Origin of the sequence: Vibrio sp. 947 (genome assembly GCF_033339115.1) — a bacterium.
GTDB lineage: Bacteria > Pseudomonadota > Gammaproteobacteria > Enterobacterales > Vibrionaceae > Vibrio > Vibrio alginolyticus.
This window is the reverse complement of sequence record NZ_JAWOTX010000001.1, coordinates 57672-169627: the sequence shown is the minus strand read 5'-3', so window position 1 is coordinate 169627 and position 111956 is coordinate 57672. Positions and strand designations below refer to the sequence as shown.

The following is a 111956-nucleotide window of genomic DNA, read 5'->3' as shown; positions in this document are numbered from 1 at the left end:
CTGTTTTAGCTTTTCTTCTACAACCGATAGGTTTTTCTTCGCGGCTTCAAAGTTAGGCTTTTCCTCTAGCAGTTTTTTATACAAATCAGCCGCATCTTCTAATTGACCATTTTGAGCGAGCGAGTTGGCGAGGTTATAGCGGCCGTTAAGGGAGGCATCATGAGAAAATGCTTCGATAGCGGCTTCGTAGTCACCTTTTTGATAACTGGCGGCTCCTTTCCAGCTTGGGTTTGTAAATAGGTTTTGCGCCTGTTCATACTCACCTTGCTTGTAGAGTTCCGCTCCTTGTTGGTCGGCATTTAAGAACGGATTAGCTTCTGCATGCGGTGTCCACGTTACTGGGACTACAGTCGCAACTACCATCCAAATCAGGCCGCGTCGAAACAGTAAAGCCGCAGGAAGAAGTAACAACGGCAGTAACCAAAAGCCACTGTTGAGACGAGAATCAGTTTTAACTTCTTCGCTTTGGGTCGCAGAAAGCTGGCTACCAATGTTATTGGTAAAGGCCGCGATGTTTTCAACGTCACGGTTGGTGTGTTGAATAGGAACAAATAGGCCACCAGTCTTATTCGCTAGCGTTTGTAGATTTTTCAGATTTGTTTTCGCTACGACGGTTGTGCCTTGTGCCGTTTTTAGCAGAGAGCCGTCGGGCAGCGCGATAGGTGCACCGTTAGGAGTCCCGACGGCAAGAACAGAAATGCGAAACTTTGTACCTTGGACTAAATCTAACGCGCGAGACAGCTCTGACGTATCAAGATCATCCGCTAACACGATGATATCGCCTTGTTGCGTGCCGGCTTGAGAAAACTGGTTGATCGCAAGTTCAATCGCGGCAGGCAGGTTTGCTCCTTGAAAAGGCATCAGCTCTGGTGACAAATTTTCGATAATGCCCGCAAGCGTACTGGAATCAGTTGTCAGTGGACTTAAGTTATAGGCATCGCCAGCGTAAGCAATAAGTCCAGTGGCTCCCTCTTTCCATTTTGGCAGCAAATCGAGCGCCTTATAACGTGTTTGTGCTAGCCGATTGGGTTTGATGTCTGTAGCAAACATAGAGCGAGACATATCAAGTACCAAGATACGGTTTTGGTTTAACTCAAAGCTTGGTCGAGCATTGGACTGCCAGCTTGGCCCCGCTAATGAAATGCAAGTTATTGCCCAAGCTAAACCCCATAGAGTGAAGTAATGCTTAGACTGCGTGTTTTGTCCGAGCATCCGCGATAGGTGAGGGGCAATCAGTGTGGACTTTTGGGCTCTAAATTTGTGATTAAGCAAGAGTGCTATAGGGATCACGATGAGCCCCAAAAGCCAATAAGGATTGAGGAAAATAAACTCAGCCATGTTTTCTCCTTAATAGGAATAACAATACCGATAATACAAATGCAGCGCTTAATGGATATGGAAACCATTCAGACTGTGGGCGCCAAGTTTGTGTGTCGCTAGATACGGGTTCTAGCTGGTTGATTGTGTCATAAATCTTTTCGAGCTCTTCCGTATCTCGCGCTCGAAAATATTGTCCACCTGTCACCTCTGCCACTTTAGTCAGTGTTTGTTCATCTAAGTCGGCTGCGGTGTTGACTTTGCGAGTCATGAAAAACTCTTTCACCATCATTTCACCAGCGCCCACGCCCACGGTGTAAATAGTGGCGTTGTATTTTTTCGCAATTTCCGCTGCTTCTAGCGGCTCGAGCACCCCTGCAGTATTGTTGCCGTCACTGAGCAAAATCATGACTCGTTGGGGAGCATCACTGTCTACAAAGGTTTTTGTGCCTAAACCAATACCATCACCAATGGCGGTTCGTTGACCAACCAAACCGATGACGGTTTGATTAATCTGTTGCATGACGCTTTTTCGGTCTGCAGTGAGTGGTGTTTGCAAATAAGCATGGTCGCCAAACAAAACAACTCCGAGACGGTCACCTTTTCTCTTTGCTACGAAATCAGACAGAACTTTTTTGACTGCTGTGAGGCGATCGATATATTCGCCGTTGAGTTCCATGTCTTCCTGCTGCATCGAACCGGACAGATCGACGACTAACATCAAGTCCCGATATTTGGGTTGGAATTCAACGGGATCACCAAACCAAACTGGACGTGCACAAGCGACGACAAGAAGGCCCCAGATCGCGATTGAAAGCGCTTTTTGCAGCGCTTGCTTAGGTTTGCTGCTATTCTCATTAGTCGGTAAGTACGCCAATTTGATCTCGGCTTGTTGAGATTCTTGTGGCAGGAACTTGTATACCAGCCAGGGGATGGGCAACAAAAACAGTGCCCACCACCAGACAAATTCGATGTTTAGCCATTGGGCAAGATCGGTTATGAGTGTTTGCTCAGTCACGGTTATTTGCCTTTTTCTTTGGTGGCAAAGCGTAGGTTATCCAAAAGACACAATCGTCTACCAAGCTTTGATGCTGCCCTTGGGAAGAATTCTGATACAACGCTTCTTGCCATTGATGTTGTTTGTCTACGAATCGACTTTCTTTGGTATGGCTATCGAGAAATTCATACCAAGCGATTCCGGTTAATGGTGCGATCTCTTCACGCGGAAAGTAACTCAATGCTGCCTGGCGCAATATTTCCAGAGCAGAAGAGGGGGTATGAGGCGCGGTAGGTTGAGTTAAAAGTGTTAATGCTGTCTTTTTTGCGCGTAAGTGTTTTTTACGCCATCTCACATAAAGACAAATGCCGAAAACGAAGAGCAAGGTGGCTGCAAGCACCACCCACCATCCCCAAGCGAGCGGAAACCAATCCGGTGCGTTTGGCAAAATCAAAGGTTCAAGGTCTAGGCTTTGGTTGTTTGTTGTCATTATTATTACTGCTTAATAAATACTGCTTGTCAGTTTGTTAGCTTAATTGTGAAATTAAGGGCCAGCCACTTGATAGCGTGTTAAATGGAATTGCTATTGAATGGCATTGCTGCTTAATGGTTTCTTGATGTTGGGTAAAATGGCTTTCGAGTTCTCTTCGTTGTCCTTTAGAGCCAAAGTTAAACCATTGACTATGCAGCCCATCCGAAGCTTTCACTTGACCTCTAAAGTCTGTTTCGCCTCTTTCTAACGGATCATAAAACTGAACAGCCCTTACGCTATTGTGTTGTTTGAGTCGACGTAGTTGTGCCAGTTCCGTTGGTATTACGTGGGCAAAATCACTGAGCATAATCAATTCGCTGCCTTTTGGGGTGAGCGTATGAAGTGTCTCCAATACTTGTGCATACGGCAGTGTACGAGTGTCGTTGCTTGCAGTACGAGTTACTTGCGCATTATGTATGTCGACTATGGCGTTAAGAATCCGCAGCCCTTGTCTTTGTAAAGAAGAGGGGCGAAATTCAAGACATTGATGTCCGTCATCAATCACTGCGCCGATGCGATCTTTTTTAGCTAGAGTTAGCCAAATTAGAACACTGGCAAAGTGGGCCAATTGAACGGATTTGAGTACATACTTAGATCCAAAATGTAGACTAGAACTTAGATCAAGATAAAGAATGACCGCTTGCTCTTTATCTTCTGCAAACAACTTCGTATGTGCTTTACCGGTCCTAGCGGTGACTCGCCAATCAATGCTGCGAATATCGTCGCCAGGTTGATATTGGCGCACCTCCATAAAATCCATACCTCGCCCTTTTTGGCGACTGGTATGGTTACCACTCATCTGCGACCAGAGACTCTGTGCTGGTGGTAACCAACGTACAGATTGAGTGCGATATTGGAGCAGCTCTTCAAGGGTTAATGTCACCCCATTCGCATGAGGTGGTAATGAATGTGTAGCGGACATATCACTCACTCGTTTATGCACTGCCAACAAGGTTTAGCAGTTTATCGATGACCTGGTTTGCCGTAATGCCTTCAGCTTGAGCGTGGTAACTCAACAATAAACGGTGGCGCAGTACCGGATAAGCCATGGTTTGAACATCTTCCGGAGAGACAAAATCACGACCAGCAAGCCAAGCGTGCGCACGTGCACAGCGATCAAGAGCGATGGTAGCACGCGGACTCACACCCATTGACAACCATTTGTCCAACTCAGTGTCATATTTGTTGGCTTGACGTGTCGCCATAACTAAACGGACGATGTACTGCTCTATCGTTTCTGCCATATGAATATCCAACACTTCTTTACGTGCGGTGAATATATCTTGTTGGCTTAACATTGGGCGTTCAACCTTTGCTTCGCCTTTTGCTTCTCCGCGGTTAATACGCAAGATAGATAGCTCATGCTCCGCATCTGGGTATTCCACTTCTAAATGCAATAAAAAGCGGTCTAGCTGCGCTTCAGGAAGGGGGTAGGTCCCTTCTTGCTCTATCGGGTTTTGAGTTGCCATAACCAAAAACAACTCTGGCAGCGGGTAGGTATGACGACCTGCTGTGACTTGTTTCTCTGCCATTGCTTCAAGCATTGCCGCTTGTACTTTGGCTGGTGCACGGTTTATCTCATCCGCAAGAATAAGCGAGTTGAAGATAGGACCTGATTGGAAAGTGAATTCTCCGGTTTCGGGACGGAAGATATCGGTGCCGGTTAAATCGGCTGGCAGCAAATCAGGGGTGAACTGAATGCGGTGGAAGTCGCCTTCAACACAGTCTGAGAGTGATTTTACTGCACGGGTTTTTGCTAACCCAGGAGGGCCTTCAACTAAAATATGCCCATCCGCAAGAAGCGCAACAAGCAGTTGCTTTACCAGATCTTGCTGTCCGATGATCTGCGACTCTAAGTATTGCTGAAGAGTTTCGAAGTTAGATTTATGCATGCTTTGGACTCTCGGTATCCATATGATTTTCGTGTTGAGTATTGGTCATTTTCCATGTGAAAAAAGTTCCAACGCTCTATTGCAATTTATCTTTTCAATATTGGGACGCTACAGAGAATTGCAAGTACGTGCTATCTCTGAAAGTGCTTATTTGACAGTGTGTTACATTTATTTTTCATAATATAATGAGAAATGCCTCTAGTTTTGTACATATGAGCCGATAAAGATTCCGTGGTGTGCGTGTCATGAGATATGCACCTGATTCCCCTTGTGGGGCCAATAACAAGTGATTCTTTTAAAAGGTCCGAATATGTTGAAACTTCATTCCTTGAGCATCAAACAGAAGGTTGTACTTGGCATTACGTTTGCTGTTCTAGCATCAACAATCATTGTTGGTGTTATGGCTCAGCGTCATGCGAGAGATGTATTGAGCCATCGTCTTATTGACATCGAGCTACCTGCGATGTTGCAGCAAATCAATACCGAAATTGACCGCGAAGTTGTCGAAATGCAACAAGCGGCAAAACAGCTGGCTACAAACGAATTTATTGTTGAAGCCCTATCTAATACAGACCGTGATCCGTCAGTAGAAGTTCAGTTGGTTCAGCAGCTCAATAACGTTAAATCACAGTATGGTCTTAATGATGCGTCGGTAGCGAATCGTCAAACGGCATATTACTGGAATCAAAACGGATTCTTACGTCAACTTAACCGAACGCAAGATGCTTGGTTCTTTGGATTTACGTCGTCTGGTCAAGAAACGTCCGTGAGTGTGTTCCAAGAGGCAAATGGCGAAGTGAAAATGTTTGCCAATTTCCAAGATCTTAATGGTACATCAATGTCAGGTCTCTCTAAATCTATGGGAGACATGGTTGCTTTGCTCAATGGGTTTAAAATTGAAGATACGGGTTACGTGTTCCTCACTAATGAACAAGGCCAGATTCAAATACACCGCCAACAAGGTAAGAACCAAACTTCTATCACTAAACTATTTGGTAGTGACGCAAGTGCGCTGTTGAACAAAAATAGCTTCAACCTAATTAATGTGGAGTTTGAAGGGCAGGATACTTTTGTTTCTAGTTTGTATGTTCCTTCAATGAACTGGTTTGTTATTGGCGTGGTTCCCGTTGATGAAGTATTCGCAGACCTGAATGCGACAGCTAAAAAAATGCTGTTTACGACCATCATTGTTGCCGTTGTATTCATCCTCATGGGCGTATGGTTGGCAAACAGCATTACGAAACCAATCCGACTGATTGCCGATCGTTTTACCGACCTTGGGCAAGGTGAAGGCGATTTGGCGCAGCGTATTGAAATTAAGGGTAATGATGAAATTGCTCAGCTTTCAAAAGGCTTTAATGGATTTATTGAGAAGATTCATGCCACGATGAAAGAGGTTGCCTTAACCAGTGGCTCATTAAGTCAAGCGGCAGAAAGTGTGTCAACGAAAGCAACATCCACACACGACAACAGCCAAGAGCAGCGTGATCAAACCATTCAAGTAGTTGCAGCTATCAACCAAATGGGTGCGACCATCAGTGAAATTGCATCGAACGCTGCTACCGCTGCTGATACGGCAAATCAGGCTTCAGATAACACTCAAACTGGTCGAGAAGTTGTGATGAAAGCAAAAGAGGTGATCAGCCGCCTAGCCGATGATGTTGAAACAACCAATATTGTTGTTACGCAGTTGGCATCGACAACCAAAGATATTGGCTCGATTCTGGGTGTAATTCGTGACATCTCTGAGCAAACGAATTTACTTGCGCTAAACGCTGCAATTGAGGCTGCTCGTGCTGGTGAGCAGGGACGTGGTTTTGCGGTTGTTGCTGATGAGGTAAGAAACCTAGCTTCACGCACGGCTGATTCTACAGAAGAGATTCAGCGCATGATCAATCAGCTTCAAAGTGACGCACAAGACGCGGTAAATGCTATGGAAGCGGGCAAAGCGGTCACCATAGAAGGGGTTACTTCTACCGATGAAGCAGTCGAGGTATTAATCAGTATTTCTGAACGAATCACCGACATCTCTGATCGTAATACACAAGTTGCAACGGCGACGGAAGAGCAATCCACGGTGGTGCATACCATTAATCAAAATATCGAAGAAATCAACGCGATAAATGAAATGACAACCGCGACAGCAGAAGAGTTGGCGGATGCAAGTCGCGATCTTCAAGCGCTCTCTTCTCGTTTAGACAAGATGGTTGGTAGCTTCAAGTTATAGAGTTGGATAGAATAGGCGAAGTTTAAAAGTTCAATCATTAATTTTAGGTAAGTACTATGAATGACTTCGAAAAAGAACTAGAGCAAATTTCTCAAGAAACCGCTCAGGAGCCAGAAGTAAAACTGCCGTCGCTAGAAGAGCAAAAAGCGATCGTCGCTGAGCTGAAAAAGCTGGAAGCGGAAGGTAAGCTGACGCCAGAAGTGTTAGAACAACACTTTGGTAAGTTTAACCAAAAAAACGCAGTTCCAATCCACTAAGTTAGGTGGTGTTTTGCCTCTAACGTGCGTGATTAAATCACCTGCTCAAACACAAAAAGGGAGTTTATACTCCCTTTTTTAATGTCTGAAAAATGCTAATACCTCTCATATACTTGCCACTTAAAAATTATTGACACTTCAATGAGTTATTAATTAGTACTAGTGATTTTCATACTTGACAATACTACCGCTCTATCTAAATCTATTGCGTATTTCAATAAAAACGACCAAGGGAATGCGATCAGGATGGAGCAGCAAAAAAAAAGAAACGTTATTTTAATCACGGAGGGAAGTCTACAGTCATCTCTGTTGAAAGATGTATTGGAGACCAAACTCGGTATTAGTGTTGCTCTAATCACGCCAGATAATCTGATTCACGGAGTGTTACATGAATCTCTTGCATCAGCCATTATTGTTGATTGCAGCGTGATCACGGATGAAATTTTTCGCCGTTATGCGGAGTTTAAAGCCGCCAAGCAGAAAGACACGCTTGAAATCTTAATTAATTGTGAGCAATCCATATCGACAGAAGATCTCTTTGCTTGGCGTACTTTGGCCGGTATTTTCTATACCTCTGATGATATAAAAACGTTGCAAGTTGGTATTGGTAAGGTGCTTCAAGGAGATATGTGGTTCAGCCGTAAGTTTTCTCAGCAGTACATTACTTACCTTCGTCGACATTGCAAACCTATAAATAAGAATGTTTCCGCTATTCTGACCAAACGAGAGCAACAAATAATTACCTTTCTTTCCATGGGGGCGTCCAATCAACAAATCGCCGAACAATTATTTGTCAGCGAGAATACGGTAAAAACGCATTTACATAATATTTTCAAGAAGATTGATGTGAAAAATAGAGTTCAAGCACTTATTTGGGCAAAGGAAAATATTTCAGACAACTCGTTAACGGTGTAATGCTATTGCAATATTAGGTTGCCTAATTTAGTAAACTCTTAATAATTTCTGTGACCTGAATGTGTTAAAAGTGTTTCTTTTATGAGAAACACTTTTTTTGATTCTCTTTTTAATAACTTTAGAATTTAAAAAAGTAGCAAATAACTTTACTCTGTGAACTAGCACTTACATATCAAACTAAGTGCTGACGATTAACTACTAATTTAAGAATGTTAAGTCACTGAAAGTATGAGAAACATTATGGAACAGTATATGGAAAAGCCTGAAATCCTAATGCTCACTCAACAAAGTTTACAGAGTGAAAACTTTAAGGAAATGCTTTCTAAAAATACAGAAACTAAAATAACGATCATTGATACTAAAAACCCTAGCTATCATGAACTCATTCCGGAACGCTACTTTTTGCTTGTTGATTTTTCAGTTGAGATTCCTTCCGAAACTTTAGTTTATTTAAAAGATAGTAATAAAGTGCTAGGAACCATAATGCTTAATCTAGGTTATGACTTAGACACAGAAGAACTCGCTTCTTGGCCTCATGTAAAAGGTATATTTGGTCCAGGAGATTCAATGGACAAGGTTTGTCAGGGATTAAAAGCAATAATAAAAGGGGATAACTGGCTGTCTCGAAGATTACTTGATCAGCTAGTAAATTATTATCGAGGTAGAGAAGCAAATAACATTATCGAACCTGCTATTGAGGTTGAGCTTACTCGGCGTGAAGTTCAGGTTTTAAAAATGTTGAAAGAAGGTGGTTCAAATATGGAAATCGCTGATTATTTATTTATCAGCGAGCATACTATTAAATCACATCTATACAATATTTTTAGAAAGTTAGAAGTAAAGAACCGTACGCAAGCTACAAGTTGGGCTAAGAGAAACCTGTAGTACTAGTATTAACTTGCTGTAATAAAAAGAAAATACTCTATAAAGTACTAAATTTTATATTTATTATTAAAATGTCAGTCTGAAATATCATCCCATATTCAAACTTATTCCTATTCAGTTGACTATTAGACTTCTCATGTCGTGACGAATCTAGTCAGACGTGGAACAGAAGGTCTATTCAATTAATAAGCTAAGAGGGAATAAAAATGAGCGCAAGTGACAATGACACGTATTTAGGCGATGCAGGTGTAAATAACCAATTTGCTGATTTCGATGGCGGCGATGATTTGTTTATCGGTTTTGGTGGTAATGACTCGTTTGTTGGCGGTGGCGGTAATGATTATGTGATCGGCGGCGACGGCGATGATCGCCTAACTGGTGGTGCTGGAGATGACATCCTTAGGGCTGGTACAGGAAACGACTACCTCGGCGGTGGTACCGGTAATGACTTGCTGTTGGGTTTGCTGGGCGACAATAAATTAAATGGTGGTGTCGGTGAAGATATTCTTGTTGCTGGTTCTGGTGACAACGTTTTAGTTGGCGGCAGCAATGGCGATAAGTTTGTGTTCACGGATAAGTTTGGTGGCCATGGCGAAGCCAAAGTTGTTGATTTCACCATTGGTGAAGACTCTTTGCACATCATTAGCGACTCTGTCACAGACTTTGGTGATTTAAGCTTTAGCTACGATGCAGTTGGGAATGCAGTGTTTACCGATGGGGCTGATCTAACAGTGAAACTTATTGGCGTGACTGAAACTGACATCAACACCTATGGTGCTGATCTGTTCGTAATCTAAACGACTGAAAATAACTCTGGATGGGAATTAGTTTGCGTGGCTCTGCCATGCTGAGGTGCACTAATCGGACACTCTAGAGCGATTTGAGGTTACCTTAAGCTAGGCGCTAGTATTTCTGGCGCCTACAATTTTCACGTTAAACGGAAGTAGTCGTGCAAAAAACGGTTTTCAAAGAAGTGAAACAAAAACTATGCACGCTTGCGGGCTTGCTGATCGTTTTTAGCCTTCTTATCAACTTATTGGTTCTCTCGATTCCGTTGTACATGCTTCAAGTGTACAACCGAGTGATATCCTCCTACTCAACCGATACTTTATTCTTGCTCACTGTCATCGTAATTGTCGCGCTGTTAACCATGTCCATCATCGACATTGCACGAGCACAAATGAGTAAATCTTTTGGTTATTGGATGGATACAAAACTCTCCGCTTTCATGCTCAAGCGCACGATTCAATATCAATCACATACCGGGAAGAGTTATACCTCGCAAACTCTGAGAGACATTCAGAACATCAAAAGCTTTTTGAGCAGTCAAGCACCTTACCCACTGTTGGATGCGCCCTGGACACCGCTGTTTATTTTATTTGTGTATTTATTGCACCCGATACTAGGTCACATCGCGTTACTTGGATCTATCGTATTGTTTAGCCTAGGTCTACTTAATGAGCTGATGACGCGTAAAACAATGCAAGAGAGCGAAGTCAGAGCGATTTCTCATATCAACAACGCTGAATTAGCCACGCAAAACTCCAATTCAATTCTCGCAATGGGGATGATGAATGCATTTTTAGAGAAGTGGCAGTCGCGCGTGAGTGAAGTGAATGTGCTTGAAGAGCGAGTTGCAGGTAAGTCCATCTACATGGCTAACTTTTCTAAGTTTGTGCGTGGATCACTACAGATATTTTTGCTGGGAGGTGGTGCATGGTTAGTAATCCAACATGAAATCACGGCAGGGGCGATGATCGCGAGCTCCATATTAATGAGTCGGGCATTATCGCCGATGGAGCAGGCGATAGGCACGTGGCGAAGCGCGATGTCTGCTAAAGGCGCCTATAAAAGGTTGAAAGAAATCGATGCGATCGTACGCCAAGATGAATCAGATATGCCACTGCCTAAACCAAAAGGACACTATGAGCTTACCGGACTGGCCTATCGCCATCCTGGAGCAACCGAACCAGTGCTCTCATCGATCAGCTTATCGATTCCTTCGGGTGTTGCTGTTGGGGTGATTGGCCCTTCTGGTACGGGTAAATCGACGTTTGCTCGGCTGTTATTAGGTACGGTTAAGCCATTAGCGGGTAAAGTGACTCTTGATGGAATGGAAGTCTCCGTATGGGCATCTGAAGATCGCGGCGTGCATTTTGGGTATCTCGCTCAAGAGGTGGAGTTATTTCCTGGCACAATTCGAGAGAACATCGCGCGCTTTAAAGAAGAAGACCCGGCTAAAGTCATCAAGGCGGCGCAACTAGCAGGATGTCATGAATTAATACTCAAGAAAAACAAAGGCTATGATTGCATTATTGGTGAAAATGGCCGTGGTTTATCTGGGGGGGAAAGGCAGAGAATCGCTCTTGCAAGAGCCGTTTATGGCGACCCATCTATTGTGATTTTCGATGAAGCGAATGCCAACCTCGATGGTGAGGGAGAGGCTGCGTATCAACGTTTGATTGCCCATTTAAAAGCACAGAGTACAACGATTATCGTCATTGCCCACAATCCGAGTACGTTACGACAAATGGATAGGCTGTTGTATTTGGCTGACGGCCGAGTCAAGTTATACGGCGCTAAAGATGAAGTATTAAAACGTTTGATGGGCGAAGAAAGAACAGATATCCCAAGGGTAAGAAATGAGCAATCAACTGCCAACCGTTAATCAGAGTTCTACCGAGATCGTATACCGTTTTAGCCCCAAAGCGAGACTAAGCTTTCGAAAACCAATTTTACTTGGTGTGGTGACCTTAAGTGTTTTTCTTGGAGGCCTTGGCTACTGGGCTGCAACAGCCAAATTAGAAAGTGCAGCGATTGCTTATGGTGATTTGTCTGTTCTCACTAAGAGACAAGAAATTCAGCATTTAGAAGGCGGTATTATTGAAAAGCTATATGTACAGGAAGGGGATTTAGTCGAAAAAGGTCAGTTATTAATTCAACTTTCTAAGCGTCAAGCTATGGCTAAGTTGGATTCGTTAAGTGGTCGTTTTATCCATACTCTAGCAAAGGAAAACCGTTTAAGTGCGGAGCTTGATGAGCTTCCAACGATTGTATGGTCTGATGATCTTGAAAGCATTCCCCGTGTCGATATCGTACAAGAAGCACAACTGGTTCAAAACAAGATCTTTGAAGCGAGAAAGCGATTCTTTGATAGTAAACTGAGTATCATTGAGCAGAGTATTTCTGGAGCAAACTTAGAGCTTGAAAACCTTCAGCAAACCAAAGTGATTGAGACGGAACGGCTCAACTTTATTGCTGAAGAAATAGACAGCAACCAAGCCTTGGTGCAAAAAGGTTTCTCGGGAAAATCTACTTTACTTCAACTCAAGCGCTTAGCAGCGGAGGTGAGAAGTACCTTAAGCCAGTTAGATAGGCAGTCGCTCACCGTTAGAAAAAGGTTAGATGAGAACCTAGCGCAAATTGAAGAGTTGAAGCTTGAAAGGCTGAATGAGATTGTCGAGGAACTACGAAATACCAAAACGGAAATTGTCGCAATTCGGGAAGAATATCGCTCCGCTCAAGATATTGTCGCAAGAACAACGATCAACGCACCTATTTCTGGTCGCGTAGTCAACATGCAAGTGTTTACCGAAAAAGGTGTGATTGGCTCGGGTGAAACGTTACTAGAACTGGTCCCGCAAGACGATAAGTTGTTAGTCGAGGCTCGTGTTAATCCTCAGGATATTGATTTAGTGAATCCAGGCCAGCAAGCGCATGTTCGTCTGACCGCTCTGAATGCACGGACGTTGGCACCTTTAGACGGTACTGTGCTGACGATTTCTGCCGATAAGCTCTCGCAAGAAAACCAAGAAGATTTCTATCTCGCTAGAATTGCAATTTCACCGGAAGATGTGACAAAACATCGTTTAACCTCAGGCATGAATGCCGAAGTGCTTATTTTATCTGAGCCACGAACGCCATTGAGCTACCTAATAAAGCCAATTACAGAAAGCATGAATCGCGCCTTCAGAGAGGAGTAATTTCAAAAAGACTTGAGTGAGCACGGACAACAGACAAAATAATTTGTTATCGTTAGCTGTTACTGGGCCGTATTTTTATTCGAGGGAGCCGTGGAATGGAGAAAGTGCAGTTAGTTGTCGATTTTCTTCTCACTCATAAATTGATTTTTACCGCACTGATCTTTGCGATTATGTGGTTAATTCGTCGTGCAATTTTATCGATGATTCGTGGTGATCACGCTTTTCTCTCAGAAGATCAGCGTAGTTGGATGTCCAGAACTAAAAATGGCACCTTTGCTGTTACATTACTGATTTTATTTATTTTATGGCAATCAGAAATTAACGAGTTTGCTCTGAGTGTAACGGCGATTGCCGTTGCCATTGTAGTGGCATCCAAAGAAATCATTTTGTGTTTTACGGGTTCGATTCAAAGAGCAAGTTCGCGTTCTTTTCGCGTTGGAGACTGGATTGAGGTCGGGAAGTTATGCGGTGAAGTGATTGAGCACAATATGATGGCGACGGTGATTCAAGAGATCGACCTGCATCATGGGCAATATCATTACACCGGCAAAACAGCGACATTGCCTAATAGTATGTTCTTTACCTATCCAGTAAAGAACCTCAACTTCATGAAGCGGTACGTTTACCACAACTTTTCTGTAGTGGTGAAAGACTTCGTCAATTTGTATCCACTGCTACCGATTTTAACTGATAAAATTGAAGAACATTGCAGTTACTTTGCTGATGTTGCACATCGTTACAATGCGATGATTGAAAAACATGCCGGTGTTGACCTTCCTGGTTCTGAGCCACATATGCATATTTCTAGTAACATTAATGGTGAACAAATTCTGCACGTGATGATTTTCTGCCCAACCGATAAAGCGAACCACTTAGAGCACTTAATTCGTAAGGACTTTATGGAACTTTATGAGCAACGTTTTCCTGTAGTGCGAGAAGAATAGAGCATCGTACTTCGCCTTTAATTTTAAACCCCGCTATCAAAATAGCGGGGTTTGTTTTTCTTAGCGTATTTTTAGGCTGTAACAATATTCCCAACTTAGCTGAATTTACTCTTCAGCATTAAAAATAGGAAGTAAGTGCTGCCTATAATAGCGACCAACGTGCCAGCTGCGACCTGACTTGGATAAATAGCGATTTGTCCTAGCCAATCTGCCCACAACATTAGGGTTGCGCCAATTAAGGCACCGACACACAGTTGCTCTTTCACTTTTCTTGCTCCTAACATCATCGCCATATGGGGAGCGACCAAGCCAACAAAAGATATTGGACCAACTGTAGCGGTAGAAAAGGCGCATAACAAAGCAACGATGGTGAGCATAAGCGTATTGGCTACGGTAGGGTTAAGCCCTCGTGCATTTGAGAATTGTCGCCCGATGGAAATTAGTGTTAGCCAACGAGAAATCGAGAATACAGCGGCAAGCAGAACTATTATGGCCAAACATAGCATCAGTGCGGTGTCGGCTGTGACTCGATAAATAGAACCAGTTAGCCACAATAAAATTTTGTAACTGTCACCTGAGCCTTGAGCTAGCGAAAATTGAACGAGGGCTTCTAATAGTGCCGTTAGTGCGATACCGGACAACACGAAGTTAGATGGATTAAAATGGCTTCGTTTTCCGATAATCAGCAATAACATCAATACGGACATACTTCCGAAAAAAGCGATACCCCAGCTAAATGCGGAGAGAAGCGACCCAGCGATGACTCCTGTCGTAATAATGGCAAACGTGGCTCCGGAAGACACACCGAGAATATCGGGACTTGCCAGAGGGTTATAAACAATGCGTTGCAAAATGATTCCGGCAACGGATAGCGCAATACCGACAGAAAGTGCGGTTAACATTCGCGGCCAACGCAATTGCCATTGGAACTCACCTGGCACAGACCATTGAATTCCGTTTATACCATGGGTAACGAATGAGTAAGCTAGAATCCCAACCAGACTGAATAGCGCAATGCTGCATACCGCGCGTTTAGAAAGCGCCGTTTTTCCTTGGCTCATTGAAAGGTTAAGTTGATCGGTTGCCGTCAGCTTTTTACGAGTAAACCAAATTAAAGCGGGAGCGCCAATAGCTGCAGCCGCTACGCCGCTAGGAATGGTTTCCTCTAACCATAAGCTCAGCGAGATAGCGGCAGAGTCTGTGATGATTAGTAGCATTGCGCCCAAAAGCATGCTGCTGATCAATTCGTCGCGCGGTGTTCTTGCCCCCATCGCTCTGGCAATATTGGGTGTCAGTAATCCGATGAAGCTGATAATGCCAACTGCGGTGATTGAGGCAGATACCAGCCAAATACCCATCACCATTAACGCACCAAACGCGGGTAATACCGCTAAGCCTCGGGCTGCTGCGCCTTCTTGTCCTAGTTTCATTAAGGTCAGAATACGTGGTGCGACGATCAAAATTACGATTGCGATAGCGCAGCGAGGCAATAACCACTCAAACCAATCCCAGCTGTATTGAGAAAGGTCTCCGGCTCCCCAAATAAAAATATTCTGTGCGAACTGGGCGTTTAAAATAATAATGGCTGTGGCGATAGAACCGAGCAAGATATTGATCACCATCCCCGAAACGACCAGCGGCAAACCTGTCATGTTACGCACACCGGCAATTGATACGATCAGGCCAAACGCCACTAAAGCCCCAACCATTGCGGCTAATGCAGAGTAATCGGCGACCCAATCGACGAACCAAATGTTTACCACGACTAATGCAAGCCAAGCACCAGAAGAGGTGCCAAGAGTCAACGGCGAGGTGAGGTTATTCTGCGTTAATTGCTGCATTAAGCTGCCGGTGAGACCAAGCATGGCACCAACAAGCAGGGTCATACTTAACCTAGGAAGCTGCGCTTGCGTAAAGAATACGTCACGAAACTCGGTCGCTACCTCTGGTTTTGTTAATAATTGCCATTGTTCGAAAAGTGATAAATTAGTATCAATTTGTAGGCTAAAGACGCTAAGTAACGTAATCAGCGCCAGATAACCAATATAATGTTTCGTTCTCATTGTTCTGGTGCCAACTCTATTAGACTGTCGGTAATCGCTTCAGCGGTGTATTGCAAAGACATGGCACCGCCATACGCCCACACTGCTCTGACTGAATTTACCCGCTGCTTTTTCACAAACGGCATCGCTTGCCAAAGTGGCGACTCTTTCAGTTTTCGTTCTTCTGGGAAAGGTTGTACGTAGAGAACGTAGCTGTTTTGAAGGCTCTGAAGCCGATTGATTCGATCTTGCTTTACTCCCCACGCACGTGGGTCCTCTTTAATTGGAGCCTGTAATCCCAGTTTTCTAACCACGTAGTCAGTGGTGGAGTTTTCGGTTGCAAGTAATACAGTATTCGGGGTTGAAAATCGCATCACAAGAACGCTGAGTGGAGCAGAGTAATAGTGGCGAATTCGCTGGCGCATCTGCGCAAATGAAGCATCTAATTCTGCCAGTTTCTGTTCAGCAAGTGCCTCTTTATTGAATAGCTTGCTGAGCGTACGAAAGTGACGAATGGCCGTTTCAGCTGCGGCCTCATTTTCAGAAAAATTAGGTAAATAGATTACCGGAGCAATTTGTTTGAGTAACGGAATCAAGTCTTGCTGTGGAGACGCAGCAAGGATGACATCTGGTTTCAAACTGGCTATTTTTTCTAAGTTGGGCTCTGCTCGGGTTCCAATATCTTCAATTGACTCTGGTGCAGTTGGATTGACGACCCATTGGCGGTAGCCTGGTAAATTTGGGGCTGCGATTGGTTCTACGTTTAGCGCCAAAACTTGTTCTAAGATGTCCCAGTTTAAGGCTACAACGCGTTGTGGCGCGTGCTCAAAACTATGCTCACCATATTCATCGGTAACGGTGATGACTGCATGTGCATTGGTCATAAAAAATGCGAGGAGAAAAGCAGATTGTGTAACCACAGTAAGTAAACGAGCTATTATGCGCATACAACAGCCACCTTTTGGCTCGCTAATGTGTTAGCCGGGCTTGGGTGTTCAATCAGCTTAATTGGTGACTCATATAGTTTAGAAAGGCGTGCCTCGTCTAACAACATGTCGGCGTTGCCTTCAAAGGCAATCTTACCTTTTTTGAGCGCAACAATGTGGGTGGCGTAGCGCAGTGCTAAGTTCAGATCGTGCAGGATCACGATAATGCCTACATTCTCGGTTCGATTCAGCTCTGCCAGCAGCGCCATTAGTTGAAACTGATGGTGAACATCGAGCGCCGAGGTTGGCTCATCGAGAATTAAAATTGGCGATTGTTGAGCCAGTAGCATAGACACCCAAGCACGTTGGCGCTCACCGCCCGATAAGTCATCCGCCAGAGCTTGAGCAAAAGGTGTAACTCCTGTTCGTTCCATAGCCTGCGTGATGATCTGTTTGTCTTCGGTTTTCCAACGACCAAGTGCCCCACGCCACGGAAAGCGACCTAAGCGCACTAGCTCTTCTACCGTTAAACCAGCCGAAGAGGGCAGCTTTTGTGGCAAATAGGCGATCTGTTTTGCCAACTCTTTGGTTTTGAGTGATGAAAGGGAAGTATCGTTTAGTGTTACCGTGCCTTTATCTGGTGGCATTTGACCAGAAAGCAGGTTCACCAGTGTCGACTTACCTGAACCGTTATGGCCTAAAACGACCGTTAGCTCATTTGTTGGGATGTTAAGTTGTTCGATGCCGAGGATCTGACGTCCACCTCGCACGATCTCAATATTAGACAGTTGAAACATGGATGGCTCTTAGGAGAAAACTCCCCTCAATAGAGGGGAGTAGAAGTACAATTACCAGCGGTAGTTTGCGTTTAGCATAACAGAGCGAGACTGGCCGTAGTAACACCAGTAATCGCAACCTGAAACAAACTCTTTATCTAGGATGTTGTTCACGTTTAGCTGTGCTTGCCACTGTGAAGTGATGTCGTAAGTGACTGACGCATCCCAAAGAGTGACTGAAGGAACCGTTAGGTTCGAGCTCTTAGGGTTATCTTTTGACTCACCTACGTAGCGCACACCAGTACCGATATTGAGGCCTGGAATCAGGCTGTAGGCGCTGTAGTCTACCCATGCAGACGCTTGATGCTCAGGAATAAGTGCGGCTTGTTTTTTACCTTGGCCAAAGCTCTCATCTGTTTTCGCTTTAGTGTAGGTGTAGCTTGCCATCAGTTTTAGATCGTCGGTTAGCTGCGCCGTGCTTTCTAGCTCAATACCTTGAGATGTCACTTCACCTGTTTGTGTCGCAATCCATGTTGATGGGTTAGTGACCAACGCGTTCTTTTGCGTGATGTCGAACCATGCAAGGTTGATAAAGCCATCCATAAAGCTTGGCTCATACTTTACACCCACTTCTACTTGCTCGCCTTCCAGCGGTTTGTAAAGTTCATTGGTTGCCGCATCAATAGTGCTGATCACTTCAAACGACTGAGAGTAGTTTGCGTAAGGTGACAGGCCATTGTTTGCAAGGTACATCACACCCGCACTTAGAGAGAGCTGACCATCATCACGAGATTCACTTTGATCAACGGTAGCGCCTTTGCCAGAGTTTTCTGTTTTCACCCAGTCGTAACGAGCACCTATGTTACCAATCCACTGTTCATGCAGTTTCAATTGGTATTGTGAATAGAGACTTGCTTGAGATTTCTCAATCTCACGTTTCACGTTGTTGGCAGGATCAAGAGGGGTGAAGTTGCCGTAAACTGGGTTCCACGGGTTGATAGTGCCAAATGCATAGTTGTCTTGCTCGTCGCCATCGGTTTTGTGGAATTGCAGATCCATACCGATAAGCACTGTGTGCTCTGCGTTGTCTGTCATCCAGTTGCCGACAGCATTGTTATCGAACGTGATGCTCTGGTTTTTTCCGTCACGGAATACGATGCCTTGCGTTAACTCTTCTTTCGCTGGATCGTTGTTTGAGAACGCGTAAGAGCTGCGCAAGTACAACTCATTCGAACCGTAATTGAGGTTTTGCGAGAGTGACCACATGTCATTGATGTCGTGCTCTAGTAAGTAACCTAGAGAAAACTGCGTGCGTTCGTATTTATCGTAGTTTGGCTGACCAAGGTTAGTCGAAGGATCGATTTTGCCAAAGTTAGAACCAATCAGAGTACCTGCTGCCGGGAAGAATGGGTTAGTTGGTACACCGTCATCATGAAGGTAAGTTGCCAAAACGGTCAGCATTGTACGGTCAGAAATGTCGAACTCGACACTTGGCGCTAGGTAGAAACGCTCGTTATTTGTGCCGTCCAGTTCACCATCTTGGCTTGTCATCAAGCCAACCAAACGATAGCGCACAGTGCCTGCGTCGTTTGCTTCGTTAGCAATGTCAAAACCTACGGATTGGTGTTGGTTGTTGCCAACTTCGACTTTTACTTCGCCTTGAGGCGTAAACGTTGGTTTTTTCTGAACAGCATTCACGATACCGCCTGGTGCCGATTCACCAAACAGAATAGCCGATGGACCTTTAACGACTTCTACACTTTCTAGGCCGTAAGGTTCGACCAACCATGTGTAGTAACCATCGCGGAATAGGCGGTTGCCGTTTAGGTAAGTCGCTGCATCAAATCCACGAACTTTGAACCAATCAGTGTCGTTGTCTGCGCCATAAGGCTGAGCGGTTACACCAGACGTGTAGCGTAATGCTTCATCTAGCTTTTTCGGTGCACGAACACGAAGTTCATCTTCAGAAATGATAGATACGCTGCGCGGCGTTTCTGCTGCAGGGGTTTCTACTTTAAGTGCTTGCGCGGTGACCGTTATGGTCTCCATGGCAATCACGTCATCTTGTACGACGTCTTCTTGAGCTTGTGCTGTGAATGCAACCACTGCTGTAGGTGCTAAAGCACAAACCAACGCGTTGCGGATAGCGATGGTCAGTGAGTTATTCTTTTGCATAAATCTATTCCCGATAATTATGATTAACGCTAAGCTTAATTGTAATTATTATCATTTGAGCTTTTGTTTCGGTATTTTACTGACTTTTGTATCAAAAGATAGTAAAACGTTCGCAAATTCATTCGCGGTACCTAAAGTCATTGTTATGTTCAATTGGTTTGAAAAGCTGACCCAACCCTTTCCCCAGATGGAAACCGAAAAGCCACCGAAGACGCTATTTGGCTTTTGTCGTTTTTACACTCGTGGCTTTGAAGCCCCTTTACTCGTTATGGCTGTGTTCAGTGCGCTTATTGCCATTACTGAGGTGACGCTGTTGCGTTATATGGGCGAGCTCGTCGATATTCTCTCTAATCAAGATCGCGCAACATTCTGGCAAGACCAGGGTGATCGCATGCTAATGATGCTGTTCTTAGTGGCGGTTGTGATGCCAGCTCTCGGTTTTGTCCACTCAATGGTGATGCACCAAACGTTATTGGGTAACTACCCGATGTCTATCCGTTGGTTGATTCACCGTTACTTGCTAAAACAAGCGGTTGGATTTTTCCAGCGTGACTTTGCAGGCCGAGTTGCGACCAAAGTGATGCAAAGTGCGTTAGCGGTACGAGAAACGGTCATGAAGCTGGTGGATGTACTGGTTTATATCAGCGTTTATTTTCTTTCGATGCTCTGGATGATGGGCGAAGCTGATGGTTTGCTAATGTTGCCTATTGTGATTTGGATAGGAATGTACGCGGTTATCCAGTTCTACTTTATCCCTAAAATGAAACAAGTAGCGACGGAGCAAGCGGATGCTCGTTCTGTAATGACTGGGCGCATTGTCGATTCTTACACCAACATATCTACCGTAAAGCTATTCGCGCACTCGCAACGAGAGTTGGAATACGCAGAAAGCAGCATGAAGCAATTTTTGGTGACGGTTTACCGCCAAATGCGCATGGTGACTTGTTTACTGTTTAGTGTGGATGCCATCAACTATTTGCTGCTGATGTCTATTAGTGCCATTTCGGTTTATCTATGGCTAGATCACGCTGTAACAATTGGTGCTATTGCGATTGCCATCAGTATTGCGTTGCGCGTACAAGGTATGTCGAAGTGGATCATGTGGGAAGTTAGCGCACTGTTTGAAAACATCGGTACAGTAGTAGACGGTATTAATACGATTTCAAACGATGTTGAAGTGAAAGACGTACCAAATGCTAAGCCTTTGCAAATCTCTCAAGGTGAGATCTGCTTTGATCACGTAGGTTTTAACTACAGTGATGAGAAGGCAGTATTTGAGAACTTGAATCTGACTATCAAACCGGGCGAAAAAGTCGGCATTGTCGGTCGCTCTGGGGCAGGTAAATCCACGTTGGTCAACTTGTTGCTGCGCTTTTACGACGTAAATAGCGGTAAGATTTGTATTGATGGACAGGACATTTCTCAAGTTGAACAAGAGTCGCTTCGCCAACACATCGGTATGATCACGCAAGACACCTCTTTGCTACATCGCTCAATTAAAGAGAACATTCTTTACGGTGATCCAGATGCTTCAATGGATGCCGTTATCGCAGCTGCTGAGAAAGCACATGCTCATGATTTCATTCAATCTCTACGAGACGAGCAAGGTAACGTTGGTTATGACGTTGAAGTGGGTGAACGCGGTGTGAAGCTGTCTGGTGGTCAGCGTCAACGTGTGGCGATTGCTCGCGTTCTGCTGAAAAACGCGCCAATTTTGATCATGGATGAAGCAACGTCTGCACTTGATTCAGAAGTAGAATCGGCAATTCAAGAAAACCTTGAAGTTCTGATGGAAGGAAAAACAGTGATTGCGATTGCTCACCGTTTATCAACGATTGCCGCGATGGATCGTTTGATTGTAATGGATGACGGCAAAATCATTGAGCAAGGCTCGCATTACGAGCTGCTGCAATTGGGTGGTGTTTACGCTCAGTTGTGGAAGCATCAAACCGGCGGTTTTTTGTCTGAGCAAGGTGATGCTCAACTGCAAGTCATCTAATATGACGCTACACGAAAGAGGAGCAAATGCTCCTCTTTTTTGTGTCTGTCGTTTATACCGAGTAAGTAGGCGTTAATGGGCAACGTTAACTTGTGATTATTCATTGAGTTAGGCCAACTTAATGATGATTATGTTTATAACTCACTGTCGTTATTGAATTTTTTACGCTTTTTTTACGCGAACTCCGAATGGGCTTTTGCTAAAGTTTTCTACATCGAATTTTGGTTGATGTATTTTATGTTTGTTCAATGGCGAGATAACACCTTTCTCTTTTCTACTACCGTGATTGTTGGCGCGGTTGTGGTCTCATGGCTGTTAGACCAACTGTTTGGCTCTACAGCCGCAGTCCTGCTGATTTTACAGTTAGCAGTCGTGGTAGTGGCGTTTCAATGCAACTCGCGATTCGCTTATGCGGCGGCGGTGATCGAAGCGTTGAGCTTCAACTTCTTTTTCACGACGCCTCGTTACTCTTTGCAGATGTTTCGTCCGGAAGACATTTTTAATTTAGTCGTGTTTATGGTGGTGGCATTTATCACCAGCACCTTTGCGGATCTTTATCGTCGCCAGCAGGGAGAATTAAAACAAACCAAGCTGCAAAACAGCATCCTGCTATCGGTGTCCCATGACCTACGCACGCCGTTGGCAACCATTATTGGAACACTGACCACACTCAACGAGTACATGCCCAAGCTCAATGACTTAGAGCGCAAAGAATTGCTCGACAGTGCGACTTCAGAAAGCCACCGCTTGCATCAATATATAGAGAACCTCTTACAGGCGACTAAGCTCCAACACGGCACATTAAAAATTACCAAAAAAGATGAGCCTATTGCGAATATTGTGCGGGATGCGGTTTCTCGTTTGCCGAATTACACCGAGAAAGTATCCATGAATATGGATGATGCCGTTGGCTATTTGTCAGTAAGTCGTTCGCTCATCGAACAAGCGATTTTTAATGTGCTGGATAATGCCATGCGATTTTCACCAGAGAATGAATCTGTCGAGGTTTCACTTTCTAAGCAGGGTTCGTCGTGCGTGATTGATGTTCGGGACATGGGGATTGGCATCAAAGCTGAAGATGCGGAAAAAATATTCAACCTTTTCTATTCCGGTGTGAACAACAAATCGGCCGATTCAGGCACCGGAATGGGACTCGCGGTTGCCAAAGGTATCATCACCGCACACCATGGATATATTCAATCTATGCCAGTATCAGAAGGGACGCTGATCCGCATTCGACTTCCACTCAATCAAGGAGCAGAGCAGGCGTGAGTTACAAAGTTTTAGTTGTGGACGATGAGCCTCGCATTCATACCTTTATTCGAATTTCGCTGTCTGCTGAAGGGTTTGATTACATTGGCGCGAGTACCATTGCAGAAGCCAAAGCGTGTTTCGAAGCGTATTCGCCGCACGTAATTCTGCTAGATTTAGGCTTGCCCGACGGCGATGGGGCGGAGTTTCTCACTACGCTTCGTCAGACGTATAAAACGCCAGTGCTAGTGCTGACAGCTCGCGATCAAGAAGAGGAAAAAATCCGCCTTTTAGAAGCGGGCGCGAATGATTACTTGAGCAAGCCTTTTGGCGTAAAAGAGCTCATCGCGCGCATCAAAGTGCTGGTTCGAGATTTGGTGGATGAGCAAACCGTCGCTGATGAGCTGGTGGCTGGCCGAGTCAAAATCATCAAAAGTACTCACCAATTTTGGTTGGATCAGAGGGAAATTCCACTCACCAAGAAAGAGTTTTCTTTCATTGAACAGTTGATTCTCAAGCCGGGAAAACTCATTGAGCAAACTCATTTGCTAGCGGTGATTTGGGGAAAAAGTCATGTCGAAGACACTCACTACTTACGCGTGTTAGTGAGTCAACTACGCAAAAAACTGAACGATAGTGCTGACGAACAGCGGCTATTAAAAACCGAGCCAGGGCTGGGTTATCGTTTAGTGCTTGAGACGTCCAAGCACTACTAAATTCCAAATTTAATCAACGTTAATGCCAAGGTTTAGTGTTGGTTATCGGCACTCGAACAGGATTCGTGTTGCCTATTTTCCGTGACGGAAAACCAGTCTAACCCTTAACGCATTAGCATTTTCTATACATAAAACACAGTTAGGTATTGATATGGCTCACTTTACAGTAATTGGTCTAGGGCGATTTGGCGTTGCCGCCAGCTTAGAACTTATTCATCTTGGACACACCGTAACGGGGGTGGATAGCGACCCTAAAATCGTCGAAAAATACGTCGAAGAGTTAACGCAAGCGGTCATATGTGACGCAACAGACGAAGGTGCACTCAGAGAGTTAGCGTTAGCGAACAGTGATGTGGTGTTGGTAGCGATTGGCGAAGACATGCAAGCCAGTTTGTTGTGTACGCTGGCGCTGAAAAATCTGGGTGTGAAATCTATTTGGGTCAAAGCTAGCACCAAAGCGCACCATACCATCGTGTCTAAGCTTGGTGTACAACGCATTATTCATCCGGAAGAGGAGATGGGCGTAAGAGTCGCGCAGGCACTCAACTATCCGATGGTGAATAACTATTTGGAAATGGGGCATGGTTTGTATGTGGTGGAAATCCACGTTAAATCCAATCTGCACGATACACCGCTTTCTAAGTTGATCAGCCGAGGTAGTTACAACATTCAGCCGATATTGGTGAAGCGCGAAGAAGCCGTCTACACCAATATCAATGATGAGTTTGTGCTTAATGAGTTCGACACGCTGTTGCTTTGCGGTAGTCGCGCTGAGCTGAAATACGTCGCTCCAAGGTTGGTGTAACATGGTTTTGTGGCATCCCTCTATTATCCCAATCGAGCGAAAACCCAAAGCGGGCAAAAAATTGTTGGGCGCACCGCCATTAATACTTAGCCTCAGCTTTGCGTGCTTGATCATGCTCGGCACGGTCTTACTCAAACTGCCGATTGCCACCACAGAGCCCATCACTTGGATTCAAAGCCTGTTTACTGCGACATCGGCCATTACGGTGACGGGATTAGTTGTGGTGGACACGGGCACGGCGTTTACGCCTTTTGGGCAAGTGGTTATTGCTTTCCTGATTCAATGTGGTGGCCTAGGTTTAATGACGTTTGCCATCGTGACCTTGCTGGCTCTGGGCGGAAAAATTGGCTTTTTGGAGCGAGCCGTCGCGAGAGAGGCGTTCAACCAAACTGACTCATCGACACTCATTGCCACTGCTAAATCTGTATTGATGTTCGCTCTGCTCGTTGAACTTATTGGTTTCACTATTTTGAGCGTTTATTGGAGTGAAGAGCTGGGTTGGAAAACCAGTTTGTTCCATGGTTTCTTCTACACCATCAGTGCGTTTAACAATGCAGGTTTTGCGTTGAGTGCCGATAGCTTAATGCCTTACGTGGACGACCCGGTCGTTAACTTCACCATTACCAGTTTGTTCATTATTGGTGGTTTAGGCTTCTCGGTTTGGATTGACTTAAAACGCAATCGCCGTTGGCACCGACTCACCGTTTACAGTCGAATGATGATCTTAGGCACGGTGATCATTAACGTGGTGGCACTTATCGCCATTTACCTGATTGAATATGAGAACCCCAACACGCTTGGCCCTTTGAGCGAAGCAGGGAAATGGTGGGCATCGTGGTTTCAAGCGGTGACGCCAAGAACGGCAGGGTTCAACACTTTAGCTATCGATCAGTTGGAAGATGCCACAACGGCGATCATTCTGGTGTTGATGTTTATCGGCGGTGGATCATTGAGTACGGCAAGTGGCATTAAAGTTGTGACATTTATAGTGTTAGTCTTGGCGACTTACAGCTATTTGCGTCGCGATGAAGCAACCTATGCCTTTCAACGCAAGATTCCCAAAGAGACCATCAGCAAGGCATTGGCGCTGACTCTGATCTCGGTGGGCGTGACTTGGTTTGCCATATTCACGCTGTTACTGACAGAGAAAGCGTCTATGTTAGATATTATGTTCGAAGCGGTCTCGGCACTGGGTACGGTTGGTTTGTCGCGAGGCTTAACGGGCAGTTTGTCCGAACCGGGTGAGTTAGTGATCATCTTCATGATGTTTATGGGACGATTAGGCCCCCTTACTTTGGCGTACTTCTTAGCCAGTCCAAGAAAGAAAAAAGCGCGTTACGCGAGCACTAAATTGGCAATAGGGTAAATGGGCTAACTCGAAGAAAGTGAGCAAAAGGCTAGGCAAAAGAGGAGTAACTGCTCCTCTTTTTGTGCTCGTTGTAGCCACGAAACTGTATACGGCAGTCTCTCTCACAACAATTTATGATTCATCTCTATTTTTTATCATTTATAAATTGTCGTTTTTGGGGTGTTGTCCAGAATGGCATTATCCACGTGCAACATAAGATTGCCGGGAATAAAAATAATTACAATACTGCCTTACTGGAAGATACATGAAAATCAAACCCCTCCCACCTTTAAATAGCCTCGTTGCGTTTGAAGCGTCGGCGCGGCACTTGAGTTTTACATTAGCCGCTGACGAACTAAACGTGACCCAAGGTGCTATCAGTCGCCAAATTAGACAATTAGAAGAATACTTAGGCAAGGCTATGTTCACGCGAGCCAATCGAAGCATTAATTTAACGCCTACAGGTCTTCAATATTATCAAGCTGTCAGCCAATCTTTGCTCGATATTGCTCAAATCACGGGTGAAGTGAAGAAGTGGCAGGGCGAACAAAAGATCACGGTTGCGACGACAAATGCAATGGCAGCCTTGTGGTTGTTGCCTAAGGTTGCTCAATTTCAAAATGAACATGATGACATCGATATAAGGATATTGGCCTCAGATAATGTGTTGGACTTACGCCGATTAGATTGCGATATCGCCTTGTTTTATTGTCGCACTCCACCTGCAGAAATGGACGTGACAACGCTATTTTCTGAAGAAGTATTCCCTGTGTGTAGTCCGCTTTATTTAGAGAAAATCGGCCAGCCTAATGAGCCAGAAGAAATCTTCAATAAAACGTTACTCTATCTGGAAGAGTCTCAAAGAGATTGGGTGAACTGGGAGCAGTGGTTTGCGAGTGTAGGATTGCCAAATATTTCGCCTCGTAATCGCATGAACATCAATAACTATCCAATGCTGTTACAAGCGGCAATTAATGGTCAGGGAATCGCGTTAGCCTGGGGGTCATTAGTGGACGACTATTTACAAAGCGGTGCTTTAGTTAGGCCAGTCGAACACGTGCTTTCAACACCTTCCAATTTCTCTATGCTTGAACCTAAAAATAGAGGTTTAATCCCAGCAAGCGTCAAGCGTTTTAGAGAGTGGCTTTTGCAACAGTTGCCAGATGAGGTGGGTGATCGAGGTTTAGCCTAAATCAATAAGCAGAGAAAATAACAGAGTTTGGTCATGTTAAAAAAGCGGGAGTACCAGTTCCCGCTTTGTTTTAATTGATTGATGAAACGACTCACTAACTTAGTACTGGTCCCTGATTGAGTGTGGAATCATCTTTTAGTGAGGATGTTGAAGCAATAGGCTCGGAAACCACTGTTTTGCTTTCAACAAGCGGTTCAACAGGACCATCAAGTTTCTCTTGCTCTGGGTGAACATGCTCTGGAAGCATTGCCCATGGCTTAGGTTCGCGTCGAATACTATGAAACAGCGTTAAGCTCATCACCGCGATAAAAATGGCGATAGGGAAACCGGCAATAATGGAGGCCGTTTGCATTGCTTTTAACCCTCCTGCGTATAGAAGTACTCCCGCAATGGCTGCGATCATGATCCCCCACAATACGCGTATAGAGGTGGGAGGCTCACTGTGCCCAGCGGCATCGAGGGTACATAGAACCAAGGTACCCGAGTCTGCGGAGGTAATGAAATAAGTACCGAGTAATAGACACGCAAGCACGCTAAGTAGTTTACCAAACATACCTGTATCTAGATTGTCGAATAGCGTAAACAAAGCGCGTGTCGTATCGGCTTTAGTCGCTTCAAGAATCGGGCCGCCAGAAAAATCCGCAGGTGGTGTTTGTTTGGCTTCTTGTGCCGCAGTGACTTGCTCTTGATGAGCAACACGAGCGTCTTGCTCTACCTTCAACGCTGCACCACCAAATACTGAAATCCATAAAAACGTGATCAGCGTGGGTACGATGAGAGCACCGCCGATAAGTTCACGTATTGTGCGTCCTTTAGAGATACGAGCCACAAACATGCCAACGAAAGGTGCCCAAGTCATCCACCAAGGCCAGTAATAAGCCGTCCACCAGTTTTGCCAGCCAGAGTCATTCTGTGCATCGCTCCATAAGCTCATACCGACAATGTTTTGTGCATAAAGCCCTGTGCTTTCAAGTAGCGTATTTAAGATATAGCGAGTTGGACCAATGTAAAGTACGACTAGCACGAGTGCGAGTGAAAGCAGCATGTTCCATTCTGATAAACGGCGAATACCTTTTCCTACACCAGATAGCACCGACGCAACCGCACAAGTACAAAGGGAAACGATAATAAAGAGTTGAATCCCCAAACTAATTTCTAGACCAAAGGCTTGATTCAAACCAGAGTTTATTTGGATAACTCCCATCCCCAAGGTTTGAGAGATACCGAAAGCAGTCACCGCGACTGTTAGGATATCAACCGTGTGCCCGATAGGCCCATAAATACGATCACCAATCAAAGGGTACAAGATAGAGCGTAGGGTAAAAGGCAGATCTTTACGGTAGGAAAAGTAAGCTAATGCGAGTGCAACAATGATAAAGACAGACCAAGGATGTAGACCCCAGTGAAAGAATGTCAGTTTCATTGATGTTGTTGCGGCTTCATTGGTCAGGCCTTGAGTAAATGGGTTGTCAGCGTAATGCCACATCGGTTCGGCGACCGACCAGAAAATCAAGCCTATCCCCATGCCTCCGGAAAAAAGCATGGATACCCAAGACAAATAACTAAACTCTGGTTTTTCGTCATCTTTACTCAAACGAATATGCCCATATCGACTAACCATAAGGTAAAGAAGAAAACCGACAACGAGTGAAACAAGTCCGATGTAAAACCACTTCATATTCTGTAGCAAAATGCCAGAAATCGTTTCGAAGTATTGGCCCGCTTGATTGGCGAGAATGGCGCAGAAAAGTACAAAACCGATAACGACGATCTTTGATGCGATTGTCACAGTCGGATTGAGTCCTTTCAATATCCCAGATGTTGCTCTCATAGGCATCCCTCACAGTGCGTTTGTTTTAACGTTATTGTTTGTTGCGTTATTGTTAATTTTTGAAAGAGAGTAGAGAGAGGGCTTTTGTGTTTCAACTGATTAATACTCATCGGTTAATGAGTATTAATCATGACAAGAAGATCATTGTTAATTAAAAGGTTATTTTTTTGTTCGAGATCAATGCATGAATGACAAAAACTCATCCAGGCCCGGCGAAAAAGTCGTTTGTTTGTTGCCGGGTTGTTAATCACAATTATCTCCACTAACACAACACGATGTTGTACGCACTGGATGCAACTCGACTCTCGGAGATAAGAATATGAGCAATGTCAACCAAACCATTATTCCTGTTGAACTTGTTGATAATGTACTGAACCCAATCAGTGAAGCAACAGGAATGCCGAATCAGGCCTACACCAGCGAAGAGTATTTTACTTTTGAGCGTGATCAGGTGTTTGGTAACACTTGGGTATGTATTGGTTTTGCATCAGACCTGCTTAAAAATGGTTATGTAATGCCACTTGATTTCATGAATCTTCCACTACTCATGATGAGAAATCGTCAAGGTGAAGTCCAAGTCTTCCACAACGTGTGTAGCCACCGAGGTATGAAGCTGGTTCATGAGGCAGGCGAAGTTCAAGGCATGATTCGCTGTCCTTACCATTCATGGACGTACGATCTTGACGGCAATCTAAAAGGCACACCACACATTGGTGGTATCGCAAAACACAAAGATGACCGATTTAAGTGTGAAAAACATGGCCTTAAGCCACTTCGTTCAGCCGTTTGGATGGACATGGTGTTCGTCAACTTATCGGGCAATGCAGAAAGCTTTGAAGAGCATATCGCGCCGCTAGAGCAACGTTGGCAGCAATTCTTAGGTGAAGAAGGATTAGGGCTTCTTCGCCGCGTGAACATGGGTGGCAACCTAGAGATAGAAGTGAAAAGTAACTGGAAGCTTGCCGTAGAAAACTACTGTGAAGCTTACCACTTACCTTGGGTGCATCCGAGTTTGAACAGTTATTCTCGCCTAGAGGATCACTACAACATCATGTTTGCAGAGCGTTTTGCTGGCCAAGGTAGTCTCGCATACAACCTCTCTGATACTGCAGGAACACACTTACCTAAATTTCCAAGCTGGCCAGAAGATAAACTGCGTCATGCAGAATACGTTGCACTCTTTCCAAACGTGTTGCTTGGTATTCAAGCCGATCATGCCTTTGCGATGATGATTGAACCAATCACTGCGAATAAGAGTGTTGAGCACCTACGTGTTTTCTATGTGGGTGATGAAGCAACGAAAGATGAGTTCGCTGCGTGCCGTACTGCTACCGTTGAGTCATGGCGAGTCGTATTCGGCGAAGATATTGGAGCGGTCGAGGGCATGCAGGAAGGTCGTTACTCACCTGGCTTTGGTGGTGGTGTGTTCTCACCAGAAATGGATGTTCCGACGCATTTCTTTCAAACCTGGTTGGCAAAGCAAGTGAAAGCGGCACTGGAGCAGTAATATGATGCATTACCTTAATTATATTGATGGTGAGTGGTGCGATTCAGAGCAAGCGCTGACCGTCATGAACCCTGGCACAGCCGAAGCGTATGCGACGGTTGCAGAAGCCACTATCACCGATGCCGACCGCGCAATGGCAGCGGCACGTCGAGTAGTCAATCAAGGCGTTCTTTCGGACGTTCGTCCAGCCGTCAGAACCGAGTGGATGTTAAAAGCCGCCGCGGCTATTCGTGAAATGGTTGATGAAGGTGGGTTAGTTGCCTGCCGTGAAAATGGGAAATCTTTGCAAGATGCCAAAGATGAGTTTTTAGAATCGGCACGTTACTTCGAATACTACGCTGGCATGGCCGACAAGCTGGAAGGCACGTCAATTCCGTTGGGTAAAGATTATGTCGATTTCACCCAATATGTGCCGTTTGGTGTGTCAGTGCAGATTGTGCCGTGGAATTTCCCAGTTTCTATTTGTGCACGCTCATTAGCACCTGCATTAGCTGCTGGTAACGCAGTGGTGATCAAATCGCCAGAGATTTCCCCACTCGCTATGACGTTGTTGATTAAAGCGATTGAAAAAGCGGGTTTCCCAAAAGGCGCGATTAACTTGCTATGTGGCAAAGGCTCCGTAGTTGGCAGCCACTTGGTGCAGCATCAAGACGTTGATCAAATTGTCTTTACAGGTTCTGTGCCGACCGGCCAACGCATACTGAAAGATTCAGCGCAACGCGCCACACCATCTGTGATGGAGCTGGGTGGTAAATCGGCCGCTATCGCACTGAAAGATGTGAGTCTCGAAACGCTTTTACAAAGCGTTCAAGTCGGTATTTTCTTTAACGCTGGTCAAGTTTGTTCGGCAATGTCTCGTTTGCTAATTCAAAAAGAGCGTTATGAAGAAGTAAAAGCGGCGGTAGTGAAAATGGCGCAAGACCTAACCATTGGTCAAGGTGAAAGCCAGCCGGATATAACACCGTTGGTATCGGCTGATCAACAAGCGCGCGTGCTTGAAATGATAGAACAAGCAAAAGCCGACGGCGCGAACATCCTAACGGGTGGATACGCCCCTGATTTGTCGGGTTACTTTGTCGCTCCAACAGTGATTGAAGCCTCACCAGATATGCGTATTGCTCAAGAAGAAGTGTTTGGTCCTGTACTGGTAATTACACCGTTTGAAACCGAGCAAGAGGCCGTTGAAATCGCGAATGGCACCGATTTTGGCCTGGTCGCTGGTGTCTTTGGTGAAAGCCTAAACCAAACATTGCGTGTGGCACAGCAACTGCGTGGTGGACAAGTGTTCATCAATGAATGGTTTGCTGGTGGCATCGAAACACCATTTGGTGGCGTGGGCTTGTCCGGGTTTGGGCGAGAAAAAGGACAAGAAGCGATTTATAGCTACGTCCAGACACGCAATATTGCCATTCGTTTGCAGCAAGACAGCAACGTATAGCTACCGTGTAACTGTATTTTCATCACCTCATACCGGCTTGGATTTCAGACCACAAGCTAGGGCGAGGTTGATGGAATCACAACAAATCTGACAGCGGTTTGTAAACACGGAAATTCTGAACAAGGTAGTTGGAGTATAAGTGATGAGAAAGTGGCTCTGTATTATTTGCGGCTTAATCTATGATGAAGCACAAGGTTGGCCATCCGATGGTATTGCACCAGGAACAGCATGGGAAGATGTACCGGATGACTGGTTATGTCCTGACTGTTTAGTGGGTAAGGCCGATTTTGAAATGATCGAAATCACCGACGATGCGCCACTAGAAGAGGTTGCAGCGGTGTCTTCGGCGTCGGTAGAAGCGTCTGTTCAGCCAAATACTGCTCAGCCTCTTCCATCTGAAGTTACTCAACCTGTATTCTCAAATGACCCTATCGTTATCATCGGTAGTGGCCACAGTGGTTACCAGTTGGCGGCGGCACTTAGAGCGCAATCTGAGACGGTTCCGATCACTGTCTTTACCGCTGATGATGGCGCTTTGTACAGCAAACCAGCATTGTCTAATGCACTGGTCATGAATAAAGACGGCGACGCGCTACAAAGTGAGAGCGCGTTGGAGTGGGAAAGCCGTCTCAATATCCGAGTTTACCCGCATACCCGTGTTGAACAGATCGATCGTGCCAATTCAACGTTACATACCTCCATCGGTAAATACGCCTACAGCCGCTTGGTACTGGCAACAGGTGCATCACCGATTGAAATCCCAATTGAGGGCGATCGCTCTTGGGTTATGAGTGTGAACGACTTAGTTGATTACCGCCGTTTCAGAGCGGAGCTGCAAGACAAAAAGCGCATCGCGATCCTAGGTGATGGCTTAATTGGCTGTGAGTTCGCAAATGATCTGATCGAAAGCGGTTATGAAGTAACAGTTATCGGGTTGGGTCAATGGCCAATGGAGCGTTTGATCCCGCAACAGTTGGGTGAATCATTACAAAGCGCACTTGCCGATCGAGGCGTGCAATGGGCTCTACAAGACAGTATCGCCAGAATCGAGCCAAGGTCCGAATCAAGCGCGGTTTTGCATCTAAACAGTGGCAAGCAGATTGAAGCAGACCTAGTGCTAAGCGCGGTTGGACTCAAGCCAAATGTTTCTCTGGCTGAGCAAGCAGGGCTCGAAGTGGGCCGCGGCATTAAAGTGAATCAATTCGGCCAGACGAGTGATGAGAATATTTACTCGCTAGGTGATTGTGTTGAAACTGATCACGGGTGGCAGCCCTATATTGCGCCGATTAATCAAATGATCCCTTCTGTAGCGAAAAGCTTGCTAGGCGATGTCGCCTCTATCTCGTTAACACCAACTCCAGTGATTGTAAAAACGCCGATTCTTCCACTCACGATTTTCCCGGTAGCCGCTGAAGAACAGGGACAATGGTACATCGAGAACCAAGCAGATGAATTGACCGCTGCGTTTTATTCACCAGAAGGAGCAATGCTCGGTTTTGCGTTGCTAGGAAGAAAAGTACAGTCATTACGCGGCCCTTGGCTAGATCAATTGTCATTGAAACTGTCAGCAGCGTAGCGGAGAAAAAAGATGATTCATTTACCCAATGATGACGTGACGTGTGGTTGGTATCATGCGTTGCCAAGTATTCCAGAAAAATCGGCGTTAAAAGGTAAACAAAGTGCTGACTATGCCGTGTTAGGTGCCGGTTTCGCAGGCCTAGCTATGGCAAGACGTTTAGCTGAACTTATGCCTAATGCACGAATTATACTGATTGATGCGCAACGTATCGGCCAAGGGGCTTCAGGAAGAAATTCGGGCTTTGTTATCGATTTGCCTCATAAGTTTTCACTTGAGCATCCCGACCCTGAGCACAAGCAAAAGTTATTATCACTCAACCGTTCTGCGATTGCTCAGCTAAACACTTTAGTGTCGAAGCACAGTATTTCTTGTCAGTGGTCAGCAAAGGGCAAATATCAAGGAGCCGTAGGGGCGCGCGGTGAAGCATATCTCGATCACTTTGAGCACCTAATGAAAGACCTTGGCGAACCATACTTCCATGTTAATGGCAGTGAGCTTGCGAAAGTCTTAGGGACAAATTACTACAGCCGCGCAATTTACACGCCAGGTGGTTATTTAATGCAACCTGCTGCTCTGGTGCGTGGGCTAGGGGAAAGCCTTCCAGAGAATGTCGAGGTGTTAGAAAACTCGCCAATCCGCAAGCTCAGTAAAGAAAACGGTTGCTGGGTATTACATGGAGATAGTGGCTCTGTTGAAACCCCTGAACTGCTGCTTGGGACCAGCATTTTTACTCGGGAGTTTGGTTATCTTAAAAACAGACTACTTCCAGTGATGACGTTTGCAAGCTGGACGCGTCCATTAACCGACGCAGAAATGCAACGATACGGAGGTGAGCTGAATTGGGGGTTAACTCCAGCTGATCATGCGGGAACGACGTTACGTATGACCGCCGATCGACGTATTTTGATCCGCAATACTTACAAACACGTGCCGAAATATGGCTCAAGCATGAACGATAAAGTCAGAGAACAAATTCGCGACGATCATCGTCAGGTCTTTCTGGCGCGTTATCCCGAGCTGGCCGACGTACCATTTACTCACACATGGGGTGGGGTGTATGCAATCTCTCGTAACTTTACTAACTTTTTCGGTCAATTAGATGAAGGTGTTTATGCCAGCGCTTGTGACAATGGTGTTGGTGCTGCGTGGGGAACCATTTCTGGAACACTGTTAGCTGACTATGTCGTTGGTGCGACATCTAAATCATTGGATGACATACAGCAAGTGACAGGAATGCCTTGTTTGAATCCGCCAGAGCCTTTTTTAGGTTTGGGAGTAAAAACGCGTATCCAATTAGCAAAATGGCAAAGCCGGAGTGAATTATGAAGCCAGTCAAACTTGTTGATAGTAAAAGTCTAGATTTCAATGTTCGTGGTGATACGCCGGGAATGGCGTATGTTGCCAGGGCGTTAAGCCCAGAAATTTCACCAAACATAGGCGTAGGCTTTGCTAAATGGGAAGGCGCTAAAGTGGCTTGGACAGTGCTTTATGATGAGGTTATTTTCGTGATTGAAGGCTGTTTCGAGCTGACCGCAAATGGTGAAACACATTTTGTGCACCCAGGTCAGATGCTGTGGATACCGGAAGGGACTGAATTGGTTTATGGTGGGCATGCTCTGTTCGGCTATGTGGTTCATCCAGGAAACTGGAAAGAGTTACATGGTATTGAATGACTTTTATCATTTAGTAGTGTTTCGGAAAGGCAAAACAAAAATCCGATTTTTACCCATGAGTTTTCGTAAAAGAACTTAATCTCAGTGGAGCAAGGGTTTCTTACTTGCTATGTTTCTTGGTCACGTTTCCAGACGTGTTAGACCTTTCTCAATTGCTATTTTATCTATCAAAAAGGGAAGCCTTGGCTTCCCTATAATGAGTCTTCTTTTGGCTTGGCTGAATCTTTTATTTTAGCTCAAATTTACCCTGCATGATTGCCCAGTGACCCGGGAACGAACAGAAGAATGAATAGTCACCGCCGGCTTTCATTTTCTCAGTACTGAACGTAATGCTGGTGCTTTCACCGCCACCAATTACTTTTGTGTGAGCGTAGACGCGATCATCATTTGGTTTTACGTAGTTATTTTCTGCTCCAGCTGCCATGCCATCAGTACCGACTGCTTGTAGGTTGGCTGTGTCAGAGATGACCACGTTGTGACCCATCGATTGCGCTGGCATCTTACCTGTGTGATTCAGCGTTAGTTTTACCTCTTTACAAGTGGCTGGTACGCTCAATGTTTTAGTAGAAAACTGCATCATATCGTTAGCATCTAATGACACTTCACACTCGGCACTGGCTTGGGCACCAAAGCTCATTCCTACTAATGCGAAGGTTGTTGCTAATAAACGTAAAGACATATAACACTCTCCATTTTGTATTTTAGGCTGACTTGGATTGATCTTATCCAATAGTTCTCATTATCAGCCAATTTTTACTCCAAAAACGTGCTTCAATCGGTATATTGACGTTTTGTTGCAAGCTTGTACTGGTCAGTTCCGCTATTTGATCACTCAAATGCCTTATTTCATGCGATTGCGTGAGTTAAATCAAAAGTCGTGATTAGCCAGAGTTAAGGTGAAATTAATCTCGCTAAACGGGTGGCAGAATCGTTTGGTTTTAAGGTATTGGAGAGGTTTCGAGAAAGAAGCTCAGCTAGATTGCTGAGCTTCTAGAGAACAGATGACAAGTAAACCTAGCGAGTTTGTTTTAACGTGTGCAGCACATCATGCAGTGAAGGTGCGACAGTATGGCCTAATTGCTTTATTTCGTCACAAGGCTCAACCAAATCAGGAATTTGATAAGTGATCATGTTCGCTGCTACCGCAGCACGCACGCCATTATTTGAATCTTCAAAGGCGAGACATTTGGTTGGATCTACGCTTAGACGACTTGCTGCAAGCAGGTAGATCTCTGGATCAGGTTTGCCGTGTGACACTTCACAGCCCGTCGTTAAGTTGTCGAAATACTTGCTTAGGCCCACTAATTCCAACTTCTTCTGTGCCACTTCTTTTGCTGTAGAAGTGGCGACTGCAATTGGCAACCCTTGGCTTTTCAACCACTCAAGCAGCTCAATCACCCCTTCTTTTACTGGTATCGCTTGGTGCTTAACCACAGCGTCGTAACGGTCGCGCCACTCTTGGTGTAAGCGGTCAAGATCATCCCCATAAGCTTTACGAAAAATCACTTCAATGCCCGCTGCATTGCGACCAATGATTGAAAGATAAACATCTTTATAGAAGGGTAGGTTCTGGGCTTCACATGCTTCTTGGAAAATATGCATACAGACGCGCTCAGTATCAAGGAGCAAACCATCCATATCAAAAATAGCAGCTTGGTAGTTCATTACATTAAGACTTTTTGGTTGGGATGGCGCATTTTGACACAAGCAGATCGGTTTTTCTTCTAAAAATTAGAACTTGATTTTGATCCTATGAGTTCACATTGCCTCTGAACACACTATACACAGAGTCTATAAACTAGGTGTGAAATATAATGTTTTTAAAATTAGAAAAATTTCAGTTAAATAGATAAAACTCTATCTTAATATAAGCTAGAGTTTTATTAATATTCTATTGTTATTTTAACTATTGGATAATTTATTAATAGTTGAAATTAATAATAAAATAATACCAAGTCACGATTGTTTACGACTGCATGAGTGTACCAGCTCTTGACTTCAGATATTTGTTGCTCTGATAAGCCTCCGAAGTCAACGTTATCTTGGTGAATATCTTGATTTTTTATCATAAAAACAACAGGGAAATCGTCAGGGAATGGGAATTTTATAGGATAATCGGTATTAGTGAATGGAATATCGCAGAAATCGTTTACATCGCAAGGATACCAAGAGTTATTGGATAAGTAATAACCAGTTATCTTACATATAGCTTCAAGCAAGTAAGCATAGGCGTAACCTAAGTGACTGTATTTTATCTCTTCAGACAACATTTGCATAAGAAGCTCTTCAGCTCGGATGCTTTCGCCACTACTTTCCAGCATTTCATTAATCACTTTAAAGGAGTCTTGACACCTTTCCATGATGGCTTTTTCTAGCTCTGGATTACGCTCATTCTTTAGTACGTTAAAAACCTTTTCAGTATCTAATGAATATACTGTCGCCCCATATCCCATATTTTATTCTCCTCACTTTTATACAGTTAAATTCATTTAAGTGTTTTTATCGAAGGGATTATATTTTGATGTTTTTTGAAGGTAAAGTGTATATATAGAGGTTGTATTTATTATGATGAACTTTGAAAGTTTAAATTCTTAAAATAAATACTATATATTTAATTTTATTAGATCTAGCTCATAAAAATACCTTAACTATTATTGTGTTTATTGTTAAGGGTTATTAAATCTGTGAGGTGGTTCAAGACAATAAAATTTAGAAGAAAATACCGTCAAACTTAGGTGGCTATTCTATCTGAGCACTCAGCTCACTACTTATGGTGGGCTGAGTGCGCGGTTGGGCATCAGGCACATTATTTGGCGATGAATATGCCATATTAGGTGATATTCGTTAGTGTCTATTTTATCCCTAGGCGTTTTGCTAACCGGTGTAAATTACCGTTATCTAATTCAAGCTGACGTGCCGTTGCTGCCCAGTTGCCTTGGTTTTCTTCCAGTGCTCGAACAATCATCGCTTTTTGGAAGGCGTCTGTGGCAGGCTTTAATCCACCTTCTGGTAGCTCAAGCCGAGAGTTTTGCTCCGTTTCTTCAACGTTCTTGATGTTCTGATTCGGCGTTCGAATATCAAAATCTTGCTCAACCAACTCAATGTCCATGGCGTGAGTACGTGCTTTTGCCAAAACACCGGCACGTTTAATTACATGCTCAAGCTCTCGCACGTTGCCTGGCCATGAATAGTCTTTGAGTGCTTGCACTAAAGTGGGGGACAAACGAATGCTGTTCAATCCCAATTTGCTTCTTAAGCGTTCGGCAAAAAAGCCTGCGAGTAATACCACATCGTCTTCACGTTCACGAAGAGGTGGAACATGAAGCGGGAAGACACTTAAACGATGATACAAGTCGGCTCGGAAGCGACCAGCAGTCACTTCTTCATGCAATATACGGTTTGTGGCGGCGACGATGCGTGTGTTGACTCGAATATGGCGGTCATCACCCACACGTTGAATGTCTCCATATTGTAGAGCTCGAAGTAACTTGGCTTGCAGCTCTAACGACAGTTCGCCGACTTCATCCAAAAATAGTGTGCCGCCATCGGCTTGTTCGAACTTACCTTTACGATTGCTGATTGCGCCCGTAAATGCGCCTTTGATATGTCCGAACAACTCGCTTTCCGCGACCGATTCGGGCAGCGCTGCACAGTTGAGGTAAACCAAGGTATTGTTCGAGCGGCTAGAACGATGGTGAATAGCGCTGGCAACCAACTCTTTACCTACGCCCGTTTCGCCCATGACCAGCACGGACAATTCCGTATCGGCGACTGCATCAATCTGCTCTTGAAGATTCTTCATTCCCTGAGAGTTGCCAATGATTTCGTTGCTCAAGGTGCGTTTCTCAGCGTAAGAGTCACGTGGCAGGCTCGCTTGTGTCTCTAGTTGTTCTAGTAGGAGTGCAGTGTGTAGGCCACCTGCTGCCAACGCGCTGACAAAACGTAACTCTTGGTTGCGTAGCCCATCAAATTGATTGGGGTCGAAGGCGTCAATCGTAATGGCACCAATCAGTTGATCGTCGATCAGCAGAGGTAAACCAATGCAGGAATGGACATGCAGTTTGTCATCGTGGTTTGGAATCAAGCCATCGTATGGATCAGGTAAGTCGCTGTCGGAGGGAAAGCGCACGATATCGCCTGCTCGGGCAATGGCTTCTAATCTTGGGTGCTGCTCAATGGAAAAACGGCGTCCAAGCACTTCTTTCGCCAATCCATTGATCGCTAAAGGTTTAAAGTGCTGGTCTTCATACAAAAGAAGGGCAGAAGAGTCACACTTCAATACATCTCGAATCGTGGTTAATAACGTATCGAAGCGAGCCTGTTGAGTGAGCGCCGAGTTAAGGTCTTGCGTGATGTGTAGCCATTGTGCGATTAAAGAAGTCATAGCCAATACCAGTTGTGTCAATATGACTATTGTAGTGTCTTAATGACAATTTTCAACTGTGTCTAAATGACACTTGTTAAAGTTGATTTTTAATTAAGGTTTTGAAATATATAGTAATTAAAAGTTGGCACGCCCAGTGCAATACAAGAAGAAATTATTTTTGTTTATCCCGTCATTCAAGGTAGTAATTATGACAATTCACGTAAAAAACAACATTCACTGGGTAGGTCAACGCGATTGGGAAGTTCAAGACTTCCACGGTACAGAATACAAAATGACAAAAGGTACCAGCTACAACAGTTATCTAATTCGTGAAGAGAAAACCGTATTGGTTGATACGGTCGATCATCGATTCAGTCAACAATTCATCCAAAATTTAGAAATGGAAATCGACCTTAAGTCTATCGACTTTATCGTAGTAAACCATGCTGAAGAAGATCACTCAGGCGCATTGTCGGCATTGATGGAGAAGATTCCGAACACGCCAATTTACTGTACAGAAGCGGCGATTGATTCGATTGTGGGTCATCATCACCATCCTGAGTGGAACTTCAAAACCGTAAAAACGGGCGATAGCATTGATATTGGTAACGGTAAGCAATTGGTCTTCGTGGAAGCGCCGATGCTGCATTGGCCGGACAGTATGATGACTTACCTAACGGGCGATGCAGTGTTATTCAGTAACGACGCATTTGGTCAGCACTACTGCGATGAACGCTTATTCAATGATGAAGTGGATCAAAATGAGTTGATGGAACAGTGTTTGCGTTACTACTCAAACATCTTAACGCCATTCAGCAGCTTGGTAACCGCTAAAATCAAAGAAGTGCTGAGCTTCAATTTGCCTGTCGACATGATCGCCACGTCACACGGTATTGTATGGCGCGATAATCCGGTTCAAATCATCGAGCAATACTTAGCATGGGCAGACAATTATCAAGAAGATCGCATTACGATTTTCTACGATTCAATGTCAAACAACACTCGAATGATGGCCGATGCCATTGCGCAAGGCATTCACGATGTCGACCCTGGCGTGGCGGTCAAAGTCTTTAATGTCTCTAAGCATGATAAGAATGAAATTCTCGCCAACGTATTCCGCTCAAAAGGCATCTTGGTTGGTTCTTCTACCATGAATAACGTCATGATGCCGAAGATCGCAGGCATGCTAGAAGAAATTACCGGTCTGCGCTTTAAGGCGAAGAAAGCCGCTGCGTTCGGTAGCTACGGTTGGAACGGTGGTGCGGTGGATCGTATCCATGCTCGATTGACTGACGCAGGCTTTGAAACCGCAGTGAGCTTGAAAACAAAATGGCGACCAGATGGTAAAGCGATGCGTGAATGTCGCGAACATGGTCAGAACATCGCGAAATTGTGGGCAAAGCATGACCTGACTAGTCCTGTTCTTGCTCCGGCGATTGCTGCGTCTGCACCACAAGTTCAATCACAACCCGCTGCACAAGTAGCAACACAAGCGGTAGTAGATGCTGCTCCTAGCAACCCTAGTGCCGAGGCGCATCCTGCAGATTGCCAATGCATGGTTTGCACCGTTTGTAATTGGGTATACGACCCAGCTAAAGGCGAGCCTAATCAAGGCGTTGAACCGGGTACGGCATGGTCTGAAGTGCCAGATTACTTCTTGTGCCCAGAATGTCACTTGGGTAAAGACGTCTTTGTCGAATACAACGGGTAAGGGGGCGAATATGCAAGCACCTATTGTGATTATTGGTAGCGGCTTTGCGGCTTACCAATTGGTGAAAACAGTGCGTCGAATGGACGCACATATTCCGCTGCAAGTGTTTACTGCTGATGATGGCGCGGAATACAACAAGCCTGATTTGAGTCATGTATTCAGCAACAAGCAAACCGCCCAAGACTTGGTAGTTAAAAGTGGTGAGGCGTTCGCACAGGAACACAACATCGAACTGCTCGCCCATACCATGATTGAGCATGTCGACGTGCAAGCTCAGCAAGTGGTCGCCAACGGCCAAACCTATCCTTACTCCAAACTGGTGTTTGCGACAGGCGCGAAAGCTTTTGTGCCGCCAATATCTGGCGATGCAGCACCTGAGGTGATAACGCTGAACTCGCTACAAGAATATCAATTAGCGGAAGAGCAAATCAGCCGTGCGGAACGAATTCTAGTAATGGGTGGTGGTTTGATCGGCGTCGAGATCGCCATGGATCTCGCAACCAGTGGTAAAGCGGTTACGGTGGTTGAGCCAAATTCCCGTTTGCTCGCTAACTTGATTCCTGAATTCATCGCATTGCCGCTCGAAAACCAACTTAAGCAGCAAGGTATTCAACTTGCCTTGGAGACTGGGGTAGTTGCGATCAATCACTCAGATGATTCGCTGGTGGCAAGCTTGAGCAAAGGTAAAGCAATCGAAGCCGATGTAGTGATTTCAGCGGCGGGTTTACGTGCTAACACTTGGTTAGCGAAGGCTTGTGGGGTGAGCGTGAACAAAGGCATCGAGGTGGATGCTCGATTACAGACATCAGTAGCTAATGTATTTGCATTAGGCGATTGTGCTGAGATCCAAGGTCGAATGATGCCGTACCTCCAACCGATCGTGCTAAGTGCCAATGCTTTGGGCAAACAGCTACTAGGGCAAGAAGCAGAGCTGAAACTACCGCCTATGATGGTAAAGGTGAAAACGCCGAGCTACCCAATTCAATTGGCAGGCGATTTTAGTTCGGTGACGAACTGGATCGTGCAGATTTCTCAAACAGGCATTGCCGCTAAGGCAGAAGATGAAAATAGCCGACTTATGGGCTTCGTCGTGACGGGAGAGCAAGTTACGCAAGCATTTCCATTACTTCGAGAGTTGTCTCAAGCCGCGCAGGCTTAACCGATTTAAACGAAAAGAATTGTAATTAGAGAGGGTATCATTATGTCGCATCTACGAATTCCCAAAGACTGGACTGTTCAACGTTCAACGCCTTTCTTCACTAAAGACAATGTGCCAGCAGCGCTGCTGACTCATCACAATACCGCTGAGGGAGTGTTTGGACAGCTGTGCGTCATGGAAGGGCAAGTGACCTACTACGGCTTTGCTGATGAACACGCAACAGAAGCAGAAGTAGTGGTGGTGATTAATGCAGGCCAGTTTGCTACCAGCCCACCGCAGTACTGGCACCGTATTGAGATGAGCGATGATGCTCAGTTCAACATCAATTTCTGGTCGAATAAAGACAAGAGTGGGCAAGCGATGTTCCACGCTAAGCAGTAGTGAACCTTTGTAAGTGCTTTGACTGTTAAGCTAATCGTCAAGTAAAGGGGTGTAGAAGGCGCAATAAACGGACTGCAATGCAGGATCATCGAGACCGAGGAAAGAGAAATCACGAGTAATGATTTCAATTCTTTAGTAGCATGTTACGAAACATTTCAGTCAGGTGAACTAAGGGAAGCGTGCAATGGAAAAACAACGAGTAGCATTTATTGGTCTGGGTGTGATGGGATACCCAATGGCTGGTTACCTAAGTAAAGCGGGCTTTGAAACCAAAGTATACAACCGCACAAAAGCGAAAGCCGACAAATGGGCTGAAGAATACCAAGGCGTAGCTTGTGAAACACCACGTGAAGCGGCAGAAGGCTGTGACATCGTTTTTACCTGTGTGGGTAATGATGATGACGTTCGTAGCGTTGTTTACGGTGAAGAGGGCATTCTGGTCGGCTTGAAAGCGGACGCAGTGCTAGTCGATCACACGACCACTTCTGCAGACCTAGCGGTTGAGCTGGCTGAAGCGTGTGCTAAGTATGGTAATCACTTCATTGATGCGCCAGTTTCTGGTGGTCAAGCAGGCGCAGAAAATGGTGTTCTAACCATCATGTGTGGTGGTGAACAAAGCATTTTTGACCGTGTGTCTCCGGCGATGGATGTGTACGCGAAGCAGATGACGCTACTGGGTGAAAACGGTCAGGGTCAACGCTGTAAGATGGTAAACCAAATCTGTATTGGAGGCGTTTTACAAGGTCTGAGTGAAGCTTTGTTGCTGGCACAAAAATCAGGCTTGGACATCGCTCAAGTTGTAGAAACGCTTAAGCATGGCGCTGCAGGTTCTTGGCAGATGGAAAACCGCGCAAATACGATGGCTGAAGACAAGTTCGATTTTGGCTTCGCTATTGATTGGATGCGCAAAGACTTAGGTTTCTGTCTGCAAGAAGCTGAGCGAGTGGGTCTAGAACTTCCACTGACTAAGAAAGTGGATGAGCAATACGCAGACCTTCAACGTGATGGTTTAGGTCGCATGGATACATCAGTACTGATCAAAGCGGTAGCTAAAAATCAGTAGTTGATGAATCAGTAATAGATAAACAGTTCTTTGGTATCAAAGAGCTTAAAGAAATCTAAGTTAATCATAATGAATCTCCTTGAGCATGGTTTGTGACTTGTGATTAAGGATTAGTGATTTGAAATCAGGAGGTGCTGTAGAGCACCTCCTTTTTTCGTCTTTAAATCACGCAGTGTAATGATTGCAGCGTTCGCTTACTTGTTTAAGCCTAGTGCAATTTCAAGACCTTTGCCGTACGCTTCGTCCGCTTGGTATGCGTGTTGAACGTGGCGCTGTTGGATGAACTCTGGCACACCGTCCATTGCGCGAGCTGTGTTATCGAACAGAGTTTGACGTTGCTCTTCGCTCATCAGACGGAATAGGTCACCCGCTTGGCTGAAGTAGTCTTCGTCTACACGATGATCGTAGTGATCAGCGTTGCCATTGATGCGTAGAGGTGGCTCAGAGTAATCTGGTTGCTCTGCCCATTCTTGTTTGTAGTTTGGCTCGTAACCCAGTGTTGAACCAAAGTTGCCATCAACGCGCATTGCGCCATCACGGTGGTAGCTGTGAACAGGGCAACGAGGTGCGTTCACTGGGATTTGATGATGGTTCACACCTAGACGGTAACGCTGAGCATCGCCGTAAGCGAACAGACGACCTTGTAGCATCTTATCTGGAGAGAAGCCGATACCAGGTACAACTGCTGCTGGGTTAAACGCTGATTGCTCAACTTCTGCGTAGAAGTTTTCTGGGTTACGGTTCAGTTCGAACTCACCAACTGGGATCAGTGGGTAGTCTTTTTGAGACCATACACGTGTTAGGTCGAATGGGTTGAAGTTGACTTCATCCGCTTCTAACTCAGGCATGATCTGTACGTACATCTTCCATTTAGGGAAGTCTTGACGCTCAATCGCTTCGTAAAGGTCACGGTGATGGCTTTCGCGGTCTTTACCTACGATGGCTTCTGCTTCTTGGTCAGTCAGGTTCTTGATGCCTTGTTGAGTTTTGAAGTGGAATTTCACCCAGTAACGTTCGTTTTCTGCGTTGATGAAGCTGAATGTGTGGCTACCAAAACCATGCATATGACGGTAAGAAGCTGGGATACCACGGTCACTCATTACGATAGTCACTTGGTGGAATGCTTCTGGTAGTGATGTCCAGAAATCCCAGTTGTTGGTAGAGCTACGCATGTTAGTGCGAGGGTCGCGTTTTACTGCGTGGTTTAGGTCTGGGAATTTTAGTGGGTCACGTAGGAAGAATACTGGTGTGTTGTTACCAACCAAGTCCCAGTTACCTTCTTCAGTGTAGAATTTAAGTGCGAAACCACGGATGTCGCGTTCTGCGTCTGCAGCACCGCGCTCACCAGCTACGGTAGTGAAGCGAGCGAATAGTTCTGTTTTTTTGCCGATGTCAGAGAAGATCTTAGCGCGAGTGTATTTTGTGATGTCGTGCGTTACTGTGAACGTACCGTAAGCACCAGAACCTTTTGCGTGCATACGACGCTCTGGGATCACTTCGCGGTCAAAGTGTGCCAATTTTTCAAGGAACCAAACGTCTTGTAATAGTTGAGGGCCACGAGGACCTGCAGTCATAACGTTTTGGTTATGTGCGACAGGGCAACCTGCTGCTGTAGTCAATTTCTTGTTTGTCATTTTTCTTCCCCCTCCAGGGTTCAATACCTTAGAAACTGTAGAGGAGGTTATTACGGAAAAGCTGGGGGAGAAAACTGATATTGCTTATCAATTCAATAGATGGTGACTATGGTCGAAACTATATTAGAATCAGAAATTTACTACATTAGCTTGATTGACATAACAATCGGCGTTCTCGAAAGCGATTGACTGGGGGGGAGCGCTATCCAGTTAGCGTGTCTGCGATGCTAGTAATATCGCCCCTTAAATGAAGTTTTACGTGTGATCAAAGGGGCGAAAGGGGGGAAGTAATTAAGAGTACTTCACTTCAAGTTGTTCAGCTTTTGCAAATGCTGGGTGTGTCGCGAGCTGTTTCCCATAACGTTCAATATTAGGGAAGTGATTAACTAAACCAAACTTTTGAACCAATTCGACAATGAAAGACATCATGATGTCAGCGCCAGTCAGACGCTCTTCTACTAGGTAAGTTTTGCCTTCTAAGGATTGCTCGAAGTAGCCTAGTACATTCATTGCTTCCTTGTCGGCATAGCCTGATAAAAACTGAGTTTCATTTGGCTCTTTGCTTACGAAGATTTTTAGCAACATAGGTAAAATTGCAGAGCTTTCTGCAAAGTGCATCCATTGCAAATATTCTGTGTGTGCTTTTGTACCACGCTCAGGAGCAAAGGCTCCGTCACTGTATTTCTCAATCAAATATTCGGTCATTGCACCTGACTCAATGATAATCTCGCCGTTATCTTCAAGAACAGGTGACTTTCCTAATGGGTGAACACTTTTTAGTTCTGGCGGTGCCATGAAGGTCACGGAATCACGGACATAGGGTACAATTTCGTAATTTACATCTAGCTCTTCAAGTAACCAAATGATGCGCTTTGAACGAGACTGATTGAGGTGGTGAAGTTTAATCATTTACATATCCCTTTTTATAATGGGTCGTTAATCTGTACTACAAGCTTGCCGAAATTCTTACCTTCCAACAGACCGATGAATGCTTCTGGCGCATTATCCAGTCCTTGTACTAGATGTTCGCGGTATTGGATCTTTCCTTCTGCCAACCATTGATTAATATCTTGCGCAAATTCACCGTAACGATGTCCGTAATCATCAAAAATGATGAAGCCTTGCACCTTGATTCGTTTGGTCAGGAGCTTACCCATTAGTAATGGAAGGTGGTCGGTACCTTCAGGCTGCTCTGTCGCGTTGTACTGAGAAATCAAACCACAAAGTGGGATACGCGCATTTGTATTCAGAAGTGGCATTACAGCCTCGAATACTTTGCCACCTACGTTTTCGAAGTAAACATCGATACCTTTGTCACAGGCATTTTTCAGTTGTTCTGCAAAGTCTTCAGCTTTGTGATCAATACACTCATCGAAACCAAGCACCTCTTTAGCGTAACGGCATTTTTCTTCTCCGCCTGCTATACCAACAACTCGGCAACCTTTGATTTTACCAATTTGACCAACTGTTGCGCCTACAGGCCCCGTAGCAGCTGCTACCACGATGGTTTCCCCTGGTTTTGGCTGACCAATGTCGAGTAAACCCATGTACGCGGTAAATCCTGGCATACCTGCAACGCCTAACGCGTAAGAAGGGTTTTGCGGTTCTTTACCAAGTTTAATGACCATCTCACCAGTTGAGATAGCGTAGTCTTGCCAGCCAACAGTGTAGGCAAGAACCCATTCACCCGCTTCGTAATCTGGGTGGTTTGATGTTTCTACCTGACAAACTGTACCACCGACCATTACGTCATCAATTGCAACAGGGTCAGCGTATGATTCGGCATCACTCATGCGACCACGCATGTATGGATCTAGAGATAAATAAACCGTTCTCAATAGCATTTCACCCTCTTTCGGAGTCGGTTTCGTTACCTCTTCTAAACGAAAGTTTTCTTGTGTCGGTGCACCATGGGGACGTGACGCGAGTACGATTCTGCGATTTGTTGCGTTAGTCATATCTATCTCACTTGTTGATTAGACCGGTCGTCTAGTATTTATTTCAAAATATCCCGCTTATTTAAAGCGGGAAGGTTTACTGTGTTAACACTGACGCTTTTTCTGACAGTGAAACGTGTGTAGGGTGTTCATTCTGCTTCCACGCCGCCTGTTATGGACAAGTGCGCGTATTCTGCAGTAAGTGTTGAGTATAGGTCAGACTTTGCGTCAATGCTGCCTGATCTTGATAAAGTTTGTTCAGCAAGCTAGCGCCATTCCAAAGGTAGTATATCTGCCTTGCTAATAACGCACTGTCACCATTGGGGATTGAGCCATCTTGAATGCCGATGTCTATGCAATCCGCTATCGCTTGAATGGTTTTGTCTGCTCCTTGGCGTAATGCCAAGCGCATTGACTCAGAGAGATCGGAGACTTCTGCACTTAACTTGACCAATAAACATTTGTTCGCATTACACACGTCGTCTTCTACTTTGACCATTTCTTCGAAATAGCTCATTAGGCGTTGGTAGCCACTCAGTTCAGTATTGGTAAAGCGTGCGTTTAAACGCTCAAAATACTTAGTAAAATAGTCTTGAATCATCGCTTCACCAAATTGTTCTTTGGATTTGAAGTAATGATAAAACGAGCCTTTTGGCACTGCGGCCTTTTTTAATAGCTCTGAAAGACCAACACTCGTGAACCCTCGGTTTACGATCAACTCGTATCCGACGTCGAGAATATGTTGGCGTGTGTCATTCGTCTTTGCGTTCATGAAGTGTACTATAGAATGAATTAGACCAGTCGTCTAGTATTTGTTGTGGGTTATTTAATCAGCTCATACTCAATAACAAAGAGCGTGTCGGTATTTGGGTAGATTTCTCGAATTAACTGCTTGAGTTTTGGTAGTTCGATGGCTTCTTGTTCTGCATGAAACTCATTAATATCTTCAAAGTGAAGTGGTTCTACAGAACGTATCTTGATATCGCAGACTTTACGATCCGTTTCTAAGGTAAAAACTTCGACTTCTGTATTGGGAACGTAATGGCTTTCTGATTCATCTCGAATCGTTATCGTCTTTTTGCCTGACGTGATCAACGGGGTTAAGAATTCAAAAAAAGTAATCTTGGTTGGATGAGATGGCATGATGTACTCGTTAGTCTGGTTGTTTGGCGTAATTATATACCCAAATACCCCAGAGATTCCTGTCTTACTAGAACGATCGAGCGCGGATGAAACGAATTAACTTGGCACTAAAGTAACCTGAGATAACGCCTATCCAGTTGGTGCTGAGATCATCAAAACTAAATGATCGATTTGGAATAAAAAGTTGGCTTATTTCTTCCATTGAAACGATAGCCAACAGCAGTAGCAAAAGACGAATCCCAAAAATGTCGGTTTTATTCGAGCTCACCAGAGAAGGGAACGTGAAAACCGATAAAAAGCCGATCAATAAACTGAAAGTAAAGTGAAGCGTACTCGATCCGCCTAAGTAGGTTTCCATTTGCAGGTAAGCAGTATGGTGTAGGTCAGAGCTTTTCCACAAAGAGAGTGAAGCGGTTAGCATCAGGACTAAAACAAAACTCGTGCGTGCCAGTATTAAAGCCATAATTAACCTATTGGAAAGAAGCCTAAGTAACGTTTTACAAAGTACAGTGCAGCTAAATTCTGGATAGCCATGCCAATTGCCATTGCCCACGCTGCACCAATCACCCCAAACATTTGGCAAAGCGTAACAAGTAGGCAGATAGACACCGTACCGGAGGAAATTGTAATGTATTTCATGGTTCTCTCATGACCGCTCATTAATAATAAAAACCCTACTGAACCAGTCGCAACATTGACTAACTGCCCCAGAGAAAGGACGACTAATAGTGGCGCCGCGGCGAGAAACTCCTCACCAAAAAACTGCATTACAAACTCGGGGAAGAGGGTGCAAATAATTACGGGTACAATCGCTAAACCAACATTGGCTCGGCACGCCAAGCGGCTCAGGTTCTGCAGTTTGAGCATTTGACGCTCTTTGTAGAGAGAGGCAAACATCGGGGCGACCACAAAGTTAATGGTAATCAGCACAAAGCCAATCAGTAGTGATGTGCGTTGGGCTGCGGCTAACAAACCGATTTCCGCTGTTGAGATAAAAAAGCCCGCAATAACAAGGCTTCCCCATTGAAGAACATTCGTGAAGATACTGCCAACCCAGACTTGCTTGGCAGAAGAGACCATTTTTTTGTTTGGTACGAAAGCCGATGTTTGATATTGATCTGAGCCAAGCCAATTGGCACTAGATATGACCGCGACACCTATGCTCGCTAAAAGCAGTGCGGTCATTAGATTGTTGATATTTTGCTGACCGATATAGTCTAGGGCAAAGACAAAAATGACCATCAACATGCTTACCCCAAGCTGCAACGCAAACAGAGATGATACGACTTTTCTACATGCTTGAAGCACCCGACTGTTGGTTTGCGCAAGCACCAAGAAAGGTATGCAAAGCAAGCATAAAGTAATCGCATACATTGGTGATTGAGTCTGGTTTAGCTGTTCTGGAAACAGATTAAACCCTGCCAACAAAACGCCTATGGCGAGCAAGCAAAATGCCATACTTCGATAAAGTGCGGTTTTATAGTTTTGGCTTTGTTCAAGCTTCTCTTTGTTATTAAAAGCGATCGCATTGTAACGAACTAACGAGACATCAAAACCTAGCTGAGAAACGATGGCGAGTAGCGAGACTAGGTTGAATAAAAAGAAAAATTGACCGGCCGTCGAAGCGTCACTGGTCTTCGATACAATCAGAGTCAGTAAAAAAGCAAATAGCGCACTCAACACACGTGTGATTGCGGTTTTTAATCCAGTAGATAACAAGCTTTTTTTACCGCTGGGCATCAACAGTAATTTTTGTTGAACAGTGTGAAACATAGGGGCATTTAACCGTAAATATTATTGAGTGCGAGGCGCTGCTTTTCTTCACTGAAGGCATCGTTTAATTGTGCTGTATATTGGCGAAAATCGATCTCTTCATAATGATTGACACAATGCGCGATCTGCTTGGCCATTTCTTCAGGTGTGAGCGCTAAAAACGGGTAGTTGAGATCTTTGGTTGCGCCGATGGTCCGAATAACCATAGGAAGATGTAACTTGGATGCTTCTAGAATGGTTAACGGCATCCCTTCCCATGCTGCAGTGTGTAGATAAAGGTCTGAACCCTTGAGCTTTTCAACTACCTCATCGCGAGGCAGCATACCCGTTACATCCACATTTTCAGTACGTAATTTCTGTTCGAGTACGTGGTCACCGCCACCTATCCATGTGATCTCTATCGGGCGGTTAAGCGCATACCGATTAAGGAACTGCAATGTGTTGATAAGAAACTGAGGATCTTTTTGGGGCGCGACACGACCAAGTACAACGAGCTTCAGCGCTTCTTGCTTGTTTCGCTCTATACGATCTTCACTTTGATAAGACACGTAGTTGTTGAGCAATTCGGCACGTTTCGCACCAATGCTAATGGCTAGGTCACACTCTCGTTGGCTACAGCCTGCAACCACATCAATTTTGCTCAGTTTTACTTTCTCTAGTGCTTTATAGATCTGGCGTGCAAGCTCTGAGATATCTTCACGTTCGAAGGCATAACAGTGCGGTGTGTAAACCAAGCGTGCCTTGCCAAGCTTTAGAAATCGGCCGAGAAATCCTGCTTTACTCGAGTGCAAATGCACGACGTCGGGACCAAGTGATGCAATCATGTGGTTTGCATCGCGAATAAATTGAAGCAAGCCGCCTTCTACCCACTTTGTCTGTACGAAAATGTGGTGGTTGTTCTCATTGGTCAAGTCGTTTTCTCGGGCTCTGGCTAGCAAGAAATGCTGATAAGGCTCGTCTCTGGATGAGTGAACATAACTATAGAGGGCGGTTTGAACGCCACCTCCAAATGCTTCTGTAACATGGAGCACTTTCTTCATGATGATTTTGTCCCTGGTGTTTGCATCCATTTGTGTTTAAAAGCATCACGCTCTTGCTCTGAATAAACGTGGCGATACAAGGGAAGATCGTACATATAGAACAGTTTTGAGAAGTCGTAGTGATTCTTAAAGTGTTGGTGGATATTGGAGTACCACTTGTTTTTCGCTTCGTTGCTGTTTTTCAGTACGAAGTCTTGCAACTCAAGAAACTCACCGATTTCTTTATCAAGAGAACTGAGCTGTTCGCATTTGATTAGCATGACGTTGGCCTGATCGTTCTGGAATGTGAAGAAAGGTTGAGTGTTGTCCAGCTCTTGGCGCATCACATCGATATTGAAATTACGCTTTAACTCGTTGTCGAACCAGTCCGCAAAATAGTTGAGATTGATATAGTTATCAAAGCAATGCTCGAGGTGCTGATACGTGACTTCCATATCTCGGTGAATTGCATCATTCTTTTTGCCTTCGATAAATTGCAAATGGAGGTCTTGAAAGAAACGAGAAAAGACAGTTGCGATTGGATCGCGGACCAGCGTAACGATTTTAATCTGCTCGCGTTTTTGTAAGATACGTTTTCGCTGCTTGAGCACTAAGCGATAGAGTGCGCGGTTTCGGAAGTCGAAGAATTTACTCACGTCTTTTTTATTGTGATACATGTGAAATTCTTCGTGATCATCAAAGGTGTGGATGTGATAGCTCGGGATATTTTTCTCCCCTAGCGTGTGCTCAATTGATGAGGAGCCAACTTTGCCCATTTGGTAAACTAAAACAAAATTATCAGCTTGGAGTTCTCGGTTCTTTTCAAATTGTCGAGAGATTGAATACTTCATCTATCCTATCCTTGATTATTCATATTCGTGGTGATGGTTTACCGGAAAAGTATGAGCAATGGCCCTTGAGTCGTTGCTAATGCTGATCATGACGGGTAATAAGAGTATTAAAATTATGGTGGTGTTTACCGCAACGAAAAACACCATGATGAGGGCGTATATCGCAAGTAATAGGCTTTTTCTGTTTTCATTAAGACTACGGAAGCAAAAGCGAATAAAAAGAAAATAACCACCAAACAGCAGACCGATACCAAGCAATCCGTATTCAATTGCGGTATCTAACACAAAGTTGTGGGTGTAGATCGCCAGCTCATCATAATTAAAGTAACTGATCATAAAGTTGGGTAACATTTTCGCGCCGACACCTAGCACTGGGTGTTGAAGTAAAATATCTAGCCCATTGGCAAGTAAAAGTTTTCTATGAAGATTCGATACCCAGCGGGCTTCACTTTGGTTGGCAAATAAGACGTCTTCTTGGGTTATTTCCAATGTGTCTGCTAGCGTTTCAAACCCAACGTAGAGTGTGGTTGTGACGGCAGTAAACACAATGAAGCTCAAGGCTAATAAAATCGCCCACGTGTACGTTTCGCTGAGCGATTTTCTCATTAAGTTTTTTACGAGCAGTTGGTCAAAGAAGAAAAGCAGACAAAAACCAAGTAGCGCTTTTCTTTCTTGTGACAACACCAGTAATACTAAAGCTACGAGCATCAAAAGGTGAAAAGCGCGAATTTTATCTCGATAAAGGTACAGTAGTGAGCACAGTACACCGAACCCGTATTTACTTACCCCGAGTAACTTAAACCCGCTTTGATAGCCCTGAGCAAAGTGCCATAAGGCAACGAGCGTACAGATGAAAAACAACAGATACGTGAAATAAACCATTACCCGTTCGTCATCAAACACGCCATAGGCGTACATTAGGCTCAGTAGGCACAAAATCGCTAACCATTGCACAGTTTCTATAACTAGCGGCATTAAAGGGACGCGATTTAGCAGACCATTTATGAACACATACCCAGTGAACAATACGAGGAACCCCATACAGGGATGCATGAGTTTTTCAGCTTTTCCTTCCAATACCACTAATGCAGTAAAACCAATGGACAAAAGGCTTGCGATGTCAGATGGGGCTAGCGCTATTCCTCCAGCACGAAACTTCATAGGAATAAAGAACAATGCTAATAGGCATGCTGCAAGCAATGAGGCGCGATGGCTCGATGGCACGGAACTATTTGTTGGCGCAAAGCTGCTGGTAGATTCCATAGTAACCTTCACGAAATTTATCGATGGTGTAGAGAGAGGCCCTATTGACTGAGTATTGACTTGCAGCGTCGTACCGCTCAACACTTTCACACAGTTGGAGCACTTTTTGGCTCAGTTCAGTGGCGTTACCAACTTGAAATAAATATTCGGCACGTCCGGTGACGTCATCCAAACCAGGTACGTCCGACGATAGTACGGGTAAGCCTGCTGCCATTGCCTCAACCGCCGCCAAACCAAAGCCTTCGACGTGCGACGATTGCACGTAAATATCCATGTCGTTCAAAAAGGCTGGAACGTCTGAAACTACGCCATGAAAGTGAACACGTTGCGCGACGTTGATTTTTGTTGCCAATGCTTGCAGTGACGATTTTTTTTCTCCATCTCCCGCAAGGTGGAGTTCGTATCGTCTTGGTAAATGGATAAGTGCTTGGATAAGCGTTTCATGATCTTTATGTTGGTGAAGTCGGCCCACCATGCCAATCTTGATGACTGGTTTGTCGATCAGGTGGCTGGCGCACTTCGGCATCATAGGAAACCTTTTTAAATCAACGCCATTGTGCACCACGTGATATTTATGTTGGTAGCGAGGCATGAACTTCACCAGTTCATCTTGTACTTTTTCACTAATACTGACCGTCAAGTCGTGGCCCCAATACAAGACGTATTCCATGAACTTAAACAGCGGATAGTCACGTCGACGGTTATAAGAACAGTGCTCAGTCTGGATTCGTTTTTTACCTACCGCCAATAGCGCTAGGTAAATGGAAGGGTAGAGGTGCCCGTGAACGACATCCGGCCAACGCAGCAAAGAGAATTTCTCACTCAATGACAAAGTGCGCCAGTTAAAACACTCTATCCCTTGGGCGGATAGCATTGGTAAGTAATCATTTTCATCACACAAGACCAAAATTTTGATTTCGTATTCAGGCTTATGTTCTAAAACAAGGTCGACTAAGAACTTCTGAGCACCGCCGTTCTGAGAAAGATCATTAATAATATGTAGAATCTTGGTTTTCATGATTAATTGGTCAGATATTGCTGTTTAAGGTCGGTGATTTCTGCATTTGAGAAAAAGTGCTTCGTCAATTTAGAATTCAGCATTTCTTCAACGTACTCGGGTGTAGGTTGAAATTGCGTTTTGAATTCTTTCAGTAGTGGCGAGTACCATTTGTTGTCTGATTGATTTTCATAAACAACATCCACGGGGTAACCTAAAAAGTCTTCAACTGCAGAATTAGCCTTCGCTAGCTTGTCACTTCGAATCACCAACAGTGAGAAGTTATTGTTATGGTATGTTTGATAGCCTACTTCGTGATTAAAAGACTCGTTAAACACATCAATCCCTGTTAGTTGTTTGATCTCGTTGTCAAACCACTGCAGCGCATATTGATGATTCATGTGCTTATCAAATGCTTCTTGGAGTAATTGCGGTCGTTCGGTACGTATTGCGCTGTCATCCTTTAGATATTTGTCCGCCATCCAAAAAGGAAGTGCTTGAAAGAACATTGAGACATTTCGTCCGATCGGTTCACGCACCAGCGAGATAATTCGAACTTTTTTCTTGCGCTTTAACATTTGGCTCATCGTTATACGCTTTAGTCGTCGCTTTAACGCATTGATCTGAGGCTTATGCAATTGCGCTCTAACGGGGGATATTTGTTTTTGCGCATCGACGGTCATAAGGTCGTGCAAGTGAATCGAGTCAGGAATGGAATGCTCTAATGCACTCGAACCTACTTTGCCCATTTGATAGATCAATACCGGCTGTTCTTGGCTTTTCAACGTTTGGTACCAAGATAGGTTTACGTTAGTAGGCGTATTTCTGGACATAAAGCGTCTCTCCTTCCTTGGCCTTGGCTTGTGTGATTAAGACGCCAAGAGATGGAACTGAGTGTTGTATTTGTTTAGATAACGCAAGGTTAACCAGTGATGATTTTGTCGATTCTGAGCGAATGACGGTAATCAGACCATTGGCATACTGACCAAGAATAAGTGCGTCACTCACTGACAGTAGGGGCGGTGTATCGATAATGATCCGGTCATACTTATTTTGAAAATGTTCGAGCAACTTTTTAAAGCGATCAGAAGCCAATAATTCCTGTGGGTTTGGCGGAATTAGGCCGGCCGATAATACATCTAAGTTGGCTTCTTTTATATGTGTAACACAATCTTTGATTGGCGTATCCATAGTCAGGATATGCGTTAAGCCAGGGCTTGATTCAGCAATACCGAATCGCTTTGCTATGGAAGGTCGACGTAAATCGCAGTCGATGATCAATACCTTTTCCATTTTTGAAAACGACACCGCCATATTGATACTGGTTGATGTTTTTCCTTCTTCTGGAATAGCAGAGGTAAAGGGCAATATCTTTTGCTTCGTGTTGGTTAATCTGAGCAGAAGCGAGGTTCTGACGGAGCGGCAAGCTTCACTAAATAGCTTTTCTTCATCATCTAAATACGCGGTATAACTGACGCCGTTTTTACGCAAATTGCGTTTTTTGACCATAGGAATCACACCTAAACACGTAACACCAAGTTTTTCCTGCACATCGGCTGTGCTTCGGATAACTTCTCGCATCGTTTCTAAGATGATGACTAGAGCGCAAGCAATGGCAAAGCCAAAAAAGGTGGCAATCAGTACCAGTTTGATTCGTTGTGGTGCCACCGGGAATAGAGGAATGATGGCTTTATCAGTAAAGCGAGCAGTGACATTCTTGTAGTCGCTGGTGGCGTTGGTCTCTTTCTCACGATTTAAGAACGCTTCATAGAGTGCCTTATTAGATTCAACCTCGCGTTTTAACTGTTCGTAACGCGCTTTTTGTGACCCTAACGATTGGAAGTCTGACTTTTTGTTATCGAGTTCTGCTCGAAGCATGTCCTCTTGCGCTTTTGCAGCAAGAAGGTCTTGTTGCTTACTGAAGGAAATGTCACGGATGAGTTGCTGGGTTCTTGATTGAATTTCAGCAAGCTGTGCTTTCGCCTGAATCATTCGATCATGTTTAGGTCCGTAGCGCTGTGCCAGTTCAGAGAGATTTTTGGCTGCCTGTGCTTCCGACAATTTTAGATCGCGGATTTGCGCTTGATTAGCGAATTCATCAATTGACAACAAGCTGTCTAAACTTTGCGAAGATTTACGTCGTAACAGTTGGATTAACGTCTGCGCTTCAATACGCTTATTAACAGCGATATTCAGCTTGCGAGTGAGTTCTTCTAGCTCATTTGCGTAAATTTCATCAATACCGTTTATATCGATCAACCCTTCTTTTAACAAGAATTCTTGCAGCGCTTGCTCCGAGTTACGCAATCGCTCCTCCAATTTTTGAGAGTTATTTGTCAACCAAGTAGCCGCATTTTGTGTAACGACCAGTTTGGCTTCAAAATTTGCGTCAATGTAGGCTTGGCCGACCGCGTTGGCGATTGTCGTCGCAAGCTTAGGATCGGTAGAACGAAAGCGAATTCTGACTAATTGGGTGTTACGTACTGGCTCAATATCGAGTTTACTTCTGAAAGCTTGAAGTGCCTGATAATAGGACTCTGAAAACTGGGCGGTTTCTTTTGGGCTTGGTGCCACATTCAGTAGGTCTTGAACAAAAGGAATCGACTTTATTTGGTCGATTTTTTTATTTAACCCCCCTGAGCTTGTGAATTCAGGTAATTGGGTGAGGTTCAGCTCTCTAATGACCTTATCTGCAATATGATTCGATTTTAAAATGGCGATTTGCGTTTGAAAGTACTCTTTTTTTGTCGTGTCGACGCCATATACTTCCTCGATTGAAAGGGCGCTTTTTTGCTCCTCTTGGATGAGTAGCGTAGCTGTAGCTTGGTATATCGATGCTTTGGAGTAGATATACCAAGTACAAGTTAATGAGAACAGAAGCGTGAATGCTGCGATGCTTAGCCAATTCTTTTTAATCGCTTTGAAGTGATGGCCAAAACGAATCAGTTCTACTTTGTTCATCTGGAGATTATTTGGATGAGTCCCGTTCATTTGATTCCCTGTCACTTAAAAGAAGCTCTGGTCAATAAATACAATGTCACCAGGTTCAACGTTGCGGTGCATACTGACCCCCTCCATCGTTTGACCTGTTTTATGCTTGGTGAGGTTAATGCCTTTGCGTGAGGCTCTGTCGGTCAAGCCACCTGCTAGAGCGATGGCCTTCTCTATGGTTAACCCTGGACGGTACTCAAATCCACCAGGTTTCCTGACTTCTCCATTAACGTAAAACAGACGAAAGTTATTGATGGTGACCATCACTTTTGGATTGATGAGATAATCGCCTTTTAAGCCCGTTTCTATTTCGTACTTGAGTTGTTTTGGTGTTTTTTTGATTGCTTTAATTCGGCCAAGGTAGGGGTAATCAAAGTAGCCATCTGACGTTATTAGAATATTTTTAATCGTAAGATCTTCTTCACCATAGACCTGCACGGAAATGGTATCGCCAGTATCGAGTAAGTAATCTTCCTCGTTTGAGTCAGCGTTGACCAAAGTGCTAAATAGCAACAACGCTACACTCATGAATTTGATGAATGCCTTCATTAATAATCCTTTTTACAGAGAAAACTGTGCGCTTAAAGTCCAAATATTTTGTTCGAAGCTATAATCCGATCGGCTAGAGTTTTTATCTTGGTATTGCCAATCGGCTTGCAGCTGTATCCAACGTTTGATCTGATAATCGATACCAAAAGATAGAGTGTACCGATCGTCGTTTCTGGAGATTCCCGTGTAATCATCTTGTTGATAAACAGCACCTAAGCGAGTTGCAAGGTAACTATTCCAATCGTGCTTCAGGTTCAGTCGGTAACGAGTTTGTAGGTTGTAATCGCCATCTTGATCGGGGTTAACCGCCGCTTGAGTGGTTTTCACGCTGACTAGAGTTTGTTCTTGAGGCAACCATTCAAAGCCGATATCCCAACTAAAGCCTTTAAATGTCTCTCGTTGAGCGCTGTCAAAATCTTTGATTTGATAACCGAGTCGAGCGATGCCTTTGGTTTTTCCTGTGACTTCCCATTCGGCACCGGTGTAATAGAAACTGGTGTTGTTATCTTTCGATGGCTGCGCAGAATTTCGGTGCTGATACTCGGTTACGATTTGGTTTGTTCCGACTAACCAATAGGTTCTTGGCGTCGCTCTTAAATAGAACTCCAAATGTGCATTGGGAGCTCGAAAATCGTTGTATTTAGTTTTAGCGTTTGGGCGACCAGGCAAGCCGTCACGATAGTTTTGATAGGTTTTATCACTATAGCCTAAACCGAATTCGAGTCTGCCTTTGGCACCGTTAGATCCAAAGACATAATTGGTTTTTACATCGTTACGGTTGAACTCTATTGGTGCGTCGATTGCGCTACCATTACCTTCGGTAATATCTTCTCCTCGAACTTCATGCTGGGCGCGAAAACGGTAATCAACCACTAAACGATGACGATGATTAAATTCGAAAAAGTTGGAAAACTGAAAAGTGTGGTCGTCGAAGTCGTTGCGATCGTCAGATGAAAAGCCAGCTTTTAACTTATATAAAATATCTGCGCGATAGCGATTCCGTTCTATACGTGCTAGTAAGCTTGGTTCTATACCCCAAATATTGACTGACTCTACATTGCCGGATTTTTCCGCTTTATTGATGTTGTCATCTCCCTCGTAGAAAGTTTTTACGAGGGGAATCAACTCTATACCAGACTCGGTTTGGTAAGCCATCGGTTCTGCGAGCAAGTCAGTAGAAAACAGACTCAATGCTATTGCCATTGTCAGTTTCTTCATAATCTCAACCTTAGTAAGCGTTAGCACCAGTGAAGCCTTTGAAAACGGTCATAAAGATGATTTTGATGTCCATCCAAACCGACCAATGGTGGATGTAATCCAAATCAAACTCGACTCTCTTTTCCATTTTTTCTAAGGTGTCGGTTTCGCCGCGATAACCATTAATCTGCGCCCAGCCAGTAATGCCTGGTTTTACTTTGTGACGTAGCATGTAGCGATCCACGATCTGACGGTATTCTTCATTGTGTGCCACGGCATGAGGGCGTGGGCCGACAATAGACATGGTCCCTTGCAGTACATTGATAAATTGAGGTAGTTCGTCCAAAGAGGTGCGACGTAGAAATCCGCCAAAAGGCGTAATACGAGGATCGTTCTTTGTCGCCTGTTTCACGTTGGAACCTTGATCCATGGTTGTCATTGAACGGAACTTCCAGACTTCAATCTTGCGTCCATCAAGACCGTACCGATGTTGTTTAAAGATGACAGGGCCTTTAGACGTTGCCTTAATGACAATCGCAATGACGAATAGAATAGGGGCGATTAAGACCAAAATAATGCTCGAAAACAAGATGTCTTCAAACCGTTTTACCCAAGAAGAAATTCCAGCAAAAGGTGTATCAAAGACACTTAGTGTTTGAACTTGGCCGATCTGCGCCCAACGAGAATGTAAAAGGTTATAAGTGAAGAAGTCGGGAATCAGATACGTATTTGCGGTGGTATCTGAGAATTGGTTAAGAAGTGACGCAATGCGCTCTTTTGCGTGCATTGGCATCGCGATATAGACGTAATCTACTTCCCCTTTTTTAGCTCGCTCAAGGGCGTGGTCAACAGCTCCTTTAATAGGATAATCAGAATTTGGCAATCTGTCGGAAGATCGTTCGTCGTAAAAGCCATCAAAAAGCACGCCGTGTTCTGTGTGGTTTTGAATTTCGTTAGCTAGGGTAATGCCGTGAGGAGTTTGGCCGATGATGATCGCAGTGCGAGTGTTGAATCCTTTCTTTCTCAAATAGGCTAATCCGGTACGGAATGTTACTCGCCATGCTAAGAGCAGAGCGGGCGTAATCGCAAACCACAGCACTAAAATTGTGTTATCAAATAAGGTATGGACTTCAGAAAAATACAGCACAATAAAGATAAGTGCAGAAGTCACCGCCCAAGAAACACAGACAATAAACATCTGCTCTTTAAACGAACTGGTTCGCCAAGAGCGATACAGATTGCCGCTTTCTGCCATAAATAGAAAAGAGATGCCTCCAACGAAAGCCAATATGACGTAATCTTTCCCCATCGCAGTATTCATGTCTTTGAACACTAAAAGCAGCATAAAAGAGACGATGACAGCAAGATCTGAGATGCGATATAAAAAAGCGAACTCCATCTCATGAGAGCGGATAAGTCCTTTTTGTTTCATGACTCAGTTTCCCTTCTGACACGCTACCGCCCTTGGGTGTCTTCCCCAATTGCCGTGTCGTGAACGTTATTAGTAGTTAGTGCACAGAGCATTCTGTGGAATGCTGCTGAGTTTTTTGTCACGTGTAATTTCGTTGATAAGTGTAAAAATTTGCGTTGTTGAGGTAAGTGGAAATAAGAATGATATTTAGCCCTTTGGCTAAGTTTGGCGGGTTAGGAAAAAGCTGGTACTTACTTATGAGGGATGAGGAAAAGTATTAAAAATGAAGTATCAGTACAAAGACAATGGTTTATGTGAGGGTAGAAGAAACGGGTGATTTGATTCGTTCACGATTAATGATTTAGTATCGAATTGCTGATATTTATTAAGATAAAAAAATCCCTCTCAAGTGAGAGGGATTTTTGAGTAAGGACGAATGAACTATTCGACTTCTACGCCGTTTTCTTTGTATAGGCGGCGGCATGCGCGACCATCACTGTGGAACAGGTGACAACGATGAGCTGGAATACCGATCTCGATTTTATCGCCAGTGTCGACTGCAAGCGTGTCCGGCTGACGGAAAATAACGTCGGCGTCCGCGCCTTCTAGATTTAGGTATACTTGAGTTTCGTTACCTAGCTTCTCAACAATCATCACTTCACCGTGAATACTTGCATCAGCTTCAGAAGCGGATAATAGGTGCTCAGGGCGAATGCCTAAAGACATTCGGTCGCCGCGGTTAACTGTTGTACCATCCACTGGAATCCAGAAAGATACGCCGTTAGATAGTTGAACTTTGACGCGCTCTGCTTCTACTTCATCAATGAACACGCTCATGAAGTTCATTTTCGGAGAACCGATAAAGCCAGCTACAAAGCGGTTTTGTGGGTAATGGTAAAGCTCAAGCGGCTTACCAACTTGCGATACATAACCGCCGTCTAGTACAACGATTTTATCTGCCATTGTCATCGCTTCTACCTGATCGTGCGTTACGTAGATCATGGTACAACCAAGTTGGCGTTGTAGCTTAGTAATTTGTGCACGCATGTTTACACGCAGTGCCGCATCCAAGTTTGATAGTGGCTCGTCTAGAAGGAATACATTTGGCTGCGATACCAATGTTCGGCCAATCGCCACACGTTGACGCTGTCCACCAGAAAGTGCTTTTGGTTGGCGCTCAAGCAAGTGGCCTAGTTGTAGGATTTCTGCTGCTTGTTCAACACGCTTGTCGATTTCTGCTTTGTCTGCTTTTGCTAGTTTCAAGCCAAATGACATGTTGTCATATAAGTTAAGGTGCGGGTAAAGAGCGTAAGACTGGAATACCATACCAACACCACGTTTGGATGGTTCGACGTCATTCATGCGCTGGTCACCAATATACAAATCACCTGAAGTAATGTCTTCAAGACCGGCAATACAACGTAAAAGGGTAGATTTACCACAACCTGATGGACCTACGAAAACAACAAATTCACCTTCGTTGATTGTTAGGTCTACGTTCTTAGAAATCAGTACGTCGCCATACGCTTTACAAACATTTTTTAACGTGACACTCGCCATGTAGCTCGTCCTCGATCAATTTTTTATTATTCACCGCTCATCATTATATGAATTATCTAGCGAGCAGTAACAGTAGGAATCGGTAAGTTCTTGCGGTTGGTAAGAAAAGTAGGGTAGCACTTCAATAAAATGTCCTGAATAGAAGTGCTACCCATCATAGCCAAGTACGAGTTTCTCTCCCCCACATTATTCGTATTGTCTCCCCCGTGAAATAATTACCACAAACAACACTAATAATGACATTCCACTCGTCTGGCAATGCAAAACCAGCAAATCTTTTTCCTAATACGTAGGCACTGCTGGGAAAGGGTTCTTACCATCCACTCTTGGATGACTGCAGTTTCTAAGATTGTGCGTAGTGCGACATCCTCCTAATAGAAATAATTGTAGGGGGAGTAGAAAGGGAGGAGTAAAAAAGGAGGAGGAAGAAAGCAGTTGGTCGGAAATCACATTATTGCACCACCTAAAGTTGAAACTGATCACAGGAACTATCCATTTTGTGATTTGAGTCTCTTACCCTTGGCGATTTAGATCACGAAAATACGTCATAATTGTAAGGGCGTAGGGATTAGGAGGATGAGACATATTGGATTATTTCAGATGATATATGTCGAAATACGGCTGAACCTCAATGGACTAGCCCTACATCAAAAATATAAAAAGGATACGAACATGAAAAAGTTAAGCGCTGTAGCACTAGGTACTCTTGTTGCTTTGGGTTCTTTTGGTGCTAATGCTGCCATCGAAGAAGGACAACTTACTATCTGGATCAACGGTGATAAAGGCTACAACGGCCTTGCTGAAGTTGGTAAGAAATTTGAAGAAGACACAGGCATTAAAGTGACTGTGGCTCACCCAGATGGCCTTCAAGACAAATTCCCTCAAACTGCAGCGACTGGCGACGGTCCTGATATCGTATTCTGGGCTCACGACCGTTTCGGTGGTTACGCAGAAGCTGGCCTGCTAGCAGAAATTAAACCTTCTAAGAATATTCAAGAAGGTATCGTTGATTTCGCTTGGGATGCAGTACGTTACGACGGCAAATTGATCGGCTATCCAGTTGCGGTTGAGTCTCTATCTCTAATCTACAACAAAGACCTAGTTCCAAACCCACCAAAGTCTTGGGAAGAGGTTGCAGCATTAGATGCAAAACTTAAAAAAGACGGCAAGTCTGCAATCATGTGGAACCTAAAAGAACCGTACTTCACTTGGCCACTAATGGCGGCTGATGGCGGCTACGCGTTCAAATACACTTCTGAAGGTTACGATGTTAAAGACGCTGGTATCGCGAAAGAAGGCGTTAAAGACGCAATGAGCTTCGTAAAAGGCTTAGTTGATAAAGGCGTAATCTCTGCGGATATGGATTACTCCGTGTCTGAGTCTGCGTTCAACCAAGGCAAAACAGCGATGACGATTAACGGTCCATGGTCTTGGGGCAACATTGAGAAGTCTGGCGTTAACTACGGCGTGACTACGCTACCTAAGTTCCAAGGTCAATCTTCTAAGCCATTCGTTGGTGTTCTAACGGCTGGTATCAGCACTGCGTCTCCAAACAAAGACCTAGCAGTTGAGTTCATTGAGAACTACCTACTAACAAACGATGGCCTACGTATGGTTAACAACGATAAGCCTCTAGGTGCGGTAGCACTTAACTCGTTCCAACGTGAGCTTGATTCAGATACTCGTATCGCAGCAACAATGGACAATGCGATGAACGGCGAAATCATGCCAAATATCCCTCAAATGAACGCATTCTGGGGTGCGGCTAAGAACGCAATCATCAACGTAGTTGACGGTCGTCAAACTGTCGATGCAGCTCTTGCAGATGCAGAAAAACAAATGACTAAATAATTAAGTAAGACCTTTTTAAGGAGGAGGCAACTCCTCCTTACTTTTCTATATTTATTCTATATTCGCTAGCAGGTTCCCTATGCAGTCAGTTCAAGGTACAAATGCTATGACAGCACCAGAAGCCAGCCTTCCGAGCAGCAAAAAAGTGTTCATGAAATGGTCACTTTTAGGCACAGTCGGCATCATCAATGGCTACGCAACAATCCTTATGTATTCTCGCGGTGAGATTGCGTTTGCACTACTTACGCTCATTCTTACCGCTTTAGCGTTGTTCATCTTTGGTAGCAAAAAGACGTACGCACACCGTTACATCTACCCTGGTATAGCAGGGATGATCCTTTTCATTCTTTTTCCTTTGGCGTACACCATAGGTTTGGCGTTTACCAACTATAGCGCAAAGAACCAACTCTCTTTTGATCGCGCTCAGAACGTACTTTTGGACCGAACTTACCAAAGTGGTGATAGCTACCCGTTCACTTTGTATAAAACGGAGCAAGGCCATCAACTTGTGGTTGAAAAAGATGGTGAGCTACTTGCAAGCCCGACTTTTCAGCTTGATAACCTTTCAGCATCGGAGTTTGATCTTTCACCAATTGAAGAAGTGACGGGTGAAAAAGAATCAATCAAGGCGATTGTTAAGAACCGCAGTGCGTTGAGCAGTGTCGATTTACATTTGCCAAGCGGTGATGATATCCGTATGAGTGGGCTGCGCAAATTTGCTGCAGTTGTGCCTTTGTACACATTACAAGAAGATGGTGAAACGCTTTACAACAACCGGACTGAAGAAACGCTACGTCCAAATATGGAAGTAGGTTACTACCAGCCTGTCGATGAAAACGGTCAATTTGTTGGCAGCACAGTGTCACCAGGTTTCGTGGTGAACATTGGTACCCACAACTTTGAGCGTGTTTGGAAAGATGATGGTATCAAAGAGCCGTTTATCAGTATCTTTATCTGGACCATTGTTTTCTCTGCGCTAACCGTATTGTTTACGCTTGTTATTGGTCTTGTCCTTGCCAGTGTGGTTCAGTGGGAAGCACTTAAAGGTCGCTCAGTTTACCGTTTGTTGCTAATCCTGCCTTATGCAGTTCCGGCGTTTATTTCTATCTTGATCTTTAAAGGTTTGTTTAACCAAAGCTTTGGTGAGATCAACATGTTGTTGGAAGGCTTATTCGGCATTAGCCCGGCTTGGTTCTCTGACCCGTTCATGGCGAAAACCATGATCTTAATTGTGAACACTTGGCTTGGTTTCCCTTACATGATGATTTTGTGTATGGGCTTACTAAAAGCGATTCCAGACGATTTATATGAAGCATCAGCAATTGATGGTGCGAACTTTGTCACGAACTTCACACGTATCACACTACCAATGATGTTGAAGCCGTTAACACCATTGTTGATCGCGAGTTTTGCATTTAACTTCAACAACTTCGTACTTATCCAGTTGTTGACTGGCGGTGGTCCAAACATGATTGGTACATCAGAGCCTGCGGGTTACACCGACCTGCTAGTAAGTTACACCTACCGAATCGCATTCGAAGGTGCTGGTGGTCAAGACTTCGGTCTAGCAAGTGCAGTAGCAACGCTTATCTTCCTATTGGTTGGCGCATTGGCACTTATCAACCTACGCGTAACTAAAGTAGCTCAGGACTAAGGAGAAATTACAATGGCAATGGTACAAGGTAAGTCATTAAAGTATCGTGTTTGGGCTACTCATATTGCAATGTGGGCATTCTTGGCACTGATTATTTTCCCTTTACTGATGATCATCGCGATTTCATTCCGTGAAGGTAACTTTGCAACGGGTAGCCTGATCCCAGACAACCCAACACTTGATCACTGGAAATTGGCATTAGGTTTCTCGGTGACTAATCCAGACGGTACAGTTACACCGCCACCATTCCCAGTAATGACATGGTTGTGGAACTCGGTAAAAGTGGGTGGTATTTCTGCAATCCTAATCGTGGCGCTATCAACCACATCGGCTTACGCGTTTGCTCGTATGAAGTTCAAAGGTAAGAACACCATTCTTAAAGCGATGATGATCTTCCAGATGTTCCCTGCGGTGTTGGCACTGGTTGCTCTGTACGCGTTGTTCGACAAACTGGGTCAGTACATTCCTTTCCTTGGTCTGAACACGCATGGCGGTCTGATCTTCGCTTACTTAGGCGGTATCGCACTGCACGTTTGGACCATTAAAGGCTACTTCGAAAGTATTGACTCGTCTCTAGAAGAAGCAGCGGCTCTTGATGGCGCTACACCATGGCAAGCATTCCGTTTGGTATTGCTGCCACTGTCTGTGCCAATCCTAGCGGTAGTCTTCATATTGTCGTTCATCATGGTAATTGGTGAAGTTCCTGTAGCGTCACTACTGCTTTCTGATGTAGACTCGTACACACTTGCAGTGGGTATGCAGCAATACCTATATCCACAAAACTACTTGTGGGGTGACTTTGCCGCAGCTGCTGTACTTTCAGCAGTGCCAATCACTGCCGTATTCTTACTTGCGCAGCGCTGGTTGGTTGGTGGTCTAACCGCTGGCGGTGTAAAAGGATAATCTCTTGTGGTCTGAGATTGATAAGAATAACTAGAAAAGGGCGACCACATGGTCGCCCTTATACTTAGCACGGATATTACAATTTTGGTTTGGCCGCCGATCAGTAATATCTTGGCTTTTATTGGCGTTACGCATAGCTGGCTGTTAGCTTAGTTCCTTACGATTCAATTACTAACAGTTTTTGTAACCATAACCTGAGTTTAGACTCAGGTTTTTTTATGCCTGTTAAAGGCAATTTTGCAATAAGTAGATAGAGATTAGCGGCTTTGCAATGGATTACACAGGGCTTGAATAATGCCCTGCGTAGCACTTCACATAAATAACTAGAGCTTAGTAAAAAGCTAAATTGAGGTAGGGAAGGAAGAGATTAAAACTCTCGGCTGGAAGGTGCGCATCCAACGTATTGAAGCAGCGTGTACAAACTTTCTTGCTGCAGTGCGACGCGACGAAATAGATTAGCAAAGGTAACGTCACCGCCAAAGCAAGTTTGAATGTAATGATTAATTTCTGTTTCGTTATACCCCTCGACGTACATGGTTCTCACCCACTGGTACTCGACCGCTTTTAAATTGGTCAACGTCTCTTCACTTAAGGTCGTTTCTTTTAGTCTCAAGATCCAAACTCTATCCAACTCTAAAATAATGGATGGATTTAAGCAAAGCTAGGTGAAGGATTTATGACAGAGAAGGGCGAGCGTGAAACAAATGGCAAAACCATGATGTTGCTCCACACTCTGGGTCTGGGTAACGTTGAGGTACTTAATAGCGTTCTTAACGGATGCCAGTTACTTGAGATATTTAACGTGTGCTTCCATTTCTTCCCCAATCTCTTTACGCATGTTCATAAGACGGATAGCGGATTGCTCTAAGGCTTTGTCTTCATCTGACTCTGGAATCCATTTCGGTACATCGGTTGGTTTTCCGTTTTCATCTACAGCAACCATGATAACGATACAGTGAGTGGTGAGTCTGTTTTTCATTTGCTTTGGATCACTAGCTTGCACGTCAATCGCAATGTGCATTGAGCTTCGTCCGGTATAAATGACTTTCGCGCTAACTTCGACTAAGTTGCCGACATGAATCGGCGCAACAAACCGAATGCCGCCAGCATATGCGGTAATGCAATATTTACCACTCCACGCTGCAGAGCAGGCGTACGCTGCCAAGTCGATCCATTTCATTACGGCGCCGCCGTGCACTTTTCCGCCAAAATTTACATCGCTGGGTTCTGCTAAAAAGCGAAGGGTAATGTCTCTTTGACCACTGCTCATCTGTCTTTCCTTGATGGGTTATTGTTTTCCCAATTTAGCAGCAAGATGAATTTTCGGGAATAGCGAATGAAACAAAATATTAACTTTTATTCGAACGCTGGAAGTGACAAGCCACAGCGTAGTTCTGTGGCTTGGGGTGTAGATGTTAATTGGCGGTAGAGGCAATCTCAGAATTGGATAATGGTTTTCTCTGTCTTACTTTTATTTGCGACAAGATAACGCCAGAGATGACTAACAACCCACCAATAATGTGGTAAGCGTAAATTTTCTCACCAATTAGTGTTGAAGCAAGTATGACGGAAACCACAGGCATTAGGTTCATGAACATAGCACTTGAATCAGCACCAATTGAATCAATCGCTTTGACCCACATCAGCGGCGCGAAAATGGAAGCAGCAATACCAGCATAAGCGATTAATGGTAGCGCGTCTTGGCTTGGTAACAGTTGCTCACTAGAGAGCCAAAGTGGTGTGAGCATCAAAACAGAAAAGAAGCCCTGCATGTAAACCAGAGTCAAACTACTGAATGGCATTTTCCAGCGTTTTAGCAGAACACAATAAGCCGCGTATACCATGGCAGCAACGAGCATTAAGCTGTCACCTTGCGTTAAGTCTTGATGTAAAAAGTAAGTGATATCACCGTGACCAAGCATAAATGACAAGCCGCCGAGCGAAATGACACCACCGACGATACTTAACATTGATATAGATTTACCGAGCAATGGGACACTTAAAAACACACTGATCAAAGGAACTAAAGAGGTGATCAGGGCCATATTAGAGGCCGTTGTTGTTAAACCGGCATAGTATCCAAGTGACTGGTTGAGAACCATACCAAGTAACGCAAGAAACGCCAACTTAGCTAAGTAAGGTCGAATAATGTGTCGTTGTTTGATGATTGCAGGCAGGCAAAATGGCGTTAGGAGTACCATTGCGACAAACCAACGGTAGAAACTCATCGCACTTGGTTCAATGGCGCTCGCAGCCATCTTGTTCACAATTGAGTTACCACCCCAAATCATAACGGTGAAAAACGGAAGTAAATAAATCATGAGAACCCTATAGCACAATTATTGATGGCGCTAGTCTGGCAGGTCTTTATAATAAAAAGTATCTCTTAAAAGACATCGTAAGCGATAGGAAGACAATTTTGAAAAAGAGCGCCAGAAATCTTCACCCCTCCTTATCAATCGATCGTGCGCCATCAGATGTATTTATGAATTTCGAAGCGTTTCTCTCTAATACAGAAACACGAATTCATAGCCACCCTTGGGGGCAAGTGCAACTGATCAGCGGTGGGATTCTGGAGATGGATGCAGAAGACACAAGATTTCTAGCACCTCCACATCTTGCTATTTGGGTTCCCGCCGGAGTTCGTCACACTAGCTACAACCGTAAGCCAATCGAATATTGTTCTTTGAACATTGCCCCTGAATTGACGGCGCATTTTCCAACTAAAACGAGCTTGATCAAAGTGACTCCAATCGTGTCATCTATTATTGAGGACTTTCGTCAGCGAGACATTAACGTGGCGCAAACTGATGAAGACAAGCGCTTGGTACAAGTGTTATTGGACCAGCTTGCAAAGCAAGAAGTCGAACATCACTTTTTACCGACTACCGACAATAAGTATCTTGAACCGATTTTAAAAGCAGTAGAAGAATCGCCGACGGATGAGATCAGTTTGGCGGAGTGGGCGGCAAAAGTGCATACCACAGAACGCACGTTAGCGAGACATTGCCAGAGTGAATTAGGAATGAGCTTTACTGAGTGGCGCTTACGTGTACGTTATTTGCATTCTATGGAGTTGCTGCGTAAAGGGCAGACCGTAAAAGAAGTCGCTCTGACGTTAGGTTATAACCAAGCCAGCCCTTTTATCGCGATGTTCAAGAAATACTCCGGCATGACACCGGAGCAATACAAGAATCGATTGTTATAAAAGTGTAGAGTCTATTTTAAAAAAATTGACAATGCGCTGTATGATGACCGACTCGAAAAGCTGATGGTATTGGAAAGACTTACGTCTATCTTGTGTCAGATTGAGTCAGAATTATAACCTTGAGAATTCGCTTTATTATTATTGCTTTACAACATGCCTGTAAGATTCTTTAGATGATACAATGTGCTAAAGTGACAAAAAACTCAATTGACACCGCTTAGATTTAAGTATTGATTGTTATTAGTTTCTTCAGCCGCCAATTTGTCCCTACTTTTCAAGGAAGTAGAGTTGTACTGTGCAACTATAACTCTTCTACCCTCAATCGTGAGTTCCAATGTGGGTGACCATATATTCTGATCGCGATGCGTCACAATAATCACGGTCGAGTTCAATGTTTGAATATGTTGAGCAATACTTTTTTCGGTTGCTTCGTCTAATGCTGCCGGCGCTTCGTCGAAAATGAGGATTGGCGCCTTTTTAATGAGAGCTCGCGCAATTGCGACTCTCTGTCTTTCACCTCCTGACAACCCTGAGCCTCTTTGTCCTACTGTTTGATGTATTCCTTTAGGAGATGAGTCAATAAGTTTGTCCAATTGTGCGTGTCTTGCAAAGCTCTCAACTTCATAATCACTTGCATTGGGATTACCTAACCGAATGTTATCCGCCAATGTGCCAGTAAAAATGACCGGTTCTTGAGCAACATAGGCTATATGCTGGGTGAGCACGTCATAAGGGATACTCTTTAGATCTATCCCTCCGAGCGAAATAAGACCTTGGTCAGGATCATCAAACCTTAGAAACAGGCCCAGTAAAGTGCTTTTGCCACTGCCACTGACTCCATTGATGACGACGGTATCACCTTGTTTGATCTCCGTGCTAGCATCTTCAAAGAGATCTAAATGGCCCACAAGGTTCAGTTCGAACTTATGGTTTTTGGGGGAGGTTGCAAATTGAGGATTAGGCTCAGGCAGAACAGGGACATTCGTTAACTGAGCGTAATTTTTAATTGAGGATTTTACGTCGTTAATCGCAAAGCCTGCCAACGCGAGTTCACCCAAAGGTGCAGCTGCACGGGTAATCAATATCAATAAAGCCAAGACTAATAAGGGTTGAGTAATCGGCTCTAAGACGAGATAGATGGCGATACCTGCAAGGGGTAAAATCGTTGCCAATCCTGATACTAAGGTTGCGATAGAAGCGTTACGATTAATAGTTGAATGAGCTTCTTCTTGTGCGTGCCAACTCTGTTCAATACGCTCGATTGAGCGCTCAGGCCCCGCTGTTGAGCGAAGTAACTCAAGGTTATCTATGAGCTCAAGTGTTGATTTAGTCGCTTGAAGCTCTGCGTCATGTCGGTCGCTATCTGAGCGACTTAGGTATCTTTGCGCCTTGTACTGAACGAGCAGTGCAACTAGTAACAATACGGCACTGAGTAGTGCAATTTCACCTCCTCCAACGACCCCAATACCGATAATTAAAAATATGGGTAACATTGGAGCGTGTAAAAATGTTTGTAGCTGATGAGCAGGAATGGCCATAAAGCCAGGTATTCCTCGTTCTGCTAGTTGGGTGAGCTGAGTTCTATGCTGATCATTAAACCAAGCTAACTTTGCTTTACTGAGCGAATGACCTACTGATGAATAAAGATCCCCAGCCAGTTTCGCACCAGAGAGAAATCCAGAACGAGTTACAATAACGGTAACTATCACAGTTAGAACAGCAGCTATTATGACGTTCAATGGTGAAGCTTGTTCGACAATAGATATTGCAAGAAATGTGTAAGCCGTTGCCTCAAATAATGCAACTAGTCCCCAACCTATAGCGACTCGATATAGACGGTGCTTTGCACTTTGTGGAATTGTCGAATTGGAATAGAGGGTATTGTGAGCCGTCATACTTCTTCATCCTGTCGTTGAGCCTTTCTGTTGAGCATCAATGTAGTGTCTGCAAGTTTCGCGAGTTCTGAGTCGTGAGTAATTATGATCAATATCTTGTCTTGTGTTTTCGCAAACTTCGCGAGATTTCTGATCACAGTGAAGGCCGTATTTTTATCGAGAGCACTGGTTGGTTCATCCAGTAATAGAACGTTGGCTTGAGTTAGAAATGTGTTAGCTATTGCGACACGTTGTTGCTCGCCTCCTGAAAGCACGCTTGCATCAGAATTGAGGTCAATCTTTAATTGAGCTTGTTGCAAAGCTTGGTTCAGCTCGTCGTCACTTGAACTTGGCGTTGATAGTTTCAAATTCTGCCTAATGGTAGTTTTGAGTACACCGATATCTTGGGGTACATAGCGTATGGCGGAGTATCGGGATATCTCAGAGAGTTTAGACAGTTGATTGCCTCCTAAGGTAACGAAGCCTGAAAGAGGTGTTTCTTGACCTGCTAATAGACGTAGTAACGTACTTTTGCCTGCTCCGCTAGGCCCCATGATGGCTGTAAATGAACCCCGTGGGAAGTAGTGGGAGAAGTTATCAATAATATTAACAGTTCCATTAGCCACTACGATATTTGATGCTTGTAGTGATAGCGGTTTTTCTCCCGCGCTCAAACTGCCACTTTCTATTTGTGGTTGCTGTAAAAAGTCGCTGATGTTCTTTGCAGCATTCTTTCCTGCGTTAACGTAGTCCAATCCATGGCCAAGCTTCAGTGCGGGTGATACGACGGCCAAACCAAAAAAGAATAGCGACGCCATTGCCATGGGACTTAATTCATAGCCAATGGTATAGGCCATTGCGAAAGTCGAAACCGCTTGAAGTAATGCGGTAGCAATTGCTGCTGGAAGGGCAACGCTACCAACCCATTTCACTATGCCGTGAGTAAAGCGTCTTGTGGCATCATTATAGCTGTCGAGTGCTCCTGCTTGCGTGCCGTAAATTCGATTTACTCGGATACCTCTTGTGTAGTCGTTTACTGCGGTAACGATATCACCCATTATTGTCATGCGCTCTTTGCCATGTTTAGCGGCGAACCTAGGTAAAAAGAGTAGGTAGTACAATGATGCAATTAGACCAGGGAGCAGAGTAAGCATCGCTACCGGACCTGTGAGATTCAACATGATAAAAATAGAAGTTGCGGGTACGACAATGAATGTCACGAGTTCTGAAGGCAAATGCGCAACCATGTGGTGAAGCGTGCTGATGTCTTCGGAAACTATGCGACGCAGTTGATTATCACCATATTGAGAGATGGTCTTGCTTGGCAAGCGCGTCAAGTGCTGAGCAACTTGGCGACGTAATCGAGTGGAAAACTGCGACTCGGCATCATGAACTAACCACGAGCCCACTGATGAGGCAAGTGCGCTAGCCGCCCAAAGTCCTATGGCACCGTAAATCCATTGGTTTGCAAATTTATCGATAAGTTTTATCAAGCATAGCAGTGCACCAACTTTTGCCACAGCGGCAAGTGCTTCACAAAACGTTCCCAAAGCAAGCTTCTTAATCGATGGCTTTAAGGCTGGCATTAAGCTAGGCGTAACGTAATGTTGGCTGATTTTACTTATCATATTGTCACCTTATCTAGCCTATCAAGCGAAAATAAGGAGAACGTGGTAGAGCATATTGAGCTCTTATCGTTTTTCATATAAAGCCTATGGAAGTGGACGTTGATGGATTATGTTTTGAATTAACTTTGGCCGTAGGTGTTGCGAGCTCTTTGTCTGCTTGAATGTTGAAGATGAGTACTTCCTTTGATTTGTTGTGAATTTTCATGAACAGCCAAATGGGAGTAAGTCCCCCCTTAGAAGGCAGGCTAAAGGGGAGGTGGAGGGATTAGAAATCCGCAGTAGCTGACAGCATCACTGTACGTGGTGCGCCAAGAGCTAGGTCCGCATAGTGGGTGGTTGTCCAGTAATCTTCATCCAGTACATTGTTTACGCTAAGGCGCCAAACCACGCTTGTTTCAGCAATTTTTGAGTTGTAGCGTGCGCCAAGATCAAGAATAGTCTGTGCAGGTAATGCCTGAGTGTTTTGTGCATCAATGTATTGTTCAGACATATAGTTCGCTTGGCCGATAAGCGTGAGATCACGCATCGCAGGGAGGTTCCATTCTAATGCGAATTTAGCTTGTAAATCGGGTAGCTTAGTTGCTTGTTTCCCCTCCTCTGTCACATCTGTTGCTTTTGTAATCTCTGCATCTGTATAGGCGATACCACCGATGAGTGTATAGTCCTTTGATAGTGTGCCGTAGAACCCCCATTCAATACCGCGATTGCGCTGTTCACCACCGAAAGAAAAAATGTTGGTATCCGGATCTTGGTACCCATTTGGCTTTTTAATCTCAAATAAACTGAACGTATGAGCAAAGCCGTCCAGGTCAAGCTTCACGCCTGCTTCAGTCTGTTTGGTTTTTTGGGGTTCAAAAGCCTCTCCTGCGTTTGCAGCGCTAGAGCCTGCTGTTTTCCCATTCGTTAAGCCTTCGGTGTAGTTACCATAAAGCGAAACTGAGCTCGAAACTTTGTATAATGCTGCAAGTGCGGGAGTGTAAGTACTTTCCTTAAACTTGGTGGTAGGAAGCGACATTCCGTTCATTATTATTCCAGATTCATAATCAATGCTCTGGTAACGCAAGCCGAGCGTGATTTGGTATTTCCCATCAACAAAAGATAACGTATCGGCAATGCCATAGCTGACCTGAGTTGAATCGATAGGTAAACCATAGTAGTTGTCGTAAACTGAATTTTCTGGTCCCCAAACAGGATCATAAATATTCGAGTTCCAAGGGGCTGGATTATTATTACCTGTTGGAGAATCATTTTTATCTTCTCTAAAGTAAGTACTATTCAGTACAAGGTGGTGTTCTACTGGGCCAGTGTCAAAGTTGCTACGAACACCTATCTCACCTGAAGTCCGTTTGTTCTCAAGCTTAACTGATCCGAGAGATACCTCTAGGTTACCCTCGTTATCGATGATTTTGATTCGTTGCGGTACATTTGAATGAAAATCTGTACGGCTACCACCCAATGCGCTGTATACAGTTACAGAGTCACTAACGCTTAGCTCCCCGCGAATCATCATCCCTTTATCTTCGCTATCATTGTAGGCCCAACTTGGCGTCAATAATGTGTCAGATGGAGGAGGTGATGGGATTTTGAGACCAGAAGCGATGCTTAACCCACGGTTTGCACCTTCAACTCGCTCTGTACTGTAGTAAAAATCTGCTTCAAGGAAAGCAATGTCATTACGCCAATCAAGGCTTAATGATGCAAGTTGAGTTTTGTTGCTTTGGTTGTTTATCGCGGTGTCTCCATCTTTAAATGCACCGTTGAAACGAATACCAAATTCTTCATTTGTACCAAAGCGACGTCCAATATCGATATGTCCTCCGAATTGAGTGTCCGATAAGTAGCTGCCGGTGAAAGATGTGATTGGTGTTTCTTGTGCTCTTTTTGTCACTAAGTTGATGGTGCCACCAACAGATCCATTCGGTGGCATACCGTTGAGCAAAGAAGCAGGACCTTTAAGTACATCAATACGTTGATACATTTCAGGAGAGGTTCGGTAATAAGGAGCGATACCATACAATCCATTAAGCATAACGTCGCTAATGTCTGAGTTGAAACCTCTTATTTTGAAACTTTCTTTGTTTAAGCCGGTTTCACCGCTGGTGAAAACAGAGGGATCAGAAGCTGAGATTACATCTGAGATATCGCGTGCTTGTTGGTCTTGAATGTGTTTTTCTGTGTATCCAATCGTATTGAAAGGCGTTTCCATGAGGTTTTTATCGCCAAGCATTCCTATATTACTCGCGTGAGAAACTTTGCCAGCGGCATAAACTCTGTTTGCTTCACCATAAACTGTCATTGATTCATCTACGACTTCTTCAGCTTGAGCGATACTAATTGGTACGACAAAAGTACTAAATTGAAGTGAAATAAAGAGGGCGATATGACATGGGCTTGGTTTGTTTTTCTGTGAAGAGTCCATCGCTATCTGATGATAGTCATGAGTCATTATAGATTCCTTTTCTTTGTTTGGGCTAGCTCACATCCGTTCTGACGTCGATTGAGTGTTGAATTACTTAAGATCCAACTCATTGTTATTAGATTTAGCTTTGGTAACCTTTTAGGATGTCTTCAATTATGATTTTCAGAGATGTGATGCTTGCTGAAGTGATGTACCAAGCATCGGCATCAACAAAAACGACGTTGTCGTTTTTCCATGCTTTGGTTTGACGGAGTAGTGGGTTTGCTAAGTGTTCCGCATCAATGACAGGCTTTCCTTCCATTACTGCTGTTCGATCAATGATGTAAAGAATGTCTGGATCAGCTTGGCTAATGAACTCGCTAGAAATTGGCTGACCATGCAAACCTGTCTCCACTCTTTCACTCGCTGGTTTTACCCCCAGAACATCGAAAACGAAGCCATAACGAGACTCAACGCCAAATGAGCTGAAAGCACCATTGTTATGCATGACAACCAAAGCTTTTTCAGAACGCTCTTTCGTAACAGCGCGCACTTCTGCGACTTTTGCATCGATTTCGGCAACTTTCTGTTGGGCTAGCTCCTGCTTTTCAAAGATCTCACCAAGCTCTACAAGGTGTTTCTTAATGGTATCGACGTGATGGTCACGACTATTACGGTAGTTGATGTCAAAATGTAAAGTCGGAGCGAGTTGAGAGAGTTCTTCATACTGATTAGCATGTAGCGGAGTCATCAATACGAGATCTGGTTTTAGGGCATAGATCTTTTCCATATTAGGCTGAACTATCGCACCAAGATCCGCTATCTCAGGTGTGTCTTTGTATTTCGCTAGAAAGTGAGGAACAAAGTCTTTCACCATTCCTGAGATTGGAACATTTAGCTGATCTAAAAAGTCCACTTCGTTCATATCTAATGCTGCCACTCGTTGAGGGCGATGAGAAATAGTAGTTGCTCCGAGATTGTGTTCAATCACGATGAGCTTTTCTAATGGCTGAGTATCTTCAATTTTAGTTATTTCCGGCTCGCAACCTGATAAGGCTCCTAGAGCGCAGCAAGCAAGCGCGATACTCAAACGTAGGGGGCTCTTAAACATGGGGTATTTCCTTTTTGTCAGTGAGTTGTCTTTAAACAGGCGAGTAACAGTTTTCATATTTGGCTTCTTGTTCTTATCGTGATGGCTAGGAAATATCCCCCACAAAGGACATTCACCAAAATAGAGACGGTGGTTTTAAAGTTAAATAAGTGCTCTACCAGAAGTTGACCAGACAAGAACATGACAATTGCAATAGCACAAGCAACGAGCAATATGTGTCTGTAGTTCGGTGCGCTAGTAACGGAATAAGCAATATTGGCAATAAAAATTCCCATAAAAGCCGTTGGGCCAATCAAGCTCGTCGAAATTGCTACTAAAATGGCGATTACAGCAAAGAACTTTGGTACATATTGCTTATCATTTAGTCCTAATGACATCGCTTGGTCTCGACCTAGACCTATCACATCTAGCTCGCGTGACCATCTGTTAGCAAAGAGTGCCAAAACGCTTAACGCAATACTGGAAAAAAGTAACGTAGAAGGTTTCGCTCGCGCAAACGAGGTATAGCTGAGCCCTTGAAGGATAGAGAATTCTCCAGGGCTTATTCTGAGCTGGATAAATTGAGCAAGAGTTGTCAGCACCATTGTCAAAACAAAGCCAATCAGCAGAACTTGGTGCATGTCATGTTTAAATCTATTGAGTACCCAAGATTGAATCGCTAAGGAATACAACAGAATGAGTATTGCAGAGACAGCGAAATTACCGACAACACCTAATGTAGCAATGCCAGAAGTGCCCCCTAGTAATAAGAGTAGGGTTTGCCAAACCAGATAAACCGACTCATATCCCATAATGGATGGCGTAAGAATACGATTACCAGCTAAAGCTTGGAAAATAACAGTAGAGATGGCCACGCAGCTGCCCCCAATAACTATGGCACCAAGTTTAATCAGCCTCTTAGGGATGACGTAATCAAAATCCCACCCAGAGCTTGTAAAGATAAAGGCGATAGACAGTATGCAAACGAGTATAATGCTCACTCGCATGTTTGAGTAATGTGATCTCATACTCGTGCTCCTTTCAAAAGAAACACAAGAAACATGACTCCCCCGATAGCACTGGCTGTTAATCCAATTGGGACTTCAAAAGGAAAGGCAACAACTCTGCCTATGACATCGCAAAAAATAAGTAACGAAGCGCCGCCTAGTGCAACGATTGGTAGGGTGTTTTTAAGGTGATCGCCATATTTTAGTGCGACTAGGTTAGGTATGACTAAACCGATAAAATGAATGGCACCTACGGTCACCACTGTTATAGCAACTGTCACGGAAACTAGCATTAGACCCAAGGCGGCAGTGAACGCAATATTAATTCCTAAGTTGGACGCAACATCTTCGCCCATTCCCATCACAGTAAACTTATGTGCATATAAGTAAGTCAGTAGGGTGATGGGTAAAATCAAGAAAATTATTTCATAGTGTTCTTGGACCACTTTGGAGAAATCTCCCATTAACCAACCGGACATACTCTGTAAGATGTTGTTTTGATACGCATAAAACTCCGCTATAGCACTTATTACACTACCAAACATAAGCCCAATCACAGGTATTAACGCAGAGTTACTGAATTTAATTTTTCGTACGATGGCAATGTAGATAAGGCCAGCGGCGAAGCAAAATAGTACGGCGAAGAGCATACGTTCAAGCTTGTCTGAGGATGGAAGCATGACGATAGATACCAAAATACCGAGCTTTGCCGCATCGATACCGCCTGTGGTGCCCGGCTCAACAAAACGATTTCTAACAATATGTTGAAGAATAACACCACATATTGCGAGACCAGATCCGGTAAGAATTAGTGCGATTAGCCTTGGTAATCTGCTAGCAGTAATCGGTAGCCAAGCTTTGTCATCCATGGTCAGCAATAACGACCAATCTAGTTGGTTTGCGCCGACGAAAATTGAAGTTAAGCACAGTATAAAAAACAGGCTTACTACGTGAATACTCATACAGAATCTGCCCCAAAATAAAATGAGTTTCTCTTAACTTATGACTTGGGGATGGAATACGAATAATGAATATCTATTCGCATATAGGTTCTAAATTCCAACAAAACATAACCAAGTTATTTTTTATAAACATTAAGGTCACAATCCAGCCCTCAAAGTATCACTAGGCCATACCTAAAAATTCAACGTGCTGATTTGGCTTTAAAACTGGATTAACTAGCAAAAGAAAAGTGCCGCTTTCAATGCAAAGAGAAAGAGGTTCTCGATTTAAAATTAAAATGCAAATGATAATTATTTTCATTATATCTTTGTTTTTTCGGTTAAGCAATGAGGTTCATATATGTTTCTCTAAAAAGATCAATCGCGTATAAAAAACAAGGCAATGGCTAATGCATGTGCTTTTGGGTAAGTGGTTAAAAAATAAAGCCAAAGAGCATTAAGCTTTCTTATTGTTTAAGGATGTTTTTCGCTTCAGAAGCTCGTTGGTTGAGGTTTGATTTAAATGGTATGACGATAGTTTGTTCAGGAAGAGGAGTTAGTAGTGACGATGATGTCTAGATGTCGTTTGTATTTTAGGATTTATTAGATACCGCATTAAAATAGCGTCATAAAGTCGTGATGCTTCGCATCTTCAGTGTTAGCGATGTTAATGCGGTAATTTCTAATAAACTAGCGGATTAATGTCTCAACTTGCTTTTGGAGCAAAGTAAAGCTGATTCACAATTCAAAGACATCGTCAGTTGCTTTATTGTTAACCTGTGTTATTCGAGCTTACTTAGTACGTAATTCAAACCACCAACTACGGCTGCAACCTGTGCATCGTTGCATTCTTCGTCGGTCACCGTTGGGCTGTCTGGGTACACTTCCGTTGTCGTACCGTAAACGCAATTTGTTACGCCGCCACACAGGCCCAGTTTTACCATTGGGTAGTTGATAACGCCAAACTGTACGACGGGTGAACCAATGATTTCGCCGTTTTCATCTGCTGGTGCAATGTGAGTCACTTTTGCAACTGACTCAATGACCGCTTTTTGGAAGTCAGGCTGAGGGTTTTCACTATCTCCCACCGTGTAAAAGCCATCTGGGATCATACCTTCAATGTACTCAATACCATCACGAGCAGCTAAGGCTGGACGGAACTCAGTTTCGTCAGAATCTGTCGTTTCATGTAGATCAATGTGCATTAACACATCGCCTAAAGTTGCAACTAGCTTTATGAGGTTAGCGGACTCTTCGGCAGGGCTATCCTTATAGAAAGAGCGGTTTGGATCAATCGCGTTTGGATTCCAGCGGTTGATCACCTCGTAACCCCAAGGGCTTACGCAGGGTGCAACGACAATATTGAAATGCTCTGCATAGCGCTCTGCTTCTGTTTCTACAAACTTTAATGCGCCATGTACACCGCTGGTTTCGTAACCGTGCACGCCGCCTGTGACCAACACAGCAGGTTTAGTTGAATCCCAATTGCGTGTTTTGATACAAAACAGAGGGAAGCGTGCCTCGTTGTATGAGAGCGCACCATATTGTTCAACATCAAAACGCTCGCGTAGGGCATCGATTTTACTGACGACTTCATCTTGGTAGCTACGTTTTACTTCTTGCGTTGCTAACCAAGCTTTACGTTCTTCTTCGTTCCAAGGTTGGCCAGGAGTACCGATCGGGTAAATGTATCCACTTTTCATCTATACTTTTTCTTTTGACTGCTGAAAGGTATCACAAGACTAGACCTGTCTTATCTTTACGGCAATATAAAACACCATTTGGGGTGGTATTCTTTGCAAAATCATCACTTTGATGAGTGATTCATTGGTGTTACATTTTGTTACTTACTCAATTTCATATAAGAGACAAAAAATGGCTGGAGCAAGTTTACTCACACTGTTGGACGATATTGCCACGGTGCTTGATGATGTCGCCTTAATGTCAAAAATGGCGGCAAAGAAAACCGCAGGTGTATTGGGAGATGATCTAGCGTTAAACGCTCAACAAGTGTCTGGTGTTGCATCTGAGCGAGAGATTCCAGTGGTTTGGGCGGTTGCAAAAGGCTCATTCAAAAATAAATTGATTTTAGTTCCTTCAGCTTTACTTATTAGCGCGATTATTCCATGGCTTATTATGCCATTATTGCTAATTGGCGGCTTATTTCTCTGCTTTGAAGGGGCAGAGAAAGTACTTGAAAAAGTGTTTCCTCACTCGCATCCGCACGAAGAAAAAGAGGAGCTAGTTAATACTGGCGAGTCGATAGAAGAGTATGAAAAGCGTAAAGTTTCTGGTGCGATTCGAACAGACTTTATCCTTTCAGCAGAGATCATCGTGATTGCGTTAGGTACCGTGACAGGAGCCAGTCTTGTTACGCAAATTTTAGTTGTCAGTTTAATTGCAGTGATTATGACGGTTGGAGTTTATGGACTAGTCGCTGGGATTGTGAAGCTAGATGATTTAGGCCTTTACCTTGAAAGTCGCTCAAACGGTAAAGGTTGGGTAGCGAAAGTCGGAGGGGCCTTGGTCGCTTTTGCACCAAAGTTGATGAAGTTGTTAACCATTGTAGGAACTGCTGCGATGTTTTTGGTGGGTGGAGGAATTGTGGTGCACAACGTGCCAGCCATTCATCACTTTGTAGAGCCGATTATTATGAACTTTAGTGGTCATTCGGTTGCTACAGCCATTTTGCCTATTTTACTGAACGGTATTATCGGCTTTGTGGCGGGGTTGGTTGTGGTTGCGGTATGGACGATGGTTGAAAAGCTTCGTGGTCAATAATCACATCTAAAACATGAGACGATAATAACAAGGGTCATGACTTCTTTTTACAAAAAGCATGACCCTGTTTTATGGGTGAAACGTCAGTAAAGTACTTACTTCACTTTCCACTCGATCTGTTCATTTGCTCGAATAGGCACAACGATAGCATTGCCAAATGGCATCGTTTCTGGCACATCCCAAGCGGATTTTTCTAACGTTACCGTATCTGTGTTACGTGCAATGCAGTAAAAATCAGGACCGTTGAAGCTTGCGAAAGCTTCCAAGTTTTCCAACTTGCCTTCTTTTTCGAAGACTTCTGCATAAAGCTCTAGCGCAGCGTGTGCAGTGTAAGAACCAGCACAACCGCAAGCCGATTCTTTTGCCCCTTTCGCATGTGGCGCTGAGTCTGTACCTAGGAAAAACTTCTTGCTACCACTAGTTGCTGCTTCGATCAGCGCTTGCTGGTGGGTTCCGCGCTTAAGAATTGGCAAACAGTAGAAATGAGGTTTAATACCACCCACAAGCATGTGGTTACGGTTGAAAAGAAGGTGGTGGGCAGTGATGGTAGCCGCTACGTTGTCTGAGGCATTGTTAACGAAGTTTGCTGCGTCGGCGGTGGTGATATGTTCTAGTACGATTTTAAGATTAGGGAAATCATTGACGATAGGAGCGAGGACGGTATCAAGGAATTCTTTTTCTCGGTCGAATATATCAACATCGTGATGTGTTACCTCCCCATGAACCAAAAGTAACATTCCTACTTCTTCCATTGCTTCTAAAACGTGATAAATGTTTTTCGCATTGGTCACACCGGAATCTGAGTTTGTTGTGGCGCCAGCAGGATAGAGCTTGGCAGCAACAATGTGTCCGGTTGCTTTAGCCTTACGTATTTCGTCTGGTGTCGTGTTATCTGTAAGGTAAAGCGCCATTAAAGGCTCAAACTGTTCGCCATGTTGCTCTTTAATAATTCGGTCACGGTAGGCTAGGGCGAGCTCAGTTGTAGTAACAGGTGGGACGGTATTTGGCATAATCAGCGCACGGCCATTGTAGCGGCTGATGTCGCGAACGGTGTCTTTAAGAACTTCCCCATCGCGTAAGTGAACGTGCCAGTCGTCAGGACGAGTGATAGTCAGTGTTGTCATTAATTGCTCCCACCATTGAAAAGTTGTCTGATTGGAGCCTAAGCGCCGTATTTGCTTTTGAGCAAACGCTTGCGCTTAGGCGACAGGATGATAGAGGAATTGCCCTCATATTTCATCCCATTTTTCAATTTTATAAAGAGTGAGAGTGTAAGTGGTTACTTCATTGTTAACCAAAGCGCGTGGATCGTACCTGGTAGAAAGAAGAAACACGTCAATATTAGATTAATCAAAAAGTCTTTATTTAGACCTTTCTCCATAAACACCGCGACAGGCGGAAGAAAGATACATAACAAAATCAGAACCAGTTTTCTTGTATCCATAATTAAGCTCCAAATCGATAAATGGGAGTAGTGATAACTTGGGTGAATTATGTGTGTCGTATCACACTTTATCAAACGGTATTTGGTCAGAACGGTGTTAAAAAACGCGAATATTGAGTGTAGTAAATACTTGTCACTAAAACCAAATTTATAAGAATATGGTTTCGAGAAAGTTGCGATGGATGAAGAGGCAGTAGACTCTGCAACTTAATGTGATTTGAGTATACAATACCGCAACAAATAAAAAACACCCGTAGGAACAAGGCCATGTCGCAACCCGTTTTATCCCAAATTAATGTTTTTCCGGTTAAGTCAGTTGGCGGATTATCGCTGTCGTCCGTATGGGTTGAGAAGCAAGGATTGAGCTTCGATCGTCGCTTTATGATTGCGAAAGCTGATGGCTCGATGATCACTGCGCGAAAGTATCCGCAAATGGTAACCATTAAGTCTGCCTTATTGTCCGATGGAGTGGTGTTTAGTAGTTTGGGTATGGAGCCACTTAAAATCCGTTACCAAGATTTCAAAATGCAGGAGACACCAGCAACGGTTTGGAAAGATACATTTACTGCCTATACCACGACAGATGATGCAGATGACTGGTTTAGTCGTGTGTTGGGGCAGCGCGTTGAGTTGTTGTTTAGTGGTGAGCAATCGAATCGTGTCCGTGAAAAGCTAGGTCAAAACGTCAGTTTTGCTGATGGTTATCCGGTTTTAGTGATCAGCCAAGCTTCACTTGATGAGCTGAACCGAAGAAGTTCAGAGCTACACTCAATGGATCAGTTTCGTACTAACTTAGTTGTCTCTGATACTAAGCCATTTGAAGAAGATTCATGGAAGCGCATACGAATCGGTGAGGTAGAGTTTGAGTCTCTCAAACCTTGCGAGCGCTGTATCCTGACTACAGTGAATACCCAAAGAGGCACATTCCGTGAGAGCAAAGAGCCGCTCAAAACCTTGCAATTGTTCCGTGCAAACGATGTCGGTGGTGTGTTCTTTGGCCAGAATCTTGTCGCGCGAAATGAAGGCATTATTCGTCAAGGCGATAAAGTTGAAGTATTGGAGTACAAAGAGCCGGAGTTTTACGCAGATAACTCGCCAGTGCGCATGAAGCTTACATGTGTTGAGCGTGAAGAAATTGCCCAAGACTTTGTGACCTTATGGTTAGAGCCAAACAAAGGTTCGTTGCCTAATTACTTGCCGGGACAACACCTGCCAATAGAGGTGAATATTGATGGTAAGAAAGTGGGTCGACGCTATACCTTATCATCCAGTCCTTCTCGCCCGGGTCGTTATGCTATTTCTGTAAAGCGTATCGCGGGTGGAAGAGTCTCTAACTCACTCTTAGACAACTTACAAGTCGGTGATGTTTTAGAGGCAGAACAACCTGACGGTCAGTTCCACCTTAAAACGCATGAAGCGCAGCCTCTATTGTTACTCTCTGCGGGTAGCGGAGTAACACCAATGCTATCGATGGTACGTTACTTAGCGGATCATAATCAGTTGGAGAACGTGGTTTTCTACCATCAATGTCGCACCGAGAATGATATTCCTTGTCGCTCAGAGTTGGAGCAGTTAAAGCGTGAGCACCCAGGGCTAGAAGTAAAAGTCTGTTTAACGCAACCTGCTGTTGATTGGTTTGGTTTGAAAGGGCGGTTAAGTTTGTCACACATTAAGCAAATCAAAGATGTTGAACAGCGGCAGGTGTTTGTGTGTGGCCCGGATGGCTTTATGGATAAAGCAAAAAGTCTTCTACTAAGAAAAGGGCTGCCAGAGGAAAACTACCATCAAGAAGCGTTTGGAGTTTCTTCTCTTATGTCAAAGCCAGAGAAAAGTCTCGCTATTGACTTTAATGGAACTAAAGTCGTAGGCAACAACCAAAAAACGTTGTTAGATCAGCTCGAAGATGCTGGGAAGGTCATCAGCAATAGCTGTCGTGCTGGCTTATGCGGCGCGTGTAAAGTTCAGCTTACGTCGGGGCAAGTTCATCATCCGGACGTGCCCGCGCTGACTGATGAGGAACGTGCAATGGGAACCGTGTTGGCGTGTTGTGCTGTGCCAGAGACGGACGTAACGGTAACCAACTAGGCGAGAATGTCTTTGTCCTTCGACAAAAACTGTTCCTAGACAAAAAACGCTGCTATTTTTAGCAGCGTTTTGAGTTTTAAAGAGAGCTGAAAATATCGCTTAGTCGTAAATCGTCGGGATTGGCTGGCGTTTGTGCTGCGTTGCTTTGTAAATCGCTACCAGACGGTCACTCACTTGCTGTGGAACAGGTTTGCCCTCTAAGAAGTCGTCGATTTGCTCGTAAGTTAGGCTTAGGGCATCTTCATCTGCTTTTTGTGGAGCAAGCTCTTCTAAGTCTGCTGTTGGCACTTTCTTCACTAGTTGCTCAGGTGCACCCAATGTAGCAGCTACTTCACGAACTTGGCGCTTACTTAATCCGAACAATGGTGCCATGTCACAAGCGCCATCACCAAATTTAGTGTAGAAACCAGTGATGTTTTCTGCTGAGTGATCAGTACCAAGAACAAGGCCGCCTACGTAGCCCGCGATCTCGTATTGAGCAACCATGCGAGCACGCGCTTTTACATTGCCTTTTACGAAGTCGACTTTTGCTGCATCAGTTGGTAGAAGATCTGTGCCTTCTAATGCAACGTGAGAAGCTGAATGAAGCCCGTCAACACCTGCTTTGATGTTCACCGATACAGAATGGGTAGGCTGGATAAAAGACAGAGCGAGCTGAGCCTCATCTTCATCTTTTTGCTCCCCATAAGGCAGGCGAACTGCGATAAATTGGTAGCTATTGTTGCCCGATTCTTCGTTTAGTTGGTCTACAGCCAACTGAGCTAAACGACCACATGTCGTTGAGTCAACGCCACCGCTGATGCCAAGAACAAGAGACTTACAGCCCGCTTCTTGCAATTTACGCTTAATAAAAGCGACACGGCGTTCAATTTCAAAATGCGGATCAATTGAAGGGAGTACGCGCATTTCGTCACGGATGGATTGTTCCATTTAGGGTTCCTTTTCCTGCAAATATTTCAGACTCTAAAGCACATTTGCTCAAATGGTGATAAACCATACAGTTGAGGCTCATTAAACGCGACTTTAGGGTCAAAAGCTGTAAAGATTAGTAGTATCATACCGAAATCATCAGATTAGAAAACTCTCTTCAACCAGGTAATCACCGGATATGAAAAAAATCGCCATTTTTGGTAGTGCATTTAACCCACCTAGTTTAGGGCATAAAAGTGTTATTGAGTCTTTGAGCCACTTTGATCTTGTGCTACTTGAGCCAAGCATTGCACACGCTTGGGGCAAGAACATGCTTGATTACCCAACTCGGTGCAAAATGGTTGACGCGTTCATCAAGGATATGGGGCTTTCTAATGTTCAGCGTTCTGATGCGGAGCAAGCTTTATACCAACCTGGACAAAGTGTGACGACCTATGCGTTGTTAGAAAAAATTCAAGAAATCTACCCAACTGCCGATATAACTTTTGTCATTGGTCCTGATAATTTCTTCAAATTTGCTAAATTTAGTAGAGCTGAAGAGATTACGGAACGTTGGGCTGTTATGGCATGTCCTGAAAAAGTAAAAGTCAGAAGCACAGATATTCGCAAAGCATTGGCCGAGGGTGAAGAGATCGGCGCCTATACAACACCTTCCGTACGTGATTTATTACTTAGTAAAGGCTTATACAGAGAAACATTGTCTGGGAACTGAGAGGTCAGATTTTCATGGTCAGAGTAGTTTTATTTAGTGCATGTGCGCTGCTTGTGGTGACACAAGCTCATTCCGCGTGTAACTATTTTTCTGATCGTTCCGTGGTGTTTGAAGATAACACGCTTCCAATCTGTGAAGAAATTTTAGATTCCATCGGCGTGTTAAGTACTGAAGCATTGATTTGGTATGCAGCGGAAGCGAAGCTTGAAGGACCAACAGAAAACTATTGGGAGGAGTGGGCGATTAAGCCGGAAGACACCCCACTTCTAACTCAAAACTTAGAAAAGAATTACTTTGGTCTTGGTTTTTGGATGCCGGAAGAGCTTCGAGACGAAGAGAGTAAAATGGATACAGAAGAGTGGCTTCGTAGTCACGGGTTGATGTTCAGCGTTGGTTTTGGTGATAAATCCGACGGACAGCCAAGAATGCGGTTTGATTATCGTTGGCACGAATATTATGACGCTGACTGGATGATGCAAATAGAGGTACCTTTCTAGACACCTCAAGCAAATGAAAAAAGGGCGTACATTATCAATGTACGCCCTTTTTGTTTTAATCTACTTTCTGTGTCCGTAATGCTGAAGACGTAGCTTGTTGAAGAGCAAGTTATAGCGCTTCTCCAAAGACTAAAAAGCAAAGCTGTTCATATTCTTCGGTGTTACCAGCAAAAAGAGAGTCAACAATTTGCTCTTCCTTCTTCCCCGACAGTTTCATTTTTCTTGCTTCACGTAGTGTTAGTACCAAGCAAAGCTCTTTAGAAATATTCATGTCACAGCCAGGAGTCCATTGATTGATGGTTCTCGTTAACGTTGAGTGCGCTAGTTTAGGAGACAGCGTCAATACTTCATGTCTTACTACTGTCAGTAGATCGGTTTGCAGATCCGAGCGTTCGGCAGTTGTTGCTAGCTTCTCGACGAGCGCTTTTAGTAGCGGTGAAGGCTTCACAAAGCCCGCCTGTTGTGAGAACTCGTCATTTAAACGCACAGAAAAATCACAACGATATACACGAGAATTAGGTAAAAAGGTGAGGGAGCTCAAACATCCTTGAGGAATCCAAAAATATTGGCCTGGTTCAATGGCATACTCCTGCTTACCCAATTTAATGACGGCTAACCCTTCGATGACAGATAGTAGACTGTGCTTCAGTGCTTTTTTACGCGCAGCTACATCAAGAAAGGGGTATTTAGCGTCGTGAAATTCAATTGCGTAGTTCATTATGAGTACCAGTGTTTTTTGGCGCTAAGGGTAACGTTAAACCCATACGATTCCAACCTGCTGAGAGAATTTTTTAGCATGATAAATGGTGGCTTAACTGGTATGACCATGTTAAAAGTATGGGTTGAAATGCTGCTTGTCAGCAAAACTATGCGTAAAATGTGCCAGCTTTTCTTGATATGTAATGAACAATGACAGCCAATACCGATCCTTATATTGAAATTCGTCCTTACAACGACGAAGAAATTCCAGCAGCGCTGGATCGTCTAATCCAAGATGATGAATTTATCACTGCTATCCTAGGACATCGCTTTGCTAATAAAGCAGCGTGGTTCAAAACGCTAATGAGCCCGATCCTGCGCATCTACCTGAAAGCTAAGTGGAGCAAGCTTGATTCTGTCGAAGCAATTCAGATTGAAGTGAAGAAGTATCTGAAAGATACATTGAATAAGACAACGGATGGCGTCACTTTTTCTGGTTTGGATAAGCTGGATAAAAACACGTCATACCTATTCGTTTCTAACCACCGTGATATTGCGATGGACCCTGCGCTCGTAAACTATGGCTTGTACCAAAGTGGGCACCGTACAGTTCGTATAGCGATTGGCGATAACCTGCTGAAGAAGCCATGTGCGACAGAATTGATGCGACTCAATAAGAGCTTCATCGTTAAGCGCTCTGCTAAAGCGCCTAGAGAAATGATGAAAGCATTGGGACAACTGTCAAGCTATATCAAACATTCGCTTGATACTGGCAATTCAATTTGGATTGCCCAAAAGGAAGGCCGTGCTAAAGATGGAAACGACTTTACTGATCCTGCGATTTTAAAAATGTTCCATGTTGAAGGTCGTAAACAAAAGATCAGCTTTGGTGAGTACACGCGTTCTCTGAAAATCGTTCCTGTCTCGATTGCCTATGAAAATGATCCATGTGACATTGCCAAAGCAAAAGAGCTGTACGAAAAAGCAGAAAATGGCCGCTATGAAAAAGGCGAATTTGAAGATATTGAAAGCATCATTCAAGGTATCGTTGGCTATAAAGGCCGTGTACATGTTGCGTTTGGTGATGTGATTGAGCAAGAGTTTGAAACGCCGGAATCTCTTGCTGGTGAAATCGACCGCCAAATTCACAACAACTACAAGTTGTACCCAATCAACTTGTTAGCTGCTGGGCATGAAGATTCGAGCATCATTACGGAAGCAGTTAAGCGTCATCTCGCGGATAAGTTGGATCAGCTACCTGAAGGCGCAAGACCTTATTTGGTGGCGAGCTATGCCAATCCTGTGAATAACCAAGAGTAACTTTCGTCACTGAACTCTGTTGATTCAGAATGCCTTAAAGCCTCGGTCTGCCGGGGCTTTTGTTTATCTGCTCTTTAAGGTGCGACGGCGCCACCAAGGGTTAAATTGCTAGGCCATTTGGTGATCCTGTTACCACCTAAATAGATATTCCCTTTCACCGTCATTGTGTCTGGAAATACTTTCAGCGCTGATCCTCCAATATAAAGATTACCATCAACCACCAATCCTTCAGGAAGTTCAGAAATGGGAGTGCGAATAACACTTAGATCACCTTTTACTCGAAGTTTAGCTGGAAGCGCTTTTAACGGTGTATCTGTCAGATTTAGGTAACCGCCTAGTTTGATGCCTTTAGGCCAGTTTTTGATCTTACTACCTAGTAGGTTTGCATAGCCTTTTATCTTTGTTCCTGAGCGAATAACTTTGAGTGCGCTGTTAGTTGCTTCCAGACTGCCTTCAACATCAAGCCCTTTAGGCAAGGTTTTGATAGGGGTTTGTGAGATGTTTAAGTTGCCCTTTACCACTAGGCCAGAGGGTAGTTGGGTGTAAGGCTTGTTTCTAAGATCAAGATTGCCGTAATTATCGATGTGACCAAACTTAGAATAGTAATCTAGCTCATATGCCAAAGGAGACGAGCAGAGCAGGATTGAAGTAAGGCATAGGGAAACAAAACGCATAGTCAAAGAGTTAGTTAAATATCGAGATCAACAGGTGCTTATCTTATACTTAAATAAACCTATTATGCATTTTTTGCTCACAGTTTTTGATTCATAACTTAAATATTCAAATTAGAGATACACGTTAAAAGTGTGCGCTTCTTTACTGAGCTAAGTAACTTCAAGCTTACTAAAATGAGATAAATTAAATGATTGAATGTGAAGCAGACCCAAGTGTAGAGGTGAGAAAAATATCAGTAGATATTTGAATAATATGAGATTCTTCCAAGAACTTCACAAGGGTCCTTGTTAGTATTATTGAGGTTTGAGGGAGATTTTCATGAAGTTAAAAAGTGTATCTATTTTTACCGCTGGTGTTTTTGCAGTACTGCTGTCGGGTTCCGTTTTTGCTAAATCATACAGTACACCAGAAAACAAAGCGCTAATAGTTGTTGACGGTAAGGTAGGTCAGCGTATCTGTTACTACGATGATAAAGCCTACACCACAGGGGCCGTGATTAATGTTGAAGGCGTATTACTGATGTGTACCGCTGAGAACGATTTTGAAACCAATGGCTCGTTAAAGTGGGTCGTGTTCAAAAAAGATAAATAAACGCGCCGAAGTTGTCTGTTTCATTTAGAGCGGTTTAAGATTAAGAGATTGGAAAAATAAAAAGCGAGCATCATGCTCGCTTTTTTCATTAACGCGCGAGTGAGCGAGTTTTTAATTCAAAGATAAGTTTTTCAGCACTTACTTCAAATTTGAATCGAGCCGTCGCTTGGTTCGATTCTTCGGTTATTTCTGAAACATTGTATTCAACATCAGCACATACTGATTTAGCGAGCTCGATGTATTTTTGTAGTTCAGACTCTAGCTCTGTTTTTGTCTGTGCGAAAACCGTTACGTCGGCAACTTCGTCACCTTCTTTGATGATAAAGCCTATCTCGCCAGCACAGCCGCAGGCCTCACATACTTGGTTTTTTTCTAATTCGACACTCATAACGAATCCTCTTGTAAATACTAAGGGTATTCTATCAGGTATTTGATCTGTATCTACAAAAATGACGACTTTTGCGTAAAAAAGGAACAGAATAGGCACTTGTTAAGTAAGGGTTAAAGATTGGATTACTAAATCATCAAGAACGTTAATGTGATATATATCAACATTTAAAATCAATTAACGAACATAGTGACGAGATTTTGCTCAGTCCAGTTGAACTAATGGTTAATTTATAAGACTATTTCTTGATTGATTATTTTTAATAATTATCATTCTTGGTCTTTGAATAGTTTCGATGAATAATTGGCGCAAGGTTTTGATGAGACTAACTTTTCGCCTTATTTTGAGTAGCATGTATTGACAAAAACATAACTGAAAATTACACATTACGCAGTGTAAAGACGTTATGGTTTGGAACTCGACATGATATTAAATAGTCGCAATACATATACCGAAAGCGCTTTCAAGTGCAGCGCTTAGCAACCTGATTTCTAGGTTTTCGCTAATCGAACCGCATCGGCGAGCCGGGTATAATGCTAAGAATGATTTCATTCTGGCCTCATTTAATAGTGAGTTAGATGGATTTACAAAGAGAAGAGCTTAAAATATGCCAAAGCGTAGTAAAGAAGATACCGAAATCACTATCCAAAAGATCATGGATGCCGTTATTGATCAGCTACTCAGATTAGGTTACGACAAAATGTCGTACACGACGCTAAGCCAGCAGACAGGTATATCGCGTACCGGTATTAGCCATCACTTCCCTAAGAAAACGGACTTCACCGCCGCACTGGATGGCCGTATCTTTAAAATGTTTATTGAACACTTAGAGTTTGATAAAGGATTAAATGCATTTTCACAAAGTTGGATTAAAGCGCTGGAAGATGCTGAGTTTCTCGCGATTTTACGACTGCTATTCCATCACATTGTCACCGCTGAAAATGCGCAAGAATTTGCTGCTAATGGTATTGACCGCTTATACAAAATGGTTGAAAGCCAGTTTGGTGCGGGTGGTGACAAAGAGCTTGAGTGGTTGATTGGTCGATCATTGATCCAAATGAGCAAGTAATAGCCTTTAAAGAACCAAATTCTGCCACTATCAAAGCAAAGGCCCGCAATTCTCATATTGCGGGCCTTTGTCGTATCAAAGTGTTTTAGAGACGGCTTAGAGGAGATACGCTTTATGCTGCGGCATGCACTTGAGGGAAGTCTAGCGTCGGATGTTTTGTCACAATAGATCGATAGCCATAAACTTGCTCAATGCGCTCTGACGTTAGTGCATTCCATGGCGTGTCATCACAAACTAGTTTCCCGTTATGCAAGAGTACAAGGCGGTCTGCGTACTGAGAAGCTAGATTCAAGTCATGTAACACCACAACCACCGCTGCGTTTTGTGCTTTTGCCGTTTCACGAGCAATCTTTAACGTGTTGTGTTGGTGGGCGAGATCCAACGCTGAGGTAGGTTCATCAAGCATTAAGATTCGTTTTTCGCCAGATTGATGTAGTTGTGTCATCACTCGTGCTAGATGCAGTCGTTGCTTTTCTCCACCAGATAAAGACGGGTACAGGCTTTCTGCTAAATGCAATACGTCGGTTTGTTCCATGTAATGTAAAGCCAGTTTAGTGGTTTCTTTATTGGACAGTGATAGCGGTATTGCCCCCAGCTCTACTACTTCTCTGGCTAGAAATGGGAAGGTTAAGGTGCTGTGCTGCGGGAGCATTGCAATATGTTTGGCGCTTTTTTCAGGCTCCCAATCATGCTTTTGTTTACCGAAGTAGGTGATGTGATGATTCGAAGAGATCTCACCGCATAGAAGCTTGAGCAAAGTACTTTTACCTGCGCCATTGGGGCCGAGTAGGGCGGTCACTTCACCAGCTCGGATATCAATGTTGATGTCATCGAGCACCACACGGTTGCCATACGTCATCGAAATGTTTTTCCCCGATAAAACGATCTGGTTCATTACAAAATCTTCCCTTTTTGCTGGAACAATAAGTAGATGAAAAAGGGCGCGCCAATCAATGCGGTCACGATTCCAACTGGTAATTCAGCTGGTGCCACGGCAACACGAGCAAACATATCTGCGGCAGTAAGAAGCAGTGCTCCCATTAAGGCAGATATTGGTAATAGCGTTCGATGGTCAGGCCCAGCGAGCATGCGCCCTAAGTGAGGAATCACGAGCCCAATAAAGCCAATTGCACCACTGATGCTCACCGTAATACCAACACCCAGTGCAGAAAGTAAAATAAGCTGACGTTTGAGTTTTTGAACCGGAACTCCTAAGTGTCTTGCTTCTGATTCCCCTAACAACAGAGCATTCAGCGCCATCGACTTCTTCTGAAACCAGAGCAATAGGATGACGAGTGTTACAGCAGATAGAGCAATCCCTGACCAATTTGCACCAGCTAATGAGCCCATCGACCAAAGCGTCAAGTCTCGCAGCATCTGATCATCTGCGATAAAGTTCATGTAGCCAATCGCAGCACCCGAGAGCGCGCTGATGGCAACGCCGGCTAACAACATAATTGTAACTGAGGTACCAAACTTACTTGTGCCGAGTTTATAAACGAGAATAGTCGTTAGTGCACCGCCAATGAAAGCAAAAAGAGGCAGAGCCGCTAAGTTCATTAGTTGCGGATAGTTTTGGCTAAATTCAGCAAATACAACAATAGCGAATGCACCACCAAGAGCAGCGCCAGCAGACACACCAATGATACCAGGCTCGGCTAATGGGTTACGGAACAAGCCCTGCATAACCACACCACAAATTGCTAAAATGGCGCCGATGAACATACACAAAATGGTGCGAGGCAATCGGATTTCGTTAATGACCAACTGAATGTGAGGAGCGAGATCAGAACTGCCTCCCGTTAGGCTACGCAAACTGTCAGCAAAGCTAATGTTCATTGGGCCAACGGTAATAGAGGCGATAGCAATAAATGCTAAAAATCCACTAAGCACTGATAACGTCGTTGAAAGGGGGATGCGTCTTAACAACATGTCATGTCTCTATGGGTAAAGCAGTGCATTCAAGCGTTTAGCTTCTGCAAGGCTTTTAAGGCCCAAACCACCTACCAGAGCATGGCCATCAATCGTTATGATGTCTTTGTTCTTTCCAGCGGGTGTTGCAGCAAGAAGCGGCATTGCTTTTAAAATTGCATCGGCACCACCCAACGTTTCATAGCTGCGACCACTAACAAGAATCACGTCAGGCTGCATCTCTACCATCGCTTCTGTGGATAGAGGCTTGTAAGACGAGAGTTGTGTAGCGGCTGGGTTTTGTCCGCCGGCGAGTTGAATAATTGCATCGGGTGTCGTTTGTGAGCCCGCAACATTTGCAGGTCGCCCTTCATGGATCAGCAGAAAGAGCACTTTCTTTTTCTTCGCTTGATCAGGTTGGTTTGCATTGAGTGCTTGTACTTGCGCCTGGACATCTTGCTTTAAGCTTTCAGCTTGAGCTTTGCGATCCATAAGGTTCGCAATTTGATCAATACGTTGATAAAGGCCCTCGACATTTGCATCAGTATTAACGATTTCTACATCTACGCCAGCCGATTTCAATTGGCTCAATGTTGTTTTCGGCCCCATCTCATCAGAACCAATGACTTTTGTCGGACGTAAGGCGAGCAACCCCTCCGCTGAAAGACGACGATGGTAGCCCACTTTAGGCAGTTCCATTCCTTTTGGTAATTGACTGGTGACGTCGATAGCAACCAAGCTATCTTTAGCGTCGAGTTCAAGCAAGAGTTCAGTGACGGCGCTGCCTGCGCTAACAACGCGCTCTGAGGATGGCGTTTCATTGGCAAAAAGTTGACTACTCGCAAGTAGGGAAATAGCTGCCGTGACAACAGCATGAATAGTGATGCGTGTGTTCTTCATTTTGAAAGGATCTCTATCTTACTTATTTTTATGATGGCTCTTCAGTGAGTAACTGAGTTGCTTGAATCCCGTTTTCTTGTAAAAAGCCCAGAAGTTGTACTAGCGACTGAATATTCGCGGTTTTTTCTGCTCCAATTACAATCGGTTTATCGCTTGACTTACTCTCTTCTAACAGCGCGAGGGTAAAGTTGTCCCAATCGATATATGTCTTGCCGTTAATAGCCCAGTAAGGCTCGTCTTTAAGAATATTTACCGTGATGGATTGCTTATCGACATCTGCAACAGCCTGAGATTCTGTGCTCGGTAAATTGACGTCTAATGAATCGAGTTTGACCGCTGCGGTTAACATCAGGAAAACCATGACGATAAAAATAATGTCTAACAGCGGTGTTAAATCGGGGGTTAAACCGTTACGACTATTTTCTTGTGGTGTTTTAATCATTGAGTTGCAGCCTCAATCTTCTCAGAAGAGCGCAGTGTTACTTTTGAGTGGTCTGGCGAGACATGCTGTAACGAGATACCTTCAAGCCATAAGTTGACGTAGTTTAAAGTGTGCTCAAGCTTGGCGATTACACGATCCGCCCACAAACCAATGATCTGCGCTCCTGAAATGGCAGGAAGTGCGATAATGAGACCCGCGGCAGTGGTGCGCATAGCAAGACCTAGGCCGTCAGCCAAATCATTCGGAGTGATATTCCCCGTTGAAACCGCGATGCCTTTAAACATGTCAATTAAGCCAAGTACCGTACCAAGCAAGCCAATTAAAGGACTGATGACACCAATCAGCGTCAGCAAACGAAGGCCGGAATGCAGCTGATGGCGTTTTTCTTGCAGCCAAATACCTGCGGCATCTTCTCTTAAAGATTTCGAGAAAGAATGATGAGCAAGCAACATCGCAACACCACGGTACAGAAGCGGCCGCTTATTCGACAACTCTTCAGCAAGTGCTTCAAGCTCGCTCCCATTTGTTGGGTCTAATCCTGTGAGCTTTTGGCGAATGGCTCGCTTTCCTACACCAAGGCTAATTAACACATGGAATAATCGCTCGGCGATGATCATCACGGTTAGAGCTGAGCAAATGATCAAAGGCCATGTCATCAGCCCAAATTGAGTTTGTAATTCTTGTAGTTGTTCCATTATCCATCCAACTTAAAACGAACAGGTACTTGTACTCGGTGAGCGACTTTTAGCCCACCTGAAATATGTGGTGTAAATTGCCACTGTTTGATCGCACGAAGTGCTGAGGCATCTAGCGACTCTGTGCCGGAAGACTCAATCAAAACCTGTTTAATCTGGTTACCATTCTCATCTAGCCATATCTCATACAAGGCTACACCTTCAATACCGCGTCTTTGTGCAGACCTTGGGTAACGGGGTTGTGTTGGTTGACTCACAAACGTTGGTTTGTCGACCAAGACAGGCTGAGATGTTGCCCCTTTGGATTGGCTCGCAGGTGCGGATTGTTGAGCTACCGTCTCTTTCTTCACCGGTTCCGTTTTTTTCTTTGGTTTCGCTTCGGGCTGAACCTTTTGCTTTGTTACGGTTTTGGTGGGCTCGACCGCTTTAGGTTTAGATTGTTTAACCGGTTCAGGTTTTTTCTCTACTACCTTCTTCTTAACAGCGTCTTTCTTGACGACCTGTTTTTTTACAATCTTCTTTTCTGGTTCAGGTTGGTCTTGAGGCTGCTCTTTTGGTGGCGCTACATTTTCTGGTGTAGATTTTTCGACAGCGGGAGGAGCAGACACAAGATTTAGACTTACCGAACTTGCTGGGTTTCCAGCCGGCATCGCGAACACCTTTGTCTCTTGAGAAACAAAAAGAAGTGCGGCATGGATGGCAAGGGAAGCACCTCCTGCAATGACATATCTTTGTACGTTCACGGAATATCTCGGGAAACTATGAAAACTTGGGCAGATTATTACTTACAATGGAAATAAGATCAATTATCAATTGCATTATCATTACGCTCAAATTATGATTCTTGCAGAATTTTTAAGATCAGCTTCCATCCCTTACATGATGGGAGTTAAGCGAGTATATATGAGCGTCGATATCGATAAGCTTGATGAATCAGTGTTGGGCAGTGATAGTCCTGATCCATTGCGATTTGCTTTTGTTAAGAAGCATTCTGCACATGCCGGGGGAGCGAGCGTACCTGTGCCCTCGTCTCAACAACAGGCGATTTTTTCGAGTATTACGGCTAACTCAGTTAAAGCGACCAATAAACGCTGTCTTTATATTCATGTTCCGTTTTGTCGCGTTCGTTGCACTTTTTGTAACTTCTTTCAAAATGCTGCAAGTCGCACACTGGTTGATGAGTACTTTGAAGCATTAATGCAGGAGCTTAGAGAGAAAGCGGCATTACCTTGGACACAAAATGGTATTTTTCACGCCGTATATATCGGGGGCGGAACGCCAACGGATTTATCTCCAGTACAGGTTCGTGTGTTAGGCCAGGCTATCCGAGACCACTTTCCTTTGGCTGCAGACTGCGAAATCACCTTAGAAGGTCGCATCAATCGTTTTTCTGATGAGTTGTATCAAGGCGCTTTAGAGGGTGGGTTTAATCGTTTCTCTTTTGGTGTGCAAAGTTTTAATACACAAGTGCGCCGCAGCGCAAAACGTTTAGATGATAGGGAAGATGTCCTCAAACGAGTGAGCGAGATCGCCAAAGAAGACAAAATTCCGGTCATTATCGATTTACTCTATGGCTTACCTTATCAAACCAAAGAAGTATTAGAGCAAGATTTAAATGATTTCCTCTCGACTGGCGCACACGGACTAGATTTGTATCAGTTAGTGGTTGGCGGGTCAGCTCCCATGCTCAACCTCGTAGAAAAGGGAAAAATCCCGCCACCTGCGACCACACCAGAAAAAGCGGGAATGTATGAGCTCGGTGTGAACTTTATGGCCAAACACCATATGAAGCAACTGAGTGTGAACCATTGGGCAATCGATAACCGCGAGCGTAGTTTATACAATAGTTTAGCCAAGACTTATGCAGAGGTATTGCCAATTGGCTGTGGTGCTGGAGGTAATATCGGTGGCTACGGGATGATGCAACACCGCACACTAGAGACCTATATTAAAGCGGTCAAAGAAGGTCAAAGCACCATCGCGATGATGATGAAGCAAAGCCCTCTAGAACCACTTTTTTCTGCACTCAAATCTGCGTTTGACCGTGGCATTGTTCAAGCAAATCAACTTCCATCATTTATGGGAGAGGACGCGTTCGGGTTTTTATTGCCTCTATTTAAAGTGTGGCAAGCGAAAGGCTTAGTACAACTACATGAACGTAGCGCAGTCCTTACTCTTGCAGGCAGCTTCTGGGCAGTGTCATTGGCTCAAAGTTGTATTCAGGTACTCACGTCGGAGATGAACGAAACCGTACCGAAAGCATCCAATAATTAATGAAAACAAATTGAACAAAAACGGAAGACACAATGGAATCAATCAAGCAACAAGTTGAAGTATTACTAGAGCAAGAACCACAATTATTGCCAGCTGCGATGGCAGAGCGTCTTGGCATTTCCGAGTTTGAGGTTGTTGCGGCTCTACCTCAGGAAATGGTGGCTATTGCACCAGGAGAGCAAGCGCAAAGCATCCTAGAAAGTTTGGTTGGTTTTGGCCCGGTGACGACCATCGTCCACTCTTTTGGTTCTATCTTTGAAGTTAAAGCGCCGTTTCCAAAAGGAAAAGTGGCGCGTGGCTATTACAATTTAATGGGTAGAGAAGGTGAACTGCACGGCCACCTTAAATTAGATAACGTTAAAAATGTCGCATTAGTCAGCAAACCGTTTATGGGTAGAGAGAGTCACTATTTTGGTTTTTTCTCGGAGTGCGGAAGCAATATTTTCAAGGTTTATTTAGGCCGTAACGAAAAGCGCGAGTTGATTGAAGAGCAAGTAACCGCATTTCGCGCCCTACAAGCCGAATTAAAAAAGTAATCACAAACATAATCGAGGCTTAACTCGAATACTAATTAGTAAAGTCAGGTATCAATATGGATCAACAAGTTAAACAAGAGCGTTTGCAAGGTCGTTTAGGGCCAGAGATCAAAGAGTTTCGTCAGGAGCGCCGTACACTTCAGCTTGCAACTGTCGATGCAGAAGGTCGCCCGAATGTAAGCTACGCGCCTTATGTTCAAAACCAGGAAGGTTATTTCGTTCTCATTTCTAAAATCGCTCGTCATGCCCGTAACCTTTTAGAAAATCCAAATGTTTCATTGATGATGATCGAAGATGAAGAGTCTTCAAAGCAGCTGTTTGCTCGTAAGCGCTTAACTTTTGATGCGGTAGCAAATGTAGTTGAGCGAGACACAGAGATGTGGCAACAAGTTGTTGGACAAATGAAAGAGCGTTTTGGTGAGATTATTGATGGTCTAAGCCAGCTAGAGGATTTCGTTTTGTTCAACTTAAAGCCAGAATCGGGGCTATTTGTTAAAGGTTTTGGTCAGGCGTATCAAGTGTCTGGTGATGATTTAGTCGATTTTGTTCACCTTCAAGAAGGTCACAAGAAAGTCGAAAGTGCCTGATTGTAAACCGATCATATGAATGTCGATTATTTGGCATAATGAACGTTTAAAGGGAGTTAGGTTATACTGACTCCCTTTTTTATATTGGAACAAAAGCATGAAACCTGTAAGCAAGGAATTGAGCGAGATTTGCTATCCGTTTATTTACGAGGACAGTCCGGTTTGTGACTTTGAAATTACAGCAGATGAACTTTGTAGTCGTATTGGCCTTGTTCTCGCTATGGAGTTGGACGAGTTTAGCCGTGATATACTGACAAGAATGCAGCCTAATGTTTATCATCTAAATGGTTCGGTTCGCGGAAAATTAGCGATTACAGAGACGGAAGTTGAAGAGTTAAAGGCCGATTATGCTTTGCTCAAGCAACGCATTGATGGTGGCTTCAAAGGCTTTGTTCTACCCGGAGGACACCCGGCAGCCAGTCAATTGCATTTGTGCCGTTGCCAAGCTAAAAAAACGGTACGAGCATTAGTTGCCGTTGAACATACAGGTAAGAAGCAGCCCGCACCTATTTTGTTTCGTTACGCGAACTTATTAGCGAATGTACTTTACAGCCTAGCTTCTTATATTAATCATACTCATCAAGTCAAAGAGACGGAATTCGTTTCTCGTAGTTACGCGATGCCAAAGAAGTGAGCTGAGAAATTAGCGGATGTGAGCATCAGGGATAGGACAAGCACTGCATTATATTCTCAAATCAACTCGTCCAATAAGAGTTAAGAAGTCATAGCTTTGGCTTCTAGCTCTTTTGCTCCGCGAAGCATCGCTTCGATTAGTTCTCCTGCATTGAATTTCTCAAGTGCCTCATGCGCGCCAACTTGGTGAGCTCTGTCTACACAGATTTCGCTCGATAACGATGTATGTAAAATGCGGTATGAATGGTTCAGAGAGGAATTATTCTGAACTTCAAATGCTAATTCATAACCGTCTAATCCGGGCATTTCAATATCGCTGACCAGAATATCAATTGGGCGATGAGCCGCAGCGTCACTTTTCATCAGTTCCAATGCATCTAAACCATTTTTACAGATTTGATACCCAATATTGATGCTATCGAGTGCGTCACACAGCTGTTTACGAGCGATGGAAGAGTCATCCACCAATAGAATACTGAGTGCTTTTAGGCGTTCTCGCTCAATATCTGTCAGCATTGGGATCTTTGAATTCTCGTACTGCGGATAAATTTTGGAAAGTAGCAGTTCCACATCCAGCATTTGAACAGTTTTATCCTCGTAGCGAGTAATTCCAGTCACGAAAATATTTTTTCCAGCGCTCGGAGGTGGCGTTTCAATAGCTTTCCAATCGCACTCAATGATCTTCTCTATACTACGAACCATAAAAGCTACCACGGTTCGCAAGCAATCTGTCACGATCAAGTAGCAGCTTTTATATTCTTCTTCACTTATAGGACGAAAGCCAACAGCCGCTGACATATCGATCACTGGTACTGTTAAGTTACGTATCGTAACGGTTCCAATGACGTGATGATGCGAGTAAGGGATCTTTGTCGTTGGCATGTACGGGACGATTTCACGGACTTTTAGCGTACCGATAGCGAAACTCTGTTGCAGGGTGAGCTTAAACATCAACATGCCCTGAGATTGATTCGCTTTGCTAATGACTTTTGCCATGAAAATAACCTTATAAACACCACCGAATTGTGTCTAATCTAATCTTATCAGACGAAGGCTTCAACCATCGGAGAGACAAATGTGAGCTTTTTAGACAATCTTTTAGAGACATAGTGATTAACTGAGCAAAACTTGTTTGTATTTTAAACTCATTATGTAGACGATTTTATATTCCTCGTGTATTAGGGCCTTTACCGCTGAGCTATTATTAAGAAATGTTTGGTCTGTTAAAAAGGATTGGGTACACTTGCGCGACCAGAATAGTGAGAGATAGATCAATGGCAAATACAGCAGCCGCATTACATATTCTTGTGAAGCACAAAGAGCAAGCGGAAGACATAATCAAGCAACTGAAAAAAGGCGCAAAGTTTCAGACATTAGCGAAGAAGTATTCAACTTGCCCGTCAGGCAAACGCGGTGGTGACCTTGGTGAATTCCGCCGTGGTCAAATGGTACCTCAGTTCGACAAAGTGTGCTTTTCTGGCGAAGTGTTAACGCCGCATTTAGTTAAAACCAAGTTCGGTTGGCATGTTGTGAAGGTGCTTTACAGAACATAAGGCTTGGTATCGACCTAAACATTGTCAGATGAAACCCACAAGCATTAAATATCATCTGTACGGTCTCTTTTCACCAATCACTACCGTTATGACATGGCAGATACATTCTGATCTGCCATGCTCAACCAAACGCTAATCTTTCCAAACTAGAAACTCATTTATATGCAATTAACTTGGCTTTTCTCATAAGTCGTTATCCTATTTCAAGCTTTGGTATGAGAATACGTTTGCTGGTTGTATCAATTATCAATGCTATTCCTTGCTGGCGAACTTTGGTTCATGTTCGGACGCCATTCGCATATGATAGCGACCTTATAAAAATTAACCCTGTTCATAATTTAAGATGTCCCTGACTCATAAAGACTATTTTAAAATCGCATTTCCTTTCATCGTTTCTACTGTTACCCAACCATTATTGGGGGCGGTGGACACCGCGGTGATCGGTAAACTCGGTGTGGCTGAGATGATTGGTGGTGTAGCGATCGGCACCGTCATCATGAATACCTTGTATTGGCTGTTTGGCTTCTTCCGCGTCAGTACTACCGGGCAAAGTGCAATCGCATTAGGTAAAAATAGCCCAGAGGATCAAGCGAGTAGCTTATTGCATCCTTTCGTGCTTTCGCTCTGCCTTGGCTTGATTTTCATTGCGTTGCAGTCCGTGATTTGGATGGGGGCAGAGCTGATTATCTCCCCTGATGCAGTCGTGGCCGAAAACGCTAAGACTTACTTCGATATCATGATCTTTGGTGCGCCGTTTGTACTGCTGAACTACACCGTGATTGGTTGGTTGATGGGGCAGGCGAAAGCCAAAGAAACCTTGTTCACGCAAGTGTTTGGTAATGTTCTGAACATCGTGCTGGATATCGTATTTGTGTTGTACTTTGATATGGGCATTGCTGGTGTTGCGGTGGCGACACTTATCGCGCAAATCTCGACGTTTGTTATTGGTGCGGTGCTGGTGTTGAAAACCTGTCGCTTCCCGCTGTTTGATCACATTCAGACCGCAAAAATGACGCGTAAAGATCTCAAAGTCATTGCGTCTTCCAATATGGATCTGCTGCTTCGTACTGTGTGTCTATTGGTGTTCTTCAACATGATGGCGCGTGTAGGCTCTCAGCTTGGTTCTGATGTGCTTGCTGCGAACGCAATCATGATGCAAGTGACCTTCATCGTCAGCTACATGTTTGATGGTGTAGCGAATGCGTCGAGCGTCTTTGCAGGTAAAGCCGTAGGGCAGAAGAATCCGACATTGCTTGATAACGTGATTAAGCTAAACACGCAATGGACCGCGGCGTTCGTTGTTGTATTGACCTTGCTGTTGGTACTGTTCAAACACCAATTAGTGTCGTTATTTACCACTTTGCCAAACCTTGTTGAGCTGTATCTAGACATGAGCCCTTGGTTATTGGCATTCCCGTTGGTTGCTGGTTTTGGTCTGACGTTTTACGGCATCTTTACTGGCACAGGGACGACGCGACCAGTTCGTAACTCTACTTTCCTAACCATGGTGTTGTTCTTAGTGACTCAATTTATTGCGGTGCAATATTGGGGTAACCACGGTTTATGGCTGGCATTCACTTTGTTCTACGTTGGGCGCTTTGTCTTCTTGTTCCCGTACCTCGATCAAGTCAAACAAAAGTGTCAGTAATTCACGCTTTTACAATCGGTTTTATTTCGATTTTTTATCGCAAGGGCGGAGCCATCTGCCCTTGCTGATAAAAGCGTGAAAAAGGTGATGAAATAACCCCTCTGAGTTGTTTTCTTGCTCAGACCTGCGTGATACTATCGTTATGTTATATTGTTACATTTAGTTTGATGTCGTGATTTCTCAACCAATACTCTCCGTTAATAATCTCAGCCTTACAGACTCAGAACGCACACTCTTCAAAGACATTTCTTTTGAGCTGTTTCAAGGTGAAGTTCTTGCCATTATGGGACCTTCCGGCATTGGTAAATCCATGTTGTCGAAAGCCGTCGCAGGTTTTTTGCCGTCTGATATTTGGGTAGACGGAAGTATCCAGCTTAACAGCAGTGAAGTCGCACAAACTGCCATGCTGCAACGCAGTCAATCGCAGCGTCCCGCGGTCATTTTCCAAGATGCACTTAAAGCGCTGAATCCATTGGCGTCTGTCGAACAACAACTGTGTTTGGCATTGACGGGCAACAAAACGCGCTTGTCTTCAGCAAACCGAGAAACGGTGACGACCTTGTTGTCTCAACTCGGATTTGCGGATCCAAAAGCAGCATTAGCGCAGCATCCAAGCCAGTTATCTGGTGGTCAGCGCCAGCGTATTTGTATTGCGATTGCGTTGCTTGGTAGTGCCAACTTGATCATCGCTGATGAGCCTACCAGTGCGCTCGATCCAATCACCGAAGCGGAGATCCTTGAGTTGTTCCGCAGTAGTGTTCAGCAACGCAACATCAGTGGTTTGTTGATCACGCACGATCTATCTGCGGCTTTGGCGTGTGACAAAGTCTTGGTGATTGCGGACAACACCATGGTGGCTTATGGCGCACCATGGCAAGCCATTCAGCAAAGTTCGCATCCTTTCTGCCAACAACTTGCGCAACTGCTGCCTTAACCTCATCTCTGGAGCCTATTTTGACTAAGCACAACTTGAGCGGGCACACGCAGCCTAAATCGGCGGAAGTTCGCTTTGAGCAAGCGAGTGTTCACTATTACTCCAAACCAAGTTGGTTAGGGGGTAAACCGTTTAAAGCGCTTGAACAATTGGATCTTGCTATCGACACAAAGAACATTGCGATTGTTGGTCCTTCTGGTGCGGGTAAATCGACCTTGATTGAGCTTTTGTTCGGTCTTCGTAAGCCCACATCTGGTGAAGTGTATGTGTGTGGCTATCCGCTATCGCGTAGCTCGGCTAAGCAGCGACAAGAGTTGTGTCAGCACATTCAACTGATTCCGCAAGAGCCGCAGTCTAGCTTGAATCCGTATTACACCGTTCGCCAGATCTTACTGGAGCCGTTAAGCAACATTGGTTTGACGCAAGAGCTTAACGAGAAGGTGGAAAAGGTCTTGGCGGATGTCGGTTTGGATCTCACATTGCTGGATCGTAACCCGCAGCAACTATCAGTTGGGCAAGCGCAACGTGTGGCTATCGCCAGAGCTTTAATTGTTGAGCCTTGTGTGTTGGTTGCCGATGAGCCAACCAGCAGCCTAGACCCCGTCAGTCGTAAACAGATTCTCGACTTGTTGGCAGGCATTCAAAAGAGTCGTCAGATGCGCCTGATTTTGGTGACACATGACCTCGATGCGGCACAAACCCTATGCGATGAAATCCTAGTGTTAGACAAAGGACGCGTTGTCGAGCACGGCACGGCACAAAACGTGACAAATAACCCATCACACTTGATCACGAGAGCCTTGATGAGCGCTCAACACAAAAGTAATGAATTCACAAAAACCATTGGAGAGGTTTCTTATGCACCTTAGTACTCCCAAGTTAGCTTTGTCGCTGGCTTTAAGCGCACTGCTGACCGGTTGTTTTGACTCTGGCGAAAGCAAGCCAGAAGCGGAAAAAGCAGCTGCACCGCAAGCAACGGAAATTCGTGTTGCCATGATGCAACCACCACGCACAGGTTTGTCACCACTTTCAGATGACGCGTTCAAACTGTCACGTTGGAGCACGGCAGAAACGCTAGTGAACCTAAACGATCAGTCGGTAGCAGAGCCTATGCTGGCAACAGAGTGGGAACAAGTTGACCCAATGACGTGGCAATTTAAGGTACGTAAAGGCGTGAAATTCCACGATGGTTCTGAGCTTGATGCCAACGCGGTTGTGAACTCTCTACAAAAAGCATTAGATGCCGCACCTAAACCACGCATCTTGGACGGTATCGAATGGCAAGTTCGCGCATTGGACGACTTCACTGTTGAAATCAAAACGACCTTTAACGATCCACTGTTGCCAAGCCGTCTTTCTAGCCCACAGCTAGCGATCCTTTCTGGTGCTGCATATCAAGAAAACGGTCGTGTTGTGCCAATCAAAGCAGGTACGGGCCCATTCGTTCTGACAGAAATCAACGGGACAACCAGCGCAAAACTGAAGCGTTTTGACGGTTACTGGGGTGAAAAAGCAAAAGTAGACAGTATCTTTGCTGAATACGTACCAAACGGTTTTGCTCGTGCTGCAGCACTGCGTACTGGTGAGGCGGATGTAGTGGAAGCCGTTCCTGTTTCGCAAATCGCGATGATGGAATCTTCACAGCTGCACGAAGTCGCAATGCCGCGTACCAACACGCTTTACCTAAACAATAAATCAGATGTGTTTAGCCAGTTCGGTTTGCGTAAAGCAGCGGCTCAAGCGGTTAACCGTGAGCAAATCATCAAAACGGTTTACGAGAACCACGCCGATTCAGCGAAAGGTCTGTTAGGTCCAGCATTGGCATGGGCTCAACCAATTCGTGACGCGAACCCTCGTATGGAAACCATGGAAATGCGCCACGCGAATGGGGAGAAGATCACCATTGGTACGTTTACCGACCGTGCTGAGTTGCCAGAAGTGGCGGTGCTGCTAAAGCAACAACTTGAAGCGGCTGGCTTTGTGGTTGAACTAGACGTTCGTGAATATGCACAAATCGAAAACGATGCACTAGCAGGTAAGTTCGATGCGTTCTTGTTGTCACGTCCAACGGTGCTGGATTCTGGTGACCCAGTGGCGTATATGCAAAGTGACTTTAGCTGTAAAGGTTCTTACAACCTAGGGCAGTTCTGCTCAGAAGAGGTGGACGCAGCATTGAAACACGCTGATCGTCAGCCTTTGGGTGAGAAACGCCAACAAGCGATCATCGAAGCAGAAAGCAAAATCCTTGAGCAATACGCTGTGATTCCACTGCTTCACGAGCGTGTAATCCAAGGTGAGAGTGACCGCGTGAAGAACGCACAACGTGACCCACGTGAGCGTCGCCTGATCGACCAGTTTACTGAGGTGAACTAACTCGATGTCGTCTGTTGCCAACATGCGCTCTCGTTGGAGCGCTTGTATGCCTGAATGGTTTACGCGTTTTTTGTCGCGCTTCCTGTCACTCGGGGTAGTGGTTGTGCTGGTGGGTTTGATGCCGGATATTGCCGGTATCGACCCAAGCCAATCAATCCTCCGTGCTCGTGCGGGTGCTCAACAATTGCTGACGGCAGAAGCTCTGCAAGCAATTCGAGAAGATCTTCAACTTGACCGCAGCGCTGCTGAGCGACTGTGGGATTGGTTGACGCTTGCCATGCAAGGTGACTTAGGTGTCTCTTGGGTGAGTGGCGCATCCGTGATGGAGAGCGTTCAACAAACCGCAAAAACGTCGCTATTACTGATGCTTACAGCGCTAGGCATGGCATTTGTAATGTGCATGGCGAGCGTGTTTTACACTGTGCATCGTTGGCAACAGAATCGTTTAGACAAACATCATGACACGCTCAGTTCGGTGTTGGTTTCATTGCCGGAATACGTGATTGCTTCATTGCTGATCATGGTGTTTTCCATCTGGTTGGGTTGGTTCCCACCTTATGGTTGGCAGGGCGTGCAAAACCTCTGGTTACCAAGTTTGGCAATGGCATTGCCTGCGGCTGGTTTGTTCGGGCGCTTGCTCAATGACAGCCTCAAGCGTGTACTAGATGAGCCTTGGGTGATCACTTGGCTATCGGCGAACGTCAGTAAGTTTCAAATCTTACGCTTTGCCTTGTGGCGTGCCGTTAGTAACTTGATTCCTCAAATCGCAATGACGGTGATTGGTTTAACCGGCGGCGCGGTTGCTGTGGAACAAGTGTTTTCCATTCCGGGTATCGGACGACTAATTTTAGGCGCGGCGAAGTCACAAGATCTGCCGATGCTGCAAGGTGGTTTGTTGGTGTTGCTGGTGTTCTCGATGTTGATCAGTAGTGCGAGCATCTTATTGCAACGCTGGTTACTCGGGCACAGTGTCACAAGTGGTAAGTTGATCAGCAGTCACAGCACGTTCCGTTTTACCCAAAGCACCACCAAACGCATCGTCAGTGCGACAATCTTTGCCTTGCTGATTGGTTGTGCGGGATGGGCCTTAATGCGCGATCCTTACACTATCCAATTTACCCGCCTTGAATCGCCAAGCTTAGCAGCACCGTCTGGTGCCGATGCGGTCGGGCGAGATCTGCTTGCTCGTGTTGGCGGCGGTATGATGTCGACAATCAAAATGGGCATCATCGCAACCTCCCTTAGTTTGGTGATTGGTTTGCTGCTCGGCTTTGTGACTCGTTATAGCCAAGGCTTAATTGAGATCACCAAAGGTGTGCCATACATTGTGGCGGGTCTGCTGATTGCTGGTCTAACGGGAATGAACCCAAACAGTGCCTTGATTGCTATTGTTATGGTGTCATGGGCACCATTAGCGGCGCACTGTGCAAGTTTGTTGATGGAAGCCAAAGCGCAGCCTTACACGCATCTTGCGCCCATTTGGGGAACCAGTCAGTGGCGAGTACTCCGTTACTACTTGTTGCCTTATGTGCTGCCGCCATTGATTCGCCACGCGTTTCTGCGTTTGCCTTACATTACGCTTAGCCTGACTTCTCTGAGTTTTATCGGACTTGGCGTTAAGCCGCCAGAACCTGAGTGGGGTTTATTGATTGCAGAGAATCTGCCTTACATCGAGCGCTCACCATTGGGTGTCTTACTGCCAATCTCAGGCTTGGTTTTGATTGCAATTGCGGTGAATTTGATTTTTGATGACAAGTGACGAGCAGCGATAAAGCGAAGTGAGCTTCCATATCCAGATGTAATCAGTAATTTGGTAATTTAGAAAACAAAAGGATGTGTTTTCTGCCAGAAAGTACACAGCACGGTCTATGTATATTGGAAGTATCTATAAATTAACGAGTATAAAAGTTACGCGAACTCAGATGTTTAGGTAGTGTTACTCTTTATACACACGTAATCCTTTATCCGTTAATTCTTGAGTGACCACTTCGGATAGGTTTCGATCGGTAATAATTCCGTCCAATTGCTCGATGTCTAATGCATGAAAGCTCGCTATCTGACCGTATTTAGTTGAGTCTGAGATCAGATAATTGGTTTGTGCCGCCTTGATGATTGCTTTTTTAACGAGAACTTTATTTTCATTAGGTGTTGATAAGCCTTTCAAGCTCCAAGATGAAGTCGAAATAAAGGCGATATCAATATTTAGCCCATTCAAGAACTCTGCGACTTTTCCTCCAATGGTGGATTGGTTCTCGCGGTCAATTTTTCCCCCAGTGTGGTAAAGCTCACATTCACTGTGCGTCATAAGGAAAGCAGCAATAGAGAAGTCATTGGTGATCACTAAAAGATCATTACGATTTGCTATTTGATGGGCGATTTCTAGAGAGGTTGTTCCCGCATCCAAGTAAATCGTAGCGTCTTGACCAATTAACGTAGCCGCCAGCTTACCAATTTGAATTTTTTCATCCGCTTGTTGCTCGACCTTCGCATCATGGGAAAGTTCGGAATGTAGAGCTTGAGCGAGTTGCACTCCACCAGAAACAGAAACGACTTTACCTGAGGATTCAAGCTTCACGATATCACGACGAATGGTCATATGTGATACGCCAAGGTGGTCGGTTAAATCTGAAATGCTTAACACTTCTTGATGTGATAACAGGGATAATATGGTTCTTTGACGTTCTGCTGGGATCATAGTTTCACTTCTATATTCTTGTTTTTCAGTATCCTACCAATCTTTTCATTTGTTGTGAATATCTGTGAATTATGTTCTCAACGTTGTAAGAACAGCCTTCGCTTGTGTTAACTGCTCGGAATATCTCTGCCCATAAAGAGGTATATATCACGACATTGTTAATTTGTGTGAAAAAATGTGATTCAAAGCGAGGTCTTAGTATTAATCTTCACATATAATCACATCAACCAAACAAGAATTAACAAAGTTTAATAGACCAGAAGGCATTGTTTTTATGAGTGAAGTTCAATCTGTAGGTGTTATCGGTTTAGGCTCTATGGGAATGGGCGCCGCAAAGTCATGTGTGCGTGCAGGCCTAGATGTCTATGGTTTCGATTTAAATTCTCAAGCGCTTGAAGAGTTAGGTTCATTCGGTGCAAAAGCTGTTTCTACAAATGCAGTTGAGTTTGCAGATAAGCTTGATTCGGTTCTAGTTCTTGTTGTGAACGCAGCTCAAGTTAACACGGTCTTGTTCAAAACCGGTCTTGCTACAGCGCTTAAGCCGAATACGCCAGTAATGGTTTCAGCAACCATCTCAGCAGAAGACGCAAAACAAATTGAAGCGAAATTGGCAGAACACAATCTTGTGATGCTTGATGCACCGGTATCTGGTGGTGCTGCAAAAGCAGAATTAGGTGAGATGACTATTATGGCGTCGGGAGCGCAAAGCACATTTGATGCACTTGAACCAGTACTCAACGCAACGGCAGCTAAAGTCTACAACATCGGTGAAGCGATTGGCCTAGGCGCAACTGTGAAGATTATCCACCAATTGCTAGCAGGTGTTCATATCGCAGCTAGTGCTGAAGCAATGGCATTAGCGGCACGTGCAAACATTCCTCTTGACCTGATGTACGACGTAGTGACGAATGCAGCGGGTAACTCTTGGATGTTTGAGAACCGCATGAAGCATGTAGTTGATGGTGATTACTCCCCTAAATCTATGGTCGACATCTTTGTGAAAGATTTAAACCTCGTATCGGACACAGCAAAAGATCTCAAATTTCCACTTCCTCTATCAAGCACAGCACTAAACATGTTTTTGAGTGCAAGCAATGCTGGTTTTGGCCAGGAGGACGACAGTGCCGTTATCAAGATTTTTGATGGTATTGAGCTTCCAGGTGTAGAAAACAAACAGAAGTAAGCGCACGTAAAACGGAGAAAAAATGATGTTATTAGGCGTTATCGCAGACGACTTTACTGGCGCAACAGACATCGCAGGTTTTCTTGTAGAAAACGGCATGCGCACAGTTCAGCTTAACGGTATTCCAAAAGAAGAGATTGATGTAAACGCAGATGCGGTCGTGATCAGTCTTAAATCTCGTTCCTGTCCTGTAGATGAGGCAATCGAGGATTCAGTAGCTGCGCTTAAGTGGCTGCAAGCAAATGGCTGTCAGCAGTTTTACTTCAAGTACTGCTCAACGTTTGACAGCACAGCAGAAGGTAACATTGGTCCTGTAACGGATGCACTGCTTGCAGAGCTAGGTGAAGCGTTCACCATTGTATGCCCATCATTACCAGTGAATGGTCGCACAGTTTACAACGGCCATCTATTTGTATTCCAAGACTTGCTAAGCGACTCGGGTATGCGTAATCACCCTGTGACCCCAATGACTGATTCAAGCCTAGTTCGTATGATGGATGCTCAATCTCAAGGCAAATCTGGCCTGGTGAACTTCCAAATAATTGAACAAGGTCCAAAAGCGGTAATTGAGCGCTTTGAAGAGCTAAAAGTACAAGGCAACCGCTATGCAGTGGTTGATGCATTCAATGCAGAGCATCTTGTCACACTTGGCAAAGCGGCGAAGTCTCTAAAACTGGTAACTGGTGGTTCTGGTTTGGCTGCGGGTATTGCTAAGAACTGGATAGAGAACCTTGAAGATCAAAGTGATGCGAAGCAAGAGGGGAACCCTAAAAAGGCACCAACCGTTGTGTTATCTGGATCTTGTTCTGTCATGACCAACCAACAGGTCGCTGTTTACAAAGAAAAAGCGCCACACTTTGCTATTGATGTGAAGGCGTGTTTGACGGAAGAAGATTACTCAAATCAAGTGTTTGATTGGGTCATGACCAACATCGAAAGCGAGTTCGCACCACTGGTTTACGCAACCGCAGATGCAGCGGCGTTAAAAGCGATTCAACAAGAGTTTGGCGCGCATTCTTCAAGTCACGCGGTTGAACAATTCTTTAGCCAACTTGCAATCAAACTTCAGCAGCACGGTGTGAAAAATTTCATCGTTGCGGGTGGGGAAACCTCAGGGGTTGTAACCCAAAGCCTAGCCGTAAAAGGTTTTCATATCGGTCCTCAAATCGCACCAGGTGTACCTTGGGTGAAGTCACTTGAAGGCGAGCTTTCTTTGGCTCTGAAATCGGGCAACTTCGGCGATGAACACTTCTTTGCCAAAGCACAGTCGTTTTTTGAATAGGTGAGGTTGTGATGAATAAAGAATTGATGACAGAACAACAACTGCGAGAGCAAATGGTCACTATGGCTCGCTCTATGTTTGAACGTGGCTATGCGACTGGCGGCGCTGGCAATCTTTCTCTAAAACTGCCTAATGGACACTTTCTGGCAACGCCAACTGGTTCTTCGTTCGGCCGCTTGATTGCTGAAGAGCTTTCGGTTGTAGATATTGATGGCAACCATATCTCTGGTGAAAAGCCATCAAAAGAAGTGGCTTTTCATCTGGCGATTTATCGAAATAACTCAAAGTGTAATGCGATTGTGCATCTGCATTCTACTTACTTGACGGCGCTTTCTTGTCTTGAAGGTTTAGAT

102 protein-coding genes and 1 pseudogene (1 of these 103 only partly in view) are annotated in these 111956 nt (G+C 44.3%); 48 read left to right on the top strand and 55 right to left on the bottom strand.

Features of this window, described 5'->3' with window-relative positions; all coding sequences use genetic code 11:
• The 5 genes from R7Q39_RS00745 to R7Q39_RS00725 form a co-directional block, all read right to left on the bottom strand.
• The coding region (locus R7Q39_RS00745; protein WP_318075655.1) for a VWA domain-containing protein at nucleotides 1-1338 on the bottom strand (1338 nt) is incomplete at its 3' end.
• The gene (locus tag R7Q39_RS00740) at nucleotides 1331-2335 is read right to left on the bottom strand and encodes a VWA domain-containing protein (RefSeq protein WP_318075654.1); all 1005 of its coding nucleotides are present in this window, start codon (nucleotides 2333-2335) and stop codon (nucleotides 1331-1333) included. The genes R7Q39_RS00740 and R7Q39_RS00745, both read right to left, overlap by 8 nt.
• A complete protein-coding gene (locus tag R7Q39_RS00735) occupies nucleotides 2328-2804 on the bottom strand; it encodes a DUF4381 domain-containing protein (protein WP_017821862.1) in 477 nt (158 codons plus the stop codon). Before R7Q39_RS00735 ends, R7Q39_RS00740 begins: the two co-directional genes overlap by 8 nt.
• Nucleotides 2805-2841: 37 nt before the next feature.
• A complete protein-coding gene (locus R7Q39_RS00730; RefSeq protein WP_017821861.1) occupies nucleotides 2842-3768 on the bottom strand; it encodes a DUF58 domain-containing protein in 927 nt (308 codons plus the stop codon).
• A 13-nt stretch (nucleotides 3769-3781) separates the two neighbouring features.
• Entirely contained in the window at nucleotides 3782-4738 is a 957-nt protein-coding gene (locus R7Q39_RS00725) for an AAA family ATPase (RefSeq protein ID WP_017635415.1), read from the bottom strand.
• A 310-nt stretch (nucleotides 4739-5048) separates the two neighbouring features.
• Between R7Q39_RS00725 and R7Q39_RS00720 the strand changes: the two genes are divergently transcribed.
• The 8 genes from R7Q39_RS00720 to R7Q39_RS00685 all read left to right on the top strand — a co-directional run bounded on the left by R7Q39_RS00720 (nucleotide 5049) and on the right by R7Q39_RS00685 (nucleotide 13949).
• A complete protein-coding gene (locus R7Q39_RS00720; RefSeq protein WP_053303850.1) occupies nucleotides 5049-6965 on the top strand; it encodes a methyl-accepting chemotaxis protein in 1917 nt (638 codons plus the stop codon).
• A 56-nt stretch (nucleotides 6966-7021) separates the two neighbouring features.
• Nucleotides 7022-7222, top strand: a complete 201-nt coding sequence (locus R7Q39_RS00715; RefSeq protein ID WP_005375165.1) for a restriction endonuclease subunit S — start codon at nucleotides 7022-7024, stop codon at nucleotides 7220-7222.
• Between the two features lie 246 nt (nucleotides 7223-7468).
• Complete coding sequence (locus R7Q39_RS00710; protein ID WP_021707603.1) at nucleotides 7469-8137, top strand: LuxR C-terminal-related transcriptional regulator; 669 nt, start codon at nucleotides 7469-7471, stop codon at nucleotides 8135-8137.
• Between the two features lie 228 nt (nucleotides 8138-8365).
• A complete protein-coding gene (locus R7Q39_RS00705) occupies nucleotides 8366-9022 on the top strand; it encodes a LuxR C-terminal-related transcriptional regulator (protein WP_318075653.1) in 657 nt (218 codons plus the stop codon).
• 206 nt (nucleotides 9023-9228) lie between these two features.
• Nucleotides 9229-9819 carry a calcium-binding protein gene (locus tag R7Q39_RS00700; protein ID WP_005375168.1) on the top strand — a complete coding sequence of 197 codons (591 nt, stop codon included), beginning with the start codon at nucleotides 9229-9231 and terminating at the stop codon, nucleotides 9817-9819.
• 152 nt (nucleotides 9820-9971) lie between these two features.
• A complete protein-coding gene (locus tag R7Q39_RS00695; RefSeq protein WP_213915556.1) occupies nucleotides 9972-11690 on the top strand; it encodes a type I secretion system permease/ATPase in 1719 nt (572 codons plus the stop codon).
• Complete coding sequence (locus tag R7Q39_RS00690; protein WP_005383906.1) at nucleotides 11665-13005, top strand: HlyD family type I secretion periplasmic adaptor subunit; 1341 nt, start codon at nucleotides 11665-11667, stop codon at nucleotides 13003-13005. Before R7Q39_RS00695 ends, R7Q39_RS00690 begins: the two co-directional genes overlap by 26 nt.
• Before the next feature lie 95 nt (nucleotides 13006-13100).
• Nucleotides 13101-13949, top strand: coding sequence for a mechanosensitive ion channel family protein (locus R7Q39_RS00685; RefSeq protein ID WP_005375171.1), 849 nt, complete (start codon nucleotides 13101-13103; stop codon nucleotides 13947-13949).
• A 95-nt stretch (nucleotides 13950-14044) separates the two neighbouring features.
• Here the strand turns inward: R7Q39_RS00685 and fhuB are convergent, their stop codons facing one another.
• The 4 genes from fhuB to R7Q39_RS00665 are packed head-to-tail and all read right to left on the bottom strand — an operon-like array spanning nucleotide 14045 to nucleotide 19868.
• Nucleotides 14045-16012 (bottom strand): Fe(3+)-hydroxamate ABC transporter permease FhuB, encoded by a 1968-nt coding sequence (gene fhuB, locus R7Q39_RS00680; protein ID WP_318075652.1) that lies wholly within the window; start codon nucleotides 16010-16012, stop codon nucleotides 14045-14047.
• Nucleotides 16009-16938: an iron-siderophore ABC transporter substrate-binding protein gene (locus R7Q39_RS00675; RefSeq protein ID WP_154203993.1), complete on the bottom strand. Its 930-nt coding sequence runs from the start codon at nucleotides 16936-16938 to the stop codon at nucleotides 16009-16011. The genes fhuB and R7Q39_RS00675 overlap by 4 nt, the downstream gene beginning before the upstream one ends.
• The gene (locus R7Q39_RS00670; protein ID WP_005383893.1) at nucleotides 16929-17714 is read right to left on the bottom strand and encodes an ABC transporter ATP-binding protein; all 786 of its coding nucleotides are present in this window, start codon (nucleotides 17712-17714) and stop codon (nucleotides 16929-16931) included. The genes R7Q39_RS00675 and R7Q39_RS00670 overlap by 10 nt, the downstream gene beginning before the upstream one ends.
• Nucleotides 17715-17765: 51 nt before the next feature.
• Nucleotides 17766-19868 carry a TonB-dependent siderophore receptor gene (locus R7Q39_RS00665; RefSeq protein WP_169644577.1) on the bottom strand — a complete coding sequence of 701 codons (2103 nt, stop codon included), beginning with the start codon at nucleotides 19866-19868 and terminating at the stop codon, nucleotides 17766-17768.
• Nucleotides 19869-20013: 145 nt separating this feature from the next.
• Between R7Q39_RS00665 and R7Q39_RS00660 the strand changes: the two genes are divergently transcribed.
• From R7Q39_RS00660 to gcvA, 6 genes are all read left to right on the top strand, one after another.
• Complete coding sequence (locus R7Q39_RS00660) at nucleotides 20014-21867, top strand: ABC transporter ATP-binding protein (RefSeq protein WP_042521744.1); 1854 nt, start codon at nucleotides 20014-20016, stop codon at nucleotides 21865-21867.
• Nucleotides 21868-22104: 237 nt separating this feature from the next.
• Nucleotides 22105-23139, top strand: coding sequence for a DUF4118 domain-containing protein (locus tag R7Q39_RS00655; RefSeq protein WP_054576626.1), 1035 nt, complete (start codon nucleotides 22105-22107; stop codon nucleotides 23137-23139).
• Nucleotides 23136-23834 carry a response regulator transcription factor gene (locus tag R7Q39_RS00650; protein ID WP_054576620.1) on the top strand — a complete coding sequence of 233 codons (699 nt, stop codon included), beginning with the start codon at nucleotides 23136-23138 and terminating at the stop codon, nucleotides 23832-23834. Before R7Q39_RS00655 ends, R7Q39_RS00650 begins: the two co-directional genes overlap by 4 nt.
• 151 nt (nucleotides 23835-23985) lie before the next feature.
• Entirely contained in the window at nucleotides 23986-24639 is a 654-nt protein-coding gene (locus R7Q39_RS00645) for a potassium channel family protein (protein WP_005375180.1), read from the top strand.
• Nucleotide 24640: 1 nt separating this feature from the next.
• Nucleotides 24641-26005, top strand: a complete 1365-nt coding sequence (locus tag R7Q39_RS00640) for a TrkH family potassium uptake protein (protein ID WP_318075651.1) — start codon at nucleotides 24641-24643, stop codon at nucleotides 26003-26005.
• 247 nt (nucleotides 26006-26252) lie between these two features.
• On the top strand, nucleotides 26253-27179 hold the full coding sequence (gene gcvA, locus R7Q39_RS00635) for a transcriptional regulator GcvA (RefSeq protein ID WP_005375182.1): 927 nt from the start codon (nucleotides 26253-26255) through the stop codon (nucleotides 27177-27179).
• Between the two features lie 94 nt (nucleotides 27180-27273).
• On the opposite strand, the gene R7Q39_RS00630 is transcribed toward gcvA, so the two are convergent.
• Complete coding sequence (locus tag R7Q39_RS00630) at nucleotides 27274-29010, bottom strand: BCCT family transporter (protein WP_031778888.1); 1737 nt, start codon at nucleotides 29008-29010, stop codon at nucleotides 27274-27276.
• Between the two features lie 319 nt (nucleotides 29011-29329).
• Between R7Q39_RS00630 and R7Q39_RS00625 the strand changes: the two genes are divergently transcribed.
• From R7Q39_RS00625 to R7Q39_RS00600, 6 genes and pseudogenes are all read left to right on the top strand, one after another.
• A complete protein-coding gene (locus R7Q39_RS00625; protein WP_053307899.1) occupies nucleotides 29330-30517 on the top strand; it encodes an aromatic ring-hydroxylating oxygenase subunit alpha in 1188 nt (395 codons plus the stop codon).
• Nucleotide 30518: 1 nt separating this feature from the next.
• Complete coding sequence (locus tag R7Q39_RS00620) at nucleotides 30519-31955, top strand: aldehyde dehydrogenase family protein (protein ID WP_005385881.1); 1437 nt, start codon at nucleotides 30519-30521, stop codon at nucleotides 31953-31955.
• A gap of 142 nt (nucleotides 31956-32097) precedes the next feature.
• Nucleotides 32098-32259 (top strand): annotated as a pseudogene (locus tag R7Q39_RS00615) (rubredoxin); the annotation flags it as partial.
• Nucleotides 32248-33531 (top strand): NAD(P)/FAD-dependent oxidoreductase, encoded by a 1284-nt coding sequence (locus R7Q39_RS00610; RefSeq protein ID WP_230849482.1) that lies wholly within the window; start codon nucleotides 32248-32250, stop codon nucleotides 33529-33531. The pseudogene R7Q39_RS00615 and the gene R7Q39_RS00610, both read left to right, overlap by 12 nt.
• A 12-nt stretch (nucleotides 33532-33543) precedes the next feature.
• Nucleotides 33544-34860, top strand: coding sequence for an NAD(P)/FAD-dependent oxidoreductase (locus tag R7Q39_RS00605; protein WP_005385877.1), 1317 nt, complete (start codon nucleotides 33544-33546; stop codon nucleotides 34858-34860).
• Complete coding sequence (locus tag R7Q39_RS00600; protein WP_017635301.1) at nucleotides 34857-35207, top strand: ethanolamine utilization protein EutQ; 351 nt, start codon at nucleotides 34857-34859, stop codon at nucleotides 35205-35207. Before R7Q39_RS00605 ends, R7Q39_RS00600 begins: the two co-directional genes overlap by 4 nt.
• A gap of 226 nt (nucleotides 35208-35433) precedes the next feature.
• On the opposite strand, the gene azu is transcribed toward R7Q39_RS00600, so the two are convergent.
• From azu to norR, 4 genes are all read right to left on the bottom strand, one after another.
• Nucleotides 35434-35886, bottom strand: a complete 453-nt coding sequence (gene azu / locus R7Q39_RS00595; protein ID WP_005375211.1) for an azurin — start codon at nucleotides 35884-35886, stop codon at nucleotides 35434-35436.
• A gap of 335 nt (nucleotides 35887-36221) precedes the next feature.
• The gene (locus R7Q39_RS00590) at nucleotides 36222-36872 is read right to left on the bottom strand and encodes an HAD family hydrolase (protein WP_054701790.1); all 651 of its coding nucleotides are present in this window, start codon (nucleotides 36870-36872) and stop codon (nucleotides 36222-36224) included.
• Between the two features lie 269 nt (nucleotides 36873-37141).
• On the bottom strand, nucleotides 37142-37660 hold the full coding sequence (locus tag R7Q39_RS00585; protein ID WP_005375218.1) for a hypothetical protein: 519 nt from the start codon (nucleotides 37658-37660) through the stop codon (nucleotides 37142-37144).
• Nucleotides 37661-38058: 398 nt separating this feature from the next.
• Entirely contained in the window at nucleotides 38059-39591 is a 1533-nt protein-coding gene (gene norR, locus R7Q39_RS00580; protein ID WP_169628848.1) for a nitric oxide reductase transcriptional regulator NorR, read from the bottom strand.
• Nucleotides 39592-39781: 190 nt separating this feature from the next.
• Between norR and norV the strand changes: the two genes are divergently transcribed.
• The 4 genes from norV to R7Q39_RS00560 all read left to right on the top strand — a co-directional run bounded on the left by norV (nucleotide 39782) and on the right by R7Q39_RS00560 (nucleotide 43887).
• Nucleotides 39782-41284 (top strand): anaerobic nitric oxide reductase flavorubredoxin, encoded by a 1503-nt coding sequence (gene norV / locus R7Q39_RS00575; RefSeq protein WP_169628849.1) that lies wholly within the window; start codon nucleotides 39782-39784, stop codon nucleotides 41282-41284.
• Between the two features lie 10 nt (nucleotides 41285-41294).
• On the top strand, nucleotides 41295-42443 hold the full coding sequence (gene norW / locus R7Q39_RS00570; protein ID WP_169628850.1) for an NADH:flavorubredoxin reductase NorW: 1149 nt from the start codon (nucleotides 41295-41297) through the stop codon (nucleotides 42441-42443).
• A 42-nt stretch (nucleotides 42444-42485) separates the two neighbouring features.
• Entirely contained in the window at nucleotides 42486-42824 is a 339-nt protein-coding gene (locus R7Q39_RS00565) for a DUF1971 domain-containing protein (protein WP_054701793.1), read from the top strand.
• Between the two features lie 184 nt (nucleotides 42825-43008).
• Nucleotides 43009-43887: an NAD(P)-dependent oxidoreductase gene (locus R7Q39_RS00560; RefSeq protein WP_005375233.1), complete on the top strand. Its 879-nt coding sequence runs from the start codon at nucleotides 43009-43011 to the stop codon at nucleotides 43885-43887.
• Between the two features lie 194 nt (nucleotides 43888-44081).
• On the opposite strand, the gene R7Q39_RS00555 is transcribed toward R7Q39_RS00560, so the two are convergent.
• The 17 genes from R7Q39_RS00555 to malK form a co-directional block, all read right to left on the bottom strand.
• Complete coding sequence (locus tag R7Q39_RS00555; RefSeq protein WP_017821260.1) at nucleotides 44082-45521, bottom strand: catalase; 1440 nt, start codon at nucleotides 45519-45521, stop codon at nucleotides 44082-44084.
• 291 nt (nucleotides 45522-45812) lie between these two features.
• The gene (locus R7Q39_RS00550) at nucleotides 45813-46430 is read right to left on the bottom strand and encodes a glutathione S-transferase family protein (RefSeq protein WP_005375238.1); all 618 of its coding nucleotides are present in this window, start codon (nucleotides 46428-46430) and stop codon (nucleotides 45813-45815) included.
• Between the two features lie 14 nt (nucleotides 46431-46444).
• The gene (locus R7Q39_RS00545) at nucleotides 46445-47479 is read right to left on the bottom strand and encodes an NADP-dependent oxidoreductase (protein WP_170897551.1); all 1035 of its coding nucleotides are present in this window, start codon (nucleotides 47477-47479) and stop codon (nucleotides 46445-46447) included.
• A 151-nt stretch (nucleotides 47480-47630) separates the two neighbouring features.
• Nucleotides 47631-48230, bottom strand: a complete 600-nt coding sequence (locus R7Q39_RS00540) for a TetR/AcrR family transcriptional regulator (protein ID WP_005385858.1) — start codon at nucleotides 48228-48230, stop codon at nucleotides 47631-47633.
• Nucleotides 48231-48280: 50 nt separating this feature from the next.
• On the bottom strand, nucleotides 48281-48601 hold the full coding sequence (yqfB, locus tag R7Q39_RS00535) for a N(4)-acetylcytidine aminohydrolase (protein ID WP_005385855.1): 321 nt from the start codon (nucleotides 48599-48601) through the stop codon (nucleotides 48281-48283).
• Between the two features lie 67 nt (nucleotides 48602-48668).
• Nucleotides 48669-49064, bottom strand: a complete 396-nt coding sequence (locus tag R7Q39_RS00530; protein ID WP_031781000.1) for a VanZ family protein — start codon at nucleotides 49062-49064, stop codon at nucleotides 48669-48671.
• A gap of 2 nt (nucleotides 49065-49066) precedes the next feature.
• The gene (locus tag R7Q39_RS00525; RefSeq protein WP_205391388.1) at nucleotides 49067-50374 is read right to left on the bottom strand and encodes an oligosaccharide flippase family protein; all 1308 of its coding nucleotides are present in this window, start codon (nucleotides 50372-50374) and stop codon (nucleotides 49067-49069) included.
• Between the two features lie 8 nt (nucleotides 50375-50382).
• Nucleotides 50383-51414, bottom strand: coding sequence for a glycosyltransferase family 4 protein (locus tag R7Q39_RS00520; RefSeq protein ID WP_206958996.1), 1032 nt, complete (start codon nucleotides 51412-51414; stop codon nucleotides 50383-50385).
• Nucleotides 51411-52244, bottom strand: a complete 834-nt coding sequence (locus tag R7Q39_RS00515; RefSeq protein ID WP_005375258.1) for a putative capsular polysaccharide synthesis family protein — start codon at nucleotides 52242-52244, stop codon at nucleotides 51411-51413. The genes R7Q39_RS00520 and R7Q39_RS00515 overlap by 4 nt, the downstream gene beginning before the upstream one ends.
• Nucleotides 52245-52259: 15 nt before the next feature.
• A complete protein-coding gene (locus R7Q39_RS00510) occupies nucleotides 52260-53507 on the bottom strand; it encodes an O-antigen ligase family protein (RefSeq protein ID WP_318075649.1) in 1248 nt (415 codons plus the stop codon).
• Complete coding sequence (locus R7Q39_RS00505; RefSeq protein ID WP_047102584.1) at nucleotides 53473-54525, bottom strand: glycosyltransferase; 1053 nt, start codon at nucleotides 54523-54525, stop codon at nucleotides 53473-53475. Before R7Q39_RS00505 ends, R7Q39_RS00510 begins: the two co-directional genes overlap by 35 nt.
• Nucleotides 54526-54527: 2 nt before the next feature.
• Complete coding sequence (locus tag R7Q39_RS00500; RefSeq protein WP_047102585.1) at nucleotides 54528-55337, bottom strand: putative capsular polysaccharide synthesis family protein; 810 nt, start codon at nucleotides 55335-55337, stop codon at nucleotides 54528-54530.
• On the bottom strand, nucleotides 55315-57495 hold the full coding sequence (locus R7Q39_RS00495; protein ID WP_005385847.1) for a GumC family protein: 2181 nt from the start codon (nucleotides 57493-57495) through the stop codon (nucleotides 55315-55317). Before R7Q39_RS00495 ends, R7Q39_RS00500 begins: the two co-directional genes overlap by 23 nt.
• Before the next feature lie 15 nt (nucleotides 57496-57510).
• On the bottom strand, nucleotides 57511-58044 hold the full coding sequence (locus tag R7Q39_RS00490) for a polysaccharide biosynthesis/export family protein (RefSeq protein ID WP_005375265.1): 534 nt from the start codon (nucleotides 58042-58044) through the stop codon (nucleotides 57511-57513).
• Between the two features lie 12 nt (nucleotides 58045-58056).
• Complete coding sequence (locus R7Q39_RS00485) at nucleotides 58057-59262, bottom strand: outer membrane beta-barrel protein (RefSeq protein WP_258665390.1); 1206 nt, start codon at nucleotides 59260-59262, stop codon at nucleotides 58057-58059.
• Nucleotides 59263-59272: 10 nt separating this feature from the next.
• On the bottom strand, nucleotides 59273-60673 hold the full coding sequence (locus R7Q39_RS00480) for an undecaprenyl-phosphate glucose phosphotransferase (RefSeq protein WP_005375269.1): 1401 nt from the start codon (nucleotides 60671-60673) through the stop codon (nucleotides 59273-59275).
• 420 nt (nucleotides 60674-61093) lie between these two features.
• Nucleotides 61094-62212, bottom strand: a complete 1119-nt coding sequence (gene malK, locus R7Q39_RS00475; protein WP_005375271.1) for a maltose/maltodextrin ABC transporter ATP-binding protein MalK — start codon at nucleotides 62210-62212, stop codon at nucleotides 61094-61096.
• A 672-nt stretch (nucleotides 62213-62884) separates the two neighbouring features.
• On the opposite strand from malK, the gene malE reads away from it, so the two are divergent.
• From malE to malG, 3 genes are all read left to right on the top strand, one after another.
• Nucleotides 62885-64063, top strand: coding sequence for a maltose/maltodextrin ABC transporter substrate-binding protein MalE (gene malE / locus R7Q39_RS00470; protein ID WP_005375272.1), 1179 nt, complete (start codon nucleotides 62885-62887; stop codon nucleotides 64061-64063).
• 79 nt (nucleotides 64064-64142) lie between these two features.
• Nucleotides 64143-65717, top strand: a complete 1575-nt coding sequence (gene malF, locus R7Q39_RS00465) for a maltose ABC transporter permease MalF (RefSeq protein ID WP_005375273.1) — start codon at nucleotides 64143-64145, stop codon at nucleotides 65715-65717.
• 12 nt (nucleotides 65718-65729) lie between these two features.
• Nucleotides 65730-66620 (top strand): maltose ABC transporter permease MalG, encoded by an 891-nt coding sequence (gene malG, locus R7Q39_RS00460; protein WP_005375275.1) that lies wholly within the window; start codon nucleotides 65730-65732, stop codon nucleotides 66618-66620.
• 367 nt (nucleotides 66621-66987) lie between these two features.
• Here malG and R7Q39_RS00455 read toward each other — a convergent pair whose 3' ends face one another.
• From R7Q39_RS00455 to R7Q39_RS00445, 3 genes are all read right to left on the bottom strand, one after another.
• Nucleotides 66988-67233: a hypothetical protein gene (locus tag R7Q39_RS00455; protein WP_005375277.1), complete on the bottom strand. Its 246-nt coding sequence runs from the start codon at nucleotides 67231-67233 to the stop codon at nucleotides 66988-66990.
• A gap of 171 nt (nucleotides 67234-67404) precedes the next feature.
• On the bottom strand, nucleotides 67405-67890 hold the full coding sequence (locus R7Q39_RS00450) for an acyl-CoA thioesterase (protein ID WP_005375279.1): 486 nt from the start codon (nucleotides 67888-67890) through the stop codon (nucleotides 67405-67407).
• 145 nt (nucleotides 67891-68035) lie between these two features.
• Nucleotides 68036-68941, bottom strand: a complete 906-nt coding sequence (locus R7Q39_RS00445; protein WP_318075648.1) for a DMT family transporter — start codon at nucleotides 68939-68941, stop codon at nucleotides 68036-68038.
• Between the two features lie 98 nt (nucleotides 68942-69039).
• Here R7Q39_RS00445 and R7Q39_RS00440 point away from each other — a divergent pair, with 98 nt between their 5' ends.
• Complete coding sequence (locus R7Q39_RS00440; protein WP_047101782.1) at nucleotides 69040-69828, top strand: AraC family transcriptional regulator; 789 nt, start codon at nucleotides 69040-69042, stop codon at nucleotides 69826-69828.
• Nucleotides 69829-70031: 203 nt separating this feature from the next.
• On the opposite strand, the gene R7Q39_RS00435 is transcribed toward R7Q39_RS00440, so the two are convergent.
• The 7 genes from R7Q39_RS00435 to R7Q39_RS00405 form a co-directional block, all read right to left on the bottom strand.
• Nucleotides 70032-71723: an ABC transporter ATP-binding protein gene (locus R7Q39_RS00435; protein WP_318075647.1), complete on the bottom strand. Its 1692-nt coding sequence runs from the start codon at nucleotides 71721-71723 to the stop codon at nucleotides 70032-70034.
• Complete coding sequence (locus R7Q39_RS00430; protein ID WP_318075646.1) at nucleotides 71720-73330, bottom strand: ABC transporter ATP-binding protein; 1611 nt, start codon at nucleotides 73328-73330, stop codon at nucleotides 71720-71722. The genes R7Q39_RS00435 and R7Q39_RS00430 overlap by 4 nt, the downstream gene beginning before the upstream one ends.
• A gap of 265 nt (nucleotides 73331-73595) precedes the next feature.
• Entirely contained in the window at nucleotides 73596-75776 is a 2181-nt protein-coding gene (locus tag R7Q39_RS00425; protein ID WP_318075645.1) for a TonB-dependent receptor, read from the bottom strand.
• Between the two features lie 94 nt (nucleotides 75777-75870).
• Nucleotides 75871-76839, bottom strand: a complete 969-nt coding sequence (locus R7Q39_RS00420) for a siderophore ABC transporter substrate-binding protein (protein ID WP_054578650.1) — start codon at nucleotides 76837-76839, stop codon at nucleotides 75871-75873.
• Nucleotides 76840-76892: 53 nt separating this feature from the next.
• Complete coding sequence (locus tag R7Q39_RS00415; RefSeq protein ID WP_318075644.1) at nucleotides 76893-77846, bottom strand: iron chelate uptake ABC transporter family permease subunit; 954 nt, start codon at nucleotides 77844-77846, stop codon at nucleotides 76893-76895.
• Entirely contained in the window at nucleotides 77843-78787 is a 945-nt protein-coding gene (locus tag R7Q39_RS00410) for an ABC transporter permease (protein ID WP_191116398.1), read from the bottom strand. The genes R7Q39_RS00415 and R7Q39_RS00410 overlap by 4 nt, the downstream gene beginning before the upstream one ends.
• Before the next feature lie 761 nt (nucleotides 78788-79548).
• On the bottom strand, nucleotides 79549-80469 hold the full coding sequence (locus R7Q39_RS00405) for a M14 family metallocarboxypeptidase (protein WP_205391395.1): 921 nt from the start codon (nucleotides 80467-80469) through the stop codon (nucleotides 79549-79551).
• Nucleotides 80470-80641: 172 nt separating this feature from the next.
• On the opposite strand from R7Q39_RS00405, the gene R7Q39_RS00400 reads away from it, so the two are divergent.
• The gene (locus R7Q39_RS00400) at nucleotides 80642-81547 is read left to right on the top strand and encodes a DUF808 domain-containing protein (RefSeq protein ID WP_017821242.1); all 906 of its coding nucleotides are present in this window, start codon (nucleotides 80642-80644) and stop codon (nucleotides 81545-81547) included.
• 95 nt (nucleotides 81548-81642) lie between these two features.
• On the opposite strand, the gene pyrC is transcribed toward R7Q39_RS00400, so the two are convergent.
• Entirely contained in the window at nucleotides 81643-82671 is a 1029-nt protein-coding gene (gene pyrC, locus R7Q39_RS00395; protein WP_318075643.1) for a dihydroorotase, read from the bottom strand.
• Nucleotides 82672-82826: 155 nt separating this feature from the next.
• On the bottom strand, nucleotides 82827-82991 hold the full coding sequence (locus R7Q39_RS00390) for a YqaE/Pmp3 family membrane protein (RefSeq protein WP_005375297.1): 165 nt from the start codon (nucleotides 82989-82991) through the stop codon (nucleotides 82827-82829).
• 267 nt (nucleotides 82992-83258) lie between these two features.
• Here R7Q39_RS00390 and R7Q39_RS00385 point away from each other — a divergent pair, with 267 nt between their 5' ends.
• On the top strand, nucleotides 83259-85076 hold the full coding sequence (locus R7Q39_RS00385) for a hybrid-cluster NAD(P)-dependent oxidoreductase (protein ID WP_318075642.1): 1818 nt from the start codon (nucleotides 83259-83261) through the stop codon (nucleotides 85074-85076).
• 99 nt (nucleotides 85077-85175) lie between these two features.
• Here the strand turns inward: R7Q39_RS00385 and nadE are convergent, their stop codons facing one another.
• Nucleotides 85176-86006 (bottom strand): ammonia-dependent NAD(+) synthetase, encoded by an 831-nt coding sequence (gene nadE / locus R7Q39_RS00380; protein WP_130545805.1) that lies wholly within the window; start codon nucleotides 86004-86006, stop codon nucleotides 85176-85178.
• Between the two features lie 178 nt (nucleotides 86007-86184).
• Here nadE and R7Q39_RS00375 point away from each other — a divergent pair, with 178 nt between their 5' ends.
• Together R7Q39_RS00375 and R7Q39_RS00370 are read left to right on the top strand one after the other, a co-directional pair.
• Entirely contained in the window at nucleotides 86185-86718 is a 534-nt protein-coding gene (locus tag R7Q39_RS00375; RefSeq protein ID WP_262591337.1) for a nicotinate-nicotinamide nucleotide adenylyltransferase, read from the top strand.
• A gap of 14 nt (nucleotides 86719-86732) precedes the next feature.
• A complete protein-coding gene (locus tag R7Q39_RS00370; protein WP_017635276.1) occupies nucleotides 86733-87215 on the top strand; it encodes a hypothetical protein in 483 nt (160 codons plus the stop codon).
• 109 nt (nucleotides 87216-87324) lie between these two features.
• Here the strand turns inward: R7Q39_RS00370 and R7Q39_RS00365 are convergent, their stop codons facing one another.
• Entirely contained in the window at nucleotides 87325-87933 is a 609-nt protein-coding gene (locus R7Q39_RS00365) for a hypothetical protein (protein ID WP_064369671.1), read from the bottom strand.
• A 191-nt stretch (nucleotides 87934-88124) separates the two neighbouring features.
• On the opposite strand from R7Q39_RS00365, the gene R7Q39_RS00360 reads away from it, so the two are divergent.
• Nucleotides 88125-89234 carry a 1-acyl-sn-glycerol-3-phosphate acyltransferase gene (locus tag R7Q39_RS00360; protein ID WP_130545807.1) on the top strand — a complete coding sequence of 370 codons (1110 nt, stop codon included), beginning with the start codon at nucleotides 88125-88127 and terminating at the stop codon, nucleotides 89232-89234.
• A 74-nt stretch (nucleotides 89235-89308) separates the two neighbouring features.
• On the opposite strand, the gene R7Q39_RS00355 is transcribed toward R7Q39_RS00360, so the two are convergent.
• Nucleotides 89309-89908, bottom strand: a complete 600-nt coding sequence (locus R7Q39_RS00355) for a hypothetical protein (RefSeq protein ID WP_318075641.1) — start codon at nucleotides 89906-89908, stop codon at nucleotides 89309-89311.
• A gap of 319 nt (nucleotides 89909-90227) precedes the next feature.
• On the opposite strand from R7Q39_RS00355, the gene R7Q39_RS00350 reads away from it, so the two are divergent.
• Complete coding sequence (locus R7Q39_RS00350) at nucleotides 90228-90500, top strand: YnjH family protein (RefSeq protein ID WP_104976467.1); 273 nt, start codon at nucleotides 90228-90230, stop codon at nucleotides 90498-90500.
• Nucleotides 90501-90588: 88 nt separating this feature from the next.
• Here R7Q39_RS00350 and R7Q39_RS00345 read toward each other — a convergent pair whose 3' ends face one another.
• Complete coding sequence (locus R7Q39_RS00345) at nucleotides 90589-90888, bottom strand: YfcZ/YiiS family protein (protein ID WP_005375307.1); 300 nt, start codon at nucleotides 90886-90888, stop codon at nucleotides 90589-90591.
• A 607-nt stretch (nucleotides 90889-91495) separates the two neighbouring features.
• On the opposite strand from R7Q39_RS00345, the gene R7Q39_RS00340 reads away from it, so the two are divergent.
• Nucleotides 91496-91957, top strand: coding sequence for a TetR/AcrR family transcriptional regulator (locus R7Q39_RS00340; RefSeq protein WP_005385033.1), 462 nt, complete (start codon nucleotides 91496-91498; stop codon nucleotides 91955-91957).
• A 112-nt stretch (nucleotides 91958-92069) separates the two neighbouring features.
• On the opposite strand, the gene R7Q39_RS00335 is transcribed toward R7Q39_RS00340, so the two are convergent.
• Genes R7Q39_RS00335 through R7Q39_RS00310 form a run of 6 tightly spaced genes read right to left on the bottom strand, consistent with a single transcriptional unit; the run spans nucleotide 92070 to nucleotide 96648 of the window.
• Nucleotides 92070-92852, bottom strand: coding sequence for a heme ABC transporter ATP-binding protein (locus R7Q39_RS00335; RefSeq protein WP_005385036.1), 783 nt, complete (start codon nucleotides 92850-92852; stop codon nucleotides 92070-92072).
• Nucleotides 92852-93889, bottom strand: coding sequence for a FecCD family ABC transporter permease (locus R7Q39_RS00330; protein WP_054578656.1), 1038 nt, complete (start codon nucleotides 93887-93889; stop codon nucleotides 92852-92854). The genes R7Q39_RS00335 and R7Q39_RS00330 overlap by 1 nt, the downstream gene beginning before the upstream one ends.
• A gap of 9 nt (nucleotides 93890-93898) precedes the next feature.
• Complete coding sequence (locus tag R7Q39_RS00325) at nucleotides 93899-94768, bottom strand: heme/hemin ABC transporter substrate-binding protein (RefSeq protein WP_005375320.1); 870 nt, start codon at nucleotides 94766-94768, stop codon at nucleotides 93899-93901.
• Between the two features lie 28 nt (nucleotides 94769-94796).
• Nucleotides 94797-95210, bottom strand: a complete 414-nt coding sequence (locus tag R7Q39_RS00320; RefSeq protein ID WP_005375322.1) for an ExbD/TolR family protein — start codon at nucleotides 95208-95210, stop codon at nucleotides 94797-94799.
• Entirely contained in the window at nucleotides 95207-95905 is a 699-nt protein-coding gene (locus tag R7Q39_RS00315; protein ID WP_005385044.1) for a MotA/TolQ/ExbB proton channel family protein, read from the bottom strand. Before R7Q39_RS00315 ends, R7Q39_RS00320 begins: the two co-directional genes overlap by 4 nt.
• Complete coding sequence (locus R7Q39_RS00310; protein WP_025998667.1) at nucleotides 95905-96648, bottom strand: energy transducer TonB; 744 nt, start codon at nucleotides 96646-96648, stop codon at nucleotides 95905-95907. Before R7Q39_RS00310 ends, R7Q39_RS00315 begins: the two co-directional genes overlap by 1 nt.
• 160 nt (nucleotides 96649-96808) lie before the next feature.
• On the opposite strand from R7Q39_RS00310, the gene hutW reads away from it, so the two are divergent.
• The 4 genes from hutW (at nucleotide 96809) to R7Q39_RS00290 (ending at nucleotide 99936) form a co-directional block, all read left to right on the top strand.
• The gene (hutW, locus tag R7Q39_RS00305; RefSeq protein ID WP_033906779.1) at nucleotides 96809-98179 is read left to right on the top strand and encodes a heme anaerobic degradation radical SAM methyltransferase ChuW/HutW; all 1371 of its coding nucleotides are present in this window, start codon (nucleotides 96809-96811) and stop codon (nucleotides 98177-98179) included.
• 32 nt (nucleotides 98180-98211) lie between these two features.
• Nucleotides 98212-98715: a heme utilization cystosolic carrier protein HutX gene (gene hutX / locus R7Q39_RS00300; RefSeq protein ID WP_005385051.1), complete on the top strand. Its 504-nt coding sequence runs from the start codon at nucleotides 98212-98214 to the stop codon at nucleotides 98713-98715.
• Between the two features lie 56 nt (nucleotides 98716-98771).
• Complete coding sequence (gene hutZ / locus R7Q39_RS00295; RefSeq protein ID WP_005375331.1) at nucleotides 98772-99302, top strand: heme utilization protein HutZ; 531 nt, start codon at nucleotides 98772-98774, stop codon at nucleotides 99300-99302.
• A 97-nt stretch (nucleotides 99303-99399) separates the two neighbouring features.
• Nucleotides 99400-99936 carry an ATP:cob(I)alamin adenosyltransferase gene (locus R7Q39_RS00290; RefSeq protein WP_033906781.1) on the top strand — a complete coding sequence of 179 codons (537 nt, stop codon included), beginning with the start codon at nucleotides 99400-99402 and terminating at the stop codon, nucleotides 99934-99936.
• 80 nt (nucleotides 99937-100016) lie between these two features.
• Here R7Q39_RS00290 and R7Q39_RS00285 read toward each other — a convergent pair whose 3' ends face one another.
• Nucleotides 100017-100931, bottom strand: a complete 915-nt coding sequence (locus tag R7Q39_RS00285) for a chemotaxis protein (protein WP_033906782.1) — start codon at nucleotides 100929-100931, stop codon at nucleotides 100017-100019.
• Between the two features lie 215 nt (nucleotides 100932-101146).
• On the opposite strand from R7Q39_RS00285, the gene ppiC reads away from it, so the two are divergent.
• The 6 genes from ppiC to R7Q39_RS00255 all read left to right on the top strand — a co-directional run bounded on the left by ppiC (nucleotide 101147) and on the right by R7Q39_RS00255 (nucleotide 108202).
• Nucleotides 101147-101488 (top strand): peptidylprolyl isomerase PpiC, encoded by a 342-nt coding sequence (ppiC, locus tag R7Q39_RS00280; RefSeq protein WP_080276970.1) that lies wholly within the window; start codon nucleotides 101147-101149, stop codon nucleotides 101486-101488.
• 343 nt (nucleotides 101489-101831) lie between these two features.
• Nucleotides 101832-103136, top strand: a complete 1305-nt coding sequence (locus R7Q39_RS00275) for an MATE family efflux transporter (protein WP_318075640.1) — start codon at nucleotides 101832-101834, stop codon at nucleotides 103134-103136.
• A 172-nt stretch (nucleotides 103137-103308) separates the two neighbouring features.
• Nucleotides 103309-104070, top strand: coding sequence for an ATP-binding cassette domain-containing protein (locus R7Q39_RS00270; RefSeq protein WP_079401269.1), 762 nt, complete (start codon nucleotides 103309-103311; stop codon nucleotides 104068-104070).
• Nucleotides 104071-104090: 20 nt separating this feature from the next.
• Complete coding sequence (locus tag R7Q39_RS00265; protein ID WP_009698234.1) at nucleotides 104091-104939, top strand: ABC transporter ATP-binding protein; 849 nt, start codon at nucleotides 104091-104093, stop codon at nucleotides 104937-104939.
• Nucleotides 104929-106443 carry an ABC transporter substrate-binding protein gene (locus R7Q39_RS00260; RefSeq protein ID WP_318075639.1) on the top strand — a complete coding sequence of 505 codons (1515 nt, stop codon included), beginning with the start codon at nucleotides 104929-104931 and terminating at the stop codon, nucleotides 106441-106443. The genes R7Q39_RS00265 and R7Q39_RS00260 overlap by 11 nt, the downstream gene beginning before the upstream one ends.
• A gap of 4 nt (nucleotides 106444-106447) precedes the next feature.
• On the top strand, nucleotides 106448-108202 hold the full coding sequence (locus R7Q39_RS00255) for an ABC transporter permease subunit (protein ID WP_395221116.1): 1755 nt from the start codon (nucleotides 106448-106450) through the stop codon (nucleotides 108200-108202).
• A 177-nt stretch (nucleotides 108203-108379) separates the two neighbouring features.
• Here the strand turns inward: R7Q39_RS00255 and R7Q39_RS00250 are convergent, their stop codons facing one another.
• Nucleotides 108380-109138 (bottom strand): DeoR/GlpR family DNA-binding transcription regulator, encoded by a 759-nt coding sequence (locus R7Q39_RS00250; RefSeq protein ID WP_005375354.1) that lies wholly within the window; start codon nucleotides 109136-109138, stop codon nucleotides 108380-108382.
• 274 nt (nucleotides 109139-109412) lie between these two features.
• On the opposite strand from R7Q39_RS00250, the gene ltnD reads away from it, so the two are divergent.
• The 3 genes in view from ltnD to R7Q39_RS00235 are tightly spaced (at most 25 nt apart) and all read left to right on the top strand, a layout consistent with a single transcriptional unit that may run on beyond the window.
• Nucleotides 109413-110321 (top strand): L-threonate dehydrogenase, encoded by a 909-nt coding sequence (gene ltnD / locus R7Q39_RS00245; protein ID WP_213893300.1) that lies wholly within the window; start codon nucleotides 109413-109415, stop codon nucleotides 110319-110321.
• A 25-nt stretch (nucleotides 110322-110346) separates the two neighbouring features.
• Nucleotides 110347-111603, top strand: coding sequence for a 3-oxo-tetronate kinase (otnK, locus tag R7Q39_RS00240; RefSeq protein WP_033906866.1), 1257 nt, complete (start codon nucleotides 110347-110349; stop codon nucleotides 111601-111603).
• Nucleotides 111604-111614: 11 nt separating this feature from the next.
• Nucleotides 111615-111956, top strand: the 5' portion of a protein-coding gene (locus tag R7Q39_RS00235) for an aldolase (RefSeq protein ID WP_005385078.1). It continues 306 nt past the right edge of the window; only the first 342 of its 648 coding nucleotides appear in the window; it begins with the start codon at nucleotides 111615-111617; its stop codon lies beyond the right edge, outside the window.

What these genes read in the sequence shown, in the direction of transcription:
- R7Q39_RS00735 (WP_017821862.1), bottom strand. Translation starts at nt 2,804, where the DNA reads ATGACAACAAACAACCAAAGCCTAGACCTTGAACCTTTGATTTTGCCA.
- R7Q39_RS00730 (WP_017821861.1), bottom strand. Translation starts at nt 3,768, where the DNA reads ATGTCCGCTACACATTCATTACCACCTCATGCGAATGGGGTGACATTA.
- R7Q39_RS00725 (WP_017635415.1), bottom strand. Translation starts at nt 4,738, where the DNA reads ATGCATAAATCTAACTTCGAAACTCTTCAGCAATACTTAGAGTCGCAG.
- R7Q39_RS00720 (WP_053303850.1), top strand. Translation starts at nt 5,049, where the DNA reads ATGTTGAAACTTCATTCCTTGAGCATCAAACAGAAGGTTGTACTTGGC.
- R7Q39_RS00715 (WP_005375165.1), top strand. Translation starts at nt 7,022, where the DNA reads ATGAATGACTTCGAAAAAGAACTAGAGCAAATTTCTCAAGAAACCGCT.
- R7Q39_RS00710 (WP_021707603.1), top strand. Translation starts at nt 7,469, where the DNA reads ATGGAGCAGCAAAAAAAAAGAAACGTTATTTTAATCACGGAGGGAAGT.
- R7Q39_RS00705 (WP_318075653.1), top strand. Translation starts at nt 8,366, where the DNA reads ATGAGAAACATTATGGAACAGTATATGGAAAAGCCTGAAATCCTAATG.
- R7Q39_RS00700 (WP_005375168.1), top strand. Translation starts at nt 9,229, where the DNA reads ATGAGCGCAAGTGACAATGACACGTATTTAGGCGATGCAGGTGTAAAT.
- R7Q39_RS00690 (WP_005383906.1), top strand. Translation starts at nt 11,665, where the DNA reads ATGAGCAATCAACTGCCAACCGTTAATCAGAGTTCTACCGAGATCGTA.
- R7Q39_RS00685 (WP_005375171.1), top strand. Translation starts at nt 13,101, where the DNA reads ATGGAGAAAGTGCAGTTAGTTGTCGATTTTCTTCTCACTCATAAATTG.
- fhuB (WP_318075652.1), bottom strand. Translation starts at nt 16,012, where the DNA reads ATGAGAACGAAACATTATATTGGTTATCTGGCGCTGATTACGTTACTT.
- R7Q39_RS00675 (WP_154203993.1), bottom strand. Translation starts at nt 16,938, where the DNA reads ATGCGCATAATAGCTCGTTTACTTACTGTGGTTACACAATCTGCTTTT.
- R7Q39_RS00670 (WP_005383893.1), bottom strand. Translation starts at nt 17,714, where the DNA reads ATGTTTCAACTGTCTAATATTGAGATCGTGCGAGGTGGACGTCAGATC.
- R7Q39_RS00665 (WP_169644577.1), bottom strand. Translation starts at nt 19,868, where the DNA reads ATGCAAAAGAATAACTCACTGACCATCGCTATCCGCAACGCGTTGGTT.
- R7Q39_RS00660 (WP_042521744.1), top strand. Translation starts at nt 20,014, where the DNA reads ATGTTCAATTGGTTTGAAAAGCTGACCCAACCCTTTCCCCAGATGGAA.
- R7Q39_RS00655 (WP_054576626.1), top strand. Translation starts at nt 22,105, where the DNA reads ATGTTTGTTCAATGGCGAGATAACACCTTTCTCTTTTCTACTACCGTG.
- R7Q39_RS00645 (WP_005375180.1), top strand. Translation starts at nt 23,986, where the DNA reads ATGGCTCACTTTACAGTAATTGGTCTAGGGCGATTTGGCGTTGCCGCC.
- R7Q39_RS00640 (WP_318075651.1), top strand. Translation starts at nt 24,641, where the DNA reads ATGGTTTTGTGGCATCCCTCTATTATCCCAATCGAGCGAAAACCCAAA.
- gcvA (WP_005375182.1), top strand. Translation starts at nt 26,253, where the DNA reads ATGAAAATCAAACCCCTCCCACCTTTAAATAGCCTCGTTGCGTTTGAA.
- R7Q39_RS00630 (WP_031778888.1), bottom strand. Translation starts at nt 29,010, where the DNA reads ATGAGAGCAACATCTGGGATATTGAAAGGACTCAATCCGACTGTGACA.
- R7Q39_RS00625 (WP_053307899.1), top strand. Translation starts at nt 29,330, where the DNA reads ATGAGCAATGTCAACCAAACCATTATTCCTGTTGAACTTGTTGATAAT.
- R7Q39_RS00620 (WP_005385881.1), top strand. Translation starts at nt 30,519, where the DNA reads ATGATGCATTACCTTAATTATATTGATGGTGAGTGGTGCGATTCAGAG.
- R7Q39_RS00610 (WP_230849482.1), top strand. Translation starts at nt 32,248, where the DNA reads ATGATCGAAATCACCGACGATGCGCCACTAGAAGAGGTTGCAGCGGTG.
- R7Q39_RS00605 (WP_005385877.1), top strand. Translation starts at nt 33,544, where the DNA reads ATGATTCATTTACCCAATGATGACGTGACGTGTGGTTGGTATCATGCG.
- R7Q39_RS00600 (WP_017635301.1), top strand. Translation starts at nt 34,857, where the DNA reads ATGAAGCCAGTCAAACTTGTTGATAGTAAAAGTCTAGATTTCAATGTT.
- azu (WP_005375211.1), bottom strand. Translation starts at nt 35,886, where the DNA reads ATGTCTTTACGTTTATTAGCAACAACCTTCGCATTAGTAGGAATGAGC.
- R7Q39_RS00590 (WP_054701790.1), bottom strand. Translation starts at nt 36,872, where the DNA reads ATGAACTACCAAGCTGCTATTTTTGATATGGATGGTTTGCTCCTTGAT.
- R7Q39_RS00585 (WP_005375218.1), bottom strand. Translation starts at nt 37,660, where the DNA reads ATGGGATATGGGGCGACAGTATATTCATTAGATACTGAAAAGGTTTTT.
- norR (WP_169628848.1), bottom strand. Translation starts at nt 39,591, where the DNA reads ATGACTTCTTTAATCGCACAATGGCTACACATCACGCAAGACCTTAAC.
- norV (WP_169628849.1), top strand. Translation starts at nt 39,782, where the DNA reads ATGACAATTCACGTAAAAAACAACATTCACTGGGTAGGTCAACGCGAT.
- norW (WP_169628850.1), top strand. Translation starts at nt 41,295, where the DNA reads ATGCAAGCACCTATTGTGATTATTGGTAGCGGCTTTGCGGCTTACCAA.
- R7Q39_RS00565 (WP_054701793.1), top strand. Translation starts at nt 42,486, where the DNA reads ATGTCGCATCTACGAATTCCCAAAGACTGGACTGTTCAACGTTCAACG.
- R7Q39_RS00560 (WP_005375233.1), top strand. Translation starts at nt 43,009, where the DNA reads ATGGAAAAACAACGAGTAGCATTTATTGGTCTGGGTGTGATGGGATAC.
- R7Q39_RS00555 (WP_017821260.1), bottom strand. Translation starts at nt 45,521, where the DNA reads ATGACAAACAAGAAATTGACTACAGCAGCAGGTTGCCCTGTCGCACAT.
- R7Q39_RS00550 (WP_005375238.1), bottom strand. Translation starts at nt 46,430, where the DNA reads ATGATTAAACTTCACCACCTCAATCAGTCTCGTTCAAAGCGCATCATT.
- R7Q39_RS00545 (WP_170897551.1), bottom strand. Translation starts at nt 47,479, where the DNA reads ATGACTAACGCAACAAATCGCAGAATCGTACTCGCGTCACGTCCCCAT.
- R7Q39_RS00540 (WP_005385858.1), bottom strand. Translation starts at nt 48,230, where the DNA reads ATGAACGCAAAGACGAATGACACACGCCAACATATTCTCGACGTCGGA.
- yqfB (WP_005385855.1), bottom strand. Translation starts at nt 48,601, where the DNA reads ATGCCATCTCATCCAACCAAGATTACTTTTTTTGAATTCTTAACCCCG.
- R7Q39_RS00530 (WP_031781000.1), bottom strand. Translation starts at nt 49,064, where the DNA reads ATGGCTTTAATACTGGCACGCACGAGTTTTGTTTTAGTCCTGATGCTA.
- R7Q39_RS00525 (WP_205391388.1), bottom strand. Translation starts at nt 50,374, where the DNA reads ATGTTTCACACTGTTCAACAAAAATTACTGTTGATGCCCAGCGGTAAA.
- R7Q39_RS00520 (WP_206958996.1), bottom strand. Translation starts at nt 51,414, where the DNA reads ATGAAGAAAGTGCTCCATGTTACAGAAGCATTTGGAGGTGGCGTTCAA.
- R7Q39_RS00515 (WP_005375258.1), bottom strand. Translation starts at nt 52,244, where the DNA reads ATGAAGTATTCAATCTCTCGACAATTTGAAAAGAACCGAGAACTCCAA.
- R7Q39_RS00510 (WP_318075649.1), bottom strand. Translation starts at nt 53,507, where the DNA reads ATGGAATCTACCAGCAGCTTTGCGCCAACAAATAGTTCCGTGCCATCG.
- R7Q39_RS00505 (WP_047102584.1), bottom strand. Translation starts at nt 54,525, where the DNA reads ATGAAAACCAAGATTCTACATATTATTAATGATCTTTCTCAGAACGGC.
- R7Q39_RS00500 (WP_047102585.1), bottom strand. Translation starts at nt 55,337, where the DNA reads ATGTCCAGAAATACGCCTACTAACGTAAACCTATCTTGGTACCAAACG.
- R7Q39_RS00495 (WP_005385847.1), bottom strand. Translation starts at nt 57,495, where the DNA reads ATGAACGGGACTCATCCAAATAATCTCCAGATGAACAAAGTAGAACTG.
- R7Q39_RS00490 (WP_005375265.1), bottom strand. Translation starts at nt 58,044, where the DNA reads ATGAAGGCATTCATCAAATTCATGAGTGTAGCGTTGTTGCTATTTAGC.
- R7Q39_RS00485 (WP_258665390.1), bottom strand. Translation starts at nt 59,262, where the DNA reads ATGAAGAAACTGACAATGGCAATAGCATTGAGTCTGTTTTCTACTGAC.
- R7Q39_RS00480 (WP_005375269.1), bottom strand. Translation starts at nt 60,673, where the DNA reads ATGAAACAAAAAGGACTTATCCGCTCTCATGAGATGGAGTTCGCTTTT.
- malK (WP_005375271.1), bottom strand. Translation starts at nt 62,212, where the DNA reads ATGGCGAGTGTCACGTTAAAAAATGTTTGTAAAGCGTATGGCGACGTA.
- malE (WP_005375272.1), top strand. Translation starts at nt 62,885, where the DNA reads ATGAAAAAGTTAAGCGCTGTAGCACTAGGTACTCTTGTTGCTTTGGGT.
- malF (WP_005375273.1), top strand. Translation starts at nt 64,143, where the DNA reads ATGCAGTCAGTTCAAGGTACAAATGCTATGACAGCACCAGAAGCCAGC.
- malG (WP_005375275.1), top strand. Translation starts at nt 65,730, where the DNA reads ATGGCAATGGTACAAGGTAAGTCATTAAAGTATCGTGTTTGGGCTACT.
- R7Q39_RS00450 (WP_005375279.1), bottom strand. Translation starts at nt 67,890, where the DNA reads ATGAGCAGTGGTCAAAGAGACATTACCCTTCGCTTTTTAGCAGAACCC.
- R7Q39_RS00445 (WP_318075648.1), bottom strand. Translation starts at nt 68,941, where the DNA reads ATGATTTATTTACTTCCGTTTTTCACCGTTATGATTTGGGGTGGTAAC.
- R7Q39_RS00435 (WP_318075647.1), bottom strand. Translation starts at nt 71,723, where the DNA reads ATGACGGCTCACAATACCCTCTATTCCAATTCGACAATTCCACAAAGT.
- R7Q39_RS00430 (WP_318075646.1), bottom strand. Translation starts at nt 73,330, where the DNA reads ATGATAAGTAAAATCAGCCAACATTACGTTACGCCTAGCTTAATGCCA.
- R7Q39_RS00425 (WP_318075645.1), bottom strand. Translation starts at nt 75,776, where the DNA reads ATGACTCATGACTATCATCAGATAGCGATGGACTCTTCACAGAAAAAC.
- R7Q39_RS00420 (WP_054578650.1), bottom strand. Translation starts at nt 76,839, where the DNA reads ATGTTTAAGAGCCCCCTACGTTTGAGTATCGCGCTTGCTTGCTGCGCT.
- R7Q39_RS00415 (WP_318075644.1), bottom strand. Translation starts at nt 77,846, where the DNA reads ATGAGATCACATTACTCAAACATGCGAGTGAGCATTATACTCGTTTGC.
- R7Q39_RS00410 (WP_191116398.1), bottom strand. Translation starts at nt 78,787, where the DNA reads ATGAGTATTCACGTAGTAAGCCTGTTTTTTATACTGTGCTTAACTTCA.
- R7Q39_RS00405 (WP_205391395.1), bottom strand. Translation starts at nt 80,469, where the DNA reads ATGAAAAGTGGATACATTTACCCGATCGGTACTCCTGGCCAACCTTGG.
- R7Q39_RS00400 (WP_017821242.1), top strand. Translation starts at nt 80,642, where the DNA reads ATGGCTGGAGCAAGTTTACTCACACTGTTGGACGATATTGCCACGGTG.
- pyrC (WP_318075643.1), bottom strand. Translation starts at nt 82,671, where the DNA reads ATGACAACACTGACTATCACTCGTCCTGACGACTGGCACGTTCACTTA.
- R7Q39_RS00390 (WP_005375297.1), bottom strand. Translation starts at nt 82,991, where the DNA reads ATGGATACAAGAAAACTGGTTCTGATTTTGTTATGTATCTTTCTTCCG.
- R7Q39_RS00385 (WP_318075642.1), top strand. Translation starts at nt 83,259, where the DNA reads ATGTCGCAACCCGTTTTATCCCAAATTAATGTTTTTCCGGTTAAGTCA.
- nadE (WP_130545805.1), bottom strand. Translation starts at nt 86,006, where the DNA reads ATGGAACAATCCATCCGTGACGAAATGCGCGTACTCCCTTCAATTGAT.
- R7Q39_RS00375 (WP_262591337.1), top strand. Translation starts at nt 86,185, where the DNA reads ATGAAAAAAATCGCCATTTTTGGTAGTGCATTTAACCCACCTAGTTTA.
- R7Q39_RS00370 (WP_017635276.1), top strand. Translation starts at nt 86,733, where the DNA reads ATGGTCAGAGTAGTTTTATTTAGTGCATGTGCGCTGCTTGTGGTGACA.
- R7Q39_RS00365 (WP_064369671.1), bottom strand. Translation starts at nt 87,933, where the DNA reads ATGAACTACGCAATTGAATTTCACGACGCTAAATACCCCTTTCTTGAT.
- R7Q39_RS00360 (WP_130545807.1), top strand. Translation starts at nt 88,125, where the DNA reads ATGACAGCCAATACCGATCCTTATATTGAAATTCGTCCTTACAACGAC.
- R7Q39_RS00355 (WP_318075641.1), bottom strand. Translation starts at nt 89,908, where the DNA reads ATGCGTTTTGTTTCCCTATGCCTTACTTCAATCCTGCTCTGCTCGTCT.
- R7Q39_RS00350 (WP_104976467.1), top strand. Translation starts at nt 90,228, where the DNA reads ATGAAGTTAAAAAGTGTATCTATTTTTACCGCTGGTGTTTTTGCAGTA.
- R7Q39_RS00345 (WP_005375307.1), bottom strand. Translation starts at nt 90,888, where the DNA reads ATGAGTGTCGAATTAGAAAAAAACCAAGTATGTGAGGCCTGCGGCTGT.
- R7Q39_RS00340 (WP_005385033.1), top strand. Translation starts at nt 91,496, where the DNA reads ATGCCAAAGCGTAGTAAAGAAGATACCGAAATCACTATCCAAAAGATC.
- R7Q39_RS00335 (WP_005385036.1), bottom strand. Translation starts at nt 92,852, where the DNA reads ATGAACCAGATCGTTTTATCGGGGAAAAACATTTCGATGACGTATGGC.
- R7Q39_RS00330 (WP_054578656.1), bottom strand. Translation starts at nt 93,889, where the DNA reads ATGTTGTTAAGACGCATCCCCCTTTCAACGACGTTATCAGTGCTTAGT.
- R7Q39_RS00325 (WP_005375320.1), bottom strand. Translation starts at nt 94,768, where the DNA reads ATGAAGAACACACGCATCACTATTCATGCTGTTGTCACGGCAGCTATT.
- R7Q39_RS00320 (WP_005375322.1), bottom strand. Translation starts at nt 95,210, where the DNA reads ATGATTAAAACACCACAAGAAAATAGTCGTAACGGTTTAACCCCCGAT.
- R7Q39_RS00315 (WP_005385044.1), bottom strand. Translation starts at nt 95,905, where the DNA reads ATGGAACAACTACAAGAATTACAAACTCAATTTGGGCTGATGACATGG.
- hutW (WP_033906779.1), top strand. Translation starts at nt 96,809, where the DNA reads ATGAGCGTCGATATCGATAAGCTTGATGAATCAGTGTTGGGCAGTGAT.
- hutX (WP_005385051.1), top strand. Translation starts at nt 98,212, where the DNA reads ATGGAATCAATCAAGCAACAAGTTGAAGTATTACTAGAGCAAGAACCA.
- hutZ (WP_005375331.1), top strand. Translation starts at nt 98,772, where the DNA reads ATGGATCAACAAGTTAAACAAGAGCGTTTGCAAGGTCGTTTAGGGCCA.
- R7Q39_RS00290 (WP_033906781.1), top strand. Translation starts at nt 99,400, where the DNA reads ATGAAACCTGTAAGCAAGGAATTGAGCGAGATTTGCTATCCGTTTATT.
- R7Q39_RS00285 (WP_033906782.1), bottom strand. Translation starts at nt 100,931, where the DNA reads ATGGCAAAAGTCATTAGCAAAGCGAATCAATCTCAGGGCATGTTGATG.
- ppiC (WP_080276970.1), top strand. Translation starts at nt 101,147, where the DNA reads ATGTTTGGTCTGTTAAAAAGGATTGGGTACACTTGCGCGACCAGAATA.
- R7Q39_RS00275 (WP_318075640.1), top strand. Translation starts at nt 101,832, where the DNA reads ATGTCCCTGACTCATAAAGACTATTTTAAAATCGCATTTCCTTTCATC.
- R7Q39_RS00260 (WP_318075639.1), top strand. Translation starts at nt 104,929, where the DNA reads ATGCACCTTAGTACTCCCAAGTTAGCTTTGTCGCTGGCTTTAAGCGCA.
- R7Q39_RS00255 (WP_395221116.1), top strand. Translation starts at nt 106,448, where the DNA reads ATGTCGTCTGTTGCCAACATGCGCTCTCGTTGGAGCGCTTGTATGCCT.
- R7Q39_RS00250 (WP_005375354.1), bottom strand. Translation starts at nt 109,138, where the DNA reads ATGATCCCAGCAGAACGTCAAAGAACCATATTATCCCTGTTATCACAT.
- ltnD (WP_213893300.1), top strand. Translation starts at nt 109,413, where the DNA reads ATGAGTGAAGTTCAATCTGTAGGTGTTATCGGTTTAGGCTCTATGGGA.
- otnK (WP_033906866.1), top strand. Translation starts at nt 110,347, where the DNA reads ATGTTATTAGGCGTTATCGCAGACGACTTTACTGGCGCAACAGACATC.